A 113,598-nucleotide genomic window follows, 5' to 3' on the forward strand; every position below is an offset into this window, starting at 1 on the left:
CGAGCGAAATCCAGCCGAGTCCGTTTGCGGCAGCGACTCACCCGACGGACCAACGGTCGATCTGCTATCGGGGCGGCTGGTGCCGCTGAGCGCTCGCCGCCCTCTACAGGGCACTGCCGACGGATCACAGCAGGCCCGCGACGAGACGATCGTCAACCGGATGCTCCCGCAGCGTCACCGCCGGATGATCGGCGCCTGGTGCTTCGTCGACCACTACGGCCCGGACGACATCTCCGCAACGAGCGGCATGCAGGTCGCGCCGCACCCGCATTCGGGTCTACAGACGGTGAGCTGGCTGTATGAAGGTGCCGTACACCATCAGGACAGCATCGGTAGCGACCAGCTGATCGATCCCGGCGGTCTCGGCCTGATGACGGCGGGCCGGGCGATCTCGCATTCCGAGGCATCGCCCGATCAGCGCCCGGCGATGCTGCACGGCATGCAGCTGTGGGTCGCACTCCCGGACGCGAGTCGATCCGGTGAGCCCGGGTGGGAGTACCACGAGGAGCTACCGGGAGGCTCCTTCGGCGATGCACAGGTCCGCGTACTGCTCGGCGCGCTCGGTGACGTCGAGTCCCCGGCGACAACGCACACCCCGATCCTAGGAGCAGAGGTACGCCTCGACGGCGAGTCGGCGCTGCCGTTACGGAGCGACTTCGAGTACGGGATCGTGGTCGCGACGGGCTCGGTCGAGATCGAGGGCACCACGGTCGAGCCGGGTTCGCTCGCGTACCTCGGACGCGGGCGTACGGAGCTGGCGGTGGCCGGAGAGGCGGTGTTCCTACTGCTGGGCGGAGAGCCGTTCGAGGAAGAGCTCGTCATGTGGTGGAACTTCATCGGACGCAGCCACGCCGAGATCGAGTCGATGCGCAAGGCCTGGTCGGAGGGCTCCGACTACGGAGTTGTCGACTCCTTCGACGGCTACCGGATTCCCGCGCCGCCGATCCCCGACGTGTCGCTGCGTCCCCGCGGTCGAAGGGGCTAGTGCCGGATGAGCGCCCGTACGTACCGGAGCGAGCACACCGGCGGCATCACGAACGGCGCAGTGTCGTTCTGGTACGACCAGATCGGCGTACCCGAGCGCGGTGAGGAGCTCCCGGGCGACCGCACTGCCGACGTCTGCATCGTCGGCGCAGGTCTCACCGGGCTGTGGACCGCGTACTACCTCGCGAAGCAGCAGCCCGATCTGCGGATCGTCATGCTGGAGAAGGAGTTCGCCGGGTACGGAGCATCCGGGCGCAACGGCGGCTGGCTTTCGGCCGAGCTCGCCGGCAATCTCGACCGGTACGCCGAGACGGGCGGGCGCGACGGAGTCCTGCGGCTCGTACGCGCAATGGAGTCCGCGGTCGACGAGGTCATCGGCGTCTGCGAGGCCGAGGGAATCCACGCCGACATCGTCAAGGACGGCGTGCTCCACGTCGCCCGCTCCGAACCCCAGCTCGCCCGCCTGGACGCCACGCTACGAGCCAACGCCGGCTGGGGCATCGACGAGTCGCATGAGCGTCGACTCAGCCGCGGTGAGGTACGCGATCGGGTGCGGGTCGAGGGTGCGCTCGGCGCCGTGTACAGCCCCCACTGTGCCCGGGTGCAGCCTGCCAAGCTCGTACAAGGCATCGCATCCGCCGTTCGCGCTCTCGGGGTCACCATCTACGAGGGCACTGAGGTGACGGCCATCGAGCCCGGCCGCGCGATCACCCGCAACGGTGTCGTAAGCGCGGATCACGTCTTGCGTTGCCTCGAGGGATACACGGCGAGCATCGAAGGCCAACGGCGGGAGTGGCTGCCGATGAACTCCTCGATGATCGCGACCGAGCCGCTCCCGCCGGCGGTATGGGACGAGATCGGCTGGACCGGCGCGGAGCTCGTCGGTGACGCCGCAAACGCGTACAGCTATGCGCAGCGCACGGTTGACGGGCGCATCGCCATCGGCGGACGCGGGGTTCCTTATCGTTTCGGCTCGCGTACCGATGTCGACGGGGTGACGCAGGCACAGACCATCGAGTCCCTGCTCGCGATCCTGCACAGCCAGTTTCCGGCGGCTCACGGCCTGCCGATCGCGCACGCATGGTGCGGAGTGCTCGGCGTGCCCCGCGACTGGTGCGCGAGCGTCGCCGTCGACCGCGATACAGGACTCGGCTGGGCGGGCGGATACGTCGGCAGCGGCCTCACCACGACGAACCTCGCCGGCCGCACTCTCGCGGACCTCGTTCTCGGCCAGGAATCCGAGCTCGTGTCGTTGCCCTGGACCGGTCGACAGGTACGGCAGTGGGAGCCAGAACCCCTGCGCTGGTTGGGAGTTCAGGCCATGTACGCGCTCTATCGCGAAGCCGACCGCCGCGAGGCGGCAGGGCTCCGGAAACCGAGCCGGATCGCCCGGTTCGCGAACCTGTTGACCGGTAGGTGAACCCCCGTCCCACGTTTGTTGCCTAAAAGTTATGGTGGCGGAATGATGAGCAAGATCGGCCGCAATGGCGCGGCCAACCGAGTAGCCGTCATCGGCGGCGGAATGGTCGGACTCTCGACCGCATGGTTCCTCCAGGACCGCGGCGTCGAGGTCACGGTTTACGAGCGCGACCACGTCGCAGCGGGCTCCTCGTGGGGTAACGCGGGCTGGCTCACGCCGGCCCTGACCGTGCCCCTCCCCGAGCCCGCCGTATTGACGTACGGCGTCAAGGCGGTGCTCAGCCCGAGCTCGCCGGTCTACGTACCCGTGAGCGCCGACCCGGGCCTGATCCGATTCCTCTCGGGGTTCACTCGGGCGAGCACGGCTCGCCGTTGGCGACGCAGCCTGCGCGCGTACGCACCGATGAGCCGACGTGCATTTGACTCGTTCGACCTGCTCGCGAAGGGCGGCGTCGAGTCGCCGATGCGCGACACCGACTCTTTCCTCGCCTGCTTCACCGACTCCAAGGCTCGCGAGCACCTCGCCCATGAGCTCGACGAGGTACGCGAGTCCGGGCAGGACACCTCGTACGACCTGATCGACGGCGACGAGGCGCGACGGATCACGCCGGCACTGTCCGAGAACGTCGAAGCAGCGATCCGCATCCACGGTCAGCGCTTCATCAACCCGCCCGAGTACATGGCGGCGCTTGCCGCGTCGGTACGCCAGCGCGGCGGGACCATCCACGAGGGCGTCGGCGTCAGCGAGATCCGCGACGACGACGCGGGCGTCGTACTCGACCTCGGCGGCCAGACTCAGCGCTTCGACGCGGTCGTCGCCGCCACCGGCACCTGGCTCGGCAAGCTGGCGCGCCCGTTCGGCGTACGCCGGGTCGTACAGGCCGGGCGTGGGTACAGCTTCACGGTTCCGGCCGATGCCCTCCCCGAGCATCCCGTGTACCTCCCCGATCAGCGGGTGGCGTGCACGCCGCTCGGCGACCGACTGCGCGTCGCCGGGATGATGGAGTTCCGGCGGCCCGAGGTGCCGGTCGACCCGCGCCGGATCGAGGCAATAGTCGCCGCGGCGCGACCGATGTTCGGCCCCGGCGTCGACTTCGACGACCGGCGCAACGAGTGGGTCGGTTCGCGGCCGTGCACCGCAGACGGGCTGCCGTTGATCGGCCCGACCCGCTCACCGCATGTGTTCGCCGCGGGCGGTCACGGGATGTGGGGCATGGTCCTCGGGCCGCTGACGGGTGAGCTGATCGCGGAGACGATCACGACCGGGCGTACACCTGCCGAGCTCACACCGTTCGACCCGCTGAGGTGAGATGCGGACATATGCCTTGAGGCGCGCCGGTTCCCGGACTCTAGAGGTCGGGACGGGGTAGCAGATCGAGCTCACGCATCCGGATGGTTGCCGTGAGCCGATCGTGCACATCGAGTTTCGCGTACGCATGCTCCAGATGCTTGCGCACCGTGGCGCACGAGATCCCTAGTCGGCGCGCGATCTGGTGGGCGGTCATGCCGCCCGCCAGCAGCCTCAGTACGTCGAGCTCCCGGGTCGTCAACGTGACCCGCTGCGGCGGCGTGGCTGCCACCGGACGAAGGTGCGCAAGGATCAGCTCGAGTGCCGACGCGAGGTACTGCTGACACGCCCCGCACTCGCGGATCTCAGGAGCCTTCGCGAGGCGATCGACGAGTTCTTGCAAGCGCTCTGAGGGCCCGTCTACGGCGGCCGGTTCGGCCAGCTGCCGCCCGGCCCTTGTGCTCGAAGTCTGCGTTGTAGCAGTCATATTCGCCCTCCCCGCTACGCCGAAAAGCGTATAGCGATGCCGCCCGCCGCTGCGTACCTTTCGAGAAATGGCGCGCAACTCGGGCCGTTTCGTGACCGATAGCGCATCAACGCTCACCCCTTGGAGTCTCGATGAACACCAAAGTCCTTTACACACGGGTGATTCCGTGTGCCCTGGGCGTGGTCGCGCTCGCCGTACCAACCGTCACGGCAACAGGCGCGGACCAGGCACCGCCCCACTCGCTGAAGGCCGCGAAGCACAAGGTCATCGCGGACAAGCTCGACAATCCGCGCCAGCTCTCGCTCACCCCGAACGGGAACCTACTCGTCGCGCAGGCGGGCCACGGGTCGTACGACCCCGCCGACTGTGTCGGCGAGGGCGACGAAGCACAGTGCGTCGGCAGCAGCGGCAAAGTCACGGTCGTCAAGAAGGGCAAGAAGTGGAGCCCGATGCGGCATCTGCTCTCTGCGGCCGGACCGGACGGAACCTTCGCGGTCGGCAGCGACGGCGCGAGTAAGCGACCCGGCGGGCCGTACTACGCGATCATGACGTACGCACCGCCGGACCTCATCCCGGAGGGCGTACCCGGTAAACAGGCCGGCAAGCTGATGGCACGCCGAGCCGGCGGCAAGATGCACATCGTCGCCGACATCGCCAAGTACGAGAAGAACCACGACCCCGACGGCGAGGGTTTCGACTCGAACCCGTACTCCGTGCTCGCGCTGCGCAAGCACGTCCTGGTGGCAGACGCCGCAGGCGACACGATCTACCGGGTCCGCAAAGGCAAGATCCGGGTGTTCCACAAGATGAAGGAGTACGGCAAGAAGGTCGACGCCGTACCCACCTCACTCGCCGTGGACCGGCGTACCGGCAACATCCTGGTCGGTGAGCTGCACTCGGAGATCCCCGGCAAGGCCAAGGTGTGGTCGCTGTCGAAGAAGGGCAAGGTCGTACGCACCTGGAAGGGCTTCACGACCGTCACGGGTGTCGCCCGGACGAAGAACGGCACGCTCTACGTGAGCGAACTGTTCGGCGGTAAGTGTGGGTTCGACCAGATCCCGACCTGCTTCCCGGGCAGGGTCGTACGCGTTGCTCCGAACGGCAAGCGCCGTACGTACGCAGTGCCGTTCCCGGCCGGCGTCGCAGTGAAGAACGGCAAGCCCTACGTCGCCGCCTTCTCCATCGCTCCGGCAACGGGCGCGATGGGCAACCCGGCATGGAACGGCCAGATCTGGCGCCTCCGCTGACGGCACCGAGGTGAGGACTCCGCCGGGGCAGGGGTCCTCACCTCATGGTCGGAGCCGATGGAGAGGGTGGATATGACATCGCTTCGCAAGACCGCGGCAATCGCTGGTGCGTGCTACCTGATCACCTTCGCGAGCTCGATCCCGGCCCTCGCGCTGCACGGCCCCGTGCTGGACGACCCCGATTTCATCCTCGGAGTGGGATCGGTCGACCGGGTGCTCTGGGGAAGCGCACTCGACCTGGTCAACGGCGTAGCCGCAGTGGCGACCGCCGTCGCGCTGTTCCCGGTGGTCAAACGGCAGAACGAGGGCATCGCCCTCGGCTTCGTGACGTCACGACTTCTCGAGGCGGCCGTGGTCTTCGCGGGCGTGGCGGCCATGCTTGCCGCTGTCACGCTGCGCCAAGATCTCGACGGAGCAACGGGTACGGACGCTGCAGCCCTCGAGACGACCGGACGGTCGCTGATCGCGTACCACGACTGGACGTTCCTGCTCGGTCCCGGATTGATTCCGGGAATCAACGCGCTGCTACTCGGCTACCTGATGTACAGGTCGAGATTGGTCCCGCGGGTGATTCCGGTAATCGGGCTCATCGGCGCACCGTTGCTTCTCGCCTCGGCGATGGCGACGTTGTTCGGCGCGTACGACCAGGTGTCGTCAGCCGCAACAATCGCGGCGCTCCCGGTCGCCCTGTGGGAGTTCTCGCTGGGGTGTTGGATGCTGTTCAAGGGCTTCCTGCCGAGCTCGATCATCGCGACGGACGGGGCCCGCGCCTGATACGCGCATGACACGCGTATCAGGCGCTGAGCGAATCAACTACCGAATGTCTCGCCCTTTTCGGCCTTGTCCAGTAGCAACGCGGGCGGCGCGAACCGCTCGCCGTACGCCTTCTCGAACTCACGGGCCCGCTCGACGAACCCGGCGAGTCCGCCTTCGTACCCGTCGATGTACTGCAGCGCGCCACCGTAATTCGGCGGGAACCCGATGCCCATGATCGAGCCGATGTTGGCGTCGGCGACGGTACGAAGGACGCCCTCTTCCAGGCACCGCACCGTCTCGATCGCCATGATGAACGTCATCCGCTCCTGGATGTCGGCCAGCGGCATGTCGACGTCCTCGCGGACGAAGCTGTCCCACAGACCCGGCCAGAGATACTTCTTGCCCTCGGCGGGGTACTCGTAGAAGCCAGCACCGGCCGCCTTGCCCTTACGGTCGAAGTCGCCGACGAGCGTGTCGACGACCTTCATGGCAGGGTGATCGCCGAACGCGAAGCCCTCGGCCTCTGCTGCTGCCTTGGCCTCGGCGTTGATCTTCTGGGTCAGCGTCAGGGCGACCTCATCGATCATCGCGAGCGGCGGTGCGGGGAAGCCCTTGAGCGTCGCTGCACGCTCGATGGTGACCGGGTTGACGCCCTCGCCGAGCATCGCCGCGCCCTCCATCACGAGCGTGCCGAACACCCGCGACGTGAAGAAGCCACGCGAGTCGTTGACCACGATCGGCGTCTTCTTGATCTGCTTGGCGTAGTCGATCGCCCGGGCAATCGCCTCGTCGCCCGTACGCTCGCCCGCGATGATCTCGACGAGTGGCATCTTGTCGACGGGCGAGAAGAAGTGGATTCCGATGAAGTCGTCGGGCCGCTTCACGCCCGTGGCGAGCTCGGTGATCGGCAGGGTCGAGGTGTTGGATCCCAGCAGGGCATCGGGTTTGACGACCGGCTCGAGGTCAGCGAAGACCTGGTGCTTCAGGTCGACGGACTCGAAGACCGCCTCCACGACGAAATCACAGCCTTCGAGGTCTGCGTAGTCGGCGGTCGGCGTGATGCGCGCGAGGATCTCGTCGCGCTTCTCCGCGGTCATGCGACCCTTCTCGACCTGCTTGTCGAGCAGCTTCGTCGAGTACCCCTTGCCCTTCTCGGCTGCCTCGGCGCTGATGTCCTTGAGTACCACGTCGATGCCGGCCTTCGCCGATACGTACGCGATGCCGGCGCCCATCATCCCGGCGCCGAGGATGGCCAGCTTGGTGGCCTTGCTCTGCTCGATGCCGTCGGGGCGCGAGCCGCCGGCGTTGATGGCCTGCAGGTCGAAGAAGAACGCATGCGTCATGTTCTTGAACGTCTGCTTGGTGATCAGGTCGACGAGGTAACGCGACTCGATCCGGGTTGCCGTATCGAAGTCGACCTGCGCGCCTTCGACCGCGGCGCTCATGATGTTGCGCGGCGCGGTGTACGGCGCACCCTTTGTCTGCTTGCGCAGCGTCGCCGGGAACGCCGGCAGGAACTGTGCGAGCTTCGGCGACGACGGCGTACCGCCGGGCATCTTGTAGCCGTCGCGATCCCACGGCTGGCTCGCGGCATCGGCGTCATCGGCATGTGCCTGGATCCATGCCCGCGCGGCGGGTACGAGAGCCTCCGCGTCATCGACCAGCTCGTCGACGATGCCCGCCTTCAGCGCCCGCTCCGGCTTCATCTGCGGACCCTGCAGCAGCACGTTCATCAGTGCCTCTTGCAGACCGAACATGCGGACCGTACGTGTGACCCCGCCGCCGCCGGGCAGCAGCCCGAGCGTCACCTCGGGCAGGCCGAACAGCGATCTGCCGTCGTTGACAGCGATGCGCCGATGGCAGGCGAGCGCGATCTCGAGGCCGCCGCCGAGCGCGGTGCCGTTGAGTGCCGCGACGACCGGCTTGCCGATGGTCTCGATCGTACGAAGCTGTGCCTTGACGGTCTCGATCTCGTCGAAGACCGCTTGGGCGTTCTCGGGCTGCGCCTGGATCATCGTGTGCAGGTCGCCGCCGGCGAAGAAGGTGCTCTTAGCGCTGGTGATCACAACGCCCTTGATGCGCTCGCGATCGGCGCTCAATTGGTCGACAGCGCGTCCCATCGAGGCGATGTAGGCCGCGTTCATGGTGTTGGCGCGCTGAGCCGGGTCGTCGAGCGTCAACGTGGCGATGCCGTCGGCGTCGAGCTCGTAGCGGACGGCCTCGGCCGTGGTGGTGGTCTCAGTCATATGTGAAGTCCTCTGCTCGTTAGAGACGCTCGATGACGGTTGCGACGCCCATGCCGCCGCCGACGCACAGCGTGGCAAGGCCGTAACGCTGGTCGCGGCGCTCGAGCTCGTCGATCAGGGTGCCGATGATCATCGCGCCGGTCGCACCGAGCGGGTGACCCATCGCGATCGCTCCGCCGTTGACGTTGACGATGTCGTGCGGCACGGAGAGGTCCTGCATGAACCGCATGACCACAGCAGCAAACGCTTCGTTCATCTCGATCAGGTCGAGGTCGCCGACCTCGAGGCCCGCCTTCGCGAGCGCCTTACGGCTCGCGGGAGCCGGGCCGGTCAGCATGATCGTCGGCTCCGAACCGCTCACGGCGGTCGCGAGTACGCGGGCGCGCGGCGCGAGGCCGTTGCGCTTGCCGGCTTCCTCGCTGCCGATCGCCACGACGGCGGCGCCGTCGACGATGCCCGACGAGTTGCCCGCGTGGTGCACGTGGTTGATGCGCTCGACCTCGACGTACTTCTCCAGCGCGACGGCGTCGAAACCGGCGAACTCGCCCATGGCCTCGAACGACGGCTTGAGCCCGGACAGGCTCTCGACGGTCGTGCCGGGGCGTACGAACTCGTCGTGGTCGAGGATGGTCAGGCCGTTGCGGTCCTTGACCGGAATCACCGACTTGGCGAAGTAGCCGTTGGCGATCGCCTTGGCCGCACGCGCCTGTGACTCCGCGGCATAGGCGTCGACGTCAGCGCGCGACCAACCGCCGATCGTGGCGATCAGGTCGGCGCCGATACCTTGCGGCACGAAGTCGGTCTCGAACGCCGTCTCGGGGTCCATCGCCCATGCGCCGCCGTCGGATGCCATCGGCACCCGGCTCATCGATTCGACACCGCCCGCGAGGATGAGGTCCTCCCAGCCGGAACGGATGCGCTGCGAGGCCTGGTTGACGGCCTCGAGACCGGAGGCACAGAACCGATTGAGCTGCACGCCCGCGACGGTGTACGGCAGCCCGGCAGCGAGCGCCGCCGTCTTCGCGATATCGCTGCCCTGGTCGCCGATCGGGGTCACGCAGCCGAGCACCAGGTCTTCGATCTGCTCCGGGTCGAGCCCGGGGTTGCGGGTCTGGATCTCGTGCAGCAAGCCGATCGCCAGGCTGATCGGCTTCACCTCGTGCAACGACCCGGTCTTCTTACCGCGACCGCGTGGCGTGCGGATCGCGTCGTAGATGTAGGCCTCGGTCATGACCAGCCTTCCGTTCGGCGATGTCGTGTCCCTCGAGTGCGGGCAACCTCTAAGTTACTGTCCAGTAGCGCGTCGCGCAAACCGGTGCCCGCCATTGTGACACCAGGACTGTCACGGTGGCCAGAGCGCGGCGTCGGTCTGTGGCCACGATCACGCGAGCGACGGGTCGAGCGGGCTGACACAGGGACGCCGAGCAACCGGATATCGTGCCTTGCATGCCCGATTCCGCGTCGGAGACGCTGAGCGTCGAGGAGCTCGCCGGGCGCGTCGGCATGTCGGTGCGTACGGTCCGCTTCTACGCAGGCCGCGGCCTCATCCCACCTCCGCGCCGCGAAGGTAGAAACGGCTACTACGGTCCGGTGCACATCGCCCGGCTCGAGCTCGTACGCGAGCTCCAGGCGCACGGGTTCACGCTCTCTGCCATCGAGGGCTACCTCGAACGCCTACCCGAAACGGCAACTCCACAAGACATCGCACTTCAGCGCACCCTGCTCGCGCCATGGACTCCCGATCTCCCGGAGACGCTGACCCGCGACGAGCTGGTCACGCGTACCGGGCGCGACCTGTCCGACGAAGACATCGAGGTTCTGGTCGCACTCGGCACGGTCGAGCCAACACCCGAGGAAGACGTGTTCCGGGTGGCGCCCGCGCACCTCGGGCTCGGCGTCCAGATGCTCGACATCGGCATTCCACTGGACGCCGCTGTCGCCGCACAGCGGATCTTCACCGACCACGGGCGGGCGATTGCGGAGGAGCTGACGACGGTGTTCCTCGAGATCGTGTGGCCGCACTACCGCGAAAGCGGTCAGTCGCCCGAGGCGATTCGCGAGCTGATCGAGCACTACAAACCGCTCACCGTGCAGGCACTTGTGATGAGCTATGAGGCCGCTGTGAACGAGACTCAGCGCGAGACGGTACGCCGCCGACGGTGACCTGCGCACGAACGTCACGCTCACGGTGGGGTAGGCGTGGCAACGGAAGCATGGCCGGGCGGGCGAGACCGGCCACCGGCCGCCACCGGCGTACGGCATGGTCGGCGACGAGCAGCAGCGCTCCCGCAACGGCGGCGTCCAGCCAGTAGTGGTTCGCGGTGCCGACGATCACCAGCAGGGTTGCCGCCGGGTGCAGGATCCACAGCCAACGCCGCGGCGAGTCGCTCACCCTGATCACCCCGATCGCGACGACGACCGCCCACCCGAAGTGCAGGCTCGGCATCGCGGCGAACTGGTTCGCGACGCTATCGGCCTGAGGAGCCGCATGGTAAACGGACGGCCCGTACGCCGCCGCGGTGTCGATGAAGCCGAGGTTCGGAAGCATCCGCGGCGGAGCGAGCGGGAACGCCGTGTGGATCGCCAGCGAGGCGCCGGTCATCAGGATCAGCACCGTACGTAGCTGCAGGTAGTGATGCCGAGAGCGCAGGAACAGCCACACCAAGAACAGCCCGGTGAGCGGGAAGTGGACGTACGCGTAGAACACGTTGGCCAGGTGCACCAACAGCTCACTGGACAGCAGTACGTCCTGCACGTGCAGCTCGGTCGGCAGATGCAGGAACGACTCCGCCTTGGCGACGAGGTCGGCGTTGTCGAATGCGACGGAGTCAGGGTGCGCGATCAGCAACCGGGCGTACTTGTAGACCAGGAACAGCCCGACGACGATGATGATCTCGCCGACCACGAACCACTGCGTTGGCATGGTGCGCGTTACGCGCGGCTTCAACATGGGTCCCCCCGGCGGTGGTTCTGCGGTCATCTCACTCTCGCGCGATGAACCCGCCGGCGATATGGGGCTGTCTCCCCTATTGACCCTGGTCTCAACCCCCACTCCTCAGGGGTTGGCGCCCCTGAGGAGTCGGTGGGAGGCGAGTATCAGAGGCCCATCGTGCGACCGATGATCTCCTTCATGATCTCTGTGGTGCCGCCGTAGATCGTCTGAATGCGCGAGTCGGCGTACGCCTTCGAAATCGGGTACTCCGACATGTAGCCATAACCGCCGTGCAGCTGCAGGCACTTCGCCGCGACCTTGTTCTGCAACTCGGTGGTCCACCATTTCGCCATCGCCGCGTCACTGATGGACAGCGCGCCGGCATTCAGCTCGGTGATGCAGCGATCGACGAACACCCGCGCTATCTGCGTCTCGGTGGCGAGCTCGGCGAGTACGAAACGGGAGTTCTGGAACGACCCGACTGCCCGGCCGAAGGCCTTGCGCTCCTTCACGTACGTCAGGGTCATATCGAGCATCGCCTCGCACGCCGCTGCCGCGACGACGGCGATCGACAACCGCTCCTGCGGCAGCTTCTCCATCAGGTAGATGAAGCCTTTGCCCTCGTCGCCGAGGAGGTTCGACTTCGGTACGCGTACGTCTTCGAAGAACAGTTCCGCGGTGTCTTGAGCCTTCATCCCGAGCTTGTCGAGATTGCGACCGCGCTCGAACCCTTCCATGCCGCGCTCGAGCACCAGCAACGAGACGCCCTGCGCGCCAGCATCCACATCGGTCTTGACCGCGACGATGACCAGGTCGGCGTTGATGCCGTTGCTGATGAAGGTCTTCTGCCCGTTCACGACGTAATGGTCGCCGTCGCTGCGAGCTGTGGTCGCAATGCTCTGCAGGTCGGATCCCGTGCCTGGCTCGGTCATCGCAATCGCGGTGATCGTCTCGCCGGAACAGAACTTCGGCAGCCAGCGCGCTTTCTGCTCGTCGTTCGCATAGCTCAACAGGTAGCCGGAGACGAGGTCGGTCTGGAGTACGAAGCCGACCCCGCTGGCGTGCGCGCGGGTGAGCTCCTCGTCGAGTACGGCGTTGAAGCGGAAGTCGTCGACTCCGCCACCGCCGTACTCCTCAGGGACCATGAAGCCGAGAAGCCCCTGCGCACCGGCCTTCGTCCACAGCTCGCGCGGCGTGATGCCGGCCTCCTCCCACGCCGCATGGTGCGGGCTGACCTCCTTCTCGACGAACGCACGTACGGTCTCGCGGAACGCGTCGTGGTCGGGCTCGAACAGGTCTCGCTGCATGGAGGGCTCCTAGTGCGTTCGTGACTACTCAGCTGCTTGTACGGCGATCCCGCGGTCGATCAGATCGTCGACGCCGTTGATTCCCCATGCCTGTAGGGCTTCTCGGGTATTCGTACCGACGGCGGCGGGTGGGGTCGACAGCTCGGCGGGCGTACGCGAGAAGCGGGGAGCCGGTGCCGGCTGAACGACGCCGTGGTGCTCCACGTACGTACCCCGTGCGGCGATGTGCGGATGGTCCGGCGCCTCGCTCAGAGGTACGACAGGCGCCACACATGCGTCGCTGTCGGCGAACAACTCGACCCACTCCGCCTGGGTACGCGAGGCGAAGGTGTCTCCCAGCACCTTGCGAAGTACCGGCCACTGCGAGGGGTCGTTGCGGTCGGGCGCATCGACGAGGCCGAGGCGCTCGACGAGCTCGGCGTAGAACTGCGGTTCGAGTGCTCCGACCGCGAGGTGCTCACCGTCAGAGGTCTCGTACACGTCATAGAACGGCGCTCCGGAGTCGAGCAGGTTGGTGCCGCGCTCGTCGCGCCACGCACCCGCACCCGACAGACCGACCAGCATGCTCATCAAGTGCGCCGTGCCGTCGACGATCGCGGCGTCGACGACCTGCCCCTCGCCGGAAACACGAGCTTCGAGCAGTGCCGCGAGCACGCCGACGACGAGGTACATGCCGCCCCCGCCGAAGTCGCCGAGCAGATTGGCCGGCACCTGCGGCGGGCCGCCGGTCCGACCGATCCCGTGCAGTGCGCCGGCTACCGCGATGTAGTCGATGTCGTGCCCGGACTGCTTCGACAGCGGGCCGTCCTGACCCCAGCCGGTCATCCGCCCGTACACGAGTGCGCGGTTGCGAGCGAGACACTCGTCGGGGCCGAACCCGAGTCGCTCCGCGACCCCAGGCCGGAATCCTTCGATCAGGACATCGGCTCGCTCGACGAGGTCGAGCACGGTTGCGACGCCGTCGGGCTGTTTCAGGTCGAGAGCAACGGACGGTCGGCCACGGGTGAGGAGGTCGTACTGCGGCGGGGTGAACGCGGTGCCGCCGCCGGGCCGGTCGACCCGGATCACATCGGCACCGAGATCGGCGAGCGTCATCGCCGCGAACGGGCCCGGCCCGAGACCGGCGAACTCTACGACTCGGACACCGTGCAGAGGACCCCGTTGCTCAGGCATGCGGTAATTGTGACAGTTCTGCTGTCATCGTCAAGCAACAGTACGCGACGAGATGGTGCCCAGATCGATGTAACAGTGTTAGTGTCACGTAGCCGAAGAGTTGGAGGGCACCATGGTCGACCTGGATATCGCGATGAGCCGTACCGGTGAGGGCGAGCCCGTCGTACTACTGCATGGCATCGGCCATCGCCGGCAGGCGTGGGACCCGGTCGTCGACGCGCTCGCCGCCGACTACGAGGTGATCACGTTCGACCTGCCCGGGTTCGGCGAGTCACCAGGGCTGCCGCCCGAGTTGACGTACGACATGGCGACCACCATCGAGAACTTCGCGAACATCTTCGCCCAGCATGGCCTCGACCGTCCGCATATCGTCGGCAACTCGCTCGGCGGGGCGATCGCGATCGAGTTGGGCGCGGCCGGTCTCGTCCGCTCGGTGACGGGACTCGCGCCCGGCGGGTTCTGGTCCGCGTACGACCGGCGCAAGGCGCTGCTGCTACTCGGGTCGCTGCGCGCGTCGGCGATGGTTCCGGAGGCGGTCCTGCAGCGCATCTCCCGCAGTCCACGACTTCGCGCACAGGCGATGCGACCGATATTCGCGCATCCCGAGCGGCTGACCGCCGAGGAGTTCTTGGGCGACGCGCTGGCGATGGCGAAAGCCCCCGGCTACAAACCCACCGCGAAGGCAGCGGCCAAGTACCAGTGCTTGGCGGTACCGACCGTGCCGACCACGATCGCCTGGGGTACCCGCGACCGCGTACTACCTCCGCGCCAGGCGGAGATCGCCCGGCGGCGGCTGCCCAACGCGCGGCATGTGTCGCTGCCAGGCTGCGGACACGTACCGATGATCGACGACCCCGAGCTCGTGGCCCAAGTGATGCGCCTCGGGATCACCCAGGAGCGGGCGGCCGCCTGATCCCCGACCCTCAAACACGGTCGCGCAGCACCTCGGCGAGTACGACCGCGCCGCTGTGCTCGACGTCCTTGGTTGCGGTGATCAGGGTGAGGGTTTCGCCCTTGATCTCCCCGAGCATCCCGTCGATCGCAGCAGTCCGCCCGTTGAGCTCGGCCCGGTAGCGGTCTGCGAACTCGTCGAACCGCGCCGGATCGTGGCCGTACCACATGCGCAGCTCCGGAGACGGGGCCACATCCTGGTGCCAGGCGTCGAGGCCGGCCTTCTCCTTGCTCACCCCGCGCGGCCACAACCGATCGACGAGGATGCGGGCGCCGTCGGAGTCGGCCGCCTCCTCGTACACGCGCTTGACCTGGATGCTCGCTACGCCTGCCATCTCTCGACCGTACGCCCACCGTCGCCCGCTCGCCCCATGAATCGGGTCTGCACACATGGGTGCGTATGGCGCGCCTCACCGTGCACGACGGACGATTGCACGGTCGGCCGACGTTCGAACCAATATGGGGACTACGCGTACGACCGAGGTGGTGGTGATCGGTGCCGGCCAGGCGGGCCTGTCTGCCGCTTACCATCTCCAGCGACGCGGTCTCGAGCCCTACGACGGCTTCGTCGTACTGGACGCGAACGCCGAACCCGGTGGCGCGTGGCAGCACCGTTGGCCGTCGTTGACGATGCGAGACGTCCACGGCATCGCGGCGCTGCCCGGCGCTGAAGCGCCGCAACCACCTGACGACGATCGGGCGAACCAGGCGGTACCCGCGTACTTCTCCGCGTACGAGCGCGATCTCGGCCTTCCGATCCTTCGCCCCTTACGCGTACGCACTGTGCGCAGTGGCCCCGACGACCTGCTCACGGTGCACACCGACCGCGGCGACTGGACGACCCGAGCGATCGTCAACGCCACCGGTACCTGGAACCAGCCGTTCGTACCGCATTATCCCGGCGTCGACGACTTCACGGGACGCCAGCTCCACACGGCCGAGTACGAAGGGCCCGAAGAGTTCGCCGGCAAGCGCGTACTCATGGTCGGCGGCGGCGCATCGGCCGTGCAGCTTCTCGCCGAGCTCGCTGCGTATGCCGAAACCGTCTGGGTCACCCGGCGTGAGCCGGTGTGGCGCAACGGCCCATTCGGCCCGGAGCAGGGCCGCGCGGCCGTCGCACTGGTCGAGGAACGCGTGCGGCAAGGGCTGCCGCCGCAGAGCGTGGTGAGCGTGACCGGCCTGATGCTCCGCGAGCAGGAGATGGCCGCGGCCGAGGCAGGCGTGTACGAGCGGCGGCCGATGTTCGAGCGGCTGACCCGCGACGGCGCGGTCTGGGCGAACGGTCACGCGGAGTCGTTCGACGCCGTGCTGTGGGCGACCGGATTCCGCCCCGATATCGCGCATCTGGCCCCGCTCCGCCTGCGGGAAGCAACGGGCGGTATCGCCCTGGACGGCACGCAGGCCGTACGCGATCCGCGGGTGCAGCTCGTCGGCTACGGCCCGTCGGCGAGCACGATCGGCGCCAACCGGGCGGGCCGCGTCGCCGTCCGCAACGTAGTACGACTGCTCGAACCTGCCGCCGCCTGACCACTCGCGGTTGGTCACAACCCGCAGCCTCTTGTCAACGGACTGTACAAACGCTAGATTTTTGTAAACTCAGTGGCAGGAGCGCAGATGCAGTCCGACGACACCGGCACCATTCCTGCGGGCTCCACGCAGCGGTGGCACGACAAGAAGCGCTACCTGTGGCTGATCGGCCTCGTCGTACCGTCGCTGGCGTTCATCGCGCTCGGCATGTACTCGCTGACCGGTTGGGGCGTGTGGTTCTGGATCGGCCCGATCGTGATCCTCGTGATCGTTCCGGCGATCGACCTGTTGACCGGCCTCGATCGCTCCAACCCACCCGATGACGTGATCGAGGCCTTGGAGCAGGACCGGTACTACCGGTGGATCACGTACCTCTTCCTGCCCGTGCAGTACGCGGGGTTCGTCGCGGCTTGCTGGCTGATCGCGCGCGGAGACCTCGCGACCGTCGACAAGGTCGGCCTCGCCATCTCAATCGGCTGCATCGGCGGCATCGGAATCAACACAGCGCACGAGCTCGGCCACAAGAAGGAGAGCCACGAACGCTGGTTGTCCAAGATCGCGCTGGCGCAGAGCTTCTACGGCCACTTCTACATCGAACACAACCGCGGCCATCACGTACGAGTAGCGACGCCGGAAGACCCGGCCAGCGCGCGGATCGGCGAGAACTTCTACCAGTTCTGGCCGCGTACGGTCATCGGTTCGTTACGGAGCGCGTGGCGGCTGGAGAAGCGGCGGTACGCCCGGCGCAACAAACACCCCTTCCGCATCGGCAACGACGTGCTCAACGCCTGGCTCATGTCGGCGGCGCTGTGGGCGGTGATGCTGGTCTGGCTCGGCGTCGGGTTGCTCCCGTACCTGGTGATCCAGGCGGTCGTCGGGTTCACGCTGCTCGAGCTGGTCAACTACATGGAGCACTACGGGATGCTCCGCCAGAAGGTCGGCGACGGCAAACACCGCCGATACGAACGCGTCGACCCGTCGCACAGCTGGAACTCCAACAACATCGCGACGAACGTGCTGCTCTACCACCTGCAGCGCCACAGCGACCACCACGCCAACCCGACCCGCCGATACCAGGCCCTGCGCGACTACCAGGAGTCGCCGGTGTTGCCGACCGGATACGCCGGGATGATCGTGCTCGCGATCGTGCCGCCGGTGTGGCGCCGCGTGATGGATCCGCGCGTCATGCGCCACTTCGACGGCGATCTGAGCCTCGCCAACATCAGCCCACGCAAACGAGACGCCGTGCTCGCCACGCATCCGTCGGCCTGGCACGACACGTCAGGCGCCGCACCGGCACCGGCCGACGCAGAGAGCTCGATGGCGCCGGACCAGATCATCGGCGGCCGCTGCCCGGGATGCGAGTTCGTGTACGACGTGCGGATCGGCGTACCGCGGGAGGGGTTCCCCGCCGGCACCCCGTGGGCGGAGGTCCCGGATGCCTGGACGTGCCCCGACTGCGGCGTCCGCGAGAAGGTCGACTTCGTACCGCTCGGTCGAGCGGACACGCAGTGACGAACACGGTGAACGGAGCGGTTCGGTGAGGGGTCACTGGCGTCGCCCGTAGGCTCGACGCCATGACGACATCGCGGCAGGCCGCGACGACCCACCGCGACCGGATCATCGCGGCGGCCGCTCGTACCACGAGTGAGGCCGGTTGGTCGGCGGTCACCATGGCGCGGCTGGCCAGCGAGGCGGGAGTCAGCCGGCAGACCGTCTACAACGAGATCGGCGGCAAGGACGCCCTTGCCGAAGCAATGATCCTCGCCGAGCTGCAGCGATTTCTCGGCGTCGTGGAGCAGGCGTTCGATGACCATCCCGACGACCTCGTCGCCGGGATCGCCTCTGCCACGTACGCGGTCCTCGAACTCGCCCGAGAGAACACCCTCGTACGCGAGATTGCGTCGGCCACCCACGGCGCGAGTACCGAGCTGCTCCCGTTGCTGACCACCCATTCCGAGTCGCTGCTTGCGACAGCGAAGGCCACCGTCGCGCAGCGGTTCGGTGCGTACGACCTGGCGATCGCACCCGATCGTGCCGACGCGCTCGTCGACCTCGTCGTACGCACTGTGTTGAGCCACGTCATGCAACCGACCTCGACATCACGCCGGACAGCAGACGGACTCGCCTGGCTGGCCGGCCGGGTGATCGGCGCACGCTGACCCGAAGACGCGGAAGAGGCGTGGCTTGACGGAGCCAGATAATCAACCTATCGTTTGATCAATGGATTTGTTGATTACGAGGTTTGATCATGACGGATGACGACGAGCACCTGGACCGGGCGTTCATGGCCCTGGCCGACCCCGTACGCCGGGCGCTCATCGCGCGGCTGTCTCGCGGACCGGCAACGGTCAACGAGTTGGCCGAACCGTTCGAGATCACCAAACAAGCGATCTCGCGACACATCTCGGTGCTGGAGGGCGCGGGCCTGATCACGCGTACGCGGGACGGTCAGCGTCGCCCATGCCACCTCGACCCGGCCGCGCTCGAAGCGCTGACGGGCTGGATCGACGAGTACCGACTGATCGCCGAACGACAGTTCCGTCGTCTCGACGAGCTACTCACCACCATGAAAGAGGAAGAGAAATGACGAACCCCACCACCATCACCACCGAGCCCGGCACGCCCTTCATCGACATCGAGCGGGTAGTCGACGCGAGCCCGGCCACAGTGTTCCGCGCCTACACCGAGGCCGATCTGATCCAGCAGTGGCTCGGTCCACGCGTCCTGTCGATGAAGGTCGAGGAGTTCGATGCCCGACAGGGTGGCAGCTATCGATACGTCAACGCCGACGACGCGGGCAACACGTACGGGTTCCGCGGTGTCTTCCACACCGTCGAACGCAACGAGCAGATCATCCAGACCTTCGAGTTCGACGGCGCACCGGGCCTGGTCGCAATCGAGACCGCGACGTTCGAGGACCTCGGCGACGGGCGTACGCGCATTCGCAACCACTCGGTCTTCCCCTCGGTCGAGGCCCGCGACGCCATGGCCGAATCCGATATGGAGATGGGCATCAACGACGGGTTCGAGCGCCTCGACGAGCTGACGGCCAAGCTCGAAGCGTGACGATGTCGACCCACTTGCCTCGTGAGCCGGACGTACGAGCGTCGACACGCCGGCGTGTCGCGCGCAAACGTCCGGCCCAGCGGGCGGGTGGGCGGTCCGGCGCGGCGCCAGAAGTCAGGTGGCGAGGAAGCGGCGCAGGAACGATGCCGTACGCGCGCTGGTCGGCGACTCGAAGACCTGCTCCGGCGGCCCCTGTTCCTCAACCAGCCCACCATCGAGGAACACCACCCGGTCTGCAACGTCGCGAGCGAACGCCATCTCATGCGTCGCCATCATGATGGTCATGCCCTGCGCCGCTAGGTCACGGATGATCTCCAGCACCTCGCCGACCAGCTCTGGGTCGAGCGCCGAGGTGATCTCATCGAGCAGGAGCACGCGCGGATCCATCGCGAGCGAGCGTACGACCGCTACCCGCTGCTGCTGACCGCCAGAGAGGCGATCGGGGTACGCATCGGCCTTGTCCTCCAGGCCGAACCGTCGGAGCAGCTCATGTGCTCGGGCCTCGGCATCGCGGCGCTTCGTACCCGCGACGAAGCGCGGCGCGGCGGTCACGTTGTCGAGCACGTTCAGATGCGGGAACAGGTTGTACGACTGGAACACCATGCCGAGGTCGCGGCGTACCTCATCGGCGTCGACTCGAGGGTCGGTGATCTCCCGGTCGTCGAGCCAGATTGCGCCGTCGTCGATGACTTCTAGCAGGTTGATGCAGCGCAGCAGCGTCGACTTGCCGGAGCCGGACGATCCGATGACACAGACCACCTGGTGTGCATCGACGCTCAGGTCGATGCCGCGCAGCACATCGGCGTCGCCGTACCGCTTGCGTAATCCTTCGACCCGAATGAGCGGAGTGGCCATCAGGCACCGGCCCCTTCACGTCGACTCGCTCGAAGCGAAAGCCAGTCGGTCAACCGGGCGAGCGGGATCGTCGCCACGATGAAGAATGCCGCCGCGACAACCATCGGAGTGAAGATGAAGTCGCGACTCGAGTACTCCTGTGCCCGGCGCAGTGCCTCGACCAGACCGACCACGGAGACGAGCGCGGTGTCTTTCTGCAGCGAGACGAAGTCGTTCAGCAGCGGCGGCGCGACCCGGCGCAACGCCTGCGGAAGGATCACCCGGCGAAGGGTCGTGAGGTACGACATGCCGAGCGATCGCGCGCTCGACCACTGGCTCGGATGCACCGAGAGGATGCCCGCCCGGATCACCTCGGAGACGTACGCCCCGTAGCTCAAGGTCAGTGCAATAACAGCGAGCCAGAACAGGCTGGACGGTGTGCCCTGTAGGCCGAGCGCAGGCATCCCGAAGCACACGAGGAGTACGACCAGCAGGGTCGGCGTACCGCGGAACACGTCGGCGTAGATCACCGCGATCAGCTTGATCGGCGCGAGGGCGGGTGACGGAAGGACGCGGACGACCGCGATGGCCAACGCCAGCAGCAGGACTGCGACCTCGGTGACGAGGAACAGCTTGATGTTGAGTACGAACGCCTCGGCGATGTCGGGGAACGTACGTTTCACGTCACCCCAGTTGAAGTACACCTCGTGCACGCGATCCCAGCCCGGCGCGCTGACGACCGCGAAGCCGATCAGGCCGAGGACGACAACGGTCGAGACGGCGGCGACGGCCGCGCGGTTCAACGTACGCCGACGCCGGTAGCGCATGCGCTCGAGTTGGCGCTCGCTCACCACCCAGGGCTCGGCGCCGGGTGCCTCATCGGTCACAGCGCTGGCTTGTTCACTCGAGTGCTCACTCGTTCCTCGCTCCGCTCCCTCGCTCACGAAAGCTCAGGGACCTTGGCGGTCTCCGACAGCCACTTCTTCTCGATATCGGCGAGCGTGCCGTCGGACTTCAGGTCGTCGATCGCGGCGTTCACGCAGGACACCAGCGGGTTGCCCTTCTCGAACAGCAGGCCGAACTCCTCGGTCTCACCGGTCTCCGGCTGGAACTGCCCGACCAGCTTGCTTCCGTCGAGGACGGCGGCGGTGATGTAGAAGCCGGACGGCAGGTCTGCGATCAGCGCATCGATCTGCCCGGCCTCGAGCGCCTTGGTCGCCTGGTTGGTGTCGTCGTAGATCGCCGGCTCCTGCTCGGGATCGATCTGGTCGATCGCCTCCAGCGAGGTGGTGCCGACCTGGGCACCGATCTTCGCGTCCTTGAGCTCGTCGAGGCTGGTGATGCCGGCGTACTCCGAGTCGTTCATGGTGATGACGGCCTGCGCGGCCGCGTAGTAGGGCTCGGAGAAGGTCACCGCCTTAGCGCGCTGCTCGGTGATCGAGATCTGGTTGATGTCGAAGTCGAACTTCTTCTCACCCGGCTGGTAGCTGGAGTTGAACGGCACCGACGCCCAGGTGACGTCGGACTTGTCGAACCCGAGTCGGTCGGCGATCGCGTACGTGACCGCGCTCTCGAAACCCTTGCCGTTGCTCGGATCGTCGTTCCTGAACCACGGTTCGTACGCCGGTGTGTCGGTGGCGACGGTCAGCGTGCCCGTCTCGTAGAGGTCGAGGCGATCGGGCTTGCACTCGCTGAGCTTCGTCGGCTCGCTGCTCTGGCTGTCGTCGCTGCTGTCGTCCTCGGGGGCGCAGGCGACGGCGGCGCCGGCGAGTAGCAATGCGGCGACGGCGCTAGCGGTACGTACGGGCAGGCTCATGAACGAAATCGTATTCTGCCGCGTTCGGCGGCGTGGCGGTACGTCCGTACTGGTCGAATCGGGCTGCCGTCGTTTTGTATCTATCACGCATAGCTCCAATAGGTTCGTACCTGTGCGTGATAGATACAAAAACGGCGCGCGACCCGATCGGATGTCGGTACGCGCGGCGACAATGGTGCGATGAGACTCGCTGACGTGGTCGAGGTGTCGCGCGCTGTCACGGCGACCCGCTCCCGGCTGGCCAAGCGGGAGGCCATAGCGGAGCTGCTTCGTACCACCTCCACCACCGACGTTGAGCTCGTCGTCGCGTACTTGGCGGGTGCGCTCCCGCAGCGCCGTACCGGCCTGGGGTGGCGCAGCCTCGGCGAGCTACCCGCCCCGGCCTCCACGCCGAGCCTGGAGATCGCGGCCGTCGACGCCGAGCTCGACCGGATTTCCCAGCTTTCCGGGTCCGGTTCGGCGGGCGCGCGGGCCGAAGCGGCGAATGCATTGTTCGCCGCTGCCACCGTGGAGGAGCAGACGTTCCTGCGCTCGCTGATCATCGGCGAGCTCCGCCAGGGCGCGCTCGACGCCGTAATGCTCGATGCAGTGGCCGATGCGAGTGACGTACCCGCACCGGCCGTACGCCGGGCCGCCATGCTTGCCGGCGCGACCGGCCCGGTCGCCGTTGCCGCGCTGACCGAGGGCCGCCACGGCGTCGAGGCCTTCACCCTCACCGTCGGCACACCGGTCCGCCCGATGCTCGCGTCGTCGGCGCCCGACGTCGCGGCCGCGTTCGACAAGATCGGCGCGCGCGCAGCGGTCGACGTCAAGCTCGACGGCATCCGCATCCAGGCGCATAAGCACGGCGGTGAGGTGACGCTCTACACCCGCAGTCTCGACGACATCACCGACCGGCTCGACGGCGTTGCCGAGACCGTCTCCCGCCTTCCGTACGACGAGCTGATCCTCGACGGCGAGGTCATCGCGCTCGACGACGAGGGCCGACCGCGGCCGTTCCAAGACACCGCCGCACGCGCCGCGACGCACCGCGAGGCCGAAGTCACCCTCACGCCGTTCTTCTTCGACTGCTTGTATCTCGGCGAAGACCTGATCGACCGGCCGCTGAGTGAGCGGGTCGACCTCCTCACCGACGCGCTTCCGTCAGAGCTACTGGTTCCGCGCCTGGTGACCGACGACGCCGACGCAGCGCAGCAGTTCTTCGATGACGCCGTCGCACGCGGCCAAGAGGGTGTCGTCGTGAAGACACTCGACGCCGCGTACGAGGCAGGCCGACGAGGTGCCGGTTGGGTGAAGGTCAAACCCCGGCACACCCTCGATCTCGTCGTACTCGCGGTCGAATGGGGCAGCGGCCGCCGCCAGGGCTGGCTGTCGAATATCCACCTCGGCGCCCGCGATCCTGACGGTGGGTTCGTGATGCTCGGTAAGACCTTCAAGGGCATGACCGACGAGATGCTGGCCTGGCAGACCGAACGCTTCCTCGAGCTGGAGGAGTCGCGCGAGCGGCACGTCGTGCACGTACGCCCGGAACAGGTCGTCGAGATCGCGTTCGACGGACTGCAGCGGTCGACCCGCTACCCAGGAGGAGTCGCCCTACGGTTCGCGCGGGTGCTGCGCTACCGCGACGACAAGTCCGCCGACGAAGCCGACACGATCGACCGCGTACGCGAGCTGGCGTAGGCGGAGCAGAGTTCGCGGACTTTTCGGTGCTGCCGCCGGGCGTACGCACCTAAAAGTCCGCGAACTTCAACGATGGTCAGTCGGCCGCTGCTCCAACAGACCGTGATCTGTCGCCATCTTGGACATCTCATCTAGGTCGAGGGTCCACTTGGCCTCGGCTTGTTCGTACGTCGAGGCACGCACGACATCCTCCACGCGAACGAGGTACTGGCCGCCAGACCGCACCTCGACCTGGCGTTCGAAGCGACGCCCATCGCCGTTGCCGTACCGACGATCGCTCTCCAGCACCTCCGAGCCATCGGAACGCACTGAGAAATCACAGTGCAGGCTGTCACTCGTGCGCGCGTCCTCGCGACACCGCTGCGCCGACGAGGCGGCCGATTCGGAACGGAGCACGCTGATCTCGACTCGCTCGCCCTTCGGGAGCGAGAAGGTGGCGTCCCAGTTCACCGCCCGCGCCCACTCCGGCTCCGGCACTGGATCGAGGTTCTGGTCGTACGCACGCCCGACACTCCTCGGCACATCGACACGGCCCGGGAGCTCCGCATAGAACGCGTCGTTGATCTCGCCTACCATCTCGTCACCCGGTACGGCCAAGGTCGAGCCGCCAGCGACCGGCGCCTGTCCATCGCCGTGGTCGAACGGACCCAGCCCGGACATAGCGGCCCCGGCGATCACACCGACTGCGCAAACCGATGCAACTCCCGAACCGACCCGCGCTACGGCCCGCCGGCGACGGCGCGTACGCCCCTGCTGGATCGCACGCTGCAGACTCGGCCCTCCCTGCACGTCCGCTGACATCTGCGTGATCCGTTCCTTCAAGGTGTCTTCGATGCTCATCGTGTCCCCCATACCGGGTCGTTCGAATCGACGGTCAGCTGGTCGCGCAACCGGTCGAGTGCTCGTTTGCTCTGGCTCTTGACGGTGCCTTCGGCGATGTCGCGGATCTCTGCCACCTGCTTGACCGACAGATCCTCCAAGTAGCGCAACGTGACAATCGCCCTGGCGCGCGGCGCGAGCAGCTGCAGCGAACGCCGCAGGTCGATCCCGTCATCGCGTTCATCGCTGTACGACCGCTCGGGTACCTACTCGGCAACGGTCTCCCGCTTGCGCTTACGCAGTAGCGAGAAGCAACTGTTGACCAAGGTCCGTCGCGCGTACGCGTCGAGCGTCTCGGGTTTGATCCGCGGCCAGTACACGTACAAGGCGCTGAATGCCTGCTGCGTCGCGTCCTCGGCCGACGGCCAGTCGCCCATGATCGAGTACGCGATCCGCATGAAGTCGCGTTGTCGACCGTCGAAGAAGGCGACGTAGTCGCCCTCCCAAGCCGGGGTTCTGCCCCACATCCGATCCCCTCTCGTCACCGAACATCTCACGAACAAGAGTCGGCAGCCACGGGATCGGTTCCGTAGAGTTCGCGGACTTTTCGGTGCTGCAGGCGGGCGTACGCACCTGAAAGTCCGCGAACTCTGCCAAGACGGTCACAGCAGGTACTGGAAGACCGGATCCTCCGGCGACAGCTTCTTCGCATGCACCGGCGACGCGTCGAAGCGTTTCAGCAAACCCGGCAGATCGGTGGCATCGCCGAGCTCGACACCGACCAACGCGGGACCGGTCTCGCGGTTGTGCCGCTTGACGTACTCGAACAACGTGATGTCGTCGTCGGGTCCGAGTACGTCGTCGAGGAACCCACGCAGCGCACCGGGCTCCTGCGGGAAGTCGACGAGCCAGTAGTGCTTGACGCCTTGCGACACCAACGCCCGCTCGATCACCTCGGCGTAGCGGCTCACGTCGTGGTTGCCGCCGGAGACGATGCTGACGACGCTCCCCTCGATCGGGCCGCCCCACGTACGCATGGCAGCCGAGGCGAGGGCTCCCGCCGGCTCCGCGATGATGCCGTCGGTCTGGAACATGTCGAGCATCTCCTCGCACACCAGACCCGAATCGACATCGACCAGGTCGATGCTGTGCGCGCGTACGATCTCCGCGGTCACATCTCCGGCCCGGCGGACCGCGGCCCCGTCGACGAACCCGTCGATCTCGTCCAAGGTCACCGGCTCGCCCGCCTCGACCGCGGCCGCCATGCTCGCGGCACCGCTCGGCTCGACCCCGATGATCCGAGTCGACGGATGGTGCTCGGCCAACCAGGTCACACAGCCGGCGATCAGCCCGCCGCCGCCGACCGGCACCAGAAGTACGTCGGGCGCACCGCCGAGCTGCTCGACGATCTCGCGTGCCACAGTGCCCTGCCCGGCGACCACATCCGGCGCGTCGAAGGCGGGGATGAGTGCGGCCCCGCTGTCGGCGGCGTCCTGCCGGGCGAGCGCCGACGCTGCGTCGTACGTGTCACCGGTGACGATCAACTCGACCTGGCGGCCGCCGAGCGCGGTGATCCGGCTGCGCTTCTGCCGCGGGGTCGTACGCGGAACATAGATGCGCGCATCGAGCCGCAACTGCTGGCAGGCGTACGCCACCCCCTGCGCATGGTTGCCGGCGCTCGCGCAGACGACACCCTTGGCCCGCGCCTCGGCACCCAGCTGGGCAAGGAGGTTGTACGCGCCTCTCAGTTTGTACGAGCGGACGACCTGCAGGTCCTCACGCTTCAGCCACACCTCGGAGCCGAGCCGTTGCGCGTGCCGCGAGCTGTACTGCAGCGGAGTGCGTACGACAACCGGCTCGATCCGGTCGTACGCGGCGTCGACATCGAGCGCGGTCACGGTCATGGGTGGCTTCCTGCTCCGAGAGAAATTGGCTCACTCAGCGTATTCCTCTCGTCTCGGCAGGCAACTCCGGTCCAGTAAACCTTGGTTGCACCAGTTGTGACGCGGTATCCCGCCGGGTTAGGTTCCGCCTGTGGCCGGACGGCCCGGCCGATGGGAGACACCATGCCCCACAACCGCACCGCGGCCGCGTGCACGATCCTGGCCCTGACCGCCTCCGGGCTCCTCGTCGCCACGCCGACGAACGCACACGTCGCCGACATGGCAAAGACCACGAAGTCATTCAAGTACAAATGCAAGGTCAAGGCCGGCGGCATGGTGATCAATCCTGCGGCCGTCAAGATGACAGTGAGCGCCAAGCTGCCGAGCTCGATCGAGGCCGGCTCGACACTGCGCAGGCGAGCGGTCACCGTCAAGGTGGCCATGCCCGACGTGATCCGCGACAACGCAGTGAGTGTTCTGCGGGCGAAGAAGGCAAGCGGCTCCGCCCCGAAGGCCCACCTCGGCGTCAAGATCAACAAGTCGACGTCGAAGGTCGCGGTGAAGAACCTGACGGCGCCGAAGCGCAAGATCCCGCGCAAGGGGACTTGGACGATCACGGCCAAGGGCAAGGTCGGCAAGGTACGAATTCCGGCAAAGGCATCCGGCTCGGCGAAGATCTCGGTGCCCAAGCGACTTCGGATCAAGGCGAAGCTGTTCCGCCGCAACGGGTCGAAGCTCAAGGCGGGCCTGACGTGCAAGGCCCCGAAGAAGCGAGTCTTCGGCACCGTCTCGATCAGCGGATAGCGCGCTGCACAACAGCTGATATTCGGTTACTCTGAGTGACGACAGTCGTCGTCTCCTCGGAGGTCGCCGGGTATGTCCACACGTTTCGCGGCGCAGCCGCACGAACCGACCGCTCGGCTCCTCGAACGCGCAGCGCGCGCCACTCCCGCCGCTGTCGACGTGTCATCGCACGGCTGGTGGCTACGCCATTCGGAGACGCGTCAGGGCGCCGATGCCGTGATCGCACACAGTGGCGACGGCTGGCTCGAGGACTCCGTCGATGCGGCAGAACGCTTCTACCGTGCGTACGAGTCGCCCGCACGATTCGAGGTCTGCGCGGGGTGCGTACCCGGACTCGACGTGCTGCTCGAACGACGGGCGTACTCGCCGACGGCGCCGGTGTCGCTGGAAACGTGCGCCGCCGATTCAGTCGCAACCCCGCGACCGCGTCGACACCTTCGCACCAGGCTGGCGCCGGCACCGACGCACGACTGGCTCCTTGTCGCGACAGACGATTCGGCGCCTGCCGAAGCCGACCAACTCAAGCAGTTGCTGCGCCGGGTACGCGGATCGTCGACGTACGTGACGGTCTACGAGCGCGATGTACCCGTCGCGATCGGTCGCTCGGTCACCGAGCGCGGCTGGGCGGGGATCTTCGATATGGCGACACTCCCCCTTGCGCGTGGCCGAGGTGCCGGCCGGTTGGTGCTGTCGACGCTCGCGTACGCGGCGATCGACCGCGGCGCGCAGTGGCTGTACCTGCAGGTGCAGCGGGGCAACGACCGGGCCCGGCGCCTCTATCGCAAGGCGGGCTTTCGCGAGACGGATACGTACCACTATTGGGTGCACCCGATGAGCTGACGCACGACGGCAACTGTCCGCCGCGATCACCACCTGCACGCAACGTGACCTCTAGATCACGAACAGGTAACAAGGCCCGGGACGCAGCCCCGCCGATACCATCGGCGCGTACCGTCACGACGTGCCCGCGTGTGCGGGCAGACAGAGGGAGGGAAACCTGTGGCAACTACATCTGTACGCGCGCGCAAGGGCGTAGCTATCGGTGCATCGGGTGCGCTGATCGCCGGAGCGGCGCTGGCCATGACCGCCGCAACGACCACATCCGCCGACGCCGCGAAGATCAACAAGGACTTCAACTACAACTGCGTCCTGAGTTTGACCGGCGACTCGTACCCGATCGGCGTCACGACGAAGGTCTCGGTGCCGAAGTCGGTCACCGCCGGTCAGAAGGTCGCGAAGCGCAAGGCGTCGCTCACGCTCAACATCTCCGAGGAACTGCACGAGACGGTGCTCAGTCTCGGCGCCACCGACGCCGAGGGCGGCTCCGACAACGCCAAGGTCGGCGTCAAGATCGGCAAGACGACGCGCCAGGTGAAGATCAACAACCTCAGCGCACCGAAGGCGCCGATTCCGCCGAGCGGCGAGCAGTGGAGCATTGCCACATCGGGCACGGTCGGGGCGTTCAAGGTACCCGCGGCGGCAAAGGGCGGCACGAAGGCCAGCCTGTCGATGCCGAAGAAGTTCACGATTGACGCAGTCGTCTACCTCGGCGAGAACGCTGTGCCGAACCAACTCACGTGCACGGCCGACGGCAAGCGCGCGCTCGGCTCGATCGCGATCAAGAAGGCGCCGAGCAAGCTCAAGGCGAACATCAAGCCGAAGAAGGTCATCGCGAAGAAGACCCGCGCGAAGGTCAACGTACGCGTCATGTCGAAGGGCAAGGCCACCGGCAAGGTTCGCGTGATGGAGGGCAAGAAGACCCTCGGCGCCGCAGCCGTCAAGAAGGGCAAGGCGACCGTCACGCTGAAGAAGTTCGCCAAGCCCGGTAAGCACAAGCTGACCATCAAGTACGCCGGCAACAAGTCGGTCAAGGCCAGCAAGCTCAAGAAGACCGTCAAGGTCGTACGCAAGTAGCGACCGAGGTAGGGAGCACAGCGTGGCCGGGCACCGGATCGTGCCCGGCCACGCTGCTCTTCAGGAGGGAAACCCATGAAGTACGCAATCGCGGGGCGCAGAAGCCTCGCCGCCGCCCTGTCCGGCACGCTCGTCGCAGGCGCGGTCGCCGGGACAGTCGTCGGTACGACCGGTTCCGCCAACGCGGCAGAGGTGCCGCTCGATCACACCTTCGTCTCGAGCTGCAATGTGAATGTCGGGGGCGATCTGAACCTCGGCAACTACGACATCGACTTCGAGATGAATACCAAGGCCGAGGTGCCGCTGGTGCCCGGGGCCGACAATGCGAAGCAGGACGTCAGCATCAAGCTCACGATGCCGGAGAAGCTGCACAACGCCACTGTCAACCTGATCAAGGCCACCCACGCGAGCGGCGGTTCACCCGACTCCGCGGTGAACCTGACGCTGCCCATCGCGGGCGGCACGAAGGTCACCGAGCGGATCGCGCTGAAGGACCTGACGGCGCCGAAGGCGAAGATTCCTGCGGTCGGTACGCCGTGGGAGATCACCTCGACCGGCGTGGTGCCGAAGCAGCACGTACCCGGCTTCGCGGGTGGCGGGGAGGGAAACCCGTCCTTCGCGGCGCTCAGGCTGGCGCCGAAGTTCACCATCAAGTCGACGCTGTTTGCCGGTAAGAAGAAGTTCCCGACCACGATGAAGTGCACGGTCAAGAAGGCCGACCGCCTCATCAACGGCGAGGTACCGATCGTCGGTGCGTACCAGACGGACACGGTCCCGGCACATATCGCCACCACGGCGCGCAAGAACGGCTCGACGATGCTGACGTTCTTCCACCAGCCCGGTGCAGCGAACCCCGAGAACGTGTTCACCCAGCCCAAGCACGGCAAGGTCAAGGTCGGCGCCAAGGGCAAGGCGACGTACACGCCGAACAAGAACTTCGTCGGCAAGGACTCCTTCACCTACACAGCCAAGGACGACAGCGGCACGTCGACGAGCAAGGTCACCGTTCGGGTCAAGAAGGCACCGACCAGGCTCAAGGTCCGGGCACCGAGGGCGATCAAGTTCGGCAACAAGGCCGTCGTACGTGTGACGGTGAACAGTAAGGGCGCCAAGGCCGGCCCGGTGCGGCTCGTCAAGGGCAAGCGCGTACTCGCCAAGGCCAGGACCGGCAAGCTCGGCAAGGCGAAGCTGACGGTCAAGCGCAAGGCCCTGAAGGTCGGCAAGCACAAGCTCCAAGTCAAGTTCGCCGGCACCAAAACAGCGAAGAAGGCAGCGAAGAAGATCACCATCCGCGTAAAAAAGCGCTGAGCGCGTAGCGCGAAAGCGCGAAAGCGCGCGCGAAGCCGCCGAGGTACGCCGTCGTGCCAATTGAGTACCCCTCTATTGGCGGGACGGCGTACCTCGGCGCGTTTTGTGTTCTCGACGAAAGTATGCAACGAGTTGACTATGCAACTCGTTGCATAGCAGGATGCGCACATGGCCCTCGACCACGCGATCCTGGTCTCGCTTGCTGAGCGATCGGCGAGTGGGTACGACCTTGCGCGCCGGTTCGACAAGTCCATCGGCTTCTTCTGGAAGGCCACGCATCAGCAGATCTACAAGGTCCTCTCCCGGATGGAGTCCGCCGGCTGGGTGGAGTCGACGACCGTCGAGGAGCCCGGTCGCCCCGCGAAGAAGGTGTACGCCCTCACCGACGACGGCCGCACCGAGCTGACCCGCTGGACCGCCGAGCCGACGCCGATCGAGAGCGTGCGTAGCGACTTCGCGGTCAAGGTACGCGCGATGAACTTCGGCGACCGCAGCGCCGTGCTCGCCGACATCGCCCGGCAGCGCGACCGCCACCTCGACCGGCTTGCGTACTACGAGGCCGACTGCACCAAGCACTTCCCCGAGCCCGACTCCCTCACCGCATCCGAGCTCCCCGCCTATCTCGTGCTGCGCGGCGGCATTCGTACGGAACAGACCTATATCGAGTGGTGCGACGAGATGCTCGCCGCACTCGGCACCGACCCGGAGGACCAACGATGAGCTACGAGCACCTGCTGTCCCCGCTGCAGATCGGCGACCACACCCTGCGCAACCGCATTGTGATGGGCTCGATGCACACGGGTCTCGAAGACCGTGCGCACAACCTCCCCCGGCTGACCGCCTACTTCACCGAGCGGGCGAAGGGCGGCACGGCACTGATGATCACCGGCGGGTACGCGCCGACCTGGGAAGGCTGGCTGGCGCCGGCCGGCTCGCTGCTCGCGTCACGTCGGGCGGCCGACCGCCACCGCCTCGTCACCGATGCAGTGCACGAACACGACTCGAAGATCGCGCTGCAGATCCTGCATGCGGGCAGGTACTCGTACCATCCGCTGTCCCGGTCAGCATCGAGCAAGAAGGCGCCGATCAACCCGTTCCGGCCGCGTGCCCTGTCGACGAAGGGAGTCGAACGCACCGTCGACTCGTTCGTACGCGCGGCGCAGCTGGCCGACAAGGCGGGCTACGACGGCGTCGAGATCATGGGTTCCGAGGGCTACCTGATCAATCAGTTCGTCACAGCGCGTACGAACGACCGCACCGACGCCTGGGGCGGCACGGCCGAGAAGCGAATGCGGTTCCCGGTCGAGATCATCCGTCGCATCCGTGAGGCGGTCGGCCCGCGACTGATGGTGATCTACCGGATCTCGTTGCTCGACCTCGTCGATGATGCGCAGTCATGGGAGGAGACGGTCGAGCTCGCGCACCGCGTCGAGGAGGCCGGTGCATCGCTGGTCAACACCGGCATCGGCTGGCACGAGGCCCGCGTACCCACGATCGTCACCTCGGTGCCGCGAGCCGCTTTCAGCGGCCTGACCGGCCGGCTGCGCCCGGAGCTGGGCATTCCGGTGATGGCGTCGAACCGGATCAACACCCCCGACGTCGCCGAGGAGATCCTCGCGGCCGGCGATGCCGATCTGATCTCGATGGCGCGGCCGCTGCTCGCTGATCCCGACTTCGTCGCGAAGACCGAGCAGGGTCGCAGCGACGAGATCAACACCTGTATCGCGTGCAATCAGGCGTGCCTCGACCATGTCTTCGCCAACAAGCATGCGAGTTGCCTGGTCAATCCGCGAGCTGCGCGCGAGACAGAGCTCCGCCTGCTACCCGTACCCACTCCGCGCCGCAAGCGCATCGCGGTCGTCGGCGCGGGCCCGGCCGGTCTCGCCGCATCGACGGCGCTGGCCGAGCGCGGCCATCGCGTCGACCTGTACGAGGCCGACTCGCAGATCGGCGGGCAGTTCCGCCTGGCGATGCGCGTCCCCGGCAAGGAGGAGTTCGCCGAGACGCTGCGCTACTACCGCCGCCGCATTGACGTTCTCGGCGTACGCCTGCACCTCGAGACGGCACCGGAGATCGGCGAGTTGACCGACGGCACGTACGACGACGTGATCGTCGCGACCGGCGTCGAGCCGCGCATCCCGGACCTCCCTGGTGTCGATCACCCGAGCGTGGTCACCTACGCGCAGCTGCTCCGGGGTGACGTCACCGCCGGTGACCGGGTTGCGGTCATGGGCGCAGGCGGCATCGGCTTCGACCTGAGCGAGTTTCTGCTCCACGAGCAGAACGAGTCCCTCGCGACGTGGATGGAGCGCTGGGGCGTCACCGACCCATCGAAGGAGCGCGGCGGACTCACCACGAAGACCCCGGTCAAGCCCGCGCGTACGGTCCACCTGCTGCAGCGCAAAGACACGCCGCTCGGCAAGGGGCTCGCGAAGACTACGGGCTGGGTGCATCGCACGACCCTCCGCGACTCCGGTGTGGAGATGCTCGCCGGCGTCACCTACGAACGCATCGACGACAACGGTCTGCACGTCACGGTCGATGGGCAGACCCGCGTGATCGAGGTCGACACGGTCGCGCTGTGCACAGGTCAGGAGTCGGTACGCACCGTCGCCGACCCGGTTGCGGCGGCAGGCGTACCCGTCCATGTCATCGGTGGAGCCGACGTCGCCGCCGAGCTCGATGCGAAGCGCGCGATCAAGCAGGCGACCGAGCTCGCCGCGACGCTCTGAGGATGCGGCCCGCGGGGGGCGGTAGCCACGTGACGCCCTGATGCGTCATCCTTGTGGCGTGTCGATTCGTGCGTTCGCAGGAGCAGCGGTCGGTGTGACGTTCCTCCTCGCGCTCGCGGCCGAGGCGCCGATCGACGCAACCCGGTCCAACGACGCGACAGAGACGGCCGATCACACCGAACCGGAACCAGAAGCGCGTCAGATCAAACTCGGCGGTGTGCCGGTACGCCTCACCGCCGACACCGGCCAGGTGGTCACGGTGAACCACAAGCGCGGGTACAAGGCGCGGGTCACCGTCTGGCACAAGCGCGGCGATGACTGGAAGCGCGTACGCACGACCCGACACGGCCGTATCGGCTACGGCGGTGTCGTCGCGGGCAAGAAGCGCAAGCAGGGCACGGGTACCACACCGCTCGGCACGTACTCGATGAAGCGCGCATTCGGCAACAGGCGTGCCCCGAAGCGCGCGAAGCTCCCGTACCACCGCACGCACAAGGGCGACTATTGGGTGCAGGACAACAAGTCCCGCTTCTACAACTACCGCCGGCACAAGTCTCAGGGCGGGTTCCGCTGGTGGCTGCCGACGAGTGCGTACAACAGCTCCGAACGCCTGCGCGACTACAAACGCCAGTACGCCTGGGCGATCGTGATCAACTTCAACCGACCCGATCCGGTACGTCATCGAGGCTCCGGGATCTTCTTGCACGTCAACGGCAAGGGTGCGACCGCCGGCTGTGTGTCGGCCCCACGCAAGTTCATCCGCAAAACCCTTGCCGGGCTACGCCGTGCGCAGCATCCCGTCATAGCGATCGGCCGCTGACCCGACCGACCCGCTGACCGCCGTTCGCCGTCGCCATCAGGGCGTGTCGCGAACGCGGCCGGCTCGCCGACTGGGACCAGCGTCACACCGCTCGAAGTTGTCTGCACCTGGGGTTAACGCGTAGCGTTTTCTGCGAAACGAAACCGTTTCGTTCACCGCAGACCAGAGGCGATCCCATGTCCGACACCACCACGAGAGGGCGAGGCCGACTCTCGCCCGAGCGCACCCAAGAGGTGTACGACTCCGTGGTCGCGTTACTCGTCGAGCACGGGTACGAAAGCCTCACGATGGACGCGGTCGCGCATGCCGCCAGCATCAGCAAGGCGACGCTCTACCGACAGTGGGGCGGTAAGCAGACCCTCGTCGTGGACGCGCTCGAAGCCACCCGCCCGTACGACGAGGTCGCCACGATCGACACCGGCTCCCTTCGTACCGACTTGCACGAATGGGTGCGCGTCTCACTCGCCGCTCCGCTGACCGACGTCGGACTGGTGCACGCGATCATCCACGCCTGCACCGGCAACCCCGAGCTCGCAGCGGCGATGCGCGAGCGGATGAACCTTCCGGAGGACCCGTTCAATCGGCTGTTCGCCAAGGCCGCCGAGCGGGGCGAGATCGAACCAGACGCGCCCGCGATCCCGTACGTACAGCTCGTGCTCGCGGGCCCGTACATCCTGCGCGAGTTCATCGAAGAACAACCTCCCGACGAGGAGTACCTCATCGGGCTCGTCGAATCCGTCGTCGTGCCCGCACTCGGCATCAGCTGACCCGCACCCACCCAACAGGGGGAAGAAGACCATGGCTTGGTATCTCTACCGACTCGGCCGCGCCGCCTACCGGCGCCGCTGGATCGTGCTCGGCGTCTGGCTCACGGCGCTCGTCGCCGCAGGCGTCGGTGCGGCCACCTTGGCCGGCGACACGAAAGACGACTTCGACATTCCGGGCATCGAGTCCGTGCAGGCGTTCGACCTGATCAAGGACCGTACGCCCGAGGCATCGCCCGACGGCGCCACGGCCCAGATCGTCTACGAGGCGCCGAAGGGCTCGACGCTGAACGACCCGCAGGTGCAGCAGGCGATCAAGCAGAGCCTCGCCGACCTCGACACCGAGAGCGTCAGCTCCATCACCAGCCCGTACCAGAGCCAGACCATCTCCGAGAACGGCCGGGTCGGCGTCGCGGACATCCGCTATGACGGGAACTCACTGCAGCTCACCCACGAGGACACCTCCGCCCTCGAGGACGCACCCGACGACGTCGGCGCCGATCTACGCGTCGAGGTCGGCGGCGATGCGCTGCAGGAGATCCCGGTCGGCGGCACCGAAGAACTGATCGGCATCGGCATCGCGTTGTTCGTACTCGTAATCACGTTCGGCTCGTTGATCGCCGCTGGCATGCCGCTGCTGACGGCGTTGGTCGGCGTCGGCATCGGCGTCGCCGGGATCACCACCGCGACCGGATTCATGGACCTCGGCTCGACCACTCCGACCCTCGCGACCATGCTCGGGCTCGCCGTCGGCATCGACTACGCGCTGTTCATCGCGTCGCGCTTCCGGCACGAAATCCATCTCGGCCGCGACCCCGAGGAGGCTGCGGGCCGAGCTGTCGGAACCGCCGGCAGCGCAGTGGTCTTCGCTGGGCTGACCGTTGTGGTCGCGCTCCTCGGACTCTCGGTCGTCAACATCCGGATCCTCACCGAGATGGGCGTCGCGGCGGCGATCACCGTTGCCATCGCGGTACTGATCGCGCTGACCCTCCTCCCCGCGCTGTTCGGCTTCGCCAAGCAACGGATTCTCGGCGGCAAGATCCCGTTCCTGAAGGCGCGCGACCCCGAAGACACCTCCGGTGGACGCACCATGGGCCGCCGGTGGGCAGATCTGCTCACCCACCACAAGGCCTGGACGTTCGTCATCGGGATCCTCGTCGCCGGAGCGATCGCGTTCCCGATGACCGATATGAAGCTGGCACTTCCCGACAACGGCTCGCAGCCCGAGGACAGCTCCGCGCGGCAGGCGTACGACCTGATCGCCGACAACTTCGGTGCGGGTACGAACGGGCCGCTCATGGTCGTTGTCGACACCAAGAACGCCGACGACCCGGAGGCCGCGGTGGCAGCGACGACCAAGGCGCTGCAGGGACACGAGAAGGACGTCGCGGCGGTCGTACCGGCCGAGCCCGCGCCGCCGCAGTCCGATGACCCGGCTGCCCAGAAGGCCTATCAGCAACAACTCCGGACGTACCAAGGCCTGCTGCAGCAGGGGCAGTACGCGACGATCACCGTGGTGCCCACGAGCGGGCCGGCCGACGCCGATACCCAGCAGCTGGTGCACGACATCCGCGACACCGTGCAACAAGTCGAGGACAAGACCGGTGCGCGGGTCCTGGTCACCGGTCAGACGGCGCTCGGCATCGACGTCTCGGACTCGATGAACGATGCGTTCCCGAAGTACCTGCTGGTCGTCGTCGGGATCGCGTTCGTCCTGCTCACCGTGGTGTTCCGATCGCTGCTGGTGCCGCTCAAGGCGATGCTCGGCTTCCTGGTGTCCGTTGTCGTCGCGCTCGGTGCGACCGTCGCGGTCTTCCAGTGGGGCTGGATGGCCGATCTGCTCGGCGTCGACAAACCCGGACCGATCATGAGCCTGCTCCCCTTGCTGCTCGTGGGAATCCTGTTCGGCCTTGCGATGGACTACGAGGTCTTCCTGGTCTCGCGGATGCGTGAGGAGTACGTGCACGGAAGGTCGGCCCACGAATCGGTCGTACGCGGGTTCCAGTTCGGCGCGCGGGTCGTCACAGCGGCGGCCGCGATCATGATCGGCGTGTTCGGCGGGTTCGCACTCGGCGATGACGCAATGATCAAGACAATCGGCTTCGGACTGGCGTTCGGCATCCTCGCCGACGCGTTCCTGGTCCGGATGACCCTCGTACCAGCGTTCATGGCGATCGTCGGTGACAAGATGTGGTGGCTGCCGCGCTGGCTGGACCGCATCCTGCCCAACGTCGACATCGAGGGTGAGAGTCTGCGCCGCAAGCTCGAAGCGGAGTCCGCCGACGACAGTGACCGCGTCGACGTGACCACGTAGGCTGGTTTCATGGACTTCCTGATCGGCCTGCTCGTCCTCGCCGCAATCGTCGCCGGCATCGTCTTCGTCGCCAAGCGCGCGAAGGCCGCCGCTGAGCTCCGGCGCGCCGAGGAGCTCGAGCGCGACCTCGCGCCGGTGAAGCGGCTGGCCGACGAAGACGTCACCGCGCTCGGCGAGGAGTTGCAGGAGCTCGACCTCGAGCTCGCCGGCCGCACCCTCGACGAGGGTGAGCGGGCCGACTACCAGCGGGCCCTCGACGCGTACGAGGCGGCCAAGGCGGCCGTGCCAGCAGTCAAGAAGCCCGACGATGTCAAGCACGTGACCGAGATCCTCGAAGACGGCCGCTACGCGATGGCTTGCGTGCAGGCACGAGTGGCCGGCGAGTCGCTGCCTTCGCGGCGTCCGCCGTGCTTCTTCGACCCGCGCCACGGCATGGCAACCGAGGACGTCTCGTACACACCACCGGGCGGCACCGCCCGTGACGTGCCCGCGTGTGCTCTCGACGCCGAGCGCGTACGCGCCGGAGCAGAGCCCGATATCCGCAAGGTGATGGTCGGATCCGAGCGCCGGCCTTACTGGAACGGCGGGCCCGCGTACGCCTCGTACGCCGGCGGCTACTTCGGTATGAACATGCTCCCGATGATGTTCATGGGCATGATGATCGGACCCGGCCTCGGCGAAGGTCTCGCCGGACTCGGTGAGGGCCTCGGCGAAGGCATCGGGGGCCTGGGTGAGGGTGTCGGCGATATGTTCGGCGACATCGGCGACAGCATCGGCGGCATGTTCGACGGATTCGACTTCTGACCGTCACCGAACGCGTCGCGATCCTGCTGCGCGCGGTCAACGTCGGCGGTCACAACCGGGTGCCCATGGCAGACCTTCGTACCCTGTGCGGTCGCATCGGTCTCGCCGAGGTGTCTACCTACATCGCGAGCGGCAACATCATCTGCTCCGCTCCGCCCGATCTCGACGCGTCGTTGCGCGAGCTGGAGGCGACGATCGCCGATGAGTTCGGCGTCGAGACTCCCGCGATCGGGCGTACGCACGATGACCTGGTCGCAGCCGTCGAGCACAATCCGTACACCGACTTCGAGCCGAAACTGATGCACATCGTCTATCTCGCCGACGAACCATCGGCCGAAGGAGTCGACGCCCTCCACGGACGCGACTTCGGCGACGTATGCCGAGTCGTCGGACGAGAGGTCTACGTGCGGTACGCGACCGGTGTACAAGGCACGAAGCTCACGCCCGTGCTGATGCAGAAGCTGCTCGGTGTGCCCGGCACCGCGCGTAATTGGCGCACGGCACAGAAGCTGATCGAACTCACCTCGTAAGAGATCAGCGCTTGACCCATCCCAGCCAACGGAAAACACCGCGAGCCCAGTCAGATCTGTTGCCGCGGTTGGTGTGGACTGCCACCCGCACCTTGCCGGGCTTACCGATGCAACCGCGCTTGAACACGGCTCGAGTCTTGCCCTTACCGACCATCTTCATCGCGTAGCCCGGGCACTTCACGACGCTGCCCGGCTTCTTCCAGCTCTTCATCCGCCGCATGGCGTACTCACTGCCGACGTAGCCGGTGAGCCGGAACTCCGGGCCCTTCCGCTTCGGCTTGGTGTCCAGGTAGACCTCCACAAGGCCGCCGCTGCGAAAACCTCGCTGCTTGACTCGTACGACTACCTTGTTGCGATGCTTGGTCGAGTTGTCGACCCGGACCTTCGTGATGTCGATCGAGCCTTTGGCATCCCCACGCTTGTCGCGGAACTTACGTACGTTGGCGTCGACGGGGGCGCCGAGCGTACCGACAAGCAGGAACCCGGCAGCTACGGATGCAACGATGCGATGCGCTCTCATGCCTCGACATCGTAGTAGCGATCACATGCGTGGACGTCAGGAAACCAACCGAAGGCGGATCGTCTCGGGTAGGCCGGCGAGCGTGGAGAGCACCTCGGCATCGACGGCCTCACCGACGTCGGTGATCACGTAGCCGATGTCACCGCTGGTGCCCAACGCCTGCGCCTCGATGTTGACCTCATGGTCGCCGAGGATGCTGTTGATCGTCGCGAGCACGCGCGGCAGGTTGCGGTGGATGTGTACGAGCCGGTGTGCACCTGCATGCGCCGGCACCGCGAGCGCCGGCAGGTTAGGGCTCAGCTCGGTGCCGCCCGTCTTGAGGTACGACGCGAGCTTGCCCGAGACGAACTTTCCGATGTCCTGCTGCGCTTCCATCGTCGAACCGCCGACATGCGGGGTGAGGATGACGTTCGCCAAGCCGCGCAGCTCGGACTCGAACGGGTCGCCCTGCTTCTTCGGCTCGACCGGGAAGACGTCGATCGCCGCACCCGCGACGTGGCCGGACTCGATGTTCTCGCGCAGCGCGGCGGTGTCGACGGCGATACCGCGGGAGAGGTTGAGGAAGATCGCGCGGGGTTTCATCCGGGCGAACTCATCGGGCCCGAAGAGCCCCGCGTTGCCGGGCCGGCCGTCGACGTGCAGGGTGACGACGTCGACGGTCTCCAGCAGCTCGTGTAGCGTCTCGCATTTCTTCGCGTTGCCGAGGGCGAGCTTGTCGGCGGTGTCGTAGAAGTAGACCGACATGCCGAGCGCCTCTGCGATCACCGACAGCTGGCTGCCGATGTTGCCGTACCCGACGATGCCGAGCTTGCGGCCGCGGATCTCGTGGCTGCCCTTGGCCGACTTGTTCCAGACGCCGGCGTGCATGTCGTAGCTCTTCTCGTTCAGCCGGCGGGCCAGCGAGATGATCTCGGCGATCGCGAGCTCGACGACACTGCGCGTGTTGGAGAACGGTGCGTTGAACACCGCGACTCCGCGGGCAGCGGCGGCCTCGAGGTCGATCTGGTTGGTGCCGATGCAGAACGCGCCGACCGCCAGCAACTGGTCACCCGCCTCCAGCACGGCGTCGGTGACGTTCGTACCCGAGCGGATGCCGAGCAGGTGTACGCCCTTGACCCGCTCGATCAGCGTGGCCTCGTCGAGCGCACCCGCCACCGTCTCGACCTGGTAGCCCTGCTCGCGAAGGTACGCGGCCGCATCGGGGTGGATGTTCTCGAGCAACAGCGCGCGTACGTCGCCGTCTTCGACCCGACCGGCCGGAACGGTAGTCGTCTGCGTCATGGTTGTCATCGTCGTCATGGACCCTCCTGTGTCCTATCGAGTCAGCAGATGCTGCTGTGCCGACCCGGACCCAGGCGTACGGTCCAGCGGTCTACTTCTTGCCGTCGCTTCCTGATGGTGGTCCCACCTGAACGCCAGTCACGACCGCTCCATCATACGGCGCGCCATTCGTACGCCTGCGGCTGTCCGCATCGCGGAAGATCTCGGCTATCCGGCGGCACCGGCGAGGTTCGCGAGTCGTACCTGCCCGCGGGCGACGAGACGCCCCTCATCGTCGTTGGTCTCGATCAGCCACAGCTGCTGACTGCGCCCGCGATGGACCGGTGTCGCGGTCGCGGTCAGGCGCGTGCCCTCCTTGGCCTGGCGGAGGAAGTCAGTGTTGTTGTTCACCCCGACGACGATGCCGCGGTCTCCGAACCACGCCTGGGCGGCGATACTCGCCGCCGTCTCGTTGACCGCGCAGTAGACCCCGCCGTGCACGATGCCCCACGGCTGCAGATGGTCCTTCGACGCGGTCCAGGAGATGACGACGCCGTCGGCATCGACACGCTCGTACTCCAGCCCGAGCACCTTGCTCAGCCCTTGATCGACGAACTCCGGGTCGAGGGTCATGGACACTCCTGATGATCTGGGACCGCCATCCGACGGCACCGCTGCCGACCCTATGCTCGCGCGCTGAGGCCGTGCCACGACGGGGCGTCACATCAGGCCGTACGCGTGTGGTCGCCGATCAAAGCACGGGCTCGTACTGGGTAGCGCTATCGGCCGAGTCCGTCGACCACTTCTGCCCCCGGCAGGAGGGCGAGGGAGGCGCCGGGTAGGAACAGCTTCGAGCGACGGACGCCGCTGCCGATGCAGACGTCACCGGCTTCGGTCACCGCCCGGTCGACCAACAGCGGCCACTGCGCGGGCAGGCCGACCGGCGTAATGCCGCCGTACTCCATGCCCGTCGTCTCCGTTGCGAAGTCGGTCGACGCGAACGACGCCTTTCGTACGTCGAGGCGCCGGCGAACCACATTGTTCACATCTGCCCGAGTGGTCGCGAGGATGACGCAGGCGGCGTGGCGTTCCTCCCCTGCCCGGCGACCCGCGACGACGACGCAGTTCGCGGAGATGTCGAGAGACAGTCCGTACGCCTCCGTCATCGCTGCAGTGTCGGCGAGATCTGGGTCGATCTCGGCTACGCGGATACCGGCAGCTACCTCGTCGGGGAGATCGCCGATCGCCTTCGCTACCGGAGGACCGAGCAGATCGGGCCGCTCGCGAGCGGGTTCGGTGTCGAGAGTTCCGTACGTATGCGTCACCCAGCCAGCCTGCCATCGGCTCCCAACGTGGCCGCTCCCGGTCCAGGAGTGACGACTCAGCGGGAGGCGCGCCAGTCGGCGATCAGGCCGAGCTCCTGCTCGCGGGTGAGACCGGCCCGCCGCTGCGTACGATCCAGTCCGAGCTCGCGTTCGTACGCCAGCGAGTCGCGCAACGTCTCCTCGGTAGTTCGGCGTACGAGACCAGCGGCGACCGCCTTATCGGCGCTACGGGCACTGAAGCCGACCCACTCGGGATCGGGGATCCACAGCGGCACCGACCGCTCGCCCATGAACGGGTTGACGCCCTGCTGCTCCAGCCAGTCGCTCGGGACGCGTACCACCTCGCCCGAATGACCGCCGATGCTGCGCGCGAGCGCGAGTGTGTCGCCGAGGCGTTCGGTCGGACCGAGCACGTTGTACGCGCCGCCCAGTCTCTTCTCGCCTGCCAACAGCAACCATGCCGCGACGTCACCGACGTGGATGATCTCGGTCGCCATATCGTCGGCGTCGGGTACGAGCACCGGCTCGTCTCCGGCGAGCGCGAAACGCCCCGGCCAGTAGCCGAACCGGTCGCTCGCGTCGCCGCTGCCGCCCATCAGCCCGACGCGCGCAAGGGTGACCCGTTCACCGAGCGCTGCGACGCAATGCTCCTCGCAGGCGACCTTGCCCTCGCCGTACGTCTCGATGTCCGCCCAATCCCCTTGCAGCGCGGGCAATAGCCGATCCGACTCGTCCGCACCGACACGCGAGTGATCTGCGTACACCGAGCAGGTCGACACGAACACCCAGTGGCCCGCCGATTCGGCCAATGCCTCAACAGCACCGTGTACGTGCCGGGGCTGTCGGCTGACATCGACGACGAGGTCCCAATCGGTGTCAGCCACCTCGGCGTACGCATCGAAGGAGTCTCGGTCGGCCTTGACGAGGCGTACGCCGTCGGGGGGAGCCCCGCTCTCGCCGCGGGCGAGGCAGACGACCTCGTCACCACGCCCAGCTGCCTGACGTGCCACCTCGCCGCTGAGCCATCCCGTTCCGCCGAGGATCAGTGTTCTTGCCATGTGCACAGTTCATCGAGGATCCGGCCAGACCGCCAGCCCGTTACGCGCTGCGCAGAACGCGTGCGGCCAAGGCGCCAGCGGCATGGTGCGCGATCCCGACACGTGACTCCGCTCGGGTGTCCGGGCGATCGCATCCCGTGCAACCTGCTGACGGATAGCGAGCACGTCTGTACACTCCGACATGTCGATTGTGACGGGTAGGGAGACTCGGGTGCACGCACTAGCGGCGCTCGGGCGAGGCGCCGGCAATCACCGCATGCAACGCGCTTCCGCTGGTCGGGCGATGGGTTTGCTCGCGATCATCGGGACCGCCGGGGTATGTCTGCCTGCGCTGTTGCGCAGGGCCCTCAGTGACGTGACGACTTTTCACGTCGGTCTCATCGTCTGGATGATCCTCGCGGTCGTAGTCGGCTGTGTGCTCGTCGCGATCGGCGACCGCGTACCGACCGTGCTGTGTTACGTCCTACCCGCGCTCGCGGTGCCGATCTGGACGGCCGGGGCAGCCGTGACGACTCCGGGTACGACCTCGAAGATCTATCTCTGCTGGGCGGTTCTCTACGCCGCGTTCTTCTACCGCCCGGTCGGCGCTTGGACGATGACCGGCTACTGCGTGATCGCGTGCGGAGTTCTCTCATTCACCGCGTACCCCACGACGATCGCGCTTGCCAACCTCGGTGCCGTCGGCGCGGGCCTCTGCGGGATCACCGCGGTGGTCGCCTCGTTGCGTTCCCGCGAGCTACGGATGATCGAACGTCTGCGCGCTGAAGCCCATGTCGACAGCCTGACCGGGCTCACCACGCGCCGGGTACTCGAGACGGCCTTTGCCGGACACGCATCCGGGCACCCCGCGACGCCGATCTCACTGGTCCTCGCCGATGTCGACGGACTCAAGGCCATCAACGATGCGTACGGTCACCCCGTCGGAGACCGCGTCCTGATCGAGCTTGCGACGACCGCGATGATGGCCGCGCGAAGCGACGACGTCGTCACCAGACTCGGCGGCGACGAGACCGCAGTGCTGATGCCCGGTCGTACGTACACACAGGCGGTCTCGTACGCGTCGAAGCTGGAGCGCGCGCTCGCTCTGGTGGACGTTGCGCCCGGTTCTCGCTGGCGGATGTCGATCAGCGTCGGCGTTGCGACGGCACCGAACGACGGCGTCGACCTCGATGCGCTGTACGCCACGGCGGATCGCCGGCTCTACCGAGCCAAACGCTCCCGGATGGCCTCAAACGCGGCGACGGCGACGCAGGACACGCACGACGATGAACGCAATCACCGCAATCGCGACGACGGCGATCACGACGTTCTGGAAGGCTCCGGCGTACTTCTCGACCTCGTCCCAGCGCTCGCCGAGACGATAACCGGCGACGACGAAGATGGTGTTCCAGATCAGGCTGCCGGCCATGGTGAGGACCAGGAAGGTCAACAGGCGCATCCGCTCGAGCCCGGCGGGAATCGAGATCAGGCTGCGGAAGATCGGGATCATCCGGCCGAAGAAGACCGCCTTGCGGCCATGCCGCTCGAACCACGCCTCGGCGCGATCGACGTCGTCGAGCTTGACGAGGGGCATCTTGTCGACGACGGCCCGCAACCGGTCGCGACCGAACAGGACGCCTACGTAATAGAGCACGACCGCACCGACGACCGAACCGATCGTGGTCGCGATGATGACGGATACCAGGTTGAACTCCCCGCGGCTGGCGGTGAAGCCGGCGAGCGGAAGGATGATCTCGCTCGGTAACGGGGGAAAGAGATTCTCCAGCGCGATCGCCAGACCGGCGCCGAAGACGCCGAGCTTCTCCATCATGTCGACGGCCCAGCCGGCGACCCCGCCTGTGGGTTCGCCGGTGTTGGAACTCGCGATCATCACCGCGGTCGACAGCGTGTGCACTCAGTTACCTCTCTCGGACGGACGTGACCGTCAACGTACGCGGTGCGGTCGGCCCGCGTGATCGGTCCACGGGTCCATCGTGACGTACGTCGTTCAGACCGTGGTCGGGTTGAACTAGGCGGGCTCGGCGTTGCGATGGACCTCGCGCAGCTCGGTGTACGTGCGCGCGTTGTCGATGACGCCCTGACGCTCCTCGTCGGTGAGCTCGCGGCGTACCTTGCCCGGCACTCCTGCGACCAGCGAACCCGGCGGCACCACTGTGCCTTCGAGTACGACCGTGCCGGCGGCCACGAGTGAGCCTTCGCCGATCACCGAACCGTTGAGCAGGATTGCGCCCATGCCGATGAGGCAGTTGTCTTCGACAATTGCCCCGTGGATGACCGCACGATGCCCGACTGACACGCCCGTGCCGAGCCGGCTGGGAAATCCGGAGTCGGTGTGGACGACGACCCCGTCTTGCAGGTTGCTGTCGACGCCGAGGTCGATGCGCTCCTTGTCACCGCGCAGCACGGCGGTGTACCAGACCGAGGCGCCGTCGCGAAGGACGACATCGCCGAGAAGGGCCGCACCGGGTGCCACCCACGCGGAGTCGGCGACCTGCGGAGCGGCGCCATGTGCGGACCGACGGATGTAGTCGTTCAAGGCTGGCCTCCAGATGACTTGTCGTGCGCGCCAAGCGTACGTGGCAACGCCGCAACGCATCGGTCAGAGGTCACGGCACCCGCGACGATGACAGTCGGCGAGGTGGGTGTCGACCAGGCCGATTGCCTCCATCAGTGCATGGGCCGTGGTCGGGCCGACGAAGGAGAAGCCTCGTCGTTTCAGATCGCGAGCGAGCGCCTTCGACTCCGGGCTCGTCGTCGGAACCTCTGCTGAACTGCGCGGCGCCGGCGGGTCGTCGATGCGATACGACCAGATGAGGGCGTCGAGCCCGATGTCATCGCGTAGTTCGATCGTCGCACGGGCATTGGCGATGGTCGCGACGATCTTGGCGTGGTTACGTACGATTTCGGCGTCGCCCATCAGGCGCTCGATGTCGGAGGCGCCAAATGCGGCGATCTCGTCGGCATCGAAGTTGCGGAACGCCGCGCGGAACGCCGGTCGCTTGCGCAGAATCGTCAACCAGCTCAGTCCCGACTGGAACGCCTCGAGACTGATCCGCTCCAGCAGCGCCTGCTCACCGTGTACGGGCAGCCCCCACTCGGTGTCGTGGTAGTCGCGGTTGATCGGGTTGGTCGCGGCCCACGGACACCGGGCGCGACCGTCAGCTCCGACGATTGCGCCGTCGACCGTGGCCGGATCGTCGAGGCTCATGACGTCCAGTCTGGCGTAGTGCGGTGACACCCGGGTCGGACCCTCGCGTCGTCGGCAACGGATGGTCACGCAGCGCACAACTTAACTGTTGAGTCACTTGCCGCACCCGCGGGTGATCCGATCTGGAATAGGCTGCGGTGGCGATGAGGTATGACTTCTGTGTGATCGGCGGCGGCATCGTCGGCCTGTCGACGGCACGGCAGCTGCTCCAGCAGCGGCCCGGTGCAAGCGTGCTGCTCCTCGAGAAGGAATCCCGACTCGGGCGCCACCAGACCGGACACAACAGCGGAGTCATCCACTCCGGCATCTACTACGAGCCCGGCTCCTTCAAGGCCGAGCTGTGCCGACGCGGCGTACGAGAGACCCGGGAGTTCTGCGCGGACCACGGCATCCCGATCGCGTCGACGGGCAAGCTGATCGTCGCAACCGACCCGACCGAGCTCGGCCGCCTGTCTGCGCTGGAAGGTCGCGCGGCACAGAACTCGATCGAGGTGCACCGACTCGACGCGGCCGAGCTACACGCCGAGGAGCCCAATGTCTCCGGCGACGCTGCCCTGCTCGTACCGTCGACCGCCTGCGTCGACTACGGCCTGATCTGCGAGGCGCTGCGTACCGACATCGAGAAGGCCGGCGGCGAGATCGTCACCGAGGCCGAGGTGACCGCGATCCGCGAGGAGGCATCGCAGGTACTCGTGTCGTCGTCGGATCACCTATGGCAGGTCGACCGCCTCATCGTGTGCGCCGGTCTGCAGTCCGACCGGCTGGCGGCGATGGCCGGCATTTCGTCCGACGTACGCATTCTGCCGTTCCGTGGCGAGTACTACCGCCTCCGCGCCGAGCGGTCCGACATCGTCTCGCGGATGATCTACCCGGTGCCGGATCCGGCACTGCCGTTCCTCGGAGTGCACCTCACCCCGATGTTCGACGGCGGAGTCTCAGTGGGTCCCAACGCCGTACTCGGGCTGTCTCGGGAGGGGTACCGACGTGGCGCCGTTTCCGTTCGCGACGTACGTGAGATCGCGAGCTTCCCGGGCTTCTGGCGACTCGCGCGTACGTACGCCAAGGTGGGGGCCGCCGAACAATGGCGGTCGCTGTCGCGCCGGGCGTACCTCGAGCAGTGCCGCCGCTACTGCCCGTCCCTGACGCTCGATGACCTGCTGCCCGCAGAGGCCGGCATCCGCGCGCAAGCCGTCGACGGACGCGGCAACCTGCTGCACGACTTCACGTTCGAGCGCACCGGTCGGATGCTGCACGTACTCAATGCACCATCGCCGGCGGCGACCTCGGCGCTGCCGATCGGCGAGCTGATCGCGGGCCGACTACTGGCTGGCTAACCCCCGCTGGCCCGCACGTTTCAGCCCCTCTGAACCGTTTCAACGGGACCGAAACGTGCGGCTCAGCGGGGTGGTAGGGCGTGATCGGGCAGCAGGTCGCGGGCCTCAGCCAGCGTCTGTTCGTCGATCGATTCGAGTCGCGCTACGGGGTACGCCTCGACGACCGCCCGCTCGACCCCGGCCAGCTCGACCGCACCAGCCTCGTCGCGTACGGACCCGACGGATGCCGTGTCGAACGGTAGCTCCAGCGCGTCGTACACCCGACGCAGCAACGGCGCGAGTTCGGCCGCGCCATCGACGATGACCACTGCGCTGAACAGCCAAGCATCACGGACGACCCGCTGCGCGGTGCCGACCAGCTTCACCACGCCGCGGGCGTTCACGCTGTACGCGCCCGGGCAGTACTCACCGGGCACCTCACCGACGTTCGTGTCGACGCCGAGGCCGCGCAACGCATCGGCCAACAGCTCGCCGTACTCGACGAAGCGGCGGCGCATCCGACGACCGGGATCTGTCTCCGGGCAGATGTGATCGAGCGCAACCGCGTCTCGGGTGTACGCGACCGCGCGACCGCCCGGAGCGCGTACGACCGGTACGAAGCCCGCATCGTGGCACGCGGCGACCGCTTGTGGCATACCGGCTCTGCGTACGTCGGACCGCCCGAACGCCACCGTTGCGGCCGCCGGGCGATAGACCCGCAGCGTTTCGCCGCGCTCGCCGCGACTCGCCTGTCTCAGCAGGGCATGGGCGATCGCCACGTCGAGAGTCGAGTCGCCATCCGGCACCTCGCCGACGGGCGTCACCTCACAGCACCTTCGACAGGAACCCCTGCGTACGCGAATGCTGGGGATTCGCCAACAGCTCCTCGGGCGGGCCTTGCTCGACCACAACACCGCCGTCCATGAACACCACCCGGTCGCCGACCTCGCGCGCGAAGCCCATCTCGTGGGTGACGACCATCATCGTCATGCCCTCGTCGGCGAGCTGGCGCATCACCGCGAGCACGTCGCCGACCAGCTCCGGGTCGAGCGCGCTGGTCGGCTCGTCGAACAGCATCATGTCGGGGTCCATCGACAGTGCCCGCGCGATCGCGACCCGCTGCTGCTGACCGCCCGACAGATGCGCGGGGTACGCGCCCTCCTTGTCGGCGAGACCGACCCGCTCCAGATTGTGCCGCGCGACGTCGATCGCCTCGGCCTTCTTACGCTTCTTCGCCCGCTGCTGGGCGAGCGTGAGGTTGCGCAGCACGGTGAGGTGTGGGAACAGGTTGAACTGCTGGAACACGATCCCGATCCGGGTGCGTACGCCGTCGAGGTCGGTCTCGGGGTCGGTGATGTCGATGCCCTCGACGAAGATGCGGCCGTCGGTCGGCTCCTCGAGCCGGTTCACACAGCGCAGCAGCGTCGACTTGCCCGAGCCGGACGGGCCGATCACACAGACGACCTCGCCGGGGTCGACGTGGAAGTCGATGCCCTTGAGCACCTCGTTGTTGCCGAAGTACTTGTGCAGCTTCTCGACCTGGATCGCGGGCACGCCGGCAGCGGGCTGGCCTGTATCAGTCATCGCTCATCGGCTCCTCTGCATCCGGCGCTCCATGTACGCGACCAACTGGGTGAGGGGAATCGTCACGACGAGGTACATCAACCCGGCGATCACGAGTGGCGTCGAGTTGAAGCTCTCCGAAACGGAGTCACGAGCGAACGTGGTCAGCTCGCGATCCTGCAACGCCATACCGGCGATGAAGAGCAGCGCGGTGTCCTTGATCAACACCACGACCTCGTTGGTCAGAGGCGGAATCACGATCCGGAACGCCTGCGGCAGGGTCACCGAGATCATCGTCCACGTCGGACCCATGCCGAGAGAACGGGCGGCCTCGGTCTGCCCCTTCGGCACGGCCTGGATGCCCGCCCTGATCGTCTCGGCGATGTAAGCCGCCGAGACCACGATCAGGCCGAGGATCGGCAAGACGTACGCCGGGCTCGGCCGCCACTGGAACGCGATCGGCACGGCAAAGGCGAACCCGAAGATCACCAACAAGGCCGGCAGCCCGCGGAAGATCTCGATGTAGATCGTGGCGACCCAGCGGTACGGAGCCACCGGAGACAACTTCATCAGCGCCAAGACCAGACCGAGGATCAGGCCACCGATGAAGGCCATCACCGTGTAGAAGACGGTGTTCTTCGCCGCCGTGGTCACGACATCGGGGAACTGCTCCTTTGCGACGTCGAGGTCGAGGAAGTTCTCCCCTATCGCGGCCCAGTCCGTGACCAGCACGAACAAGAGAACGAGGACCACGAACAGTACGTACAGCCCGCCGCGGTTGAGCTTGGTACGCGTCGTGCGCTTCACGCACTACTCCCCTCGTCTGGGGTGCAGGTGGGCATCAGTTGGAGGTCGAGAAGTACTCGTTGTAGATCTTGTCGTACTTCCCGTCCTTCTTCAGTTTCGCGAGCTGCTCGTTGACTCCCTCGAGCAGAGCCTCGGCGCCCTCTTCCTTGACCGCGAAGCCGTAGTGCTCGTCGGTGTCGTACTCCTCGACGATCGTGTAGTCGCCGCCCTCGGTGTGAGTGAGGTTGACCGGGAGATCCTGCAGAATCGCGTCGATACTGCCGGACTTGATCGCCTGGTACAGCTCAGCATCGCTCGGGAACGACACCAGCTCTGCGTCCTCGGGGGCGTTCTCCTCGGCGTACAACTTGCCGGTGGTGCCCTGCTGGACGCCGACCTTCGTACCCGAGAGGTCGTCGATCGAGGCGATGTCGGAGTCGGATGGCACGAGCAGGGTCTGCTTCGAGTCGTAGTACGGCTCGCTGAAGTCGATGTTCTTCTCGCGGTCCTCGGTGATCGTCATCGCGCTCGCGCCGATGTCGCACTGGCCGGCCGCAAGCGATGCGCCGCTCTGCAAGGCGTCGAAGCCGACGTCCTTGACCTCGAGCTCGAGGTCGAGGCCCTTGGCGATCTCGGTCATCAGGTCGATGTCGAAACCGGTGTACTCGCCGTCCTTCTCGTACTCGAACGGCTCGTACGGAATGTCGGAGCACACCGTGAGCGTGCCGGAGGAGATGGTCGAGATGTCACCCGAGCCCGAGCCGCCACCACTGTCGTCATCGGATCCGCATGCGGTGAGCGCGAGGGCCGAAGCGGCGAGAACCGCGGCCAGAGTCTGAAGTCGCATCGGCGACCTGCCTTCCATGATTCGTCGGCCCCCGGGGCCGCACCAGTTTATGCACGATGTCGTGGCGGGTACGGCAATCGGGTCAATCCGGCCTCGAACCGGAACCGGTTCGTTATCCGACTGCCGCACCCGCCGCTGAATCAGCCCTTCGCCTTGAGGTCACCGCACTTGGACAGCACCCGGCGTACCTTCTCGCCGAGGTCGACGTTCACCCTCGTCGTCGACTGCCCGGTCGGCGACTCACAGGTGAGCAGCCACGGCTCCTTCAGGAAGCCCTTCTGGTTGCCGTGCGTGCCGTCCGCCTGGTACGGCGGGACAGGTCGATACGACGGGTTGACCGCGATCTTGAACTGCCCGTTCTTGCCGACTCTCGCCGTCGAGGTCAGCTCTTGCTCGAACCCGTCCGGGCGTACCTCGCCGTCGGCGTGCTCGAAGCTCCCGGTGTACATCTCGAACGACTTGCGGAGCGTCAGCTTGGCTCCGCGCGGCGCCTTGCCGGTGATGAGCGAGTGGCCGCGACGATCGCCCGCCGTGTCGAGTGCGACGGTGAGCGACTCCGCGTTGCCGTCGTACGCGTCGACAACCTCCGCCTCGAAGTCGTGGCCGCTGGGCCGCGTCGGCGGGCAAGTCTCGGTGGTCGTCGACAGGCCGCGGGTCGCGTAGTACGACCAGTCGATCGCCTCGCCCGTCGTCTCGTAGTCATCGGCCGAAGCCAGCGCACGGTACGTCGGACCGAGCTTGCCGGCCATGGCCGACGCCATCGAGTGCACGCGATCGAGGTCCTGGATCGGACCCGCTTCCTTCTGCAACGGCGGGTAGAGCACCACCTGGATACACGTGTGCTGGGTGTTGAACACCGTCGCCTGCCGAGTGGACAGCAGCCAACGTACGTTCTTCGTCTCGGGCTCCGACCACGGCGCCGATCCGTGCGCGCCGTCCTCGCCCGGCAACCAGCCGAAGCCGTAGTTGCGGTTCATGTCGACGTTGGTCGCGGTACGCCGCTGGTCGGCGACATAGCCGTCTACGTTGATGATCGGCACGATGACGACCCGGGTCTTCTTGAGTCGGCGCTTGATCGGCCCGCGGTCGGCGTTCTCGGCGAGGTGGTACGCGTACTCCATCGTGAGCTCGGCGCTCGGCCACTCGTTGCCGTGGTGCGCGCCGACGTCGACGAAGACCGGCTTGCCGTCCTCGGCGTTGACGTTCTTGGTGATCTCGAGTCCGTGCACCGTACGTCCCTGCGACGTCTCGTACGGCAGCGCGAACTTCTTCACCGTTCGTGGGAACCTGCGGGCCAGCTCGGACATATCGCGCTCGAAGTCGTCGAGGGTACGAAAGTCGGTGCGGCCGCTGGGAAGGGTCGAGGATTGTTGACCTTGTTTTGCGTCGGCGCGGTCGGGTTCGGCCGCGGTGGCACCGGACAGCGCCGTTGCGACGAGCCCGGCCGTTGCCAGACCGGTCAGTAGCCAACGAGAACGGCCGACGTACGCCCTGCCTCGTGTCGATCTCATGTCTTTACCTCTCGGTAGTCTCGGATCCCCCGAGAAGGCCAATGAATCAGCTGTTGCGTGAGCCGCGCAATCACATGAGCTGTTTCACACTCTCGGATACGAGACTCTGCCGAGTGGTCGGGGTTCGGCTGCCGATCCGGGCCCGACGACGTACGCTCACTGCAGATCGGGGGTGCAGCCGACGAACGGTAAGGACGATGACCGACCACAACGCCCGCATCCTCGCCGCGTTCACCGAGCAGGCGGAGACCTTCACGGATCCGAACCTCAACACCGCCTTCACGAGTGCGCTCGACTGGCTCGTCGACCTCATCGACCCCGCACCGCGCGAATCGTGGATCGACGTCGCCGCCGGTACCGGGCTGGTCGGGCGTACGCTCGCGCGCCGAGTGGGCCGAGTGCTGTGCGTCGACGCAACCCAGGCGATGTTGGAGGCCGGGCGTCGCGAGGCGGCGGCCGACGGCGTACGCAACATCGACTTCGTCCTCGGTGACGCGCTCGATCTGCCGGTCGAACCCGGCTCATTCGACGGTGCCGTCACCCGCTTCTCGTTCCACCATTTCGAAGACCCTCGCCAGGCGCTTTCACAACTGGTCGCAGCGTGCCGCCCGGGCGGTCGGATCGCGGTCAAAGACCTGATCGCGTCCGCGGAGCCAGGCATCCGCGAGCGCCAGGACCACATCGAGTCGCTGCGCGACGACTCACATCTGCGGATGCCCCTGCCCGGCGAGATCGCCTCGTGGTGTCGCGATCTCGGGCTGTCGGCCGAGCCCCCGGTCGTACGCGAGCTGGATCGCCCGCTGGAGCCGTGGCTCGCGCAGTCGTGCACACCGAACGATCGCGCGCATGCCGTACGCGAAGCACTTGTCGCGGAGCTCGACGGCGGCGAGCGTACCGGGATGCGTCCGCATCGTCGCGGCTCCGAGGTGTGGTTCCGGCAGACGTGGGAGGTCACGCTCGCGCGCAAGCCCGCGTAGCGGCGCTCGTACGCGGTTAGTTGCCGCATCCGTTCGGGTGCGCGTACTGTCGCTCCCCGCTTGGGCCGCACGTATTGGCCCTCCTCATTTTGTATCTATGCGTGATCGCTCCAATAGGTTTGTACCGATCACGCATAGATACAAAATGAGGAGCGGCGGAGAGTTCAGCCTTCCGTGAATACAGATTCGCATGTACCATCCGGAGCATGCAGCTTTCAACGCGTACGGATGCGCTCGCCCGGTTCGGTCATGCTCTCTCCGATGGCACCCGTACGTCGGTGCTGCTGGCGTTGAAGGACTCACCCGCGTACCCGGCCGATCTTGCCGATGGCGCCGGCGTCTCGCGTCAGGTGATGTCCAATCACCTCGCGTGTCTGCGCGGCTGCGGGCTCGTCGTCGCCGTCCCCGAGGGTCGGCGTACGCGCTATGAGCTTGCCGATGCGCGCCTTGCCCACGCACTCGAAGATCTTGTCAGCCTGGTTCTCGTCGTCGATCCCGAGTGCACACCTGCCGACGAGGTGGCGCCGTCGTGACATCGCTCGTCGGCACGCCCGAACGCCGGGCCGTCCTCACCCGGCGCATCCGCCTGTTCGTCGCACTGACGATCACGTACAACCTCGTCGAAGCCGCCATCGCACTCACTGCCGGCGCGCACGCGTCGTCGAGCGCGCTGATCGGGTTCGGTCTCGACTCACTGATCGAGGTCTCATCGGCGGCTGCGGTCGCCTGGCAGTTCGGCGGACACGATCCGGAGGCACGCGAGCGTACCGCCCTGAAGATCATCGCGATCTCGTTCTTCGCGCTCGCCACCTATGTCGGAGTCGACGCCTTGAGATCGGTGATCGGCGACGGCGAGGCAGCGCCTTCGACCGTCGGGATCGTCCTCGCCGCCGTCAGCATCGCCGTGATGCCCGCCCTCTCGTACGCTCAGCGCCGCGCCGGCCGCGAGCTCGGTTCGCGCTCGGCCGTCGCCGACTCAAAACAGACTCTGCTGTGTACGTACCTCTCAGTGGCAGTGCTGATCGGGCTCGGCGCCAATGCGTTGCTCGGCTGGGCGTGGGCCGACGCAGCCGCAGCGCTGGTGATCGCCGCCGTGGCGGTGCGAGAGGGTCGCGAGGCGTGGCGCGGACGTACCTGCTGTGGAGGTGAGAGCTGTGGGTCATGACCATGGCCACGGAGGTCCGGTCGAGCCATCACATCGCCGGCGGCTCGCGATCGTGCTGGCGATCACGGTCTCGATCATGGTCGCCGAGGCGATCGGCGCGTTCATCACCGGCAGCCTCGCGCTGCTCGCCGACGCAGGTCACGCGCTGACCGACGCGGCCGGTCTTGCGATGGCGCTGACTGCCGCCCATCTCGCCGGCCGGCCGCCGAACCGCAAACGTACGTGGGGATTCCTGCGCGCCGAGACCATCGCCGCCGCCGTCCAGGCACTGCTGTTGCTCGCGGTCGGGGTGTACGTGTTCTTCGAGGGAATCCGTCGGTTGTTCGAGCCCGCAGAGATCGAGTCGACCGGCGTGATCGTGTTCGGAGTGATCGGGCTCATCGGCAACACGATCGGCATCGCGATGCTCGCGACGGCGCGTGGGCACAACCTCAACCTGCGCGCGGCGTTCCTCGAGGTCGTCAACGACACCCTCGGATCCGTTGCGGTGATCGCGTCGGCAGTCATCATCGCAACCACCGGCTGGAACCGCGCAGACGCGATCGTCTCGCTCTTGATCGGATTGCTGATCCTGCCGCGGACCATCGTGCTCCTACGCGACTCCGGGCGCGTACTACTCGAGTCGACCCCGACGAACCTCGACCTCGACGACGTACGCCGGCACTTGCTGGCGGTGCCGCATGTGCACGACGTACACGATCTGCATGCGACCCAGATCGCCACGGGAGTGCCGACACTCACCGCCCATGTGGTCGTCGACGAGTCCTGCTTCCACGACGGGCACCTGCCGATGATGCTCGACGATCTACAGGCATGCGTGGCCGAGCACTTCCCGGTCAGCGTCGAGCACTCGACGTTCCAGTTCGAATCGGCCGCGCACGCCGAGCACGAGTTCGACCCGCACCCCTGACTCACGACGCCAGCAGCGGGGCGACCTCCTGCGCGGCGAAGCGTACGAAGGCGTCCGGGTCGTCGTCAGTGGTTGGCTCGAGGATGACCTTGCCTGCGCCCGCATCGACCAGGTCGCGTACCGAACCGGCGGTCGCAGGTGCGTCGCCGGACCGGGTGCTCAGGTATGCCGTGATGGGTGGAGCGGCATCGCGCCCGAATCGGTTTGCGCCCTCTTCGATGAGCTCGCGCGCCCTACGCACGTCGTCGAGCGTCGATTCAGACGTGAGGATCACACCATCGGACAACTCACCGCAGAGGCGCAATGTCTTCGGGCCCGTCGCACCGGCGAGCACCGGAGGCGGCGGTGACGGCGGCCAGTCGAGCGCGACTCGGTCGAGACGTACGTAGCGCCCGTCGGTCGTCACCTCCTCACCGTGCAGCAGCGCGCGAAGTGCGGTCAGATGCTCACGCAGCAAGGTGAGTGGAGACTCTGCGCGTGCCCCGACCTGGTGCATCCACTCCTGCACCCCGTGGCCGACTCCGGCGAGGATGCGCCCAGGGAAGAGACGCTGGAGCGTCGCGACCTCCATCGCGACGAGTGCGACATTGCGCAGCGGAACAGGCAACAGGCCGACCCCGACCGTGAGCCGATCGGACCATGCCAGTGCGGCGGACGCAGTCGCGATACCGCTCTCCAAGAAGCAGTCTTCCCAGAACCAGAGCTCGGCGAGTCCGGAGTCTTCGGCGACGCGCACTACCTCACGTACGCGCTCGGGTGGGTTCTGCGGCAGGAAGATGGCTCCGATGTCTGTCATGGGTCGAAATCGTGCCAGTTGCCTCTGACACGTCAAGGTCGGACTATCAGTCGGCCACGTACGTCGCCCTGCTCGATGCGAGCGTGCGCTTGTGCGGCCGCCGAGAGCGGAAGCTCGTCGGCGATCCGGGTGTCGAGCAGACCCCCGCTGAGCAAACGGTTGAGCCCTCGGGCAGCGGCTGCGAGCTGCGATGCGGGAGCGCGACTGATGGCGAAGCCGCGCACCGAGATGTCGCGGGTGTAGAACGCAGCGGGCAGTCGGTGATCGCTGCCCCTTGCCGCGGTGACGAGCACCCTGCCCCCGGTCGCGACTGCGTCGACTGCCGCGTCGAGAGCCTGCCGACCCGACGTGTCCCAGTAGATGTCGAACCCGTCGGGAGCGGCAGAGGCCAAGGCGCCGGCCAGGTCGTGGTCGCGGAAGTCGAGCACCGCATCAGCGCCGGCCGCGACGCACTCATCGCGATCCGCAGCGCTGCAGGTGACCACCGCGTACGCCCCCGCTTGTTTGGCCATTGCCAGCGCGGCCCGCCCGACGTTGCCCGCGCCACCGCCGACGTACACCGTTTGTCCCGCACGCAGCCCGCCATGTACGAACCAGGCGAGGTACGCCGTGCCCGCCGGGTGGGCGACCGCGACGGCGGTCACGGGATCCACACCGGACGGCAGCGGATAGAGCTGATCGGTCGGTACGACCGCGTACGTTGAGAACGTCCCCTGCCTGCCGCCGTGACCGAGGCTGTTGCACCAGACGCGATCGCCGACCTCGTACGGCGCGCCTGCGCCGGTTCGTACGACCGTGCCGACGAGGTCGCGGCCGATCACGAACGGGAATGGTGTCGCGGTCGCGTAGCGCCCGGACCGTACGAACGTATCCACCGGATCGACCACTGTGGCCTCGACCTCGACCAGCACATCTGTCGGCCCGGGCGTCGGCACCGGCAGCTCGCCGTACTTGATCGAGTCGGCCGGACCGAGCTCATCGATGTACGCCGCCATCATCGTGTCCATGGCACTCCTCAAACAGAGTTTGGTGCGTATTGCACCACCGACTCGCGTTCTGATGGGGCAAAACGCACCAAACTCCCCCGCGTGTCAGCGCGTGAACCCGGACTCCCGCAACGTGATGTTGAGGCGGCCCGACGACAGGTCGTTCTCGACCAGACAACTGCCGGGATACACCTTCGGCACGCCGTGGTACGCCATCCGTGCGGGCCCGCCGAAGACGAACAGGTCGCCCGACTCGAGCTCGACATCGGTCCACGGCCGACCACGTGACTCGGTGTTGCCGAACCGGAACACGCAGGTGTCGCCGATGCTCAGCGAGACGACCGGCGCGCGCGACTGCTCATCCTTGTCTTGATGCATGCCCATCCGGGCCGCGCCGTCGTAGAAGTTCACCAACGCGATATCCGGTTGGTACGCGTCGCCCGCGGCTTGGTCGTCGTACGCCTCTCCGACGGCTCGTCGGCCGAGGTCGCCGAGCCAGTCGGGGAACGCAGTCACCGGTGCACCGTCGACGTCGTCGGCTGTTCGCGAGTAGCGGTATGGCCGCCAATGCCAGCCGAGGCAGACCGTCTGCACACTCATCTGTCCACCGCCCGGCGTCGTCGCGGCTCGCATCGGCGCCGGAGCCTGCGCCCACTCCCGGCACGCGCCGACCAGCGCGCGCTGCGCAGCGGGGTCGAGCCAGCCGGGCAGATGCACGGCTCCGGGCCCGACGACGGTGCGCGTACGGGGAAGCAGGCTCACGCCGCGGCCTCCAACTCGAGCAGCGTGCGCTTGGCCTCGACCCCGCCCACGTACTGGCCGGCGGTGCCGTCGGAGCGTACGACCCGGTGGCAGGGCACCACGACGGGGAGCGGGTTGGTCGCGCAGGCCGTGCCGACCGCACGTACCGCATTGGGGTTGTCGACGAGGCGGGCAACGTCGGCGTACGTCGCGGTCGAGCCGTACGAGATGTGCGAAAGGTGCTCGATCACATTGCGACGGAAGCCGGTCGCAAGCCGAAGGTCGAGCGCCAGATCGAACGTGTCGCGGGTACGCCCGAAGTACTCGTCGAGTTCGTGCGCGACCGCGTCGAGACTCGCCGGTCGCTCCAGCACCCGCGGACTGATCCGTTCGGCCAGGTCACTGAGTACGGCATCACTGCCCTCGGCAACGTACGCGACGCGGACGAGCCCGCGATCGGTCGTCGCCACCAACAGGGGCCCGACCGGCGAGTCGACGGTGCGGTACGCGACGTCGAGAAGTCCGTCCGCCGCCGCCGTGTCGGCCAGCCGCGTGTGCAGCCGCCGGAGAGCCTCGTCCTCGCCACGCGACAGCGCGGCGAGCATGTCGTCGGTGTTCATGAGGATGCTCCTTGTTCCTGTGCCTGCGTGTACTTCGCACGCAGGGTCTTCATACCGTCGGCGGCCGCCCGTCGAGCGGCCGCTTCGGAGTTGCCGAGCAGCGTTGCGATCTCGGCGTAGGGCAAACCGGCTACGTAGTGGTAAGCGATCGCCTCTCGCTGCTTACGCGGCAGGTCTCGGAGCGCGGCCCACAGCTCATCGTCATGATCGGCGGGACCGGGATCGATACCCGCCGTCGCCGGAACCTCGTCGACGGGCACCGGCCGACGCACCCGCGAGCGGTGCTGGTCGATCGCCTTTCGCTTGGCGATCGTCACCAGCCACGCCTCGACGTTGCTGCCGTCAGGCAACTCCGGATATCCACGCATCGCGGCGATGAACGTCTCGGTCCATGCATCGTCGGCATCGTCTGGACCGAGGACGGCCCGACACACCCGCAGCACGGTCGGTCCGTGTTCGGCCACGATCTGCTCGAACGGTTCGGTCATACCCCGAAGACGTCCAAAACCGTCGGAACGTGAGATGCGCGCACGATGCCACGGTACGACGCGGCCGCAGGCGGTGTGGTCACGCGAATGCGAGCGCCGAGACGGCCACGTAGTCGATCGCCGGCTCCGTCGCCGCCCACGCGCGCGCGTCGTCGAGGTAGCGCACGCCCTTCCCGTCGAAGCGGGCGAACGGATTGCTCGACCGGGTCGGACAGCGGCGGGCGTACGCTCCGGGTTTGCCGATTCCGACGAATTCCGACCGCTCGGCGGGCCCGTTGCTCACTGCGCCGACGAGTCGAGGACGCTTGCGATTGCGGGAGCCGACGAGGTTCGCGATCTGGTGGTGCGGGCAGCGCGGGAACGCCTTGCCGGCACCGACCACAAAAGACGCACCCCACGCGTTGGCGCCGAGCACCCAGTCACGCATGCCCGTGGCGAACCGGGCGTACGTACGGTCGTGACTCAGGTTTCGGTAGAGGCGCTCGGTGACGGCCACCCCGAGCGCAAAATCCGATCCCGGATTCTCGGCTCCGCCGTAGCCGAGTGGCTGCGCATAGCGCCTTTTCGCAACTCGCAGCTGGAATCGCAGATCTCGCACGAGATCGCCCCTCGAAACAGCGAGGTTGCGGCGGCCGTACTTCGACAGGGCACGAGCCAGATCGGCGTGAGCGATTGCGCTGTTGTCGTCGCGGGCGAGGGTGTACCAGCCGTGATGCGGTCCGCGGAGATAGGCACGTGCCCAATGCGCCGCCCGTCGCAGGTCACGGCGCACATGCGTACCGCCGAGCCTGCGCGCCGCGATCGCGATCTCCGTTGCGCCGAGCTCCAGGTCGTCGCGCCACTCGTCTTCTTCGTAGTACACGTGCGGCGATGTCGTGAGCAGCCGACCGGGCTGCTTGGTACGTGCGAGAGCGAACACAGTTCGCGCCTTGCGCAGTAGCCGACGCGCGTGGTCGGGGCGACTCTGGGACTGGAGCTGGGCGCCGAGTGCGAACACCGCGGCCATCCGGCCGGCGAGGTTCGGACTGAGCCGCGCACCCGGTCGTCCGGCACGAAACGCCGGCCGGTGCTTGATGAAGTACTTCGGGCTGTGTGGGCGTACGTGTAGCCGATCGTCGCGTTGCGGAAGCCGCCATAGGTCGTGGTCGCCGACGATCTTCTTGCCGCCGTCACCGATACCGACCTGATAGAGCAGTGTCTTCGACTTGTCGAGCCACATCTTGTCGAGCCAGCGCAGCCCGTACATCGCCTCCCGACGCAGCCGCTTGTCGCCCGGCCTCTTGCGTGCCGCGACGAGCAGCGACGCATCGGCGTACGTCGACGTCTCCACGAACTTGAGGTAGTCACCGGCGTCGAACCAGCCACCACTCACATCAACGGGGCCGCCGATCCTGTGCGGCCTGCCGATGAGACGGCCGTTTCGATATCGCGGCTTGGCGTACGTACCCGCACGGCGGTCGCTCAGATGGCTCGGCTTGCGGCGCAGTTGCCCCCTCGGCACGTTGCGGCCATCGCGCTGAGTACGGAAGAAGGTGACTGCATGGCGACGCAGCGGTCGGTACAGCTGCTGCGCAGGCGCGATCTGGAACCGCGGCGATCGTGCCCGGGCGCCTCCCCGCACACGGATCCGGTACGCGCCTCGCTGATGCATCCCACCCAAACGGATCCGGTACACGTGACGGAAGTTCTTGCTCCATCGCCCGATGTCCTTGCCGAGCCGGCCGCGACGTACGACCTTGCCTCGGCGTACGACCGCGTAGCGCGCGTTCGGCGCCGAACGCGCCGTCATCACGTACGCGACCTTCGGCTCTTGCGGCGACCAACCCACCTGGTTGACGCGCACAAAAGCCCGGTTGGCGGGTGTCTGCGACGCCTCGACCTGAGCGGGTACGGCAGCCAGCAGTGCACCCGCGCATGCGAGGGCCCCGACGTTTGCGATCATCCGGCTGGACATCCGCCGATTCTCGCACCGTCGAGGCCTTGCGCGTGGACAGACTCAGCCCTGCATCGCGCTGGGGTCCATCCACATGATCTCCCACTCGTGGCCGTCGAGATCCTCGAAAGCTCCGCCGTACATGAAGCCCTCGTCCTTGGTCTCACGTGACTTTCGGCCGCCCGCCTCGACCGCCTTCGAGACCACCTGGTCGACGTCCTCGCGGCTGTCTGCACTGAGCGCGAGGATGGCCTGCGCGCTGGCGGAGGTATCGGCAATCGACTTGTCGGTGAAGGTACTGAAGAAGTCGCGGACGAGCAGCATCACGGTGGCTTGGTCGTTGACGACCATCGCGGTCGCGTTCTCGTCGGTGAAGTCTGCGTTGAACTCGAAACCGAGGGCGGTGAAGAACGCCACCGACTTATCGAGGTCTGCAACGGGCAGGTTCACAAACAGCATGCGGGACATCGGAGGATCCTTCGTTCGTTCGGTGTGCGTACGACGGGAAGACTCCCGACGCGTACGAAACTCATCGGCGAAGAGAAGTTACTCAGCAGAATCTTGTCGGGCGATACCAATTGTCGGCGGGCGCCCGTACGATCGGATGACATGTCGTCCCATGTCGTGACCGACGGTCCCACCGGACCGGTCACCGAAGAAGATCTGAACCACGCGTTCACCGCGCATCGCCGTGAGCTCACGGGTTTCTGCTACCGCATGCTCGGTGCCGGGGCCGAGGCCGAAGACGCCGTACAGGAGACGATGGTTCGCGCCTGGAAGGCGTTCGGCGACTTCGAGGGGCGGTCGTCCCTGCGGTCGTGGTTGTACCGCATCGCCAACAACGTCTGTGTCGACATGGTGCGCAGCCCGCAGCGCCGCGCACGCCCGATGGAGATGGGGCCTGCCGGGTCGACAGATGCAGTGCTCGGAGAGCAGCTCGGAGAGCACATGTTCGTCCAACCCGTACCCGACGAGCAGGTGATCGACCTCGACGGTGACCCCGCCGCCGTCGCGGCGGCGCGAGAGTCGATCCGCCTGGCGTTCGTCGCTGCGCTGCAGCATCTGCCCGCTCGCCAGCGCTCGGTGCTCATCCTCTGCGAGGTGCTCCGCTGGAAGGCCGCCGAGGTCGCAGAGCTCCTCGATACGAGCACTGCTTCGGTCAACAGCGCACTGCAGCGGGCTCGAGCGACACTCGCGACGGTGCAGGGCGAGCCGCTCGACCCGCGTACCGACCCCGGCCAGGCGGAGCTGCTGGCGAAGTACGTCGACGCGTTCGAGCGCTACGACATCAAGGCCTTGGTGGGCCTACTGCGCGACGACGTGGTGCTGTCGATGCCCCCGTGGGACCTGTGGCTGGAGGGCACCGACGACTTCGCAGGCTGGTTCCTCGGCCAGGGCAGCGTATGCAGAGACGGCAAGCTCATCCCGGTCGATGTCAACGGCTCGCCGGGCTTCGCGAACTACCACAAGGTCGCCGACGGGGTCTGGGACTCGTGGGCGATCCAGGTCATCGAGATCGCCGACGGCAAGATCATCGGTCATCACAACTTCATCGGCACCGAGCACTTCGAGGCGTTCGGCGTACCCCTGCGCATCGAGGCTCAGTGACCGATTAGTTCCGCCTCGGTCGTACGTCTATCCGGCGTGACGACCGATGACGCGCTCCCGTGGGCCCGGATCGTGCTCGTGGTGGGTGACCTTGAGCTGCCCGTCAAGAGCATCGACCGCGCCGTACCCTGCGACCTCGAGCTCGTCGACGACCTGCTCCGGTTCCACTTCGCCGCCAGTAGGCTCGGGCTGCCCATGCGGATCACGGACGTACACGAGGATCTGCGCGAGCTCACCGATCTCGTCGGGGTGACCGACGTGCTGCGATGAGGACGGGACTGCTTGTGTCTGTCGGCTCAGGTCAGCGCATGGACGCCGAGGCCGCTTTCGCCCGGAGCGTGCTCGTCGCGCAGCACGAGGTTGTCGTCGTAGTCGCCGCCGGTCTCCGGTCGGTAGTCGATCGGAACATCCGTCGCCAACCCGACGAGCCGCTTGCGCAGGGACGCGGCAGCGTCGGCGTACTGCTGTGCGGAGACGTGCTCCGCCCCGTGGATGCCGAGCGGCGGCATCGGGTCCATGCCGGTGTACCAGAACGTCCCGTGTAGCAAGGGGAAAAGCACCTGGTCGAGTTGGCCGCTGATCCCACGCGGCCCGAAAGTCTCCTCGGCCGCGCCGATCGTCACGACCGCGAGTCCGCGTTTGCCGCGCAACCTGCCGTCGCCATAACGGAGGTTGTGCCCTGGGTGCTCCGGATCCTGGACTCCGTACGCGAATCCCTTCACGAACACGCGGTCGATCCAGCCCTTCATGATCGCGGGCATGCCGAACCACCACAGTGGGAACTGGAACACCACGGCGTCGGCCCATTCGAGCTTCTCGATCTCGGCGCGGATGTCAGAGCTGAGCGTCTCGGTCTGGTACGCGTGCTTCGACGCCGGTCCGATGCGCAACCGCTCCTCGGCCACCTGCTCGGTGTAGTCGTCGCTGTCGACCGTCGGCTTCCAGTCCATCGCGTATAGATCCGACTCGCGGACCTCGTGCCCGAGTTCGGCGAGCGTCTCGAGTCCGGCGGAGCGCAAGGCGCCATTGAGGGAACGGGCTTCGGGGTGGGCGTAGATCCATAGGACGTTCATGGGATAGATCCTGGTCGGACGAGCTCGGCACAACAATGGCTTGATAGCCAACATGTGCAAGAATCAGGCCATGCACAGGGTCGTCGTACTCGCCCGACACGGAGTGATGCCGCTCGAGCTCGGGCTCGTACACCAGATCTTCGGCGCGGCGAAGACCGCCGACGGAAGTCGGCTGTACGAGGTCATCACCTGCACGCCGACACCCGGTCAGGTGCGGACCAACGCCGACTTCGCCATCGAGGTCGACCACGGACCCGAAGCGATCGACTCCGCAGATACCGTCGTGGTGCCCGCGTCCTATGAGTACGACAACCAACCCGGCGGTTCAGTAGTCACCGCCGATGTCGCCGACGCGCTCGATCGGGTACGCCCCGGCACCAGGCTCGCCTCGATCTGTACGGGCAGCTTCTTGCTGGCGGCCGTCGGCCTGCTCGACGGCCGGCCGGCAACCACGCACTGGCAGTCTGCCGAGCGGTTCCGTGCACAGTTTCCCAAGGTGCGACTCGACCCAGACGTGCTGTACACCGACGACGGCGACGTACTCACGTCCGCAGGCGAGGCGTCCGGCATCGACCTCTGCCTCCATCTGATTCGTCGCGACCACGGCAGCGCCGTTGCGAACGCCGCCGCTCGCTCCAACGTCGTGCCCCCGCACCGCGACGGCGGCCAGGCGCAGTACATAAGGCGACCGGTCCACGAACCAGAGCAAGCATCAACCGGCGCAGCCCGCCAGTGGGCGCTCGCAAATCTCGACCGCCCGTTGTCACTTCGTGAGCTGGCAATGCAGGAGTCGATGAGCGTACGTACGTTCACCCGGCGCTTCCGCGAGGAGGTCGGGCTTTCGCCCGGTCAGTGGCTTGCACAGCAACGGCTCGACAGAGCACGCGAGCTGCTCGAGCAAACGGATCTGCCGATCGACACCGTGGCCGCACAAGCGGGGTTCGGTACGGGGACCTCCCTGCGGCAACAACTGCATGCCACTCTGGGGGTCTCGCCCCGTGCATACCGACGGACGTTCCGGGTACCCGTCACGCCGTGAACATCCGTGGGATCACAGTGCGAGGTGGAGGCGGAGCGCGTCATCGAGCATCGTCATCGACGCGTCCGATACGAGGCCCACGGCCGGGCCCAGGCGTTCGGCGTGCGATTTGCGCCATCGTTGCTCACGATCACCGTTGGCCGACGCTTATCGGATTCCGACCCCACGAACCGGCGCGAGGTCAGCGATCCGTACTTCCCCGCGTCGCATCAGCGAGCAAGCCCGTCGCCGACTGCGCTCTCCCACGTCTCGGAGTCCTCAGACCATTCGGCCGAGGCCCGCTCGTATGCATCGGCGAGCTCGGAGGACCGCAGCAGGAGGAGTGCCCGGCGTAGCACGGCGGACCGCGATCCGGTCTCGTGCTTACGTGCGTACTCGTCGATGAATGCGACATCCTCCTCAGGAATGCTGATGCCGAGCTTCATACCGGCAATGCTACTCCGGTCATACCCGCGGATCATTGGGCTGCGGTGACGTTCTTGTGCGCGTTCAGACTGGCGAGATCGGCCGCCGCTCGGCCGGCCGCCAGACCCTCGGCATTGCTGACCGATGAGCGTCTGCCCTTGCTGAGGTGCGGGAACAGGTCGGCGCACGCCGCATCGACCTGGGCTTCGTGACGTCTGAGTACCGGCACCAGTGCCTTCTCGTCGCCGGTCTCGCGCACGACCTCGGCGGCCGCTGCGCGTAGGCGCTGACCGATGCGGTCCGCGTACGCGAGCAGGAACGAACGTCGGAACGATCGGGTGCGCGACGTGCCCCACCCGTCACTTCGACTCCCGTGCGCGAGCATCGCCGTCTGCGCTTGCACGAGCAGCGATGCGGTCATCAGCTCGACCGCGTCGATATCGCCGGCCGCACCGAGCACCGTCACGAACTCCAACTTCTCGGTGAACACCGCGCGGCAGCGATTGGCCATGGACACCTGGTGGATCAGATCGGCCTTCGCGGAAACGTACGGCGCGTCTATCCAGATGCGCCGCACGCTCACGCGGCTCCGATCGGCATCGTCGACCGGCTCGTCGAGCAACTGGGTGAGCGCGTACCGGCTGATCAGCTCCTGCGCCTTCGCCGACAGCGCCTCGGCTTCTTCAGCCGATTCGGTCGACTCTGCCTTCGCAAGGAGCGCACGTACGCGCGTCAGGTGTTTGGAGCTGGACGCCGCAGCCTCACCCGACCGGCCGGTTCGCGATGAGCCCAAGATCGTGACCGTGTGCTCGATCGGAGGAAGCGCCACGAGAACCGCGAGAAGCCCGAAGACGATCGTCAGGTCGGATGGCGACAGCAACTCCGGTGTCTTCGGGTGGGGGAGTCGGTTGAGGTCGTCGTACCACGACGGCGAGCTCGGTCCGCCAGCATGCCTCTCGGTCTCGGCATGCAGTAGCCAAGACAGGATCGGCAGCTGTTGCTCCTCGCCCCGGCGTCGGACCACCTCGTACAGGTCCGTCGGCGCCCAGCCGCTCTCCACGGCCGACGCGAGCACGTAACTGAGGCAGTCGGTGATCGCATCGCTCATCACCTCGCGACCGGTGCGGCTCGCGAGCTTCACCACCGCATCGGCCACGTCTTTGGCGATCCGCGGCGACCGCTGCACCTCGATGACCACCCACGACAGCACGGTCTTGGCGATGGCCGGACCGTCCATACCGACGAAAGGATCCTCGAACTCTGGTGGCCGCGCACGGCTGTTCTCGGATGCCGGATCGTCATCGACCCGCGCCCGACCTGGCGCCGATCGCGGCCGCCGGTGTCTCGCTCCCAATGCCATCTCCTGTCCTCAGCGTTCGTCGGGCAGATTAGTGGCCTGCACTTCGCTCGGGTCGGCAGTGAGCGCCGAACTGTGGATCGCGGGTCGCCTGTGGACGAGGAGTGGTCGGAACGCAGAACGCCCGCCCCGGATCGCGGGACGGGCGTCGTACGTCAGGCGCGACGGTCAGTCGCAGTTCTCGTCGACGTACTCCGTGATGTTGGTCGACGCAGACGAGACCTCCTCCGGGTCCATCTCGGAGACGGACTCGGGGTCGTTGACGACGTCGCGAAGCAGTTCCATGTCGTCCTTGATCTCATCGGGCGCAGCGTCGACCGCATCGTCGATCGCGTCCTTGGTCTCGCTGGACTCGGGGTCGAACGAATCTAGATCGCCGCCGGCGTCACAGAAGTCGTCTCCGCCACCACAAGCGGTCAAAGTACCTGCGGCCATGATTGCCGCGGCAACTGCCAGTCCTGCTCGACGCATGCGTGTATCTCCTCAGTAGCTAAGTGGGTTTACGGCCTGCGCCGTATCCGGGCTCGATCGGCCCGGCGAACACTGTAGATGCTGAGGCACCCGGCCGGGTTCCCGGGGAAGGCGAGATGAACAGCGAGCGTACGTTCGCCGACTCACCGGATCTCATAGCAAAGGTCCGCTCTGCATGGCCAAGCTGCCATGCAGAGCGGACCTCTACCAGGTGAAGCTGGTGAACGACCAGCCGAATCAGACCGTGAAGTCGACTCCCTGTGCGAGCGGCAGCTCGCCGGAGTAGTTGACGGTGTTGGTCGCGCGGCGCATGTACGCACGCCACGCATCCGAACCCGACTCGCGGCCGCCGCCGGTGTGCTTCTCGCCGCCGAACGCGCCGCCGATCTCGGCGCCGGACGTGCCGATGTTGACGTTCACGATGCCGCAGTCGGCGCCCTCTGCCGAGACGAACTTCTCGGCCTCGGCTTGATCTTGGGTGAAGATGCTCGCCGACAGGCCCTGTGGCACGTCGTTCTGCAGGGCGATCGCCTCGTCGAGATCGTCATACGGCAGGACGTACAGTAGCGGCGCGAAGGTCTCGTCGCGCACGATCGGAGCCTGCTGGTCGATGCGTACGATCGCCGGCTCGGCGTAGTAGGCGTTGGGAGCCGCGTCTTCGAGGCGACGGCCGCCGCCGACGATGAGCGAGCCACCGGCGTCCTTAGCGGAGTCGATCGCGCGGGTCATCTTCTCGTACGCCTGCTGGTGGATCATCGGGCCGACGAGGGTGCCGTCGGCCATCGGATCACCGATCGGCAGCCGCGAGTACGCGCCGGCGAGACGCTCGCTCAGATCGTCGACGACACTGCGGTGCGCGATGACGCGACGCATCGTCGTGCAGCGCTGCCCGGCAGTGCCTGCAGCGGAGAACACGATGCCGCGCATGGTCAGGTCGAGGTCGGCCGACGGCGTCACGATGGCAGCGTTGTTGCCACCGAGCTCGAGCAGCGAACGTCCGAACCTCTCGGCGACCCTCGGGCCGACGATGTTGCCCATGCGGGTCGAGCCGGTCGCGCTCACCAGCGCGACGCCCGGATCGTCGACCAGCGTCTGGCCGACCTCCTGCGCACCGATCACGAGCTGGCTCACGTACTGAGGAGCGCCGACCTCGCGCACGGCGCGGTCCAACAGGGCCGCGCAAGCGGCCGACGTCATCGGCGTGAGCTCCGACGGCTTCCAGATCACCGGGTCACCGCAGACGAGGGCAACGGCGGTGTTCCACGACCAGACGGCCGCCGGGAAGTTGAACGCGCTGATGACGCCGACGACGCCGAGCGGGTGCCAGGTCTCCATCAGGCGGTGACCCGGGCGCTCAGACGGCATCGTGCTGCCGCCGATCTGACGCGAGAGACCGACCGCGAAGTCGCAGATGTCGATCATCTCTTGGACCTCGCCACGAGCCTCCGAGGTGATCTTGCCGACCTCGAGACTGATGAACGTGGCGATGTCGTCCTTGTGCTCGACGAGCAGCTCACCGAAACGCTTGACGAGCGCACCGCGTACCGGTGCCGGTACGACGCGCCACTGCTTGAAGGCGTCTTGCGCACGCTCAACGGCCTGCTTGACGGCGGTCTCGTCCTCGTAAGCGACGGAGAACACCGGCTCACCGTTGATCGGCGAACGGTTCGTGACGTCGCTTCCCAGCGCGTCGGCGTCGACACCGCAGCGGTCGAGCGTCGTACGGGCGATCTCCGTAAGCCGCTCCGAAGTCGGAAGGGTGGTTGGCGGTGTCACAGGCTCCTCCTCGAGCTGGTATAGCAAATAGTGGATTCGTTCATACGATGTTGGTCTCCGGACGTAGGCCTGCGCGCGCAAATCTGCTCGCGTCGAGGCCGCCGACGTCGACGAAGGGTTCGTTTCCAAGATAGATGTCGCGCATGACCTCGCCAACCGCCGGTCCCATCAGGAACCCGTGACCGGAGAAGCCGGTTGCGTACAGGAACCGACTCACTTCGGCCGCCTCACCGATGAGTGCATTGTGGTCGGGCGTCTCCTCGTAGAGTCCGGCCCATCCGCTGGCCAGTCCGACGTCGCTCAGGCCGGGCGCTCGGCGCTCGATCGCCTCACCGAGCCGCGGCAGCCAGTCCTGGCTCTGCGAGAGCTTGAAGCCGGGCGTCTCGTCCGGATCGGACATACCCATCAACAGGCCGTCACCCTCGCCGTGGAAGTAGAAGCTGGTCGCGAAGTCGATCGTGAACGGCAGGTCAGGCGGCAGATCGGCGATCGCCTCCGAAATCAGGATCTGCCGGCGTAACGGCGTCACCGGCAGATCGACACCGGCCCAGGCACCGATCTGCTGCGCCCACGCGCCGGCCGCGCAGACAACGGTCGCGCATTCGATCCGCCCGGCTTCGGTACGCACGGCGCGGATGTGTCCGCCGTCGACGTCGATGCCCGTCGCGGCGCACGAGGTGGCAATGCGTACGCCGAGCCGTCGCGCCGCCGAGGCGTACCCGAGCACGACCGACTCGGGTGTGCAGTGCCCGTCGTTGGGACCGTACGCAGCGGCGAGCAAACCTTCGGTGGAGATCAGCGGCGAGAGCTTCTTCGCCTCGTCGACGTCGATCATCCGAGTCTGTACGCCGAGCTCGTTCTGCAGTGCGACGTTGCGCTCGAACGTCGCCACGGCATCGGGCGAGTCGAGCAGGAACAGATACCCCACCTGATGCAGGTCGATCTGCTGGCCGAAGATCGCCTCGAAGTTCTCGAAGGTCTCCAGGCTGCGTGCGCCGAGAACGATGTTGACCTCGTCGGAGAACTGCGCCCGCACACCACCGGCCGCCTTGCACGTCGAGCCCGAACCCAGCGCGTCCTTTTCGACCAGCACCACATCGCGTACGCCCGCCTTCGCGAGGTGGTACGCCGTGCTGAGGCCCATGACGCCGCCGCCGATGACGACGACATCGGCGTGTGAAGGCAGATCCTGGCGAGTCATCCCACCATGATCCCCTCGCGGATGCCCAGAAGCGAAGCCACCTCGTCGAGCGACACTTGCCGCTCGGCGGCGTACAGATCGTACGGGTCGTTGACCGTACGACCGATCGCCTCAGACATCCACTCGATGTCTCGCGGAGCGCCGCCCTGCAAGGCGTCCATGTTGCCGGTCGAGGTGAGGTTGGAGGCGAAGATGCCCGCCGCGGAACGCGGTAGGAAGTCTTCGTACACGATCGGTTCGGGTGTCACCCAGCCCTGGCCGATGAGCTCGGCGAGCTCCCGCGGCGGTGTGCCCGTCGGCCGGTCGGCGTTCACCGAGAACGTGAAGTACGCGAGGTCGCGACGGGCGAGCTCGGACTCCGAACCCGGTAGCTCTTCGCGCCAGACCTGGGATGCGATCGCCTGACGACCTGCCTCGGGCCGCGCCCGGTGCCTGTTGTCGACGACAGCGACCATCCGGTCGTACACGTCGCGACCCGCGGGTGTCAGCGCGACTCCGCGCGCCTCGACCTCGCCGAACCGTACGCGCAACTCACCCGTCGTGAGAGAGCCGTCGGGTTCGCGCATCTTGCGCGGCTCGGCGAGTGCGCGAAATGACGTCTGGCGCAGCAGGACATCCGGTCCGTCCCAACGCGGTGGACCCTGAATGGCATCGATCATCGCGATGCCACGATCGGTCATGCTGTCGTACAGGTCGTCGATGTCGAGTACGCGCGGCGTCAGGTGGTTGATGTGCGTGCTTGCCACCCCGCCGATGTCGGCCGCGACGCCGGAGATGCCTTCGAGCTCTTCGTACCAGGCGCGGTCGACGGGTTCAGCCGACAGCGCGAACGACGCGGCCGCCAGATCGAGGAACTCCGCTGCCCGCTCCTCATCGAGCCCGCCGTCGGCTTCGGCCCGGTCGGCGAGCTCCAGCAACCGTTGCGGGAACAACTCGCGGGCATCGAGGAACCGCTTCAGGCGAGACTCCAGATCCGCATCGAAGAAGCGGCGGTCCTCCGGTACGAGCATCGAGGTGAACACCCGGAACGGGTTCTTAGCCAGCTCGGCGCGATCAGTCGGGCGGAACGCCGTCGACACGACGGGAATCGGCTGTGGCTTCGCATCGCGCAGGTCGTAGAAGCCGGTCGGACTCATGCCGAGAGCGCCGAAGATACGGGCGACCTGGGCGAGCTCGGTCGGCGTACCCACTCGGATCGCGCCGTGTCGTTCGGCGGTCACGCGGTCGATCGAACCCAACCGTTCTGCGTCGGCCCCGTCGCGCTGCATCACGCGCGCGTTCACCTCATGCGACACCTCGACGAGAGTGTTGTACGCGGGCACCTCGCTGCCGTACAACTCCGACAGCCGCAGCGCGAACCTCGCTCGCAGTTCGCTCGTCTCGACGGTCACACCGTCACCTCCGTTAGTTCCGCGGGGCACTGGCCGCGCAGCTCCATTGCCTTACGTACGCGCTGGCGCGCGAGCATCGTCGCGGCCTCGTGCGGCGTGATCTCATGCGTCGTGCTCTCGCCGAGGACGGTCGGCACGTTGGCTCGTACCTTCGCCGAGATCATGGTGAAGATCGCCGCAGGCTCGACGGGCAGCGCCGAGTAGCGCGCGTCCATCGAGTGTGCGGCCGCGATGATGCCGCCACAGTTGGCGATGAAGTCGGGTACGAGAGCGACGCCGCGCTTGTGCAGCACCGCACGCGACGACGGGTTCGTCGGCAGGTTGGCGCCCTCGACGACGAGGCGGGCGGTCGTCGACCCCGCGATCGCATCGCCGATGACGTCTTCGCGTGCCGCCGGTACGAGGATGTCGGTCTCGACCGAGAGCGCGATATCGGCCGGTTGCACACCGCCGTACTCGCGTACGCAGTCGTCGCCGACCTCGGTACGAAGGCGCGCGAGCCGGGCGACGTCGATGCCGTCCGGCTCGTGCACCGCGCCGGCCGCCGTCGACACCGCGACGATCGTTGCTCCCAGCTCGACGAGGCGCTCAGCCGCCGCCTGGCCGACCGCGCCGAAGCCCTGGATCGCGACCCGCGACCCGCTCAACGGAAGGCCGATCGCCTGCGCCGCAGCATCGGTCGCCTCCGCGACGCCGAAGCCGGTCACGCCGAGCTTGTCGTACGGTACGCCACCCAGCGCTCGTGGCAGTCCGACCGCAGCACCACGATCGCGCAGCTCGTCGATGAAGATCGCGGCATCGTCTTCGGCGAGGCCCATGTCGAGCCCGAACACGTACTCCGAGGGAACCTCGTTGGCAAGGGCACGTGCGAACGCCCGCAGCACTGATTCCTTGTCAGCACCGTTCGGGTCACCCAGAATGCCCGCCTTGGCGCCGCCGTGGAACAGATCGACGGCCGCCCACTTCCACGTCATGGTGCGGGCGAGTCGGGCGACCTCCTCGACGGTGAGCGTCGGGCTCATCCGGGTGCCGCCCTTGCCCATGCCGCGTGCGGTGTTGTCGATGACCAGGACCCCACGCATGCCCGTACGTCGGTCGGACACGCAGACGACCTTCTCCGGGCCCCATTCGTCCATCGCCGCCAACATGTCCGTCATCGCCTCGCGTACCTCCACAGATCAGACGGCCGATCGTCGTTGACCGGTCGCTGCCAGCATGGCGCGCGGGGTACGCGAGTTGCCAGGGTTCGAGCGCCCGAGTGGGTTGGGTCAGGGTAAGCAACCCTGTTGCCCGCTCACCGCCACCGCCACCACCGCCGCCCCTCCGCTGGGCGCCGACAGCCTGAGCGGCTCGGCTCGCTACGCCCCGTGCCGAGACACCGCGTAGCGCAGGAAGGCGAAGCCGCCCGATGCGCTCGCTTCTTCGAGACGCAATCGCTGCTCGATGCGGCGTGGCAGCACCGGCGCACCGCCGCCAAGGAACACAGGAGCGACACCGAGGATGATCTCGTCGAGCAAGCCCGCATCGTCGCACTGACCGACGAGGTCACCACCGCCGATGACCCAGACGTTGCGATCACCCGCGGCCTCGGTCATCTCCGCGTGCGTGGGTTCGACGTCGCCGCGTACGAAGCGGATGTCGGCGCCAGGAATGACGGGCAAGTCCCGATGGGTGAACACCCACATCGGCCGATCGGCGTAGAACTCCTGCCACCGCTGCGGATTCTCGAGGAGGTTTTCCTGGTCGATCACCCACTCGTAGGTGATCGAACCGCACGCCATGGCACCGACCTCGCCGAAGAACGTCTCCCACCGCTCGTCCTTCTCGGCAGGACGCGATGCGGCGAACAACCAGTCCAAGCTGTTGTGCTCGTCAGCGATGTATCCATCGATGCTGACCCCCGTGTAGTACTGCGTCTTCGTCATGTCCGTACTGTGTCATCGGGCGCCGACAGCCGCGTCGATTCAGGTCGCCTCCACGCCCTCCGTACCAGCCGCAACGTCGGTCGCGGCCGAGGTCAGTGCGTCGACGGCGGCCGGGGCACTTGGTCCCGCCCCGATCGGGCGGTGAAGTGCGAGTACGTGCCGGCGTACGTCGACGTCATCGAGCGAACGAGCAACGATCCCCTCAGCAGGTACATGCGCGAGTGCGGGTACGAGCGCGATTCCGAGCCCGGAGCGGACGAACTCGCGGATCACGTCGTAGTCGTTGCTGCGCACGCTGACCTGGGGTACGAAGTCGGCCTCGGCACAGATCCGGTCCAGGCACGTCGCACCCGATGAGCCTTCGCGCGTACGCACCCAGGTCTCGTCCTCGAGATCTGCCAGGGTCACGGTCTGCTCACCGGCGAGCCGATGACCATCGGGCAGCAGGAGTACGAGCCGCTCCTCGACGAGCGGCGTACGCGTCAGGCCGGCCGGCCAGCGCTGCGGAACGAGGTCGTAGCGGTAGACGACGGCGACGTCCAACTCCCCGTCGCGCAGCAGCGCGACCAGTTCCGCGGGCTCGCCCTCGTCGAGCTCGACGCGTACGTCGGGATGTGCCTGCCGGTACGCCGCGAGCCCGCCCGGCAGCAGTCGCTCACTCGCCGTCGGAAAGCTACCGAGCCGCAGCCGTCCGAGCTCACCGGCGACAAGTCCGCGTACGTCGTCGTCGAGCCCGTCGAGTGCCGAAAGGGAATCGCGGGCACGCTCGGCCAAGAACTCCGCCGCCGGCGTAGCGGTGATGCTGTGCGCGTCCCGCTCGAACAGCGGCAACTGCACTGCCCGCTCGAGGGCGGCGATCTGCTGCGAAACCGCCGATGCCGTATAGCCCAACTGTCGTGCGGCATCGGCGAACGACCCCGTACGTATGACCGCGGTGAGCGTACGCAGGTGCACGGGGTTGAGCATGCCGCCACCCTATGCGCGTCGAGTGGCTCAGTCCTCGACCGGCTTCTTCCGGTCGCTGTTGATCGCGATCGTCGACAGCCAGACCACGGCGCCGATATCGATGCCGAAGAAGACCAGCGTCCAGATCAGGATCTCGGCGGTCATCGTGCACCTCCCTTACGTCCCGTGCGGGGCAATCGGATCCGGCGAAGGTTCGGGTCCTTGACGAACGCGGCACCGGGGCCCATCGACGACGCCATCGGACCGCTCATCACCTTGTCGGCCAGGAAGTTGTTGAGCGCCAGCATGATCAACGCGAGAATCGCCCACTGCACGATCATGGTGCCGAAGCTGAACTGCGACCACGGGTTCCACCACTCGTCGACGTCCTGAACCGACTGCTGCAACCACCAGCCGAGCAGTACGACGAGCATCACCGGGAAACCGTAGATGCAGATGTTCCACCACCGGCCGACCCGGACGTCACTTGCCTCGTCCAGCTCCCGCCTCGCCCGCTCGACGCCGTACTTCATCATCGCGATCGCCGCGCACAGGCCACTGAGCAGCAGCCCGATGCCCCAGACGTTGTCCTGGTTGGTCAGGAACTCGACGCTGTACGCAGATGGGATGCCAGCGACGAGCGTCGCGAGCACAACCCAGCCGACCGCGCTCCTGCGCTCGAGGCCCATGTCCATGATGTTTCGGGCCGACAGCTCGACCATCGCGATCAGACTGGAGATGCCGGCGAGGAACAGCGCAAGGAAGAACAGCGGCCCGAAGACGGCGCCGCCGGGCATCTGACCGAGCAGCTCAGCGAAGTAGGTGAACGCGAAGTTCTGATTGCCCGCGCCGGCGGCCGTCGCCGCGTACTCCTCGCCGCGTAGCGAGAAGACGGTGCACAGGACTGCCGTGCCGGCGAGCAGCGAGGCGAGCAAGTTGGCCGAACAGGTGAGTCCGGCGTTGACCGCCATGTCCTCGCGCTTGCGCATGTAAACCGAGTACGTGAGATAGAGACCCCAGCCGGCACCGGTCGAGAACGCCATCTGGGTGAATGCCTGCAGCCACATGTCGGGCTCGCCGAACTGACTCCAGTCCGGTACGAACATGTACTCCAGACCGCCCGACGCACCGTCGAGGGTGAGTGCCTGGATCACCAGAATCACCAGGATCACGAACAGCACGGGGATCGCGATGTTCAGGACGGTCTCGATGCCGCCCTTGAGTCCGCGCAGGACGATGTAACCGACGATCGCGATCGAGATGACGTGGAAGAACATCGGCTGCCACGCGCTCTCGCTGAAGTCGAGCCAGGTAGCAGCAGTGTCGACGTTGTCGCCGCTGAACTCTCCGGTGAGCGAGTAGACGAGATACCGCAGCGCCCAGCCGCAGATCACCGAGTAGTAGAACATGATCGCGATCGTCACGAAGCCCATGAAGCCGCCCATCCAGGCGAACTTGCGGCCCATGAAGTCGCGGAAGGCACCGACTGTGCCGAGCCGGCTCTTCGAGCCGAGCAGTGCCTCGGACATCAACAGCGGCACTGCCCACACGAGGTTGGCGATGATGAGCGCGATCAGGAACGCGCCGCCGCCCCATTCACCGACCACCCGTGGGAATCGCCAGAGGTTGCCCGTACCGACCGCCATGCCGACAGCAGCCGCAATGAACGTGAACCTGTTCTTGAACACCTCGCCAGCCATGGCCAGCATCTTGGCGTGTTACCCAGGTCACACGCAAGGGTGTATTCGGGTCGGCCCGAATGCGGTCGATCGTTGCGGATCACGCTGCGCGTCAGTGGAGTCCTGCCACAGCGGCCACCGGCGTCCCAGCGGGCAGGGCAACCTCCCACTTTGCACGGTGTATCTGCCATGCAAAGCGGAGTTTCACCATGTCTACTTGGTGAACTGGCGCCGAACGTCGTCGAGTACGGGCCCGAGGTCGCTCAACGAGTCGATCTCGTACGCGGGTTGTGGGCCGTCGGGATCGACCCGGTGGCCCGGCCGCGCAACCCGGACTGTCATGAGACCCGCCTCCAGAGACCCGCGTACGTCGCGGGCAGAGGCCGCCACATGCACGTGTCCGCCCGTGTGCTCGGCGGCTCGCCGGTAGATCCGGCTCCCCGGTTTGTACGCGCGTAACCGCTCGGAGGTGAGTACGACCTCCGGGTCGACCAGACCCGCGATCTGCGTACGCGCGAACAGCGCGTCGTCGACGTTCGACAGGATGCCCAGCCGGTGTGCGCCACTGAGCTCTGCCATCGCGGGTACGACATCCGGCCACGGCGACCAGTCGGGGATCGTCGCGTGCACCGCGCGCAGGTCGACCTCTGCGTCCGCATCGAGGCCGCGGTCGGCGTACGTCTGCGCGAGCGTACGCGTCGACACCGAAGTGAAGGACTCCCACTCACCGCCAGCTTCCAATCGCTCGGCGAGCCCCTTCTGCGCCGCCTTGTTCAAACCGTCCCAGACGTCGTACAACTCGGTGCCGGTCACAGCCCAATCGCGCGCACGAGCAAACGAGTCGAACGTGCTCGAAGCGCCGCTTCGAGTGTCGAGGAGCGCACTGAACAGGTCGAAGGTGACGATCACGCCGCGATCGTACGCGGCGAGCCGTCTCGATTCGTTCGGATGGGAGGGAACCCGGCCGACCATCGGCTTCGTTGGACTGGCCAGGAGGTACCCATCATGCAATGCCCCACCGACGGATCCACCCTCGTCATGAGCGAGCGGTCCGGCATCGAGATCGACTACTGCCCGCAATGTCGGGGCGTTTGGCTCGACCGCGGAGAGCTCGACAAGATCATCGACCGAGGCGTCGAGATGTCTGCCCCGCAGGCTCGCCCACAACAGCCAACCTACGAACAGCCCCGTTACGAGCAGCGTCGGTACGACGACCGTTCGTACAAGCGGAAGAAGAAGGAGCACTGGCTGAGCGATCTGTTCGACTGAGCCGGCAGGATCACTGCGTACGGATCGACTCGATCATCCGGGTGGCGTGCTGGTCACCGTGACCGGCGGCGATCTGCTCGTCGAGCATCGTCGCGACGGCCGATAGGACGCCGGGCCTGACACCGGCGTCCTCTCCCGCCTGGACGATCGTGCCCACCGCGGTCCTGGTGAACACCAGATCCTGCACGTCCGTCGCGTACTCGCTCGAGTCGATCAGCTCCGCCGCTCGTGGCAGTGATCCGGCCATCGCCCGCAGCCACGACTGGAGCGTGTCCGCGAACTCGGCAGCCTTCACGCCGGCGCTGCCGACCATCGCGTACGCCTGGTACGCACCGGCGAACATCGCATACATCGCTGCCAGCATGGCGAGGTCCTGCAGTGCGGCCATCCCGGCGTCGTCGCCCAGGTATTGAGCCGATCCCAGCAGGCCGAGCGCCTCGCGATGGTTCCGGTAGACGTCGGCGTCGCCGCTGTACAGCAACGAAGCCGCCGGCGTACCGATCATCGACGGAATCGCCATTATGCCGCCGTCGAGGTAGCCGATCCCGTGATCGGCCGCCCAGTCGGCCATCGCGCGCGCCTCATCGGGCGTACCCGTTGTGAGGTTCACGATCGACCTACCCGCCAAGACCGGCGCCTCGCGCTCGAGTGACGCCCGAGCATTCGCATAGTCGCGTACGCACACGATCGAGAGCCTGCTCGACGTCACTGCACCATGGAACGAGTTGGCCTCCCGCGCACCCGCGGCGACTAGTGCTTCGGCACGTCCCGGCGATCGGTTCCACACCGTCGTCGGATAGCCCTCCTCGAGCAGCCGGGCGGCGAGCGCGCGGCCCATCTCGCCGAGGCCGACGACTGTCACGGCTGTCGCGCTCATGCCGCTTCTTCCTCGACCCGTGGGGATTTGATCATCTCGATCAGGCTGGTCCAGCCCTGACCTCCTCGTCCGTCGGCGAGTGCTCGGCGGTAGAGATCCCGAACGGCTGCAGGGAGCCCTGGGTCGATGCCGGCTTCCTCACTCGCCCTGGTGATGTGGTCGATGCCGGCGGCCATCATCGTGAGGCTTGCTCCCTGGTCTACGTACTCGCGACGGTCGATCTCGCCGGCCACGCCGTCCATGAAGTACGGCATCTCACTCACGAGCCGGCTTGCGTACGGAAGGAACTCCTCTGCAGTGACCCCTGCGGACCCGACCAATGCGACCGCATGCTGGATGCTCGCCAACATCGTCATGAACAGGTCGAGCTGCGCTTGGTACCACAGTTGCGCGAGGCCCGGACTCTCGCCGCGGTAGTCGACCTTGCTCAGCACCTCAAGCGTCGAGCGATGTCGATCGACGAGAGCCACGGGCCCGCTGTAGAAGGTGTATGCGCCATCCTTGCCGACTAGTTCTGCCGGCACCATGATGCCGCCAGTGATGAAGCCGGCGCCGCGCTCCCCAGCCCATTCGGATGCACGTTGGGCCTCGCTCGGCGTGTCCGAACTGAGGTTGACCAGCGTCTTATCGACGAGCTGATCGGTCGCGGCACCGAGAAGGTCGTACATCGCCTGATAGTGCGTGAGGCTCAAGACGATGACGTCCGAGGCCGCGAGCGCGTCTGATGCCGAATCGGCCTGCCTCGCGCCGGAGCGTACGAGTTCGTCGGCCTTGCCGGGTGTGCGGTTGAACACCGTCGTCGGGTGACCTGCGTCGATGAAGGTGCGTGCCATGGCCTGGCCCATCGGGCCGAGTCCGATCACGGTAACGGGCGTACGAGACATGCGAATGTCCTTGTCTGGCTGGAAAGTGACGTTCGTGAGCGCCGGGTCGGCGCCTACAACAAGCGTGCACCGGCGCACTACAACGCACCAGTACCTACTTTGAAGTCAGGTACTTACCTAGAAGTCAGTAAAGTGGGCTCATGCACAAGCAACCGCGCCCGTACGTCTGCGGGATCGACGCCGCGATCGATGTCGTCGGCGGCAAATGGAAAGTGCTCATCCTGTGGGCGCTCAACGAAGACACCCAACGTTTCGGTGAGCTTCGGCGAATGGTTCCGGGGATCACCGAGAAGATGCTGATCCAGCAGCTGCGCGAGCTCGAGGCCGACGGTGTCGTGCACCGCGAGGTGTACCCCGAGGTACCACCGAAGGTCGAGTACTCCCTGACCGACTTCGGCACATCGCTCAACGACGCGCTCGGGCCGCTCGGCGCCTGGGGTCGCGAGCACATGGAGCGGATCGTCGCGACGAAGGCCCTCTCTGCAACCTGATATACCATATTTCGCGGAGGTGGTACGTGTGGTCGACAGCGCAACTCGACGCGCGTGGGCAGAGCACCTCGGCGTGGACACCGGCTCCATCGATCCGGACGCACTTCGCCGCGAACTGGCTTCGGGCACCATCCCGGGCGCGCTCGCCGAAGCCGCAGCGCACTCCGACGGCACGATCGCGGTCGGCTCCGAGCGCCTCACGTACGTCCAGCTGCACGAGCGGGTGACACGCACGGCCAGCTCCCTCGCCAGCCATGGCATCGGGAGCGGAGATCGAGTCGTCATCAGCGCACCGACGTCGATGCCGTTCATCGTCGCCTACCTCGCCGTCCTGCACCTCGGAGCGACCGTCGTCCTCGCGAACCCCACCTACACCCAGTCCGAGCTCGACGGGCTCATCGAACGCTCGAGCGCCCGTTTGCTCGTCACCGATGCACCGCCGAGCACTCCGACCGCGGTGGCCGCTCTCGCCGACCTCCAGACCTTCACTCAACCGCCGCATCCGGGTGCTGACATCGCAAGCGACGACCTCGCCCTACTCGCGTACACGTCGGGAACCACCGGTACGCCCAAGGGCGTGCCGCTGACCCACGGCGCCGTGCTGGCTTCCATCCGGGGCGCCATGCTCGCCTGGCGTTGGAGCGCAGACGACGTGCTGGTCCACGCGCTGCCGATGTTCCATCAGCACGGTTTGAGCGCATTACACGCATCTCTCGCCGCCGGTTCCAGCCTCTCCGTGCTGACGAGCTTCGACCCGCACGAGTTGCTCGCAACCATTGAGCACGAGCGCGCGTCCGTCATGTTCGCGGTCCCGAGTATCCATCAGCGCCTCGCCGACCTCGACTCACCCGAGCTCCGGGCGTTGCGCAGACTGCGGTTGATCACCTCGGGCTCTTCCCCGCTCTCGCCAGAGCTCGCTGAGCGGCTTCACACCCGAGCCGGAATCCGGCCGCTCGAACGCTACGGGCTGACCGAGTCGGGTCTTGATGTGTCCAACATGTACGGAGATCCCGTGACCGGCTCAGTCGGCCGCCCGCTCCCGGGCGTTGAGGTCGCGCTGTGCTCACCGCTCGGGGAGTTCGTCGGCGAAGGCGAAATCGTGCTCCGCGGCCCTCAGGTGTTCCGCGGCTACCTCGACGACGAGGGCGCAACCTCTGCGGCGTTCTGGCCGGGCGGCTGGTTCCGCACCGGAGACCTGGGGCGCTGGGACGATGACGGCCGGCTGACGATCACCGGGCGGTTGAAGGAGCTGATCATCACCGGCGGAATGAACGTTGCCCCACGCGAGGTCGAGATCGTCGTCGAAGCGCATCCGGGCGTCGAGGAGGCAGCCGTCGCGGGCGTACCCAGCGACCGATGGGGCGAGGAGGTCACCGCTTGGGTGGTAGCCAAGCCCGGACTCGACCTCGACCCGGCGTCACTGGTCGAACACTGTCGTACGCGGCTGGCCGCGTACAAGTGCCCGAAGCGGGTGATCGTGGTCGATGCACTTCCCCGCAACTCCATGGGCAAGCTCGTCCGCGCGGAGTTGGTGACCTCGTGACGGAGACCTTCGTACCCGGCGACCGCGTCGAGGCGGCAACCCGGGAGCAGTACGCGTCCTGGATGCAGCACGGCATTTCGCTCGCGGAGACGCTGACCGCCGAGACACCCGACGACTCCTGGCCGCAGCCGCCCGATGCCGCGGTTGATTGGGCCGCCTGGCCGCCCGGCGAGGTCGCCGACTCCCGCATCGATGAGGCGCTCGCACAGGGCTGGCTGGTCGCCGCGGTGGAGAGATCCGGCGACGGACTTCCGATGGCCGTCAAGGACATCATCGATGTCGCCGGAGTGCCGACGCACAACGGAACACCGTGCGCGCAACACCGAGAGCCGACGAGTTCGGCGCCCGTGTGGTCCGCACTCGAACGCGCGGGTGCGAGATGTGTCGGCAAGGCCGCCACGCACGAGATGGCGTGGGGCATCACCACCCCGCAGATCGCGAATCCGCTCGACGCGCATCGCATCGCCGGTGGGTCGTCCGGCGGATCCGCCGCGTGCGTCGCCGCCGGTGCCGCGACCGCCGCTCTTGGCACCGACACCGGCGGATCGGTACGTGTACCTGCCGCTCTGTGCGGCGTCGTCGGCTTTCGGCCGACGACCGGGTCCGTGTCGACCGCCGGGGTCACGCCTATCTGCCCCGAGCAAGATGTCGTCGGACCGATCGCGGCCGACGTACGTACCTGTGTTGCCGCGCTCGAGCGACTCCTCGAGCGTCCCCTGACGCCGGCCGATCCCGATCCGCTACACGGCGTACGCGTCGGCGTACTCGCTCGTCCTGGCCGACTCGACCCCTGCGTCGAGCACGCGTACGGCGCCGCACTCGAGACGCTCGTTCGCGCCGGCGCGACGCTCGTGGAGTGCGAGACGAAGCTGCCGCGCACGGCGGCAAGCGTTTCGCTGCTGACGATGCTGCGATCGTCGGCGCTTCTTCATGCGGAGTCCGTACGCGAGGCGCCGACCGCGTACGGCTCGGAGGCGCGGGCATTGCTCACCCTCGGCACGCCGCTCGCTGCGCACGGCGAACTCGTCGAGAGAGCCCGCCGGTCGGTGGCCGCCGCGACGGCGACACTGTTCCGGCAGGAGCGCCTCGATGCGTTCATCACTCCGACAACCCCGTGCACCGCCCCGCGTCGCGGTGTCGAGACCACTGACGTCGGCGGCCGCGCCGAACCCGTTTCGGCTGCCCTGGTCCGCTACACGGGATGGGCACCGGTCACCGCCATGCCCGCGGTCAGCGTTCCGGTGGGCGCCGGGCGACTACCCGTGGGCGTACAGGTGATGGCGCCACCACACCACGAAGCGACGTGCGTACGTCTCGCGCTCGCTCTGGAGCGTTCGCCCGCCGCACGCTGAGCGGACCGACTCTCGTACGGTTCTCCCGACAACGCACGCGGACTCGGTCGCGCCGCGACATTTGGTATATCAAATTGTCCGCAAGCAGTTGACTGTGACCCGGATCTCGTGTCTGATGAGATTTGATATACCACGGGGCTGGAGAAAGGTTCCACCGTGAAGAATCCCCGGGCCTGGTGGCTCGTACTCGTCGCAATCATCATCGTGCTCTGCTATGTCGTCCCGTACACGCTCCTGAGCGAGGTCGACGAGTGGTACGGCAGCTTCCTGTTCTGGACCCTCGCGACCGCCGTCGTCGTCGGCGTCAACGCGATCGTCAGCTCGGCGTGGAGGGATTGACATGGACGCCACCTACATCTGGACCGGCATCGTCATCTACATCGTCTTCGCGAGCGTGACCGCTTGGCTGTCGCGATCGCGCGACGGCAGCGAGTCGAGCATGACCGGCTACTTCCTCGGCAACCGCGGCATGGGCGGGTTCCTGTCGGCGATGAGCTACAGCGCCACGACGTACAGCGCGTTCATGCTGATCGGGCTCGCCGGCCTCACCTACTCGGGCGGCGTCGGCGCCCTCGGCTTCGAGCTCATCTACCTGTGCGGGGTCACCCTCGTGCTGATCTTCGGTCCGCGCTTCTGGCTCGCCGGCAAGGAGTTCGGGTACGTAACGCCATCGGAGATGCTCGGCCACCGCTACCAGAATCGCGCTGTTGCCGTGGTGACCGCGCTGACCAGCTGCATATTCTTGATCCCGTACTCGGCGGTTCAGCTCGCCGGAGTCGGCTACCTGCTCAACGGCATGTCCGACGGGGCGATCTCCTTCACGGCCGGAACGGTGCTCGCGACCGTGCTCGCCATCGCGTTCGCACTCGTCGCCGGGCTGCGCTCGGTCGTGTGGACCGACTCCCTGCAGGCGATCATCATGATCATCAGCGCGACGATCGTGGTGATCGTGGTGATCAACCACCTGGGCGGCATCGGCGGCTTCTTCGACGGCATCACCGAGGCGAGCCCCGGTGCTCTCACCGTGCCCGGCAACGGCTTCTTCAGCCTGAGCACCTTCATCGGTCTCACGCTCCCATGGATCTTCTTCAGCATCTCCAACCCACAGGTCAGTCAGCGGCTCTACACCCCGAAGTCGATGAAGGACCTGCGGGTGATGCTGATCGGCTTCATGATCTTCGGGTTCATCTACACGCTCGTCGCCGTGACGTGGGGCTTCGCCGCACTTATCGAGAACCCCGGACTCGAGACCGGCGACCTCGCAACGCCGACGCTGCTGGCCTCCGACATCGTGCCGACCGCACTCGGCGTGATCGTGATGGTCGGCATCATGGCAGCGGCCGTCTCGACGATCGACTCGATCCTGCTCACGCTGTCGTCGATGGTCACCCGCGACGTGTTCGCACAGGCGAAGCCGACCGCGTCCGATTCGCAGCAGCTGGCCGTCGGCAAGATCGTGATTCCGGTGATCGCCGTCCTCGCGTACCTGTTCGCGCGGTTGGAGCTCGACCTGATCGCGGTTCTGTCCGTATCCGCGTCTGCCGGCCTGCTGGTGATGGTGCCGCCGATCATCGGCACCTTCTTCTGGCGGCGCGGCACGGCCGCGGGCGTACTGGCCGGAGTGATCTGCGGCGGCATCGTCGTTGCCGTACTGGAGTACACCAAGTCCGAAGTGATCACCGGCGGCCCCCTGAACGAGATGGGCAAACTGTTCGGTCAGGACTCCGGTGTCTGGGGACTGATCGTCTCGGTCGTTCTGTTCGTCGGCGTCAGTCTGGTCACCAAGGCTCCGACAGAACGCGCCGACCACTTCCTGTCGTTCGTGAGTACGAAGCTGAAGGAGCGGCAGGCCGTGTGACCCGAACTCGCCCCGTGGGCACCCCGTGCGTACGTTTCGGTCCCGACTGATGAGGTGTCGTCGCCGAAGCGTACGGCCCACGGGGCGTTCGGGCGCCCTCAGCCGACCACCGGCCGGTAACGCACCAGCTGTGACCCGGTCGGCGTGGTCTTCGCGGAGATCAGCTCGAGCGTCTTGTCGGTCACGTTGTCGAAGAGTCGGTGTCCGGAGCCGGCGACGTACGGCGTGATGAGGAGCCGTACTTCGTCCACGAGGTCTTCGCGTAGCAAGGCCGTTGCCAAGGTGATGCTGCCGCCGACCATGACATCTCCGGCGATGTCCGAGGTACGAAGCGGCGCAACCCGCTCGGCCAACGATGCGTTCGGATCACCGAGCACCTCGGCGCCCTCCCAGTGCGGCTCGAGTGGTGTGGAGGTGACGACGTACTTCGGGACCGAGTTGATCTTGCGCGCGAACGCATCGTCGGCGGAGCCTTCGTACGCCGGCCAGTAGGCCGCCCAGTCGTTGTACTGATTCCGCCCGAAAAGGCTCACCTCCCAGGTCGACAGCTGATCCGCGAGATCGGCGGCCATATCGTCGTCCCAGTTGCGCATGAACTTGTCCGGCGCCTCGACGACACCATCGGCGGTGGAGAACAGGCTGACTACGATCTTGCCCATCGCGGGCACCTCCCAGAAGCTCTTGGCTGACTACCGGGACCGTAGAGGAGCAACGCGGGTCATGTCGTGTACAGAAGCGACAAGGGCAGCTGGTCGGATGAGCCGAGATCGGTCGGGGTGCGTCCGATGAACCTGCGCAGGGACCGATGCAGATGCGGTGTGTCGTAGAAGCCGAGCCGGTCGATCGTGTCTGTTGACGACCAACCATCACGCAGCAGGATCGCCGCGGTACGCGCACGGTCCATCTGCCGTGCAGTGCCCCGGGTGATTCCCGTGACGGCGAGGAATCGGCGTTGGACCGTGCGGCCGGATACGTGCGGAGTAAGGCCGTTGACGACCTCGGCGACCAATGGATCGCGTCGTACGACCCCTTCCCGCGCCAGCGCTCGTACGAACGCCTCGACGTTGTCGTAGTCCGGGTGTCGCCAGTGGCCTCCGGCCAGATAGAACGACCGGGCAGTGACATCGGGGATCGTGATCTCGCCGTCGAGAAGTCTCGGACCCGTCGGCAGCTGCGGGAGATAGGTACCGAGCGCGAAGTCGATGCCGAAGAAGGTGGCCTCCGTCGGAAGAGGTGCCAGGCGGGCCATCGACTCGGGCCCGGTCACGGCCGCGCCGAGCTCACCGCGCTCGCTCCAGAAGACGAGACCGTAGCGAGGCGTTGCGACCGACAGCATCTTGGCGACGGTGTGGCTTCGACTCCGCCATACGCGTTCGATATGTGGCGAGTCAGAGGCGCGGTGCTCGACCTCGAGGCCGCGTTGCACGGTACGTTCCGGCTGCATCGAACACGTACCGCCAAACCGTGACTCAGTGGGCGATCTCGGACTCTAGGTGCTTCGACCCCATGATGTGCATACGCGTGATGTCTGCTGCGGCCTGAGCATCGCCCGACGCCAGCGCCTCGATCAACGCCGCATGTTGCTCGGTGGACTCCTGATGGGTGCGCGCCACCTGTGGCCCGTCCGGCATCGCCTGCCACAACAACCGCATCATGGACAGCAGCATCGGCGAAGCCGCGGCCTGATAGATGGTGAAGTGGAACTCGCGGTTGAGTACGCCGTAGCGCGAGTCGTTCTCAGGAAGGCCGATCATCTCGTCGTTCAGCGCGCGCAGTGCGTTGAGTTGGTCTTCGGTGATCGCCTTGGCGGCGAGCCGGGCGCCGAGTGGCTCGAGCGCCGCGCGAATCTGCGAGTTGTCTTCGACCACGCCGCTGCGCGACTCCGAGACCGTCGCACCTCGGTGTGGGTCGTTGGCGACGAGGCCCTCGGACTCCAGACGGCGCAGCGCCTCTCGTACCGGCGTCTGGCTGACTCCGAACCGGGTGGCGAGATCGCGTTGACGCAGTGGCTCGGACGGCGAAAGCTCGCCGGAGATGATCAACTCACGGAGCATCGCACAGACGATGTCGCTCTTGGAGGAGTACTGCATCGGCGTGAGTCCCCCGATGGCGCCCATGGTCCGATCGCCTCCTCTCCCGCTGGATTCACTCATCCTAGTGCCCCGTCTCGTCGTTGCCGTGGTTCGAGCGATTCTTTTCGCCTCGCCGTAGGTACTCGACCACTGCCCCTGGTGTGATCGGTAGCTCGCCGATCGACGGTAGCCCGACGGCGTCGCTGACCGCACTCGCAATCGCCGCGCCCGCGCCCGTGAGGCCACCTTCGCCTGCTCCGCGTACGCCCAGCGGGTTGGTGGTGGCAGGAGAGTCTTCGCATACGACGAGATCCGTCACGGGTATCTCGGACGCTGTCGGCATCAGGTAGTCCATGAACGTCGTCGCCTGCGGCTGACCCGCGTCGTCGTAGCGGAACTGCTCGAACAGCGCACCGCCGACACCCTGCGCGACACCGCCTCGAAGCTGGCCCTCGACGAGGGTGGGGTTGACGGCGCGTCCGACCTCGTACGCGACCAAGTAGTGCAGCACCTCGACTCCCCCGGTGCCCTCGTCGACCTCGACAACGCAGATATGCGCGCCGTACGGATACGTCATGTGGTCGACGCTGAAGCGGTGTCGCGCAGACAACCCCGCCGGCTCGTCCGCTTTCAGCCAGCGGCTGCCCGGCTGCGCCGCCCGCCACACGTCGGCGAGCGGTACGGAGTTCGTCGCGGCGCCTCGTACCCGGACCTCGCCGGCAGCGACTTCGACGTCTGCGGGAGCCACCTCCATCATCCGCGCGCCGAGATCGCGTGCGCGGGCCGCAACCTCTTGGCCGGCGCCGCGCACTGCGCTTCCGGCCACGACGGTCGACCGACTCGCCCACGAACCCGTGCCGTAAGGCTGGAGCAGGGTGTCGCCGTTGACGACGTCGACGCGGTCGATGCTCACGCCGAACTCGTCAGCCACGATCTGCGCGAGCACCGTCTCTATCCCCTGGCCCAACGAAGTGCCGCCCGAGTGCACGCGGACGCGGCCGGTGCTCGTGATCTCGACGTCGGCCGTGTCGTGCGGGCCGAGTCCGCTCTTCTCCAAGAACATCGAGACGCCCATGCCGACCCGACGCCCGGCGGCGCGTGCATCAGCGACCAGCCCTGGCCAGCCGAGCTCGTCGGCACTCACGAGAGCGCGTTCGAGTAGGCCCGGATAGTCTCCTGCATCGAGCACCACCTCGGTGCCCAGCGTGCTCATCGACCTGGTGTGCGGGAGCTCTTCGGACGTCAACAGATTGCGGCGCCGTAGCTCGACCCGGTCGATGCCCAGCTCGGCAGCGGCCCGGTCGAACAGTTGCTCACGCGCGGTCGTGCCCTCGAATCGTCCCGGTGCGCGATAGGTGCCGCACGGCGTCTTGTTCGTGAGCGCGACCCGTACCCGCCCTTCGTACGCGGGGACCCGGTACGGACCCGGCAGCATGGCAAGCGTCAACTCGGGGACGATCACGCCGTGCGTTCGTACGTAGGCACCGTTGTCATGACGTACGTCGTCGCGAAGGCCGAGCAGTCGACCGTCGGCGTCGAACGCCGCTTCGATGCGATGCCGCTGCTCGCGCGAGTGGTTCACGGCGACCAGGTGCTCGGCGCGGTCTTCGACCCAGGCAACGGGCCGGCGGAGGCGGACAGCGAGCCAGGGTACGAGGAAGTCCTCCGGGTAGAACTCTCCTCGTACGCCGAACCCACCTCCCGCATCGACGGCGTGCATGCGGATCGAGCTCTGGTCGACGTCGAGCAGCTCGGCGAGCACCTGCCGGTTGAACACCGGGACCTTGGTCGCACCGAACACGTCGAGTGCGCCCGTCGCCGGGTGATACTCGACGGTCAGAGCGCGCGGCTCCATCGGCACCGCGGTGTGCCGGCCGATGGTCACCTCGGTCGACACGATCTTCTCGGCCGCTGCAAAGGCGGAATCGATGTCGCCGAAGCCGAGCGAGAGGGCATCGGCGACCGGAGCACGCTCGTCGTCGGCGTCGAGGACGACCTCGCGCTCCGAGATCTCAAAGTCGACCAGCTCCGCGGCATCTTCGGCGAGGTACGCCGACTCGGCGACAACGGCTGCGATCGGCTCGCCGACATAGCGCACCGTCTCGCGAGCCAGTACGGGCTGCAGATACTCGGTCAGGTCTGCGTCACCGACATCGAGACGTACCGGGATGCGCAGGTCGGAAGGCAGGTCATCGGCCGTCACCACGTCGATGACGCCCGGCAACTCCAGCGCCGCGGTGGTGTCGAGCTCGCCGAGCACACCATGCGCGATCGGCGAGCGGACGATGCGGACATGCACCGTACGCGCCGGGCGTACGTCTGCGCCGAAGCGACCCGCACCGACCAGGAGCCGGTGGTCCTCCTTACGCGGCGTACGAAGCCCGATCTGCTCGGTCATGCCTGACGCTGCTCCCCGCGTGCCGCAGCGACCTCGACCACGGCGTCGACGATGCCCTGGTAGCCGGTGCAGCGGCAGAGGTTCGCGGAGACCACTTCGCGTACTTCTTCGGGATCTCCGGCGGGTTCGGTCGCGAGGTACGCCTCGGAGAGCATCAGGAAGCCCGGCGTGCAGAAGCCACACTGCAGGCCGTGATGTCGGCTGAAGGCCTGCTGCAGATCGCTGAGCTCGCCGTCCTCGGCGAGCGACTCGACCGTAGTCACCTCCGCGCCATCGGCTTGGACACCGAAGACGAGACAGGCCCGTACGGGTTCGCCGTCGAGCAGCACCGTGCAAGCACCGCAGATGCCGTGCTCGCAACCGAGGTGAGTTCCGGTCAGCCCGAGGTCGTCGCGCAGCGTGTCGGCGAGGGTCTTACGCGACTCCAGCAGTAGCTCGTGTTCGCGTCCGTTGACGGTGATCGTCACCAGTTGACGGTCGATCATGGGGCCTCCTGCTTCGTTCTGGTCGCGCTGTCGTCGACGGCGGATCCGCTCAAGATGTGCAACAGGTCGGCCGGGCGTACGGGCACATGGTCGATGTCGGCGCCGTACGCACGGAGTGCGTCGTTGAGTGCGGACACCACCGTGGCGGGTGCCCCGATCGTGCCGCCCTCGCCCATGCCCTTCGCACCCGTCTCGGTCTGGTCGCACGGGGTCTCGAGGTGGTGGACGGCGATCGGCGGGATCTCGCTGGCGGTCGGCACCAAGTAGTCCATGAATGTGCCCGCGAGCGGCTGGCCTTCGGGTGAGTAGACGAGCTCCTCGTACAACGCCGACGCGATGCCCTGCGCAACCCCGCCACGTACCTGGCCATCGACGATCATCGGGTTGACGACGACTCCGCAGTCTTCGACGACGATGTAGTCGACGACCCGCGCGTCGCCGGTGCCGGGGTCGACCTCGACGAGCGCGGCATGTGCGGCGTTCGAGAACATGCCCGGCGGATCGGCAGCGCCGCGCGCCTCTAGGAGCTGCTCGTCGTTGTTGTGCAGCTCGTGTGCGCGGAAGTGCACGGTCGCCGCGATCTGCTCGATCGGCAGCGCCGCGTCGGGAGCTCCCCGCACCTCGGCTCGTCCCTCGACGAGCTCGATATCTGCGGGATCGGCCTCGAGCAGCTCGCCGGCGATCTGCTTCAGCTTGTCGCCGAGCCGGCGCGCCGCCACCGCCGCGGAGCCACCACCGATCACCAGTGACCGGCTGCCGAACGTACCCCAGCCGAAGCTGACGAGGTCGGTGTCTCCTTGCCGCAGCTTGACCCGATCGGGACTAATACCGAGCCGATCCGCGACGATCTGCGCGAACGTCGTCTCATGGCCTTGGCCATGGCCACAGGTGCCGCTGGTGACGGTCACCTCGCCAGAGGCGTCCATTCGTACGTGCGACACCTCGAAACCGGGCGTCATCTGCATCTTGCGCATGCCCATGGTCGGCGTGCCGTACGCGGTGCGCTCGGAGAAGTTCGCGATGCCGATGCCCCGGATGAGCCCGTCGTCGGTCGTGCCGCGACGCTCCCACCACCCGGCCTTGCCGACCTCTTCGACGAGGCGGTCGAGCGACTCGACGTACGAACCCGGTTCATAGGTGATGCCGTTGGGACCGGTGTACGGGAACTCCTCGGCGTGGACGGTGTTGCGGCGCCGGATCTCGACCCGGTCGATACCGAGACGCCTTGCTGCCTTGTCCATCAGGCGTTCCATGACCAGTACGATCTGCGGCCGTGAGACTCCGCGGTACGGTGCCGTCGGCGGCTTGTTCGTCGCGACGCCGCGGGCGCGCGCGGCGTACCGGCCGACCTTGTAGACCCCCGGCAGCTCGGTGGCGGCCATCAGCGGCTCGACGCCACAACTGAACGGATACGCGGAGTACGCGCCGATATTGCAGCGGATGTCGGCGTCGACACCTACCAAGGTGCCGTCGTCGTTGAAACCGGCTCGTACGCGGTACTCCTGCTCGCGTCCGTGGAACGCGGCCGTGAGGTTCTCCTGCCGATCCTCGCTCCAGCGCACAGCGTGACCGAGGCGTTGCGACGCGGCCGCGACCACGACCTCCTCGCGGCCGACGACGCATTTGAGCCCGAAACCGCCGCCGACGTCGGGAGCAATCACGCGCACGCGACGCTCTGGGAGACCGAGTGCCTGTGCGACTCCGCTGCGTACCTGATGCGGCACCTGGGTGGATACGTGGAGCACAAGCTGGTCGTCGCGCTCGTGGAGTCGCGCATGGCAGGCGCGCCCTTCCATCGGAGCCGCGGTGACCCGTCCGCTGGTGATGGTCTCCTCGAGGACGAGTGACGCGCGGTCGAACTCGTCCTCGAGGAAGTCATCGGCGAACATCTGCAGGTCGACCAGCACGCTGTCCGGCGCTTCGTCATGTGGCGACGGCCCGCCCGAGTCGACATCGGCGATCGACAACACCGCCTTCGCCTCCTCGAAATCGCAGAACACCAGGTCAGCTGCGTCTTCGGCCAGGTAGCGGGTCTCGGCGATCACGACCGCAACCGGCTCGCTTGCGTACCGAATGCGGTCGAACGCAAGCAACGGCATCTCGGTGGCGATGAACTCCTCGCGTTCGAGTGCCGCGGTGAGCTGGGGCCGACCGAGGTCGTCGGCGGTCAGCACCGCCTGGACGCCGGGCATCGCCAGCGCCTCGGTCGCGTCGATCGACAGCAGCCTGCCCGCCGCGATTGGCGAGCGTACGAAGGCGGCGTGGTACGCATGCGGGTCGGCGATGTCGTCGACGAACTGCCCGGAGCCGCGGAGCATCCGCGGATCCTCGCGCCGCGGCAGCCGGTTGCCCACCCACTGCTTCGTGGTCGGGCGGGTCGGGCTGGTCACGGCGCGCTCCCGGCGTACGCCTCCGCGAACGCGCGTGCCGTGAGCGTCTCGACGAGATGTCTGCGGTAGTTGTCATCGCCATGCACGTCGCTGCTCGGCCGGATCGAGGCAGCAGCGCACCGAGCAGCCTCCGCCCAGGTGGCCTCGGTCGGTGCCGCGCCCTCAACGATCGCCTCGGCCTCGGCGACACGTAGCGGCTCCGTGCCGACTCCGCCGAGGACGACACCGACGTCGCGGCATTTGCCGTCGGCGACATCGAATGCAACGGCAGCCGCGGCGATCGCGAAGTCTCCGCGACGACGGGCGTACTCGGTGAGGGCGCCGTACGGGCGCGGCCGGTTGAAGCGCGTCTCGATCAGCATCTCGGTCGGCTCGGCGGCCGTGGTGAGGAAGCCGGTGAACCAGTCGGCGCTGGTGACCCGCCGAGTGCCGTTCGTACCCTTGACGACGACATCGGCGTCGAACAGCCGCGCCAGGATGCACCATTCCGCAGTGGGGTCGGAGTGCGCGATGCTGCCGCCGACGGTTCCGCGGGAGCGGATCGGGTAATGACCGATCCAACGGGCTGCGCGTGGGAGTAGGTCGAACCCGTCGCGTACGTCGGCCGACCGGTCCGTTTCGAGGGTTCGGTGCCGGGTGAGTGCCCCGACGCACAGCGCGTCACCGTCGCGCCGGATGTAGTCGAGCCCGCCGACCCGGTTGATGTCGACGAGGGCGCTCGGCCGGGCCAACCGGAAGTTGAGCATCGGAGCGAGGGACTGGCCACCGGCGAGGATCTTGGCGTCATCGCCGAGTTCGGTCAGTAGCTCGACGACCTCGTCGGGCGTGTACGCCCGGTGGTACTCGAACGGCGCTGGTTTCACGTCTCACCTCTTCGGACGACCGATGATATACCATATCGCAGAGCCTGGACGGAGGACAGCGTGAGCGATCTTCGCATCGATCGACCTACCGAGTTCGGCGGCGCGATCCGCGTCCTGATCGACCGCCCCGATCGGCGCAACGCACTCACCTACGAGACCGTCCGCCACCTGTACGACGTGCTCGGCGACGACACCACGAACGTACTCGTCCTCGGCAGCTCGACCCCGGGAATCTTCAGCTCGGGCGCGGACCTCGATACCGATGACACGACCCGTGCCCGGCTATCGGATCTCCTGTACGCCTGCTACCTGCGCATGGTCACCCGACCGGGCGTGGTGGTCGCGGTCGTCGACGGCGCGGCCGTCGGCGGCGGCGCACAGCTGTCGACCGCCGCCGATCTGCGAATCGCCTCCGACCGAGCGCGCTGGCGGTGGGTCGGCCCGGGACACGGGCTCGCTGTGGGTGCGTGGATCCTGCCCGACCTGGTCGGCCGGTCGTACGGACTCGATCTGGCCCTCACCGGAAGCTGGCTCGGCGCCGACGACGCGGTACGCGCCGGCCTCGTCGGCCGCCTCCACGACGACCCGTGGGGGCGTACAGAGGAGATCGTGTCGCGACTTGCGTCGGCAGACGCCGCGGCGCTCGCCCGAGTCAAACAGGTCGCCACCAGGCCGCAGCTGCTGTCGGCACTCAGCACCGAGCGCGAGCGGAACCGGGCGGCGTGGTCCGGCCGTGCCCCGCGTTCCGGACCGAACTCTTGACGCCGTCGCGCAATCGGTATTTGATATACCAAAGCTCGAGGAGGAATCGATGGACCTCAACCTGACCGATAAGGTCGCCTTCGTCACCGGCGCCAGCAAGGGAATTGGGCGCGACGTCGCCGCACAGCTCGCGGCCGAGGGCTGCGACGTGGTGATCACCGCGCGAGGCCAGGAGGACCTCGAGAAGACCGCGGCCGATCTCTCCGCGCAGACCGGCCGCAAGGTCGTCGCCAAAGCAGGCGATATGAGCCAGGCCGATGACGTCGACCGCTGCGTACGCGCCGCGCTCGATGAGTTCGGGCGGATCGACATCCTCGTCACCTGCGCCGGCAGCTCGCCGGGCGGACTCCTGGAGGAGCTCACCGAAGAGCAGTGGATGCAGAGCCTGAACCTCAAGTTCATGGGGTACGTACGCACCGTTCGCTCGGTCGTACCCCATATGGTCGAGCGCGGCTCCGGCTCGATCGTGCTCGTCGTCGGCAACGACGGGCTGAAGCCGAGCTACTGGGAGATGACCGCCGGCGCAGCGAACGCCGCGGACCTCAACTTCGCTTCATCGATCGCCGACCAGTACGGCCCGCAGGGCGTACGCGTCAACACGGTCAACCCCGGCCCCGTCGACACCGACCGCTGGGACGGCCTGGAGAAGGCCTTCGCCCGCGACATGGGCGTCGACCAGGCTGAGGCGCGGCGACGCGCCGAGGACTCCATTCCGTTCGGGCGGATCACTCGACCCGATGAGGTTGCGGCACTCGTGACCTTCCTGGCGTCCGACATCGCGGCCAGCGTGCACGGCGCACATGTGCCGATCGACGGCGCCCAGCGCAAGGCGCTGATGGAGCGCAGCCGGGGATGAAGCTCACGAACGCGTTCCGCATCGAGCGGCCCGCGTCCGAGGTCTTCGACGCATTCCTCGACGTCGAGCGGGTCGCGACCTGCATGCCGGGTGCTCGACTCACCGGGCACCCAGCAGACGACACGTACGAAGGCGAGGTCTCCGTCAAGGTCGGTCCGCTCGGCGTCTCGTACGCGGGTCAGCTACGCGTACTCGAGGTCGACGACGACCAACGCCGGCTCACGATGCGGGCGAAGGGACGCGAGCAACGCGGTGCCGGCAATGCCGACGCGTACATCGTGGCGCACGTACGCGATGACGGCGACGGCACTCTGGTCGAGATCGACACCGAGCTGAACATCCGCGGCAAGGTCGCGCAGTTCGGCCGCGGTGTCATCGGCGAGGTCACCGACGGCGTGATGCAGACGTTCGCCGGCAACGTCGCCGATCTTCTTGCCGGCAGGCGCGAGTCCGCTGCCGCGACGAGCGACGCGCAGGCCGAGCCGGCGACCGCGCAGCCCGAGCAGAGCCTCGACGCGTGGAGCATTCTCGTTCGGCCGATGCTGCAACGCCATGCTGGCCAGATCACGACGGTCGTTTGCGCCGGAGTAGCCGCCTATGTCGGCGCGCGCATCGGCGCACGCCGCCGCTGACAGGAGGATCCATGCCCTACGCCCGTACCGACGATGATGTCGCGCTTTACTACGAGGACACCGGCACCGGTGATGCGATCGTCTTCCTGCATGAGTTCGCAGGCGACCACCGCACGTGGGAGCAGCAGGTCCGCCGCTTCTCGCGTACGTATCGCTGCTTGGTGCCCGCGGCGCGCGGCTACCCGCCGTCCGATGTTCCGACGGACCCGGAGGCGTACAGCCAGCAGCGCGCGGTCGCCGATGTGATCGCCGTTCTCGACGCGGCCGGCGTCGACACCGCTTATGTGGTGGGCAACTCGATGGGTGGGTTCGGCGCATTGCACACCGCGCTGCAGCATCCTTCCCGCGTACGCGGGGCGGTCGTCGCCGGCTGCGGATACGGTGCGCATCCGGACAAGGAGGCGACCTTCCGCGCCGAGTCGGCCAAGATCGCGGAGGCCTTCGAGACAGAGGGCTCGGCGTCGATGTCGACCTGGTACGGCGTCGGGCCGGCACGCGTCCAGTACGAGGCGAAGGACCCCCGCGGCCATGCCGAGCACGTACGCGTACTCGCCGAACACGATCCGGTCGGTGCTGCGAACACGATGCGGGGCGTACAGATGGGCCGCCCGTCGCTGTACGCGATGCGCGATGAGCTCGCCGCGTGCGAGACCCCCGTCCTCGTCATCGCCGGCGACGAGGACGACGGTGCGCTCGAGACCGATCTGATGCTCAAGCGCACGATCCCGCGCTGCGCGCTGGCCATCCTGCCGAAGTCCGGCCACGTGACGAACCTCGAGGAGCCCGAGCTCTTCAACGGCCTACTCGACAAGTTCTTCACCGCCGTCGAACACGACAAATGGGGCGTACGCGACCCGCGTTCGCTATCGGGATCGACAACGGGAGCGAAATAGCCTCCTCCGTCCCCCACACTCCCGCCGAGGTACGGCGTCCGGCCGAAAAACACCCGCTCATGTGGCCGGACGGCGTACCTCGGCGCGTTTGTCGGGGGCGACCGGCGCAACCAATCTGACCGGATCCCTTGCGAAACCGCCGCCGTACGGTCAATATGGACGGCATGTCCAATCCGGGAATGGACGCAGCGTCCAATTCCAACGCGACCGGCTCGGCCAAGAGCCTGGTCAAAGGAATCGCGTTGGTCGACCTCGTCGCCGCCAGCGATGAGCCCCTGCGTCTTGTCGATCTCGTCGAACGCAGCGGCATCCCGCGCCCGACCGCGGTTCGCCTGCTCGACGTCCTCTGCCGGGCGGATGTGCTGCGCTCCGAGGCCGACTCTCGGTACGCCCTCGGCCCCCGAGTCGTCGGCTGGGGTCAAGCGTTCCTGGAGCGGATCGACCTCCAGCAGCACGCGAGCGATCTGATCGAGGAGCTCGTCGAGCTTTCCGGAGAGACCTGCTTCGTCGGCGTTCTCGATCGACGGACCGTGCTCTACATCGCCGCGGTGCACAGCCCACATGCCATTCGCCCCGCCGCACGCGTCGGATCACGGATGCCGCTGCACAGCACCGGGATCGGCAAGGTGCTGTTGGCCGGCCGTACGCACGCAGAGCGCCTCGATCTGCTCGACGAGCCACTCGAGAGCCGCACTCCGAACACCATCACCGATCGCGGCGAACTCCTCGCCCACCTCGATCTCGTCCACGACCGCGGTTTCGCGATCGACGAGATCGAGAACGAAGAAGGGGTGCGATGCGTCGCCGCCCCGATCCACGACCATTCCGGCGCGGTCGCGGCCGCGTTGTCGCTATCGGCCCCGGCGTACCGATTCACGGTCGACGATCTCGACCGTCTCGCACCCGAAGTGCTGCGGATCACCGACCGGATCTCGCACCGCCTCGGCTATCGGCCGACCACAGACTGACCACCGATCAAGGAGTACTCCATGACGAACGCGACCTCGGGCGCGTCCTCCGATGAGAGCTGGCGCGGCAAGGTCGGCTCACTCGGCGAAGACGATGTGAGCCAGTTCCTCGCCGAACCCCAGATCCTTCGGCTCGCCTGCCTCGACCTCAACGGCTGGCCGTACGCGGTGCCCTGCTGGTTCGAGTGGGACGGCGAGTCGTTCTGGGTGGTCCCGCGCGAGAAGTCCGCGTGGGGTCGCTACCTCGCCGCTGACGAGCGCTGCGCGATCACGATCGACGAGGACGGCGCGCAGCGCAAGGTCACCGGCCAGTGCCGGGCGCATCTGGTCGAGGAGCCGAACCTCGGAGGTCAGTGGGTGCCGATCGCAACCCGGATGAGCGTGCGCTATCTCGGAGAGAACGGCCCGAAGTACCTCGAGCCCACGATGAACAAGCCGCGCTGGCTGTTCCGACTGGAGCCGATCAAGCTCAAGACCTGGCAGGGCCAGGACTGGGCCGGGAAGTACAAGTGAGCCGACCGTGAGCCAATTCGATGCGACCGGGCGCGTCGACGTCGATGTGATCGACCTTGCTCGGCGTCTGATCAGCGCGCCGAGCCCGAACCCGCCCGGCGACGAGACCGCGGTCGTACCCGTTGTTACCGAGGCAGCCGACCAGCTCGGCTTGCCAACCGCCGTGACGGTCGCACGCGCCGAGCATCGCCCGAACCTCGTCATCACGCTCGACTTCGGCCCGGGCGGCAGGCACCTCGCCCTGTGCGGCCACATCGACACGAAACCTGTCGGCGACGCTGACTGGAGCGTCGACCCGTACGCCGCCGACATCGACGGCGATCGGCTGTACGGGCTCGGCTCCGGCGATATGAAGGCGGCGATCGCCGCCATGCTGGTGGCCGCCGGGCGCCTGACTCAGTCGCCGCCGGAGCGCGGTCGCCTGTCGATCGTGCTGGCCGCCGACGAGGAGGACGGCGCCTACTACGGAGCGCAGTACCTCGCCGCGCAGCAAGCCGTCCGACCCGACGGCATGGTCATCGGCGAGCCTGGCGGCGTCCAGGACGACTACGACCGGCTGCATCTCGTCAGCCGCGGCATCGCACGGATGCGCGTCGTTGCGAACGGCCGGCAAGGACACTCCAGCCTGTCCGGCCGCGAGGGCGTACGCAACGCCGGTGTCGACGCCGCCCGAGGCGTCACCGCGATCGCCGATGACCTCACGCTCGACATTCCCCACAATGCCGACGGGCTCGCGGGATGGGACGCCACCGTCAACACCGGCCTTCGTACGCAAGGAGGCGTCGGGTTCGGCGTTCTACCTGGTCGGGTCGCTGTCGACACCGAGGTACGCCTCCTCCCGGGGATGCGACGCGAGAAGCTCGTCGCATCGTTCGAGACCGCGCTCGAGCGGGTACGTACGTCGACCGGCGCAGACCTCCGACTCGAGTTCGACGCCCCGCCGAACGACTGGCTCCCACCGGCTCACGTACCTGCCGACGATGCGCTCGCGACGGCGGCCGCGGCGGCCTGCGGCCGCACCTTCGGCACGACTCCGCCGCTCTCGGTCTTCCCTGGCACGACCGATGCGACGTGGTTCGACACGGTGCAAGGGGTGCCGACCCTTCCAGCGCTCGGGCCCGGTCTGCTCGAACGCGCACACGGCGCGGACGAGTGGGTGTCCATCGCCGCCGTACGCAAAACGGTCGAGTTGTACGAATCGCTCGCCCGCGACTACCTCCTGGGAGGTGAGTGACGATGGCCGAGTCTCGAACCGACCGCCTACTGGCACGTGGGCTTGCGATCGTGGCGCCGCTCACCGGTCTGTTGGTCCTCCTCGTACTCGCCGCGGTGACAGCACCGAACTTCTACTCCAGCGCTGTCCTGTCGCTGGTTCTGTACCAGATCGGCCTGATCGGAGTCACCGCTCTCGGGCAGACCTTCGTGCTGCTCGTCGGCGGCATCGATCTCTCGGTCGGCGGCGTCGTCGGGCTGACGACAGTCATCGTCGCGGTCCACTCGGGCGGCTCGGACGACAAGCTCCTGTCGGCAGTCGTGCTTGCCCTCGGCGCCGGATTGCTCGTCGGTGCGCTCAACGCCGCGCTGGTGCTCGCCCGCAACGTTCCACCGTTCGTCGCGACGTTCGCGGTTTTCGTACTCGTCCAGGGCGTCGTCATCGCTTGGACCAAGGGAGCCCCGTCCGGCAACGTGCCGTCCGGGCTCGAGTGGATGGGCACGGGCGACCTCCTCGGCGTACCGACCCCCGCGTGGATCTTCGCGCTGTTCGCCGTCATCGCCTGGGCCGTGCTCTCGCGGGGCACCGCCGGCCGCCGCCTCTATGCGACCGGCGGCAACCGCCGTGCGGCCGAGCTCTCAGGTATTCGTACCTGGACGGTGATCGCGTCCTGCTACGTCTTGTGCTCGCTGCTCGCTGTCGTCGCCGGCCTGATCAATGCCGGCTACATCGGGTACGTCGACGCCCAGCTCTCCCGCACCCTCGACCTCAACTCGATCGCAGCCGCCGTTGTCGGCGGCGTCGCGCTCAGCGGAGGTAAGGGACGCATCGAGCAGACCCTGCTCGGCGTCGTCCTGCTCGGCGTACTGCTCACCTGGCTGGTCCAGGTCGGCGCCGGTGCGGGCGCGCAACTACTGGTTTCGGGGGCCGTCATCTTGTGCGCGGTGTGGATACAACAGCGCGGGGCCGATCTGCCCCTACCTGTCCGCGCGCTCTCGAAGAGAGGAACACCATCATGAGGACGACTGTGTTGTCCGCGCACTCGCGGCGCATCAGCATCGCCGCGGTTGCCGTATCCGCGTTGGTCATCTCGGCCGGCTGTAGCACCGAGCGCGAGGACTCCAGCGGCGGCTCTGCCGGAGCGGGCGAGAAATGCCTGAACTCCGAGAAGGCAAACGCCGAGTACCAGAAGGCCTGGACCACCGCGTCGAAACAGCTCGGCATCGACTCGCTCGAACCCACCGACGAAGAGGTGTGCGAGGTAGACACCTCCGACTACGCCGCCGACCCGAAGCAGGGCGATACGTACCGGATCGCCTTCGCCGCGCAGGGGCCGACGAACTCCTGGGGTCTCACCAGCGAAGAGGCGTTCAAGTACCACGCCGACGAGCTCGGTGTGGAGACGCTGTACGCATCCGCGAACGGCGACGCGAACGCTCAGGTCGACAACGTCCAGCAGCTCACCAGTCAGGATCCCGACGCCATGGTCGTCGTACCGATGGGTGAAGGCATCACCGGTCAGGTCAAGGCCGCCGCCGCGCAGGACATCCCGGTCGTCGTCTGCTCGGGCATCCTCCCGGACGACTCCGGCGCCGTCTCGACGGTCACCCGTCAGTACGACCTCCTCGGCTCGATGTACGCCGAATGGCTCGTGGACAAGATCGGCGGTAAGGGCAAGGTCGCCATGCTCAGCGGTCTCGCGGGCGTCCCCACCGCGGAGTACCAGGCGGCCGCCGCCGAGAAGGTGTTCGAGAAGTACCCCGATGTCGAGGTCGTGACCAAGCAGTACACCAAGTGGTCGCCGAGCGTGGCCAAGAACGTCGCGGCGAACCTCGTCAGCAAGTACCCCGACCTCGACGGCATCTGGTCCGACTCCGGATACGGAGACCTGGGCGTCGTACAGGCGTACGAGGAAGCCGACAAGCCGGTGCCGCCATTGACCGGTGACGCGAGCAACGCATTCCTGAAGGAGGTCAAGGGCAGCGACGTCGAGTTCGCACTTTCGTCCTTCCCTCCCGAGCAGAGCATGGACTGCCTGGACACGGCGATGGACATCCTGAAGGGCAAACCGGTGCTGAACAAGGTCTACATCGACTCACCGAGCTTCACCAACCGCGAGGCCGGCGAGTACGTACGTGAGGAGTGCAGCGACAACCTGCTGATTCCGAGTACGCTCCCGGACCCGCTGCTCGAGAAGCTGAAGCTCTGCTGACCATGTCGAATGCACCGCTCGCCGTGGAGGCTCGTCAACTGACCCGGGACTATCCCGGCGTCCGCGCACTCGACGGCGCCGACCTCGCTTGTCGCCCCGGACGCGTACACGCCCTCCTCGGCGAGAACGGTGCCGGCAAGTCGACGCTGGTTCGCTGCCTGACCGGTAATGACCGACCGGACTCGGGCGAGATCCGCATCGACGGAGAGGCCGCCGACCTCGCGTCGCCGCGCCACGCGTTGGACCTCGGCGTCAGCGCCGTCTACCAGGAGCTCACGATCCTGCCCGAGATGAGCATCGCCGACAACGTGATGCTCGGGCAGGAGCGGAGTAGCCGCGGGTTGCTGCGCCGCGCAGACCAGCAGGCGGTCGTCGCCGATGCGCTCGCGCGGGTGCAACTCGACTCGCTCGATCCGGCGATGCTCGCGGGCGAAGTCTCTCTCGCCAACAAGCAACTCGTCGAGATCGCCCGAGCGCTGGTGCGCAACTCACGGGTGTTGATCCTCGACGAGCCGTCCGCGGTGCTTTCGGGCGACAAGCTCGAAGCGCTCCATTCGGTAGTCCGCAACCTGGCGTCCGCGGGTACAGCAGTCCTCTACATCACGCATCTCCTCGATGAGGTCGCCGAGCTCGCCGACGACGTCACCGTCCTTCGCGACGGACGAACGATCTCGACCGGATCGGCACAGGACTATCCGGTCGACCGCATCGTCGGCGAGATGGTGGGCCGCGACATCGCGCCCGACACTGACGATCAGCGCGAGCTCGGACACGTCGTACTGCGGTGCAACGGGCTCGCGCCCAAGGCGACGACACGTGCGGCCACCCCGCTCGACCTCGAGGTACGCGCCGGCGAGATCGTCGGCGTCGCCGGACTGGTCGGATCCGGCCGCAGCCGGATGCTCAAGACCGTCGCCGGTGTGCACGCACGCGCGGCGGGCAGTGTCGAAGTCGATGGAGAACAGGTCGCCGCATCGGTACGTGCAGCGGTTGACGCAGGAGTGGTGTTCGTACCTGAGGAGCGAAAGACCGACGGACTCGTGCTGTCCATGACGGCCGCTGCGAACATGACGCTCACCGACTTGGGAGCAGCCGCGACCGGCGGCTGGATCGCGTCCGAGAAGGAAGAACGCATCTTCGGCGAGGAGCGTGCCCGCCTCGGCATCCGGACCAGCGGACCGGATCAGGTCGTCGGACAGTTGTCGGGCGGTAACCAACAGAAGATCGTCATCGCGAAGTGGCTACGGCGCAACCCGCGCGTACTGGTCATGGACGAGCCGACCCGTGGCGTCGACATCGGCGCCAAGGCAGAGATCTACCGAATCGTACGAGAGCTGGCCGCGGCGGGGCTGTGCGTCATCTTCGCGTCGAGCGAGCTGCCGGAGATACTGGCGCTCGCCGACCGGACCTTGGTCTGCAGAGACGGCGGCGTCGTCGGCCAGCTCAGCGGAGCCGAGATGACCGAGCACTCGATCATGGCCCTGGCGCTCGCCGTGGAGGCCGCATGAGTACGACAGCGACCGCCGACCGCCTGTCGACAGCTCGAACCACGACATGGGTCCGTAACGGAATCCAGCGCGGGTACGCCGCCTGGGTCGTCGTGGCCGCCATGGTGGTGGGCCTGACGCTGCACGACGCGTCGGTGTTCTGGTCGAACGCGAACATCGCCAGCGTCTTGATGACGACGGTCGTTCTCGGCCTGGTCGCCCTCGGCCAGCATGTCGTCGTGCTCGGCGGAGGAATCGACCTTTCCGTCGGTTCCATCGCTACGCTCGCCGCACTGCTGACGGCCGTCCTCATCGACGGGTTCCCGATCCGGACGATGCCGGTCATCGTCCTTGTCCTGGTAATCGGCGCGGCGATCGGGATCGCACACGGCCTCCTCGTCGGCTGGGCGGGCCTGGCTCCGTTCATCGTCACGCTCGCGACGTTCTATGTCGTCCAGGGCGCCGCACTCGAGGTCAGCTCGACACCCGCCGGCCAAGTCACCAGCCAGCTCGGTGACTTCGCCGTCGGGACGATCGGACCGATTCCGTACCCGTTCGTCGTACTCCTGCTCGCCACCTTGGTCGTCGCCTTCCTGCTCAACCGAACGGTGTTCGGGCGCCATGTCTTCGCCGTCGGCGGCGACGCCGACGCAGCCCGATCCATCGGCATCCCCGTGACTCGCGTCCTCGTGGGTACGTACGTCATCTCCGGTGTCCTCGCCGCTGTCGCCGGCGTCATGCTGGCAGCACGCGCGACGCTCGGCTCCCCCACGGCCGGCGAAGGACTCGAACTCTCTGCGATCGCCGTCGTCGTCATCGGCGGAGCCTCGCTGCTCGGCGGCCGCGGCACCGTCGTCGGCACACTCGGCGGCGTCGCCCTGCTCGCGCTCGTCACCAGCTCGGTCACCCTGCTGCAGCTGCCGTCGACCATCACCGACCTCGTTCGTGGCCTGGTGATCGTCGCCGCCGCGGCCGTCTTCGTGACGAAGGCGCGTCGATGACCGGGTTCATCGACGGCCACGCCCACGTCTTCCGACCCGCGACCGAGGTCCCGCGAGTTGTCGACGACCTCGCACCAGCTGACCGCGCGGCCAGCGTCGACAACTTGCTGGCGAATCTCGAAGACATCGGCGGCAGCGGCGCGGTGCTCGTCCCGCTCGGCGTCGAGGATGCGACCGCAGCGGCAGCCCTGGCCGATCACCCCGGCCGCTTCGCAGCCGTCGCCGTCGCCGGTCCGGACGACGTCGGGCCCGATGGTCCGGCACATCTCGCGGCGCGCGCCGAGACGTACCCGTTCGGCGCGGTACGGATGATGTCGTTCGGCTCACCGGGTCAGCCCCTGGTCGATTGCCCCGCATGGCCGACTCTCCAGTTGATGGCTGAACGCGACTGGGTGTTGTGGTCCTACCTCGGGCCACAGCAGGCGCCGTATCTGCTCGACCTCGTTGCCGCACTCCCGACGCTTCGAATCGTGCTGAACCACCTCGGTTTCACACCGGTCGATATGCGCGTCGACTCCCACCGTCGGCCACGCTTCGCGGGCGGTCTCACCGATTCCGCCGTCGAGCGGGTCCTGCGGCTGTCCGATCACGAGCAGGTGCAGCTGATGGTGTCCGGCCACTATGCGCTTTCGGAGACAGAGCCGCCGTACGACGACCTTCGTACCGTCACCCGCAGGCTCGTCGGTGCGTACGGCGCCGAGCGCAGCCTGTGGGCATCGGACTCCCCGTGGCCCGCGACCGTCCCCGGCTACTCCGACACGTTCCATGTGGCCGAGCAGCTACTCGGATCGCTGGATGCCGCCGCACATGCCGACATCTTCGGCGACACGATACGCAGACTTTTCCCCGACAGTTTCCTGGAGACGACCTGATGCCTCGAGTAACACACACCGCTGAGGCGATGCCGCGATCCGGTATTCGCGCGATCATGGACCTCGCCTGGTCGCTCGACCAACCAGTGATCGGTCTGCACGTCGGCGAGCCCAGCTTCGACGCACCCGACCACGTGGTCGAGGCGGCGCGCCGCGCGTACGCAGACGGGCATACCCATTACGTACCGAACGCCGGCATCGACGCACTGCGTACCGCCATCGCCGCGAAGATCACGAACCTGAACGGGTACGAGACGACGCCGGAGCAGGTGACCGTCTCGGCCGGTGGTGCGCAGGCGCTCCATCTCGCGCTGTCGTTGACGATCGGCGCCGGCGACGAGGTCCTCGTACCCGATCCGGGTTGGCCGAACTTCGCCATGTCGGTCGAGCTCCTGCAGGCCAAGCCCGTGCTCTACCCACTGCGACCGGAGCGGTCGTTCCGACCCGACATCGACGACCTCGAGCAACTCGTCACCGAACGCACGAAGGTGCTCATCGTCAACACGCCTTCGAACCCGCTCGGAAACGTCTTGGACGCGGCCTCGGTCGAGTCACTCGTCCGGTTCGCGGAGCGCCACGACCTCTGGGTGCTCTCCGATGAGTGCTACGACGCCCTGACGTTCGAGCCCGACCACATCAGTCCGGGCCGGTTCGACACCGATGGTCGCGTCCTGTCGGCGTACAGCTTCTCGAAGACGTTCGCGATGACCGGTGTTCGCGTTGGCTACCTACGTACGCCGCTCGAGGTCGCGCCGACAGCGGCCAAGCTGCAGGAGCCGATGCTCGCCTGCGTCAACGCGCCCGCACAGTACGCGGCGCTCGCGGCGTTGGAGGGGACACAGGCGCCGGTCGACGAGATGCGTGCGGCCTATGCCAGCAGGCGAGATGCCGCAACCGAACGCCTGGACGAGCTGGGCATGGGATACCTCCGTCCGGAAGGCGCCTTCTATCTGTGGATCGACGTGCGAGACCGCGTCGGCGATGACACCGAGCGATGGGCGCTCAGCCTGCTGCGCGAGCGGTCCGTGGCGGTCGCACCGGGTACGGTCTTCGGCCCGTCCGGAGCAGGCTGGGCGCGTGTCTCGCTCGCCAGCGACACCGACGCGTTGCTCGAAGGACTGTCCCGGATCGGAGATCACCGATGACGGCCGCCGATCTCCCGTCGGCGAACGGTCGGTCGAAGCTGATCGCGATCCTTCGCGGCGGCAACGGTCACCATCTCGAGACGGTCGCCACCACACTGATCGCTTCCGGAATCGACTGCTTGGAGATCACCACCAACACGCCAGGTTTCGAGAAGGCGTTGTCGACGCTGCGCGAGCGGTACGACGACGAGGTCCGTCTCGGGCTCGGCACGGTCCGCTCTGTCGAGCACGTGTCGATGGCGACTCGGCTCGGAGCCGAGTTCGTCGTTGCACCGACGACCCAACTGGAGGTCGGGCGTGCCGCGAAGGATGCCGGACTCGAGTGGTACCCCGGCGCGATGACCCCGACGGAGGTCGAGACCGCTTGGCAGGCAGGTGCGGATGCCGTCAAGGTCTTTCCCGCAGCACAGGCGGGCGGTCCGGCCTTCGTACGCGCGTTGCTGGCGCCGCTCGACGACGTGCGAATCATCCCCACCGGCGGGGTCGACGTCGAGAACGTCACCGACTACCTTCGCGCGGGCGCCGCTGCGGTCGGCGTCGGGTCCCCGTTGATCGCAGACAGTCTGCACACCGGCGATCTGGACGATGTGGCACGCCGTGCCGAACAGTTCAGGCTGGCCGTTACGGAGGTTGCCCGATGAGGTCCCTGGTCACCGTCGGCGAGACGATGGCGCGACTGAGCACACCGTACGTAGGCCGGCTGCGGCACGTACGCTCGCTCGATCTGGGCATCGCGGGCGCGGAGTCCAACGTCGCCATCGGTTTCGCCCGGCTAGGTGGCGACGCATCCTGGACCGGCCGCGTCGGGGAGGACGAGTTCGGCGCGCTGGTCGAGTCGACGATCCGCGGGCAAGGAGTTCGTACCCGAGCAGTGCACGATCGAGACGCACCCACAGGCCTGATGCTCAAGGAACATCGGTCCGCCGATCTGAGCAATGTCGTGTACTACCGGGATCGAAGCGCCGGAAGCCGGCTCGCGCCCGACGACCTCGACGAGGCCGCGATCGCGTCCGCCGACGTCGTCCATCTGACCGGCATCACCGCTGCGCTGAGTACGACCGCACTCGAGGCAGTGCACTCTGCCGCTGCGGCCGCGCGATCCCGGAGCACGGCGCTGTCCTTCGATCTGAACTACCGTGCCGCGCTGTGGTCGCCCGCCGACGCATCGAAGACGCTGCGACGGCTGGTCGAGACCGCCGACATCGTCTTCGCAACCGAGGATGAGGCGCGCCTGATCGTCGACGGAGCCGACACCGCCGAACTCGCTCGTGCCCTTGCCGCGCTCGGCCCGGCCGAGGTCGTGATCAAGCGGGCGGAGCGCGGCAGCACCGCGGTCATCGATGACGAGCTCCTCGAGTCGCCCGCGGTACCCGTGACGGCGATCGATCCGGTCGGCGCCGGTGACGCATTCGCCGCCGGCTACTTGTACGAACGGACGAACCACGCCGATCCCGAACGCCGCTTGGTCACCGCCTCGCGTGCCGGGGCGTACGCCGTCACCGTCGACGGCGACTGGGAAGGCTCTCCGACGTACGACGAACTCGGCGCGTTGGCCGCGGGCGGGGGCACTGTGATCCGCTGACGCACCTCGGCAGGCAGCGCGGTTGTATGATTATGCAATGACGTGCATACTTGCACCTATGTCCAAGGTGCTCACTTCTCTGCCCGTCGGTGAACGCGTCGGGATCGCCTTCTCCGGCGGTCTCGACACCTCGGTTGCGGTTGCCTGGATGCGAGAGAAGGGAGCGGTGCCCTGCACGTACACCGCAGACATCGGCCAGTACGACGAATCGGACATCGCGTCGATCCCCGGCCGCGCCACGGAGTACGGATCCGAGGTGTCGCGCCTCGTCGACTGCCGGGCGGCGCTCGTCGAGGAGGGGCTCGCCGCGCTGACCTGCGGCGCGTTCCATCTGCGGGCCAGCGGGCGTACGTACTTCAACACCACGCCACTCGGCCGCGCTGTCACGGGCACGATGCTCGTGCGCGCGATGCTCGAGGACGACGTCCAGGTCTGGGGCGACGGCTCGACCTTCAAGGGCAACGACATCGAGCGGTTCTACCGGTACGGGCTACTCGCCAATCCGGCGCTTCGCATCTACAAACCGTGGCTGGACGCGGAGTTCGTCCACGAGCTCGGCGGTCGTACCGAGATGTCGGAGTGGCTCACGGCCCGTGACCTCCCGTACCGCGACAGCACCGAGAAGGCGTACTCCACCGACGCCAACATCTGGGGCGCGACGCATGAGGCCAAGGCGCTGGAGCACCTCAACGCCGGGATGGAGATCGTCGACCCGATCATGGGCGTCCGGTTCTGGGACCCCGAGGTCGAGATCGAGGCCGAAGACGTCACGATCGCGTTCGAGCGTGGCAGGCCGGTGACGATCAACGGCAAGGAGTTCGGCTCCGCGGTCGACCTCGTGCTCGAGGCCAACGAGATCGGTGGCCGGCACGGGCTCGGCATGTCCGACCAGATCGAGAACCGCATCATCGAGGCCAAGAGCCGCGGCATCTACGAGGCGCCCGGCATGGCCCTGCTCTTCCACGCGTACGAGCGGCTCGTCGCAGCCATTCACAACGAGGACACCCTCGCGGCGTACCACAACGACGGCCGACGGTTGGGTCGGCTCCTGTACGAGGGGCGCTGGCTCGACCCACAAGCGCTGATGCTGCGCGAGTCGCTGCAGCGGTGGGTCGGCACCGCGGTCACGGGTGAGGTGACGCTGCGGCTCCGGCGCGGTGAGGACTACTCGATCCTCGACACCTCCGGCCCCGCGCTCAGCTACCACCCGGACAAGCTGTCGATGGAGCGTACCGAGGACTCGGCGTTCGGTCCGACCGATCGCATCGGGCAGCTCACCATGCGCAACCTCGACATCGCCGACTCGCGCGCCAAGCTCGAGCAGTACGCGACGTACGGCATGGTCGGCACTGCGCATCCGGCGCTGATGGATGCCACCCAGTCGTCGACTTCGCTGATCGGCGCGCTGCCGGAGGGCGGCGCGGACGCAATCGCCTCCGACGGCACGGCGCCCGAGGGTGACGAGTTCCTGGACTACGCCGCAATGGAGGCGGGGACCGACTGACCCCACCCCGAGTCGTTGCCGTGCCCAGCGACGGCAGCGGTCGTACGCGCGTCGCCGCGCGACCATTCGTACGATTCGGTCTATGGACTCTCCTGCGCTGAACCCGATCCGGATCGCACGACCGACCGCGGACTTGGCGGCCGCCGAGCGGTTCTGGGTGGAGGGTGTCGGGCTCGACGTCATCTGGCGTACCGACGATGCGGAGCTCGGACCCGATGAGCACCGCCTGGTCATGATCGGCTGGCCACAGGCGGCGTGGCATCTGGAGTTGGTCGATGACCCGCGGTCGGCCCAGCGCTCCCAGCCGTCCGAGGAGGATCTGCTGGTGATCTACCTCGGTGCCGCGATCGAACCGGCGCTGGAACGCCAGATCACAGCCGCAGGGGGCCGGCGGGTCAGCGCACGCAATCCGTATTGGGATCGCTGGGGTGTGACCTTCGTCGACCCGGACGGCTATCGGTTGGTACTGAGCCACCGCACGTGGGCGCCCTGACCCGCTGGGCCGCACGTTCTTGCCCCGTTTTCGCCTGGTTCGGGGCTGAAACGTGCGGCCCAGCGGGGAGTGGTTAGGCGTTCTCCTTGCGGAAGGTACGCGTACCCCACCACAGCGCAACAGCGAACAGGCCGAGGCTCCACAGCGTGCCCGCCATCAGGTCGCCGGTGCCGAAATCGCCACCGAACGCACCTCGTACGGCATCGACGACGTGCTTGATCGGCATGAAGTCGCTCGCGGTCTGCAGCCACTGCGGCCCGATCGTCATGGGCAAGAAGATGCCGGACAGCAGCAGGACCGGCATCATCACCATGTTGACGACCGGCGCCATGACGTCCTCGCTCTTGGTGGTCAGCGCGAGCGCGTTCGATGCGGCTGCGCATGCGCCGCCGATCAGCATCGTCAGCAGTACGCCGAGCACCATGCCGGCAATCGATGCGTCCATGCCCATGATGTAGCCGAGCACCACCAGGAGCAGGGCTTGTACGAGCAGCTGAAGCAGATCACGGCACAGCCGCCCGACGAGCAGTGCCGTTCGGGAGGCGGGAGTGACTCGCTCGGCTTCGATGACGCCCTCACGCCATTCGCCGATCAGGCTGAAGCCGGCGAAGAACGCACCGAACATCCCGAGTTGCACCAACAGACCGGGTACGAAGAAGGTGTAGGCGTTCTGTGCACCGAACTCGGTGACCAACGGCTCCAGCAGCGGACCGAACAGCAACAGGTAGAGGATCGGCTGCAACGCGCCGATGATCACCCAGGCGGGGTTGCGGAGGTTCATCCGCAACTGACGGCGGAAGACGATGAAGCACTCGCGCGCGAAAGTCACTGGTCTGCTCCCGTCATCAGGGCGTCCTCGGAATCTGCATCGCCGGCGTGGCTCTTATCGGCCGCCTCGGCGGCATCCTCGGCATCGCGGAGCGAACGCCCCGTGAGCGTCAAGAAGACGTCGTCGAGCGTCGGACGATGCACCTCGATCGAGTCCAGGGTGATGCCCGACTGGTCGAGGTCACGTAACAAGCCGGGAGTCACCCGGCCGGCGCGCTGCACGCGTCCGCGTACGTGTTGGTCCTCGATCTCGACGCCCGGATGCCCGTCTCTCGGTGGCTCGGCGATCGTGCCGAGCTTCTCGGCCGCGACGGTGAGCTGGTCGGGATCGCTGACCTCGAGATCGATCAGGTCACCCGCGACCTGGGCCTTGAGGTTCTCGGCGGTGTCGGCCGCGACGATCTGACCACGGTCGATGATCAGGATGCGGTCGCTCAACGCATCGGCCTCGTCGAGGTAGTGCGTGGTGAGAAAGACCGTCGCGCCACGGCGGGTACGAAGGTCGGCGATGTGCTGCCACAGGTTCGCCCTCGCCTGCGGATCGAGGCCCGTGGTCGGCTCGTCGAGGAAGACCAGAGTCGGATCGTGAATGAGGCCCATCACGATGTCGAGGCGGCGCTTCTGCCCACCTGACATGTTCTTCGGCATGCGGGTCCACAGACCGTCGAGCTGCAACTGCTCGAACAGCTCCTTGCCGCGCTTCTCGACCTCGGCCTTCGTACGCCCGTACAACATGCCGTGGTCCATGACCTCTTCGCCCGCGCGCGCCGCGCTGAACGTACCACCCGCCTGCGAGACGTAGCCGATGCTGCGGCGAACGTCCTGCGCTTCACGCACGACGTCGTACCCGGCGACAGTCGCCTCTCCGGCCGTCGGCTTCAGCAACGTGGTGAGCATTCGCAGCGTGGTCGTCTTGCCTGCGCCGTTCGGGCCGAGGAATCCGACGACCTCGCCCTCCTCGACCTCGATGTCGACGCCGTCGACCGCGCGTACCTCGGTCTTGTCTTTGCCTTGTCGGGTGTGGAACGTCTGTACGAGTCCACGGGCACGTATCACAAGGTCTCCTTTTGGGCGGGCTGCCCAGTATGCGGCGCATTGACGCTGCGTGGCGAATGAATTCTCGAAGGGACAGACGGTGTACGCGCGCAATTCTCATCGGCGGCGGTGACAGTGCCTCGACACAGGCAGAAGCCTGCTGCCAGTGCCCCGCACTAATGGCCGCAAACGATACCCTTGCCCCGGGAGGCAGAACGTGAAGGATTGGATGACGACCGAAGAGGCGGCCGCCGCCGTCGGCATCAGGGCAGACACCTTGCGCCACTACGCCCGCAGCGGGCACGCGCCGAAGCCGGAGCATTTCGGGCGGATGCTGATGTGGAACCGCAAGACGATGGAGGAATGGCAGGCCAACAGGCCGGGGCGCGGTGCGCGTACCGACCTGAAGAAGCGCTCCTCGGACTGAGCGGGCGCTACACCTAACTGCGGCGTCGGCGGTCCGAGGCGTTCAGGGCGACCAGGGCGGCCACCAGACCGCCCCAGATGATCACCATGGCAACGATCATCATCGCGACCGCATCGCCGTTCATGCGTCCTCCTTCGGCTGCTCGATCGGCGCCTCTGCCGGCACCTCGAGCGATGTCTGTCGTCGCCAGGGCACGAGCGTCGCCAGCAGCCCGACGACGATCACGCCTCCGGCGACGCCCCAACCGAGCGTGTTGACCATCCAATCCGGATAATCACCGTCGCCGTACGTGGTCTCGAGGTTCTTCCGGAACTGGTCCACCAACACCCAGATCAGCGCGGCCGGCGTGATCACCGAGACCAGCCCTCGCCACACGAAGCCGAGTTTGAGGGAGCCGTTGCGGTTGAGATGTTCGGCGAGTGCCGGTACGACGCGGAAACCCCACGCCAGCGCCAGCATGCTGACGACCGCGACCAGCAGGATGCCGAACTGGTTGATGAAGTTGTCGATGATGTCGAGCGAGTAGAGGCTCGTCGTCGTACTGAACAACAGGATGCTCGCGACCGCGGCAGGTACGCCGACCACGAGCACCGCCGCAATCCGCGGGAGCTCGAACTTATCGCGCACGGACGCGATGACGACCTCGATCACCGACATCAGCGAGGTGATGCCGGCGATGACGAGGGAGACGAAGAAGAGAACTCCGAGCAGCGCACCGGCGGGTGCCTCGTTGATGATCGTCGGGAACGCGATGAACGCGAGACCGATGCCGCCGTCTTGGGCTGCCTCGCCCGGATCTCCACCCGTCGACGATGCGATGAATCCAAGTGCCGCGAAGACGCCGATGCCGGCGAGCAGCTCGAATCCGGAGTTGGCGAACCCGACGACGAGGCCGGAGCCGGTCATGTTCTCGCGACGATCGACGTACGCGGAGTAGGTGATCATGATGCCGAAGCCGACCGAGAGCGAGAAGAAGATCTGGCCGTAGGCCGCGATCCAGACCTCGGTGTTCTTCAGCGCACCCCAGTCGGGTGTGAAAAGCGCGTTGAGGCCCTCACCAGCTCCGTCGAGGAACAACGCCTGGACCACGAGCGCGACGAAGGCGACCACCAGGACCGGGATGAAGATGACCGAGAGCATCCCGATGCCCTTCTGCACCCCCATCGCCATGATCACCAGGAGGACGACCCAAACGAGCACGAGCGGGATCAGCAGACCGCTGACGAAGTCCATCGAGATGCCGGGATCGCCACCCTCGAGGAAGTCGGCGCTGAAGTACGTCGCCGGATCGCTGCCCCAGGACTTGTCGATCGAGAAGATCGCATACACCGCGGCCCAGCCGATGATCGCCGCGTAATAGATGGCAATGACGAAACAGATCGCCACCTGCCACCAGCCGAGCGGCTCACCCTTGCGACTGATGCGAGCGAACGACAGCGGCGCCGAGCCGCGGTTGCGGTGACCCAGGCCGTAGTCGAGCATCAGGAACGGAAGCCCAGCGGTCAACAACGCAACGATGTACGGGATCATGAATGCCCCGCCGCCGTTGTCGTACGCGACGTACGGGAAGCGCCAGATGTTGCCGAGACCGACGGCCGAGCCGATCGCGGCGAGGATGAACACCCGGCGACTCGAAAACGCGCCGCGCTTCTTCTCTTCGGCGGGGATTCCGTCGGTGCTGGCTGTCATGGCGTTCCCTTCGTACGTTCGGCCGGCGGCGACTGTACCGCCCCCGGATCGCCGAACCCGCGGGCCGGTCGCCCTTGGAATCCGCGTACGTGCGTCGTCTACGATCCTGCCCATGCGATCTCGGACTGTCCAGTACATTGCCGCGAGCGTGGCGACCAGCTGCATCGTCACGCTGCCCGCGTACGCGGGTGCCGCCACCGCCGACTCGACCGCCGTGGGCCAGGAAAGCTCGCGCGCTGACGGGTCGTGGAAACGCATTTCGCCGCTATTGCGCGTCAAGGGCAAGTACTGGTGGGCCGATGAGCGGCCACAGAAGCGCTGGATCTTCAAGTTCCATCGCACCAAGAAGAAGCACACCGGGAAGCGCCAGGTTCGCGTCCGCTGGCAGTACGCCAAGGGGACTGCCGAGCCGAAACCCGGCCGCTGGAAGAACCGCATCAAGCGGATCCGCCCCGGTGGCGATCGACGGATCGCCTTCCGGAGCAAGCGCTGCGGCGAGAAACTCGGCCTGCTCGTCGACGTGCACGTCCGACGGAACAAGCCGAAACACCCGAAGCGCTGGGGTAAGTGGCAGTCCACCGTCGCGATCTACTCGAGCCAGGGCTGCAAGTAGGACCGACCCCATCTCAAGGGACGGCATTGACGGCGGTGCCTGACAAATCCAGACACCGCCGTCGCGCGCTCGTCACCGGCTGCGCAGTCGACCGCCGAGAGCGTACGCCCCGACGACCAGTCCGGCTGCCGCCAGCACGATGTCCTTGAACACGTACTGCGCGGTGAGAGTCGGCCCGTCGGCGAAGAGCTCTCCCGGAAACAGCACGAGCGGCGACATGATGCCGACGAGTGCACCGGCGAGGACGACGAGACCGACGCGCAGGAAGCGTCCGGACGTCAGAGTCAAACCGATGACGGTCTCGGTGACGGCGGTGAGCAGCAACGCCACCGAGCCGGAGATCATGCCGAACGTCAGCTTGTCGATCGTGTCGATCGATAGGTCCTCGGCAGGGCTGACGCCGGGGAAGAACTTCAGTACGCCGAACGCCAGGAACGTGATGCCGAGGCTCACGCGCAGGGCGGTGATGCTGTGCTTGTTGAGCCATCCGGCGAGCAGGTCAACTGCCCGCTCGAGCGGGTTTCGTACCTGGTTCGACGAACGCTGTCGCGGCGGCTCGAGAACGGTGTGTGACATGGCAGGTGCTCCGTTTCCCTTGTCTGGTTGGCGATTCCAGAGTCGCGAATCTCGGAGCGTTTGGAATCCCGCACCTGACGGCACCTGACGTGCGCTCTGCGAGGTAACCACGGCACGGTCGGCGTACGCCACGCGGGGACGGCTCGACAGCTGCTCGTACGTAAGGCTGCGTATCGAGCCGTCGCGCCGCTAGGTCGTCAGACTCGCGATGCCGTGACGAGGACGACGGGATCCTCCTGGCCGCGCCACGTACCCGTGAGACACGGCCCGTCGGCAGCGCCATCGGCGCGTACCGGCAGATGTCGTACGCGCAGTTCAGCGCTCGGCGTACGGCACACCGTCACGTCTCCCTCGTCCGCATAGGCGAGGTCGCCGACGGATAGCCCCGCAGGTATCGCAACCGCGTCACCACTGCCTGTGACGCGCGCGGTCTGCTCGCGCGCAGTAGGGCCGTCTGCACCTTCGACCAGCTCATCGGCCTGCGCGCGAAACCCTGCTATCGCGGCGGCGATTGCGGCGAGGTACACCGG

General features: G+C 67.0%; 118 protein-coding genes, 2 pseudogenes and 1 riboswitch (2 of these 121 cut by a window edge). Of the genes and pseudogenes, 59 read left to right on the forward strand and 61 right to left on the reverse strand.

Annotation, left to right across the window (positions count from 1 at the left end; all coding sequences use genetic code 11):
- The 3 genes in view from MU582_21005 to MU582_21015 are tightly spaced (at most 42 nt apart) and all read left to right on the forward strand, a layout consistent with a single transcriptional unit that may run on beyond the window.
- Nucleotides 1-985, forward strand: partial view of a pirin family protein gene (locus tag MU582_21005; protein ID UPK74883.1) — the 3' portion only. 11 nt of this gene lie to the left of the window's left edge; 985 of the gene's 996 nt are visible here — the last part of the coding sequence; its start codon lies off the left edge, out of view; the stop codon is at nt 983-985.
- Between the two features lie 6 nt (nt 986-991).
- The gene (locus MU582_21010; GenBank protein ID UPK74884.1) at nt 992-2,404 is read left to right on the forward strand and encodes an FAD-binding oxidoreductase; all 1,413 of its coding nucleotides are present in this window, start codon (nt 992-994) and stop codon (nt 2,402-2,404) included.
- 42 nt (nt 2,405-2,446) lie between these two features.
- The gene (locus MU582_21015) at nt 2,447-3,712 is read left to right on the forward strand and encodes an FAD-binding oxidoreductase (GenBank protein UPK74885.1); all 1,266 of its coding nucleotides are present in this window, start codon (nt 2,447-2,449) and stop codon (nt 3,710-3,712) included.
- Nucleotides 3,713-3,752: 40 nt separating this feature from the next.
- On the opposite strand, the gene MU582_21020 is transcribed toward MU582_21015, so the two are convergent.
- Entirely contained in the window at nt 3,753-4,178 is a 426-nt protein-coding gene (locus MU582_21020; GenBank protein UPK74886.1) for a LuxR C-terminal-related transcriptional regulator, read from the reverse strand.
- Nucleotides 4,179-4,309: 131 nt separating this feature from the next.
- On the opposite strand from MU582_21020, the gene MU582_21025 reads away from it, so the two are divergent.
- The gene (locus MU582_21025; GenBank protein UPK74887.1) at nt 4,310-5,425 is read left to right on the forward strand and encodes a ScyD/ScyE family protein; all 1,116 of its coding nucleotides are present in this window, start codon (nt 4,310-4,312) and stop codon (nt 5,423-5,425) included.
- Between the two features lie 72 nt (nt 5,426-5,497).
- Complete coding sequence (locus MU582_21030; protein UPK74888.1) at nt 5,498-6,199, forward strand: DUF4386 domain-containing protein; 702 nt, start codon at nt 5,498-5,500, stop codon at nt 6,197-6,199.
- A 35-nt stretch (nt 6,200-6,234) separates the two neighbouring features.
- Here MU582_21030 and MU582_21035 read toward each other — a convergent pair whose 3' ends face one another.
- Both MU582_21035 and MU582_21040 read right to left on the reverse strand, forming a co-directional pair.
- A complete protein-coding gene (locus tag MU582_21035) occupies nt 6,235-8,427 on the reverse strand; it encodes a 3-hydroxyacyl-CoA dehydrogenase NAD-binding domain-containing protein (GenBank protein ID UPK74889.1) in 2,193 nt (730 codons plus the stop codon).
- A 19-nt stretch (nt 8,428-8,446) separates the two neighbouring features.
- A complete protein-coding gene (locus MU582_21040) occupies nt 8,447-9,658 on the reverse strand; it encodes an acetyl-CoA C-acetyltransferase (GenBank protein ID UPK74890.1) in 1,212 nt (403 codons plus the stop codon).
- Between the two features lie 215 nt (nt 9,659-9,873).
- Between MU582_21040 and MU582_21045 the strand changes: the two genes are divergently transcribed.
- Entirely contained in the window at nt 9,874-10,590 is a 717-nt protein-coding gene (locus MU582_21045; protein ID UPK74891.1) for a MerR family transcriptional regulator, read from the forward strand.
- On the opposite strand, the gene MU582_21050 is transcribed toward MU582_21045, so the two are convergent.
- The 3 genes from MU582_21050 to MU582_21060 form a co-directional block, all read right to left on the reverse strand.
- Nucleotides 10,511-11,350, reverse strand: a complete 840-nt coding sequence (locus tag MU582_21050) for a phosphatase PAP2 family protein (GenBank protein ID UPK74892.1) — start codon at nt 11,348-11,350, stop codon at nt 10,511-10,513. The genes MU582_21045 and MU582_21050 overlap by 80 nt on opposite strands.
- 173 nt (nt 11,351-11,523) lie before the next feature.
- Nucleotides 11,524-12,666, reverse strand: a complete 1,143-nt coding sequence (locus tag MU582_21055) for an acyl-CoA dehydrogenase family protein (GenBank protein ID UPK74893.1) — start codon at nt 12,664-12,666, stop codon at nt 11,524-11,526.
- Nucleotides 12,667-12,690: 24 nt separating this feature from the next.
- Nucleotides 12,691-13,839, reverse strand: a complete 1,149-nt coding sequence (locus MU582_21060; protein ID UPK74894.1) for a CoA transferase — start codon at nt 13,837-13,839, stop codon at nt 12,691-12,693.
- A gap of 112 nt (nt 13,840-13,951) precedes the next feature.
- On the opposite strand from MU582_21060, the gene MU582_21065 reads away from it, so the two are divergent.
- Entirely contained in the window at nt 13,952-14,752 is an 801-nt protein-coding gene (locus MU582_21065; GenBank protein UPK74895.1) for an alpha/beta hydrolase, read from the forward strand.
- Nucleotides 14,753-14,762: 10 nt separating this feature from the next.
- Here MU582_21065 and MU582_21070 read toward each other — a convergent pair whose 3' ends face one another.
- Nucleotides 14,763-15,125 carry a DUF488 family protein gene (locus tag MU582_21070; GenBank protein ID UPK74896.1) on the reverse strand — a complete coding sequence of 121 codons (363 nt, stop codon included), beginning with the start codon at nt 15,123-15,125 and terminating at the stop codon, nt 14,763-14,765.
- 124 nt (nt 15,126-15,249) lie between these two features.
- On the opposite strand from MU582_21070, the gene MU582_21075 reads away from it, so the two are divergent.
- The 6 genes and pseudogenes from MU582_21075 to MU582_21100 all read left to right on the forward strand — a co-directional run bounded on the left by MU582_21075 (nt 15,250) and on the right by MU582_21100 (nt 19,386).
- Nucleotides 15,250-16,317: an NAD(P)/FAD-dependent oxidoreductase gene (locus MU582_21075; protein UPK74897.1), complete on the forward strand. Its 1,068-nt coding sequence runs from the start codon at nt 15,250-15,252 to the stop codon at nt 16,315-16,317.
- 207 nt (nt 16,318-16,524) lie between these two features.
- Nucleotides 16,525-17,373: pseudogene (locus MU582_21080) on the forward strand (alkane 1-monooxygenase).
- Between the two features lie 264 nt (nt 17,374-17,637).
- Nucleotides 17,638-17,832, forward strand: coding sequence for a rubredoxin (locus tag MU582_21085; GenBank protein UPK77215.1), 195 nt, complete (start codon nt 17,638-17,640; stop codon nt 17,830-17,832).
- 62 nt (nt 17,833-17,894) lie between these two features.
- Complete coding sequence (locus MU582_21090) at nt 17,895-18,479, forward strand: TetR family transcriptional regulator (protein UPK74898.1); 585 nt, start codon at nt 17,895-17,897, stop codon at nt 18,477-18,479.
- An 89-nt stretch (nt 18,480-18,568) separates the two neighbouring features.
- Nucleotides 18,569-18,907, forward strand: a complete 339-nt coding sequence (locus MU582_21095; GenBank protein UPK74899.1) for a metalloregulator ArsR/SmtB family transcription factor — start codon at nt 18,569-18,571, stop codon at nt 18,905-18,907.
- Nucleotides 18,904-19,386 carry an SRPBCC family protein gene (locus MU582_21100; GenBank protein ID UPK74900.1) on the forward strand — a complete coding sequence of 161 codons (483 nt, stop codon included), beginning with the start codon at nt 18,904-18,906 and terminating at the stop codon, nt 19,384-19,386. The genes MU582_21095 and MU582_21100 overlap by 4 nt, the downstream gene beginning before the upstream one ends.
- Nucleotides 19,387-19,500: 114 nt before the next feature.
- Here the strand turns inward: MU582_21100 and MU582_21105 are convergent, their stop codons facing one another.
- Genes MU582_21105 through MU582_21115 form a run of 3 tightly spaced genes read right to left on the reverse strand, consistent with a single transcriptional unit; the run spans nt 19,501 to nt 22,036 of the window.
- On the reverse strand, nt 19,501-20,241 hold the full coding sequence (locus MU582_21105) for an amino acid ABC transporter ATP-binding protein (GenBank protein ID UPK74901.1): 741 nt from the start codon (nt 20,239-20,241) through the stop codon (nt 19,501-19,503).
- Nucleotides 20,241-21,164, reverse strand: a complete 924-nt coding sequence (locus MU582_21110) for an amino acid ABC transporter permease (GenBank protein ID UPK74902.1) — start codon at nt 21,162-21,164, stop codon at nt 20,241-20,243. Before MU582_21110 ends, MU582_21105 begins: the two co-directional genes overlap by 1 nt.
- Complete coding sequence (locus MU582_21115; GenBank protein ID UPK74903.1) at nt 21,161-22,036, reverse strand: ABC transporter substrate-binding protein; 876 nt, start codon at nt 22,034-22,036, stop codon at nt 21,161-21,163. The genes MU582_21110 and MU582_21115 overlap by 4 nt, the downstream gene beginning before the upstream one ends.
- A 180-nt stretch (nt 22,037-22,216) precedes the next feature.
- Here MU582_21115 and MU582_21120 point away from each other — a divergent pair, with 180 nt between their 5' ends.
- On the forward strand, nt 22,217-23,716 hold the full coding sequence (locus tag MU582_21120) for an ATP-dependent DNA ligase (protein ID UPK74904.1): 1,500 nt from the start codon (nt 22,217-22,219) through the stop codon (nt 23,714-23,716).
- Nucleotides 23,717-23,782: 66 nt separating this feature from the next.
- Here MU582_21120 and MU582_21125 read toward each other — a convergent pair whose 3' ends face one another.
- The 4 genes from MU582_21125 to ilvA form a co-directional block, all read right to left on the reverse strand.
- Nucleotides 23,783-24,556, reverse strand: coding sequence for a hypothetical protein (locus MU582_21125; GenBank protein ID UPK74905.1), 774 nt, complete (start codon nt 24,554-24,556; stop codon nt 23,783-23,785).
- Complete coding sequence (locus MU582_21130; GenBank protein ID UPK77216.1) at nt 24,553-24,714, reverse strand: hypothetical protein; 162 nt, start codon at nt 24,712-24,714, stop codon at nt 24,553-24,555. The genes MU582_21125 and MU582_21130 overlap by 4 nt, the downstream gene beginning before the upstream one ends.
- 87 nt (nt 24,715-24,801) lie before the next feature.
- Nucleotides 24,802-25,062, reverse strand: coding sequence for a hypothetical protein (locus MU582_21135; protein UPK74906.1), 261 nt, complete (start codon nt 25,060-25,062; stop codon nt 24,802-24,804).
- A gap of 135 nt (nt 25,063-25,197) precedes the next feature.
- Nucleotides 25,198-26,439, reverse strand: coding sequence for a threonine ammonia-lyase IlvA (ilvA, locus tag MU582_21140; protein ID UPK74907.1), 1,242 nt, complete (start codon nt 26,437-26,439; stop codon nt 25,198-25,200).
- Nucleotides 26,440-26,601: 162 nt separating this feature from the next.
- On the opposite strand from ilvA, the gene MU582_21145 reads away from it, so the two are divergent.
- From MU582_21145 to MU582_21195, 11 genes are all read left to right on the forward strand, one after another.
- The gene (locus tag MU582_21145; GenBank protein ID UPK74908.1) at nt 26,602-27,222 is read left to right on the forward strand and encodes a hypothetical protein; all 621 of its coding nucleotides are present in this window, start codon (nt 26,602-26,604) and stop codon (nt 27,220-27,222) included.
- A gap of 72 nt (nt 27,223-27,294) precedes the next feature.
- A complete protein-coding gene (locus MU582_21150) occupies nt 27,295-28,062 on the forward strand; it encodes a GNAT family N-acetyltransferase (GenBank protein ID UPK74909.1) in 768 nt (255 codons plus the stop codon).
- A 159-nt stretch (nt 28,063-28,221) separates the two neighbouring features.
- Entirely contained in the window at nt 28,222-29,136 is a 915-nt protein-coding gene (locus MU582_21155; GenBank protein ID UPK74910.1) for an Ig-like domain repeat protein, read from the forward strand.
- Nucleotides 29,137-29,211: 75 nt separating this feature from the next.
- A complete protein-coding gene (locus MU582_21160) occupies nt 29,212-30,444 on the forward strand; it encodes an Ig-like domain-containing protein (GenBank protein ID UPK74911.1) in 1,233 nt (410 codons plus the stop codon).
- A 168-nt stretch (nt 30,445-30,612) separates the two neighbouring features.
- Complete coding sequence (locus MU582_21165) at nt 30,613-31,164, forward strand: PadR family transcriptional regulator (protein UPK74912.1); 552 nt, start codon at nt 30,613-30,615, stop codon at nt 31,162-31,164.
- Nucleotides 31,161-33,176, forward strand: coding sequence for an NADPH-dependent 2,4-dienoyl-CoA reductase (locus MU582_21170; GenBank protein ID UPK74913.1), 2,016 nt, complete (start codon nt 31,161-31,163; stop codon nt 33,174-33,176). Before MU582_21165 ends, MU582_21170 begins: the two co-directional genes overlap by 4 nt.
- 58 nt (nt 33,177-33,234) lie before the next feature.
- Nucleotides 33,235-33,996: a L,D-transpeptidase family protein gene (locus tag MU582_21175; GenBank protein UPK74914.1), complete on the forward strand. Its 762-nt coding sequence runs from the start codon at nt 33,235-33,237 to the stop codon at nt 33,994-33,996.
- A gap of 176 nt (nt 33,997-34,172) precedes the next feature.
- The gene (locus MU582_21180; GenBank protein UPK74915.1) at nt 34,173-34,763 is read left to right on the forward strand and encodes a TetR/AcrR family transcriptional regulator; all 591 of its coding nucleotides are present in this window, start codon (nt 34,173-34,175) and stop codon (nt 34,761-34,763) included.
- Nucleotides 34,764-34,794: 31 nt separating this feature from the next.
- A complete protein-coding gene (locus MU582_21185) occupies nt 34,795-37,074 on the forward strand; it encodes an MMPL family transporter (GenBank protein ID UPK74916.1) in 2,280 nt (759 codons plus the stop codon).
- Nucleotides 37,075-37,083: 9 nt separating this feature from the next.
- On the forward strand, nt 37,084-37,878 hold the full coding sequence (locus MU582_21190) for a hypothetical protein (protein UPK74917.1): 795 nt from the start codon (nt 37,084-37,086) through the stop codon (nt 37,876-37,878).
- 65 nt (nt 37,879-37,943) lie between these two features.
- Nucleotides 37,944-38,408, forward strand: a complete 465-nt coding sequence (locus MU582_21195; GenBank protein ID UPK74918.1) for a DUF1697 domain-containing protein — start codon at nt 37,944-37,946, stop codon at nt 38,406-38,408.
- 4 nt (nt 38,409-38,412) lie between these two features.
- Here MU582_21195 and MU582_21200 read toward each other — a convergent pair whose 3' ends face one another.
- The 5 genes from MU582_21200 to MU582_21220 all read right to left on the reverse strand — a co-directional run bounded on the left by MU582_21200 (nt 38,413) and on the right by MU582_21220 (nt 42,571).
- Nucleotides 38,413-38,928, reverse strand: coding sequence for a hypothetical protein (locus MU582_21200; protein UPK74919.1), 516 nt, complete (start codon nt 38,926-38,928; stop codon nt 38,413-38,415).
- A gap of 36 nt (nt 38,929-38,964) precedes the next feature.
- Entirely contained in the window at nt 38,965-40,218 is a 1,254-nt protein-coding gene (gene serA, locus MU582_21205) for a phosphoglycerate dehydrogenase (GenBank protein UPK77217.1), read from the reverse strand.
- A 52-nt stretch (nt 40,219-40,270) separates the two neighbouring features.
- Nucleotides 40,271-40,361, reverse strand: a riboswitch (ZMP/ZTP riboswitch).
- Between the two features lie 55 nt (nt 40,362-40,416).
- Nucleotides 40,417-40,821, reverse strand: coding sequence for a PaaI family thioesterase (locus tag MU582_21210; GenBank protein ID UPK74920.1), 405 nt, complete (start codon nt 40,819-40,821; stop codon nt 40,417-40,419).
- 146 nt (nt 40,822-40,967) lie between these two features.
- Nucleotides 40,968-41,513, reverse strand: coding sequence for a YbaK/EbsC family protein (locus MU582_21215; GenBank protein ID UPK74921.1), 546 nt, complete (start codon nt 41,511-41,513; stop codon nt 40,968-40,970).
- 56 nt (nt 41,514-41,569) lie between these two features.
- On the reverse strand, nt 41,570-42,571 hold the full coding sequence (locus MU582_21220) for an NAD-dependent epimerase/dehydratase family protein (protein UPK74922.1): 1,002 nt from the start codon (nt 42,569-42,571) through the stop codon (nt 41,570-41,572).
- Nucleotides 42,572-43,313: 742 nt separating this feature from the next.
- Here MU582_21220 and MU582_21225 point away from each other — a divergent pair.
- Nucleotides 43,314-43,733 (forward strand): annotated as a pseudogene (locus MU582_21225) (GGDEF domain-containing protein).
- A gap of 66 nt (nt 43,734-43,799) precedes the next feature.
- Here the strand turns inward: MU582_21225 and MU582_21230 are convergent.
- The 3 genes from MU582_21230 to MU582_21240 form a co-directional block, all read right to left on the reverse strand.
- Complete coding sequence (locus MU582_21230) at nt 43,800-44,378, reverse strand: DedA family protein (protein UPK77218.1); 579 nt, start codon at nt 44,376-44,378, stop codon at nt 43,800-43,802.
- A gap of 201 nt (nt 44,379-44,579) precedes the next feature.
- A complete protein-coding gene (locus MU582_21235) occupies nt 44,580-45,107 on the reverse strand; it encodes a gamma carbonic anhydrase family protein (protein UPK74923.1) in 528 nt (175 codons plus the stop codon).
- A 63-nt stretch (nt 45,108-45,170) separates the two neighbouring features.
- Nucleotides 45,171-45,779: a DNA-3-methyladenine glycosylase I gene (locus MU582_21240; GenBank protein UPK74924.1), complete on the reverse strand. Its 609-nt coding sequence runs from the start codon at nt 45,777-45,779 to the stop codon at nt 45,171-45,173.
- A 143-nt stretch (nt 45,780-45,922) separates the two neighbouring features.
- Between MU582_21240 and lhgO the strand changes: the two genes are divergently transcribed.
- Nucleotides 45,923-47,113: an L-2-hydroxyglutarate oxidase gene (gene lhgO, locus MU582_21245; protein ID UPK74925.1), complete on the forward strand. Its 1,191-nt coding sequence runs from the start codon at nt 45,923-45,925 to the stop codon at nt 47,111-47,113.
- 62 nt (nt 47,114-47,175) lie between these two features.
- Here lhgO and MU582_21250 read toward each other — a convergent pair whose 3' ends face one another.
- The 5 genes from MU582_21250 to MU582_21270 all read right to left on the reverse strand — a co-directional run bounded on the left by MU582_21250 (nt 47,176) and on the right by MU582_21270 (nt 51,799).
- Complete coding sequence (locus tag MU582_21250) at nt 47,176-47,916, reverse strand: lipoate--protein ligase family protein (protein UPK74926.1); 741 nt, start codon at nt 47,914-47,916, stop codon at nt 47,176-47,178.
- A gap of 1 nt (nt 47,917) precedes the next feature.
- The gene (locus MU582_21255; GenBank protein ID UPK74927.1) at nt 47,918-48,676 is read right to left on the reverse strand and encodes an amino acid ABC transporter ATP-binding protein; all 759 of its coding nucleotides are present in this window, start codon (nt 48,674-48,676) and stop codon (nt 47,918-47,920) included.
- A gap of 3 nt (nt 48,677-48,679) precedes the next feature.
- Nucleotides 48,680-49,462 (reverse strand): amino acid ABC transporter permease, encoded by a 783-nt coding sequence (locus MU582_21260; protein ID UPK74928.1) that lies wholly within the window; start codon nt 49,460-49,462, stop codon nt 48,680-48,682.
- Between the two features lie 34 nt (nt 49,463-49,496).
- The gene (locus MU582_21265; GenBank protein UPK74929.1) at nt 49,497-50,288 is read right to left on the reverse strand and encodes a basic amino acid ABC transporter substrate-binding protein; all 792 of its coding nucleotides are present in this window, start codon (nt 50,286-50,288) and stop codon (nt 49,497-49,499) included.
- Nucleotides 50,289-50,428: 140 nt separating this feature from the next.
- A complete protein-coding gene (locus tag MU582_21270) occupies nt 50,429-51,799 on the reverse strand; it encodes a hypothetical protein (protein ID UPK74930.1) in 1,371 nt (456 codons plus the stop codon).
- Between the two features lie 197 nt (nt 51,800-51,996).
- Between MU582_21270 and MU582_21275 the strand changes: the two genes are divergently transcribed.
- From MU582_21275 to MU582_21290, 4 genes are all read left to right on the forward strand, one after another.
- Nucleotides 51,997-52,776: a class I SAM-dependent methyltransferase gene (locus MU582_21275; protein ID UPK74931.1), complete on the forward strand. Its 780-nt coding sequence runs from the start codon at nt 51,997-51,999 to the stop codon at nt 52,774-52,776.
- Between the two features lie 206 nt (nt 52,777-52,982).
- Entirely contained in the window at nt 52,983-53,309 is a 327-nt protein-coding gene (locus MU582_21280) for a metalloregulator ArsR/SmtB family transcription factor (protein ID UPK74932.1), read from the forward strand.
- On the forward strand, nt 53,306-53,941 hold the full coding sequence (locus MU582_21285) for a cation transporter (GenBank protein UPK74933.1): 636 nt from the start codon (nt 53,306-53,308) through the stop codon (nt 53,939-53,941). Before MU582_21280 ends, MU582_21285 begins: the two co-directional genes overlap by 4 nt.
- Nucleotides 53,931-54,851 carry a cation diffusion facilitator family transporter gene (locus tag MU582_21290; protein UPK74934.1) on the forward strand — a complete coding sequence of 307 codons (921 nt, stop codon included), beginning with the start codon at nt 53,931-53,933 and terminating at the stop codon, nt 54,849-54,851. Before MU582_21285 ends, MU582_21290 begins: the two co-directional genes overlap by 11 nt.
- Before the next feature lies 1 nt (nt 54,852).
- Here MU582_21290 and MU582_21295 read toward each other — a convergent pair whose 3' ends face one another.
- From MU582_21295 to MU582_21325, 7 genes are all read right to left on the reverse strand, one after another.
- Nucleotides 54,853-55,647: an LLM class flavin-dependent oxidoreductase gene (locus MU582_21295; protein ID UPK74935.1), complete on the reverse strand. Its 795-nt coding sequence runs from the start codon at nt 55,645-55,647 to the stop codon at nt 54,853-54,855.
- A gap of 32 nt (nt 55,648-55,679) precedes the next feature.
- Entirely contained in the window at nt 55,680-56,654 is a 975-nt protein-coding gene (locus MU582_21300; GenBank protein ID UPK74936.1) for an NADPH:quinone reductase, read from the reverse strand.
- 84 nt (nt 56,655-56,738) lie between these two features.
- A complete protein-coding gene (locus tag MU582_21305) occupies nt 56,739-57,395 on the reverse strand; it encodes an alpha-ketoglutarate-dependent dioxygenase AlkB (GenBank protein ID UPK74937.1) in 657 nt (218 codons plus the stop codon).
- Entirely contained in the window at nt 57,392-57,994 is a 603-nt protein-coding gene (locus MU582_21310; protein ID UPK74938.1) for a methylated-DNA--[protein]-cysteine S-methyltransferase, read from the reverse strand. The genes MU582_21305 and MU582_21310 overlap by 4 nt, the downstream gene beginning before the upstream one ends.
- A complete protein-coding gene (locus MU582_21315; GenBank protein ID UPK74939.1) occupies nt 57,991-58,482 on the reverse strand; it encodes an RNA polymerase sigma factor in 492 nt (163 codons plus the stop codon). Before MU582_21315 ends, MU582_21310 begins: the two co-directional genes overlap by 4 nt.
- Before the next feature lie 79 nt (nt 58,483-58,561).
- Nucleotides 58,562-60,436, reverse strand: coding sequence for a glycoside hydrolase family 9 protein (locus MU582_21320; GenBank protein UPK74940.1), 1,875 nt, complete (start codon nt 60,434-60,436; stop codon nt 58,562-58,564).
- Between the two features lie 42 nt (nt 60,437-60,478).
- A complete protein-coding gene (locus MU582_21325; protein ID UPK74941.1) occupies nt 60,479-60,883 on the reverse strand; it encodes a VOC family protein in 405 nt (134 codons plus the stop codon).
- 141 nt (nt 60,884-61,024) lie between these two features.
- Here MU582_21325 and MU582_21330 point away from each other — a divergent pair, with 141 nt between their 5' ends.
- Together MU582_21330 and MU582_21335 are read left to right on the forward strand one after the other, a co-directional pair.
- The gene (locus MU582_21330) at nt 61,025-62,023 is read left to right on the forward strand and encodes a sigma-70 family RNA polymerase sigma factor (protein ID UPK74942.1); all 999 of its coding nucleotides are present in this window, start codon (nt 61,025-61,027) and stop codon (nt 62,021-62,023) included.
- 36 nt (nt 62,024-62,059) lie between these two features.
- Nucleotides 62,060-62,293 carry a hypothetical protein gene (locus MU582_21335; GenBank protein UPK74943.1) on the forward strand — a complete coding sequence of 78 codons (234 nt, stop codon included), beginning with the start codon at nt 62,060-62,062 and terminating at the stop codon, nt 62,291-62,293.
- Between the two features lie 26 nt (nt 62,294-62,319).
- On the opposite strand, the gene MU582_21340 is transcribed toward MU582_21335, so the two are convergent.
- Nucleotides 62,320-63,096: an NAD(P)H-dependent oxidoreductase gene (locus MU582_21340; protein ID UPK74944.1), complete on the reverse strand. Its 777-nt coding sequence runs from the start codon at nt 63,094-63,096 to the stop codon at nt 62,320-62,322.
- A gap of 70 nt (nt 63,097-63,166) precedes the next feature.
- On the opposite strand from MU582_21340, the gene MU582_21345 reads away from it, so the two are divergent.
- Complete coding sequence (locus MU582_21345; protein ID UPK74945.1) at nt 63,167-64,135, forward strand: helix-turn-helix domain-containing protein; 969 nt, start codon at nt 63,167-63,169, stop codon at nt 64,133-64,135.
- 209 nt (nt 64,136-64,344) lie between these two features.
- Here the strand turns inward: MU582_21345 and MU582_21350 are convergent, their stop codons facing one another.
- The 11 genes from MU582_21350 to MU582_21400 form a co-directional block, all read right to left on the reverse strand.
- Entirely contained in the window at nt 64,345-64,560 is a 216-nt protein-coding gene (locus MU582_21350) for a ribbon-helix-helix domain-containing protein (protein UPK74946.1), read from the reverse strand.
- Nucleotides 64,561-64,592: 32 nt separating this feature from the next.
- The gene (locus tag MU582_21355) at nt 64,593-65,777 is read right to left on the reverse strand and encodes a DUF2786 domain-containing protein (GenBank protein ID UPK74947.1); all 1,185 of its coding nucleotides are present in this window, start codon (nt 65,775-65,777) and stop codon (nt 64,593-64,595) included.
- A 288-nt stretch (nt 65,778-66,065) separates the two neighbouring features.
- Complete coding sequence (locus MU582_21360; GenBank protein ID UPK74948.1) at nt 66,066-66,368, reverse strand: hypothetical protein; 303 nt, start codon at nt 66,366-66,368, stop codon at nt 66,066-66,068.
- Nucleotides 66,369-66,605: 237 nt separating this feature from the next.
- Nucleotides 66,606-68,144 (reverse strand): aldehyde dehydrogenase family protein, encoded by a 1,539-nt coding sequence (locus MU582_21365; GenBank protein UPK74949.1) that lies wholly within the window; start codon nt 68,142-68,144, stop codon nt 66,606-66,608.
- Nucleotides 68,145-68,184: 40 nt separating this feature from the next.
- Nucleotides 68,185-69,345, reverse strand: coding sequence for an FAD-binding oxidoreductase (locus MU582_21370; GenBank protein ID UPK74950.1), 1,161 nt, complete (start codon nt 69,343-69,345; stop codon nt 68,185-68,187).
- Nucleotides 69,342-70,736 carry a VOC family protein gene (locus MU582_21375; protein ID UPK74951.1) on the reverse strand — a complete coding sequence of 465 codons (1,395 nt, stop codon included), beginning with the start codon at nt 70,734-70,736 and terminating at the stop codon, nt 69,342-69,344. The genes MU582_21370 and MU582_21375 overlap by 4 nt, the downstream gene beginning before the upstream one ends.
- On the reverse strand, nt 70,733-71,893 hold the full coding sequence (locus tag MU582_21380) for a hypothetical protein (GenBank protein ID UPK74952.1): 1,161 nt from the start codon (nt 71,891-71,893) through the stop codon (nt 70,733-70,735). The genes MU582_21375 and MU582_21380 overlap by 4 nt, the downstream gene beginning before the upstream one ends.
- Nucleotides 71,894-72,094: 201 nt before the next feature.
- On the reverse strand, nt 72,095-72,661 hold the full coding sequence (locus MU582_21385; protein UPK74953.1) for a dihydrofolate reductase family protein: 567 nt from the start codon (nt 72,659-72,661) through the stop codon (nt 72,095-72,097).
- 39 nt (nt 72,662-72,700) lie between these two features.
- Entirely contained in the window at nt 72,701-73,627 is a 927-nt protein-coding gene (locus MU582_21390; protein UPK74954.1) for a LysR family transcriptional regulator, read from the reverse strand.
- A gap of 140 nt (nt 73,628-73,767) precedes the next feature.
- On the reverse strand, nt 73,768-75,306 hold the full coding sequence (locus MU582_21395; protein UPK74955.1) for a sodium-dependent transporter: 1,539 nt from the start codon (nt 75,304-75,306) through the stop codon (nt 73,768-73,770).
- A gap of 192 nt (nt 75,307-75,498) precedes the next feature.
- The gene (locus MU582_21400; protein ID UPK74956.1) at nt 75,499-76,194 is read right to left on the reverse strand and encodes a hypothetical protein; all 696 of its coding nucleotides are present in this window, start codon (nt 76,192-76,194) and stop codon (nt 75,499-75,501) included.
- A 96-nt stretch (nt 76,195-76,290) separates the two neighbouring features.
- Between MU582_21400 and MU582_21405 the strand changes: the two genes are divergently transcribed.
- Complete coding sequence (locus MU582_21405) at nt 76,291-76,554, forward strand: zf-TFIIB domain-containing protein (GenBank protein UPK74957.1); 264 nt, start codon at nt 76,291-76,293, stop codon at nt 76,552-76,554.
- A gap of 10 nt (nt 76,555-76,564) precedes the next feature.
- Here MU582_21405 and MU582_21410 read toward each other — a convergent pair whose 3' ends face one another.
- Together MU582_21410 and MU582_21415 are read right to left on the reverse strand one after the other, a co-directional pair.
- A complete protein-coding gene (locus MU582_21410; GenBank protein ID UPK74958.1) occupies nt 76,565-77,431 on the reverse strand; it encodes an NAD(P)-binding domain-containing protein in 867 nt (288 codons plus the stop codon).
- Nucleotides 77,428-78,315: an NAD(P)-binding domain-containing protein gene (locus MU582_21415; GenBank protein UPK74959.1), complete on the reverse strand. Its 888-nt coding sequence runs from the start codon at nt 78,313-78,315 to the stop codon at nt 77,428-77,430. The genes MU582_21410 and MU582_21415 overlap by 4 nt, the downstream gene beginning before the upstream one ends.
- 140 nt (nt 78,316-78,455) lie before the next feature.
- Here MU582_21415 and MU582_21420 point away from each other — a divergent pair, with 140 nt between their 5' ends.
- From MU582_21420 to MU582_21440, 5 genes are all read left to right on the forward strand, one after another.
- Nucleotides 78,456-78,806, forward strand: a complete 351-nt coding sequence (locus MU582_21420) for a helix-turn-helix transcriptional regulator (protein UPK74960.1) — start codon at nt 78,456-78,458, stop codon at nt 78,804-78,806.
- Between the two features lie 28 nt (nt 78,807-78,834).
- Nucleotides 78,835-80,349, forward strand: a complete 1,515-nt coding sequence (locus MU582_21425) for an AMP-binding protein (GenBank protein UPK74961.1) — start codon at nt 78,835-78,837, stop codon at nt 80,347-80,349.
- Nucleotides 80,346-81,701, forward strand: a complete 1,356-nt coding sequence (locus tag MU582_21430) for an amidase (GenBank protein UPK74962.1) — start codon at nt 80,346-80,348, stop codon at nt 81,699-81,701. The genes MU582_21425 and MU582_21430 overlap by 4 nt, the downstream gene beginning before the upstream one ends.
- A gap of 156 nt (nt 81,702-81,857) precedes the next feature.
- Complete coding sequence (locus tag MU582_21435; GenBank protein UPK74963.1) at nt 81,858-82,040, forward strand: hypothetical protein; 183 nt, start codon at nt 81,858-81,860, stop codon at nt 82,038-82,040.
- A 1-nt stretch (nt 82,041) separates the two neighbouring features.
- Nucleotides 82,042-83,559, forward strand: coding sequence for a sodium:solute symporter family protein (locus MU582_21440; protein UPK74964.1), 1,518 nt, complete (start codon nt 82,042-82,044; stop codon nt 83,557-83,559).
- Between the two features lie 98 nt (nt 83,560-83,657).
- On the opposite strand, the gene MU582_21445 is transcribed toward MU582_21440, so the two are convergent.
- The 7 genes from MU582_21445 to MU582_21475 are packed head-to-tail and all read right to left on the reverse strand — an operon-like array spanning nt 83,658 to nt 91,767.
- Entirely contained in the window at nt 83,658-84,218 is a 561-nt protein-coding gene (locus MU582_21445) for a dihydrofolate reductase family protein (GenBank protein ID UPK74965.1), read from the reverse strand.
- A 59-nt stretch (nt 84,219-84,277) separates the two neighbouring features.
- Entirely contained in the window at nt 84,278-85,003 is a 726-nt protein-coding gene (locus tag MU582_21450) for a helix-turn-helix domain-containing protein (protein UPK74966.1), read from the reverse strand.
- Nucleotides 85,004-85,028: 25 nt separating this feature from the next.
- On the reverse strand, nt 85,029-85,676 hold the full coding sequence (locus tag MU582_21455) for a GntR family transcriptional regulator (protein ID UPK74967.1): 648 nt from the start codon (nt 85,674-85,676) through the stop codon (nt 85,029-85,031).
- Nucleotides 85,677-85,713: 37 nt separating this feature from the next.
- A complete protein-coding gene (locus MU582_21460; GenBank protein ID UPK74968.1) occupies nt 85,714-88,029 on the reverse strand; it encodes a xanthine dehydrogenase family protein molybdopterin-binding subunit in 2,316 nt (771 codons plus the stop codon).
- Complete coding sequence (locus MU582_21465) at nt 88,026-88,514, reverse strand: (2Fe-2S)-binding protein (GenBank protein ID UPK74969.1); 489 nt, start codon at nt 88,512-88,514, stop codon at nt 88,026-88,028. Before MU582_21465 ends, MU582_21460 begins: the two co-directional genes overlap by 4 nt.
- Nucleotides 88,511-90,904, reverse strand: coding sequence for a xanthine dehydrogenase family protein molybdopterin-binding subunit (locus MU582_21470; protein UPK74970.1), 2,394 nt, complete (start codon nt 90,902-90,904; stop codon nt 88,511-88,513). Before MU582_21470 ends, MU582_21465 begins: the two co-directional genes overlap by 4 nt.
- The gene (locus tag MU582_21475) at nt 90,901-91,767 is read right to left on the reverse strand and encodes an FAD binding domain-containing protein (GenBank protein UPK74971.1); all 867 of its coding nucleotides are present in this window, start codon (nt 91,765-91,767) and stop codon (nt 90,901-90,903) included. The genes MU582_21470 and MU582_21475 overlap by 4 nt, the downstream gene beginning before the upstream one ends.
- Before the next feature lie 60 nt (nt 91,768-91,827).
- Between MU582_21475 and MU582_21480 the strand changes: the two genes are divergently transcribed.
- From MU582_21480 to MU582_21560, 17 genes are all read left to right on the forward strand, one after another.
- Nucleotides 91,828-92,529, forward strand: coding sequence for an enoyl-CoA hydratase/isomerase family protein (locus MU582_21480; GenBank protein ID UPK74972.1), 702 nt, complete (start codon nt 91,828-91,830; stop codon nt 92,527-92,529).
- Nucleotides 92,530-92,578: 49 nt separating this feature from the next.
- Nucleotides 92,579-93,385, forward strand: a complete 807-nt coding sequence (locus MU582_21485) for an SDR family NAD(P)-dependent oxidoreductase (GenBank protein UPK74973.1) — start codon at nt 92,579-92,581, stop codon at nt 93,383-93,385.
- Nucleotides 93,382-94,017: an SRPBCC family protein gene (locus MU582_21490; protein UPK74974.1), complete on the forward strand. Its 636-nt coding sequence runs from the start codon at nt 93,382-93,384 to the stop codon at nt 94,015-94,017. Before MU582_21485 ends, MU582_21490 begins: the two co-directional genes overlap by 4 nt.
- A gap of 11 nt (nt 94,018-94,028) precedes the next feature.
- Nucleotides 94,029-94,910 carry an alpha/beta hydrolase gene (locus MU582_21495; protein ID UPK74975.1) on the forward strand — a complete coding sequence of 294 codons (882 nt, stop codon included), beginning with the start codon at nt 94,029-94,031 and terminating at the stop codon, nt 94,908-94,910.
- 164 nt (nt 94,911-95,074) lie between these two features.
- Nucleotides 95,075-95,878: an IclR family transcriptional regulator gene (locus tag MU582_21500; GenBank protein UPK74976.1), complete on the forward strand. Its 804-nt coding sequence runs from the start codon at nt 95,075-95,077 to the stop codon at nt 95,876-95,878.
- 21 nt (nt 95,879-95,899) lie between these two features.
- Nucleotides 95,900-96,391 carry a pyridoxamine 5'-phosphate oxidase family protein gene (locus MU582_21505; GenBank protein ID UPK74977.1) on the forward strand — a complete coding sequence of 164 codons (492 nt, stop codon included), beginning with the start codon at nt 95,900-95,902 and terminating at the stop codon, nt 96,389-96,391.
- Between the two features lie 7 nt (nt 96,392-96,398).
- Nucleotides 96,399-97,625, forward strand: coding sequence for a M20 family metallopeptidase (locus MU582_21510; protein UPK74978.1), 1,227 nt, complete (start codon nt 96,399-96,401; stop codon nt 97,623-97,625).
- Nucleotides 97,626-97,627: 2 nt separating this feature from the next.
- The gene (locus tag MU582_21515) at nt 97,628-98,623 is read left to right on the forward strand and encodes an ABC transporter permease (GenBank protein UPK74979.1); all 996 of its coding nucleotides are present in this window, start codon (nt 97,628-97,630) and stop codon (nt 98,621-98,623) included.
- The gene (locus tag MU582_21520) at nt 98,620-99,816 is read left to right on the forward strand and encodes a substrate-binding domain-containing protein (protein ID UPK74980.1); all 1,197 of its coding nucleotides are present in this window, start codon (nt 98,620-98,622) and stop codon (nt 99,814-99,816) included. Before MU582_21515 ends, MU582_21520 begins: the two co-directional genes overlap by 4 nt.
- A 2-nt stretch (nt 99,817-99,818) precedes the next feature.
- Complete coding sequence (locus MU582_21525; GenBank protein ID UPK74981.1) at nt 99,819-101,324, forward strand: sugar ABC transporter ATP-binding protein; 1,506 nt, start codon at nt 99,819-99,821, stop codon at nt 101,322-101,324.
- A complete protein-coding gene (locus tag MU582_21530; protein UPK74982.1) occupies nt 101,321-102,304 on the forward strand; it encodes an ABC transporter permease in 984 nt (327 codons plus the stop codon). Before MU582_21525 ends, MU582_21530 begins: the two co-directional genes overlap by 4 nt.
- A complete protein-coding gene (locus MU582_21535; GenBank protein ID UPK74983.1) occupies nt 102,301-103,176 on the forward strand; it encodes an amidohydrolase in 876 nt (291 codons plus the stop codon). Before MU582_21530 ends, MU582_21535 begins: the two co-directional genes overlap by 4 nt.
- Nucleotides 103,176-104,321 (forward strand): aminotransferase class I/II-fold pyridoxal phosphate-dependent enzyme, encoded by a 1,146-nt coding sequence (locus MU582_21540; protein UPK74984.1) that lies wholly within the window; start codon nt 103,176-103,178, stop codon nt 104,319-104,321. The genes MU582_21535 and MU582_21540 overlap by 1 nt, the downstream gene beginning before the upstream one ends.
- Complete coding sequence (locus MU582_21545; GenBank protein UPK74985.1) at nt 104,318-104,962, forward strand: bifunctional 4-hydroxy-2-oxoglutarate aldolase/2-dehydro-3-deoxy-phosphogluconate aldolase; 645 nt, start codon at nt 104,318-104,320, stop codon at nt 104,960-104,962. Before MU582_21540 ends, MU582_21545 begins: the two co-directional genes overlap by 4 nt.
- Nucleotides 104,959-105,903, forward strand: a complete 945-nt coding sequence (locus MU582_21550; protein ID UPK74986.1) for a sugar kinase — start codon at nt 104,959-104,961, stop codon at nt 105,901-105,903. The genes MU582_21545 and MU582_21550 overlap by 4 nt, the downstream gene beginning before the upstream one ends.
- Nucleotides 105,904-105,961: 58 nt before the next feature.
- Nucleotides 105,962-107,407 carry an argininosuccinate synthase gene (gene argG / locus MU582_21555; protein ID UPK77219.1) on the forward strand — a complete coding sequence of 482 codons (1,446 nt, stop codon included), beginning with the start codon at nt 105,962-105,964 and terminating at the stop codon, nt 107,405-107,407.
- Between the two features lie 82 nt (nt 107,408-107,489).
- Nucleotides 107,490-107,900: a VOC family protein gene (locus MU582_21560; protein ID UPK74987.1), complete on the forward strand. Its 411-nt coding sequence runs from the start codon at nt 107,490-107,492 to the stop codon at nt 107,898-107,900.
- Nucleotides 107,901-107,973: 73 nt separating this feature from the next.
- On the opposite strand, the gene MU582_21565 is transcribed toward MU582_21560, so the two are convergent.
- Together MU582_21565 and MU582_21570 are read right to left on the reverse strand one after the other, a co-directional pair.
- Complete coding sequence (locus MU582_21565) at nt 107,974-108,729, reverse strand: ABC transporter permease (GenBank protein UPK74988.1); 756 nt, start codon at nt 108,727-108,729, stop codon at nt 107,974-107,976.
- Entirely contained in the window at nt 108,726-109,784 is a 1,059-nt protein-coding gene (locus MU582_21570) for an ATP-binding cassette domain-containing protein (GenBank protein UPK74989.1), read from the reverse strand. The genes MU582_21565 and MU582_21570 overlap by 4 nt, the downstream gene beginning before the upstream one ends.
- A 208-nt stretch (nt 109,785-109,992) precedes the next feature.
- On the opposite strand from MU582_21570, the gene MU582_21575 reads away from it, so the two are divergent.
- Nucleotides 109,993-110,190, forward strand: coding sequence for a helix-turn-helix domain-containing protein (locus MU582_21575; protein ID UPK74990.1), 198 nt, complete (start codon nt 109,993-109,995; stop codon nt 110,188-110,190).
- Between the two features lie 13 nt (nt 110,191-110,203).
- Here MU582_21575 and MU582_21580 read toward each other — a convergent pair whose 3' ends face one another.
- Complete coding sequence (locus MU582_21580) at nt 110,204-110,314, reverse strand: methionine/alanine import family NSS transporter small subunit (protein UPK74991.1); 111 nt, start codon at nt 110,312-110,314, stop codon at nt 110,204-110,206.
- Complete coding sequence (locus MU582_21585; protein UPK74992.1) at nt 110,311-111,879, reverse strand: sodium-dependent transporter; 1,569 nt, start codon at nt 111,877-111,879, stop codon at nt 110,311-110,313. The genes MU582_21580 and MU582_21585 overlap by 4 nt, the downstream gene beginning before the upstream one ends.
- 112 nt (nt 111,880-111,991) lie before the next feature.
- Between MU582_21585 and MU582_21590 the strand changes: the two genes are divergently transcribed.
- On the forward strand, nt 111,992-112,492 hold the full coding sequence (locus MU582_21590) for a hypothetical protein (GenBank protein UPK74993.1): 501 nt from the start codon (nt 111,992-111,994) through the stop codon (nt 112,490-112,492).
- Between the two features lie 72 nt (nt 112,493-112,564).
- Here the strand turns inward: MU582_21590 and MU582_21595 are convergent, their stop codons facing one another.
- Both MU582_21595 and MU582_21600 read right to left on the reverse strand, forming a co-directional pair.
- Nucleotides 112,565-113,068, reverse strand: a complete 504-nt coding sequence (locus MU582_21595) for a DoxX family membrane protein (protein UPK74994.1) — start codon at nt 113,066-113,068, stop codon at nt 112,565-112,567.
- Between the two features lie 197 nt (nt 113,069-113,265).
- Nucleotides 113,266-113,598, reverse strand: partial view of a 1,4-alpha-glucan branching protein gene (locus tag MU582_21600; GenBank protein UPK74995.1) — the 3' portion only. It continues 306 nt past the right edge of the window; 333 of the gene's 639 nt are visible here — the last part of the coding sequence; its start codon lies off the right edge, out of view; the stop codon is at nt 113,266-113,268.

The sequence above is a fragment of the Nocardioidaceae bacterium SCSIO 66511 genome (assembly GCA_023100825.1).
Classification (GTDB): Bacteria; Actinomycetota; Actinomycetes; order Propionibacteriales; family Nocardioidaceae; genus Solicola.

Coding starts and splice junctions, on each gene's coding strand:
- MU582_21065 (UPK74895.1), top strand. CDS start 13,952: ATGGTCGACCTGGATATCGCGATGAGCCGTACCGGTGAGGGCGAGCCC.
- MU582_21160 (UPK74911.1), top strand. CDS start 29,212: ATGAAGTACGCAATCGCGGGGCGCAGAAGCCTCGCCGCCGCCCTGTCC.
- MU582_21035 (UPK74889.1), bottom strand. CDS start 8,427: ATGACTGAGACCACCACCACGGCCGAGGCCGTCCGCTACGAGCTCGAC.
- MU582_21030 (UPK74888.1), top strand. CDS start 5,498: ATGACATCGCTTCGCAAGACCGCGGCAATCGCTGGTGCGTGCTACCTG.
- MU582_21015 (UPK74885.1), top strand. CDS start 2,447: ATGATGAGCAAGATCGGCCGCAATGGCGCGGCCAACCGAGTAGCCGTC.
- MU582_21455 (UPK74967.1), bottom strand. CDS start 85,676: ATGGGCGCCATCGGGGGACTCACGCCGATGCAGTACTCCTCCAAGAGC.
- MU582_21115 (UPK74903.1), bottom strand. CDS start 22,036: ATGAGCCTGCCCGTACGTACCGCTAGCGCCGTCGCCGCATTGCTACTC.
- MU582_21210 (UPK74920.1), bottom strand. CDS start 40,821: ATGACCCTCGACCCGGAGTTCGTCGATCAAGGGCTGAGCAAGGTGCTC.
- MU582_21420 (UPK74960.1), top strand. CDS start 78,456: ATGCACAAGCAACCGCGCCCGTACGTCTGCGGGATCGACGCCGCGATC.
- argG (UPK77219.1), top strand. CDS start 105,962: ATGTCCAAGGTGCTCACTTCTCTGCCCGTCGGTGAACGCGTCGGGATC.
- MU582_21165 (UPK74912.1), top strand. CDS start 30,613: ATGGCCCTCGACCACGCGATCCTGGTCTCGCTTGCTGAGCGATCGGCG.
- MU582_21360 (UPK74948.1), bottom strand. CDS start 66,368: ATGCGTCGAGCAGGACTGGCAGTTGCCGCGGCAATCATGGCCGCAGGT.
- MU582_21530 (UPK74982.1), top strand. CDS start 101,321: ATGAGTACGACAGCGACCGCCGACCGCCTGTCGACAGCTCGAACCACG.
- MU582_21055 (UPK74893.1), bottom strand. CDS start 12,666: ATGCAGCGAGACCTGTTCGAGCCCGACCACGACGCGTTCCGCGAGACC.
- MU582_21230 (UPK77218.1), bottom strand. CDS start 44,378: ATGGAGAAGCTCGGCGTCTTCGGCGCCGGTCTGGCGATCGCGCTGGAG.
- MU582_21255 (UPK74927.1), bottom strand. CDS start 48,676: ATGACTGATACAGGCCAGCCCGCTGCCGGCGTGCCCGCGATCCAGGTC.
- MU582_21150 (UPK74909.1), top strand. CDS start 27,295: ATGTCCACACGTTTCGCGGCGCAGCCGCACGAACCGACCGCTCGGCTC.
- MU582_21485 (UPK74973.1), top strand. CDS start 92,579: ATGGACCTCAACCTGACCGATAAGGTCGCCTTCGTCACCGGCGCCAGC.
- MU582_21275 (UPK74931.1), top strand. CDS start 51,997: ATGACCGACCACAACGCCCGCATCCTCGCCGCGTTCACCGAGCAGGCG.
- MU582_21295 (UPK74935.1), bottom strand. CDS start 55,647: ATGACAGACATCGGAGCCATCTTCCTGCCGCAGAACCCACCCGAGCGC.
- MU582_21010 (UPK74884.1), top strand. CDS start 992: ATGAGCGCCCGTACGTACCGGAGCGAGCACACCGGCGGCATCACGAAC.
- MU582_21325 (UPK74941.1), bottom strand. CDS start 60,883: ATGTCCCGCATGCTGTTTGTGAACCTGCCCGTTGCAGACCTCGATAAG.
- MU582_21315 (UPK74939.1), bottom strand. CDS start 58,482: ATGACCGAACCGTTCGAGCAGATCGTGGCCGAACACGGACCGACCGTG.
- MU582_21310 (UPK74938.1), bottom strand. CDS start 57,994: ATGAACACCGACGACATGCTCGCCGCGCTGTCGCGTGGCGAGGACGAG.
- MU582_21330 (UPK74942.1), top strand. CDS start 61,025: ATGTCGTCCCATGTCGTGACCGACGGTCCCACCGGACCGGTCACCGAA.
- MU582_21495 (UPK74975.1), top strand. CDS start 94,029: ATGCCCTACGCCCGTACCGACGATGATGTCGCGCTTTACTACGAGGAC.
- MU582_21060 (UPK74894.1), bottom strand. CDS start 13,839: ATGCCTGAGCAACGGGGTCCTCTGCACGGTGTCCGAGTCGTAGAGTTC.
- MU582_21120 (UPK74904.1), top strand. CDS start 22,217: ATGAGACTCGCTGACGTGGTCGAGGTGTCGCGCGCTGTCACGGCGACC.
- MU582_21500 (UPK74976.1), top strand. CDS start 95,075: ATGTCCAATCCGGGAATGGACGCAGCGTCCAATTCCAACGCGACCGGC.
- MU582_21240 (UPK74924.1), bottom strand. CDS start 45,779: ATGAGCCTCGACGATCCGGCCACGGTCGACGGCGCAATCGTCGGAGCT.
- MU582_21380 (UPK74952.1), bottom strand. CDS start 71,893: ATGACGGACATGTTGGCGGCGATGGACGAATGGGGCCCGGAGAAGGTC.
- MU582_21520 (UPK74980.1), top strand. CDS start 98,620: ATGAGGACGACTGTGTTGTCCGCGCACTCGCGGCGCATCAGCATCGCC.
- MU582_21540 (UPK74984.1), top strand. CDS start 103,176: ATGCCTCGAGTAACACACACCGCTGAGGCGATGCCGCGATCCGGTATT.
- MU582_21450 (UPK74966.1), bottom strand. CDS start 85,003: ATGCAGCCGGAACGTACCGTGCAACGCGGCCTCGAGGTCGAGCACCGC.
- MU582_21095 (UPK74899.1), top strand. CDS start 18,569: ATGACGGATGACGACGAGCACCTGGACCGGGCGTTCATGGCCCTGGCC.
- MU582_21345 (UPK74945.1), top strand. CDS start 63,167: ATGCACAGGGTCGTCGTACTCGCCCGACACGGAGTGATGCCGCTCGAG.
- MU582_21515 (UPK74979.1), top strand. CDS start 97,628: ATGGCCGAGTCTCGAACCGACCGCCTACTGGCACGTGGGCTTGCGATC.
- MU582_21410 (UPK74958.1), bottom strand. CDS start 77,431: ATGAGCGCGACAGCCGTGACAGTCGTCGGCCTCGGCGAGATGGGCCGC.
- MU582_21280 (UPK74932.1), top strand. CDS start 52,983: ATGCAGCTTTCAACGCGTACGGATGCGCTCGCCCGGTTCGGTCATGCT.
- MU582_21270 (UPK74930.1), bottom strand. CDS start 51,799: ATGAGATCGACACGAGGCAGGGCGTACGTCGGCCGTTCTCGTTGGCTA.
- MU582_21045 (UPK74891.1), top strand. CDS start 9,874: ATGCCCGATTCCGCGTCGGAGACGCTGAGCGTCGAGGAGCTCGCCGGG.
- MU582_21085 (UPK77215.1), top strand. CDS start 17,638: ATGGCGCCGGACCAGATCATCGGCGGCCGCTGCCCGGGATGCGAGTTC.
- MU582_21025 (UPK74887.1), top strand. CDS start 4,310: ATGAACACCAAAGTCCTTTACACACGGGTGATTCCGTGTGCCCTGGGC.
- MU582_21525 (UPK74981.1), top strand. CDS start 99,819: ATGTCGAATGCACCGCTCGCCGTGGAGGCTCGTCAACTGACCCGGGAC.
- MU582_21350 (UPK74946.1), bottom strand. CDS start 64,560: ATGAAGCTCGGCATCAGCATTCCTGAGGAGGATGTCGCATTCATCGAC.
- MU582_21135 (UPK74906.1), bottom strand. CDS start 25,062: ATGTGGGGCAGAACCCCGGCTTGGGAGGGCGACTACGTCGCCTTCTTC.
- MU582_21590 (UPK74993.1), top strand. CDS start 111,992: ATGCGATCTCGGACTGTCCAGTACATTGCCGCGAGCGTGGCGACCAGC.
- MU582_21355 (UPK74947.1), bottom strand. CDS start 65,777: ATGGACGGTCCGGCCATCGCCAAGACCGTGCTGTCGTGGGTGGTCATC.
- MU582_21395 (UPK74955.1), bottom strand. CDS start 75,306: ATGGCTGGCGAGGTGTTCAAGAACAGGTTCACGTTCATTGCGGCTGCT.
- MU582_21190 (UPK74917.1), top strand. CDS start 37,084: ATGGACTTCCTGATCGGCCTGCTCGTCCTCGCCGCAATCGTCGCCGGC.
- MU582_21385 (UPK74953.1), bottom strand. CDS start 72,661: ATGACGAAGACGCAGTACTACACGGGGGTCAGCATCGATGGATACATC.
- serA (UPK77217.1), bottom strand. CDS start 40,218: ATGACAACCATGACGCAGACGACTACCGTTCCGGCCGGTCGGGTCGAA.
- MU582_21075 (UPK74897.1), top strand. CDS start 15,250: ATGGGGACTACGCGTACGACCGAGGTGGTGGTGATCGGTGCCGGCCAG.
- MU582_21535 (UPK74983.1), top strand. CDS start 102,301: ATGACCGGGTTCATCGACGGCCACGCCCACGTCTTCCGACCCGCGACC.
- MU582_21405 (UPK74957.1), top strand. CDS start 76,291: ATGCAATGCCCCACCGACGGATCCACCCTCGTCATGAGCGAGCGGTCC.
- MU582_21440 (UPK74964.1), top strand. CDS start 82,042: ATGGACGCCACCTACATCTGGACCGGCATCGTCATCTACATCGTCTTC.
- lhgO (UPK74925.1), top strand. CDS start 45,923: ATGAGGTATGACTTCTGTGTGATCGGCGGCGGCATCGTCGGCCTGTCG.
- MU582_21180 (UPK74915.1), top strand. CDS start 34,173: ATGTCCGACACCACCACGAGAGGGCGAGGCCGACTCTCGCCCGAGCGC.
- MU582_21185 (UPK74916.1), top strand. CDS start 34,795: ATGGCTTGGTATCTCTACCGACTCGGCCGCGCCGCCTACCGGCGCCGC.
- MU582_21125 (UPK74905.1), bottom strand. CDS start 24,556: ATGAGCATCGAAGACACCTTGAAGGAACGGATCACGCAGATGTCAGCG.
- MU582_21105 (UPK74901.1), bottom strand. CDS start 20,241: ATGGCCACTCCGCTCATTCGGGTCGAAGGATTACGCAAGCGGTACGGC.
- MU582_21070 (UPK74896.1), bottom strand. CDS start 15,125: ATGGCAGGCGTAGCGAGCATCCAGGTCAAGCGCGTGTACGAGGAGGCG.
- MU582_21505 (UPK74977.1), top strand. CDS start 95,900: ATGACGAACGCGACCTCGGGCGCGTCCTCCGATGAGAGCTGGCGCGGC.
- MU582_21040 (UPK74890.1), bottom strand. CDS start 9,658: ATGACCGAGGCCTACATCTACGACGCGATCCGCACGCCACGCGGTCGC.
- MU582_21020 (UPK74886.1), bottom strand. CDS start 4,178: ATGACTGCTACAACGCAGACTTCGAGCACAAGGGCCGGGCGGCAGCTG.
- MU582_21340 (UPK74944.1), bottom strand. CDS start 63,096: ATGAACGTCCTATGGATCTACGCCCACCCCGAAGCCCGTTCCCTCAAT.
- MU582_21195 (UPK74918.1), top strand. CDS start 37,944: ATGGCAGACCTTCGTACCCTGTGCGGTCGCATCGGTCTCGCCGAGGTG.
- MU582_21415 (UPK74959.1), bottom strand. CDS start 78,315: ATGTCTCGTACGCCCGTTACCGTGATCGGACTCGGCCCGATGGGCCAG.
- MU582_21100 (UPK74900.1), top strand. CDS start 18,904: ATGACGAACCCCACCACCATCACCACCGAGCCCGGCACGCCCTTCATC.
- MU582_21200 (UPK74919.1), bottom strand. CDS start 38,928: ATGAGAGCGCATCGCATCGTTGCATCCGTAGCTGCCGGGTTCCTGCTT.
- MU582_21265 (UPK74929.1), bottom strand. CDS start 50,288: ATGCGACTTCAGACTCTGGCCGCGGTTCTCGCCGCTTCGGCCCTCGCG.
- MU582_21220 (UPK74922.1), bottom strand. CDS start 42,571: ATGGCAAGAACACTGATCCTCGGCGGAACGGGATGGCTCAGCGGCGAG.
- MU582_21465 (UPK74969.1), bottom strand. CDS start 88,514: ATGATCGACCGTCAACTGGTGACGATCACCGTCAACGGACGCGAACAC.
- MU582_21460 (UPK74968.1), bottom strand. CDS start 88,029: ATGACCGAGCAGATCGGGCTTCGTACGCCGCGTAAGGAGGACCACCGG.
- MU582_21580 (UPK74991.1), bottom strand. CDS start 110,314: ATGAACGGCGATGCGGTCGCGATGATGATCGTTGCCATGGTGATCATC.
- MU582_21445 (UPK74965.1), bottom strand. CDS start 84,218: ATGGGCAAGATCGTAGTCAGCCTGTTCTCCACCGCCGATGGTGTCGTC.
- MU582_21390 (UPK74954.1), bottom strand. CDS start 73,627: ATGCTCAACCCCGTGCACCTGCGTACGCTCACCGCGGTCATACGTACG.
- MU582_21585 (UPK74992.1), bottom strand. CDS start 111,879: ATGACAGCCAGCACCGACGGAATCCCCGCCGAAGAGAAGAAGCGCGGC.
- MU582_21050 (UPK74892.1), bottom strand. CDS start 11,350: ATGCCAACGCAGTGGTTCGTGGTCGGCGAGATCATCATCGTCGTCGGG.
- MU582_21545 (UPK74985.1), top strand. CDS start 104,318: ATGACGGCCGCCGATCTCCCGTCGGCGAACGGTCGGTCGAAGCTGATC.
- MU582_21090 (UPK74898.1), top strand. CDS start 17,895: ATGACGACATCGCGGCAGGCCGCGACGACCCACCGCGACCGGATCATC.
- MU582_21300 (UPK74936.1), bottom strand. CDS start 56,654: ATGGACACGATGATGGCGGCGTACATCGATGAGCTCGGTCCGGCCGAC.
- MU582_21550 (UPK74986.1), top strand. CDS start 104,959: ATGAGGTCCCTGGTCACCGTCGGCGAGACGATGGCGCGACTGAGCACA.
- MU582_21145 (UPK74908.1), top strand. CDS start 26,602: ATGCCCCACAACCGCACCGCGGCCGCGTGCACGATCCTGGCCCTGACC.
- MU582_21320 (UPK74940.1), bottom strand. CDS start 60,436: ATGTCCAGCCGGATGATCGCAAACGTCGGGGCCCTCGCATGCGCGGGT.
- MU582_21595 (UPK74994.1), bottom strand. CDS start 113,068: ATGTCACACACCGTTCTCGAGCCGCCGCGACAGCGTTCGTCGAACCAG.
- MU582_21560 (UPK74987.1), top strand. CDS start 107,490: ATGGACTCTCCTGCGCTGAACCCGATCCGGATCGCACGACCGACCGCG.
- ilvA (UPK74907.1), bottom strand. CDS start 26,439: ATGACCGTGACCGCGCTCGATGTCGACGCCGCGTACGACCGGATCGAG.
- MU582_21575 (UPK74990.1), top strand. CDS start 109,993: ATGACGACCGAAGAGGCGGCCGCCGCCGTCGGCATCAGGGCAGACACC.
- MU582_21170 (UPK74913.1), top strand. CDS start 31,161: ATGAGCTACGAGCACCTGCTGTCCCCGCTGCAGATCGGCGACCACACC.
- MU582_21490 (UPK74974.1), top strand. CDS start 93,382: ATGAAGCTCACGAACGCGTTCCGCATCGAGCGGCCCGCGTCCGAGGTC.
- MU582_21370 (UPK74950.1), bottom strand. CDS start 69,345: ATGACTCGCCAGGATCTGCCTTCACACGCCGATGTCGTCGTCATCGGC.